The following is a 115,343-nucleotide window of genomic DNA, read 5'->3' on the forward strand; positions in this document are numbered from 1 at the left end:
TGTAGTCCAGCTGCTCCATCAGTTGCCGCTCCGAACGGATCGAGTAGAAGGCCTGCAGCAGCAGCGCCCGCAGCAGCTTCTCCGGCGCGATCGACGGCCGGCCGATCCGCGAATAGAGCTCATCGAAGCGCGGCGAAAGCACCTCCAGCGCCTCGTCGACGATCGCCCGGATCGCCCGCAGCGGATGATCCGCCGGCACCCGAGCCTCGCAGCTCACATAACTGAACAGCCCGCCCGAGCTCGCATCACCGCCGCGCATGCCAAGCCTCCCTCGGCAAGACAACGGCGGAATCGAATCACCTCCCGGGCCGAGCCGGAAGACCCATTTTCAGCAACCTGCTAGCGCTGGCGTACGAGACAGACGCCGCAACGCCAGGAACCGCAAGTGTTCTGGATTCATCGCGTCTTCAAATCCAGCGGCCACGCGGCTAGGAAAATCATAAAATAAAGCAGTTAACAGGTAACGGCCGATAATATTATGAACTAACGCCCAATACCTGTCACCCTCTCGAGAAATCCGAACGAGACAAAGTCCGGGGACGTCCTTTCGCTTGTCCTCAATTTTTTGGGACATAGGCCAATCTGCCGTCGCAGGAAGCATAGCATCGGGCAACGGATACCTTTCGGTGCTCAAAGCGGCAATACTCAACATCGCACTCTTAATGTCGTCTTCATGAACGTTCTCCTTAAATTGTCTATATATCCAGGACTGAACGGTTTCTTGCATGTCAAACTGTCTCTGCAACCAAAATGATAACGAAATCCAAAAAGCAGCAATCCCTTGTCCGGACTGCACCGATGTCGCTTCATAGAAATTGCGCCACTCGTACTCTGAGCGAACAGGGCCGTGAGGTGCCAAATAGCGATTCAGATGATTCCCCAGAGCAATAGTTTCACCCAGAGTCAATTCATGTGACAGCATCCCCAGGGCAAGAAAATGCCGATCATCATAATATTCAACACCCAGATATGGGCCAGTTACGATAATAATGCATGCAGGTCTGCCACTTTTCTCCAATTCTCTCAAGAATTGTCTAAGATCAGCTTCTCTTCCCTGCCAGTGCATTCTATCGAAGGCCACGAGCCAAGGTGCTTCATAGAGACGCTCCCCTCCCGTTTCTACTACTGAAAGCCGCTGGATCTCCATGACGCGAGTCATGAAGTTTGCCATTTCTAAAGCTTTTGGCGCAAATGGCGCAGATTTGGCTACCAGCGTCGGATAGCCTTCTTCCGCAGCAATCCACGCAAGATTTCGCAAGAGCGTGGTGCCTCCAGCGCCAGATTCAGCTGCTATAAATGCTACTCTGTTCGCTTCGGAACCGTCCCTGTCGAGTCTCCGAAGCCGCGAGCGGAGACGTTGCCAATGCTGATCGTCTCGAGGCCAAGGCATTCCAGCTGCGTACGGCCGCCATGCCGAGGCGGCATCTTGGAAGAAGTCCTGGATCTGCTCCAGCGTTAGATCTTCCGGCTGTAGTCGGCGCAGGTCCCTTTCGTGAAGTATGTCATAGTTGGCAAGCAATGGCCGCTCTGGGTCATCAAGCGCAGTTACATCGTAAGTCCGTGCAACTCCGTGACTATCCCTAATCCGAACATTTATACGCTGACTCTCTCTCCCGGCAAAATGTGCGTCGACCAACTCTTTACAAAATTTGCCCGCAGCGAGTGGGTGATATGCCACCGCGGCCGCGATCTCATTTGCATCGACCCATTCTTCCAATTCAGCTGCGATCGTGGGCGAGTCGCTGACGACCGTTACAACTGTGCGGAGGCCATCGTGCCACAGCTCAGCAAGCTCTTTGGGAAGGGTAGAATCTCGTCCCAGGAGTAGAATAAGTTCTCTTGGCTCCATCCTGCGGAGTGTGTCGAGCATCGTGAAACGCCGCGTCAGCGCAGCTAGCCCCGTCAGAGATGCGGCTTCACCACGGCCATTGAGCAGGTAGACTGGCAGACAACGGGGCGGTAAGAGGAGCTCGGCGGGATTACTGTCAACCACATGCACAAAGCCTCGTTGCCGGACGAGTGGATCTTCCGGATCGTCAGTCCGCTCCAACTCTGAAATGAGGCGCGGTTCAGAGCTTTCGCTTAGAGCTAACCGCCAGGGGAGGCGGAGTACACTAGCGACTTGTTCAGCGCCAGCTTCTGCCGCGAACGAGTCAAGAACCCACACTACTGCGTCCCGAGACTCAAGATGGCTCAGAAGAGGGGCCGGAATGCTGCTCAGTTGAATTGTTCTGGCGCTAGCCATGGCGTGTGGCACTCACCTGTTCTTAGTGGTCTGAGTTTCGAGAAATTTTAGTCTGTATTCTGCTTGTGAGCTGGTTCTATTGCCAGCGTCCGTTGGCGCTCTTTATAGCGAAGGGCCGAACGATGCGGGCACGTCAACTATTGTCTTTTCTCTAACCTGCCTGGAATTGGAGATCAGTTTGCCAGTCTTCGTTGCGGACCAATACCTCCTTACTTAATCCGATAGAACGGGTTCGGCAGCTTGAACACGGCCTCGGCGTGGCCGCCGGTCAGGTCGCTGACCTGGTCGCCGATGTTGGCGACGATGCTGTAGCCCTGGGCCTCGATCCGGGCGCGGACCGGGGCCTTGAAATCGGCGGCGGAGGCGAGGTGCGGGCCCTTGTCGGGCTGCAGGTAGAGCTGCTGCCAGGCCGGGTAGCCGACGCCGCGCAGGTTCTTCTCGGTGGCGGCGCGCTCGTGCTCGTGGCGGCCGGTGATGAAGAAGATCGCGACGCCGAGCTCGGCCGCACGCTTCGCCAGGGCCAGCGTCGGCTCGATCGCCGGGGCGGCGGCCAGGCCGTTCCAGGCGTTGTTGCCGCAGGGGCTGGAGGGCCGGCCGGTGCCGTCGAGGCGGCAGGGCGCGTTCGGCAGGAAGGCGAAGCCGTTGGCGACGATGTCCGGCCAGTTCGAGACGCTGGTCTCGTCGATGTCGAGGACCAGGGCGAGCTTCGCCCCCGGCGCCGCCGTCGCGGCGCGATGCTCGATCCGCTGCAGCGCCTGCTGGTCGACCTCGGCCAGCTCGACCGCGTAGGCGCCGCTGTCGTGGTAGGCCGTCAGCTCCTGGGTGACGAGGTCGAGGTTCCGCGGCTCGGCGCGGAGCGCCGCCGGCTGCAGCAGCAGGGCGAGGGCGACGACGGCGGGCGCCAGGAGCGCCAGGGGCCGAAGGGCCAGCGGCCGAAAGGTCAGGGGCCGAAGGGCCAGGGGCCGACGGGTCAGCGGCCGACGGGTCAGGCGACGGCGCCTCGTCTGCCGGGTCGCGGTCATGGCGGTTCCCCCCGTGGTGTCGTTCCGGTCGTGACAGCTTAGCGCTCTTTCGCGGGGAACGGGAAAGGGGAAAGGGCGGACGCGTCGCCCGGTCCCAGGAAATCCCCTCTCCGCCCCCGGGGGGCGGAGAGGGTCAGGGAGAGGTGGGGGATGCGGACTCTCCGGCTGCGCCGATGCCCGGCGTCGAGGTCGGCCCCCTCACCTCTCCCCGGCCCTCTCCCCTCCCGAGGGGAGCGGAGAGGGAGAAATGTCGGTGTCGGCGAAAACGGAGGAGCGGCGCTGCCAGAAGGGCCGCTCGGCGAAGCGGGGCTCGGCGGCGTAGAGGCGGCTGCGGGCGGCGAGGAAGTCCTGGACGCCGGCGGCGACGGCGGCGGCGTAGCGGGCCAGCGGCGCCGGGTCGCCAGCCAGGGCCGCGGCGGCGGCCTCGGCGGCCGTGATCGCGGTCCAGAGCGCGGTCGTCATGCCGTGGGAGGACAGCGGGTCGAAGGCCGCGGCGGCGTCGCCGACCGCGGCCCAACCCTCGCCGGCGGCCGGCGCCAGCCAGGTCGTGCCGGCCGAGGCGAGGCGCGGCGCCGCCAGGCGGAAGCCGGCCTCGGCGATCCAGCGGCCGACCTGGCGGCTCCCGGCCAGCAGGGCTTCGAGGGCCGCCGTGCCGCGCGTCGCGTCGGGCGGCAGCAGGTCGGGGTCGCTGAACCAGTCGAGCGCCAGGCGGCCGTCGGCCAGCAGGGCGGCGTACCACCAGCCGTCGGGCGCCGCCTCGATCAGGGTCGCCGGGGTCGGCTCGACGTCGCTGGCCGGGTCCTGCTCCAGGAAGGCCCAGAGCGCGGCCAGGCGGTCGGCGCGGAAGCGCTGCGTGCGGCTCCGCGCGACGACCGCCGCGCGGCCGCTGGCGTCGAGCAGGAAGCGCGCCCTGGCCTCGCTGCCGCCAGCGCGCAGGCGCCAGACGCCCTCGGCGCAATCGGCCGCCTCCAGCGCCGCCTCGACCCGTTGGGCGCGGGACGCCAGGGCCAGGGCGGCGAGGTCGCGCTCGAAGGCCGGGCGGTCGAGCACCCTGCCGGGTCCCTCCAGGTGCAGGATGGCGTTGCGCTCGGCGAGGCGCGGCCCGCCCCAGGCCGAGAGCAGCGCGTTGGCCGGCCGGTGCCCGGGCCGCTCCAGCAGCGCGAGGGCGCCGAGGGTCGCGAGCAGCGGCCGCGCCGCCGGCGCCAGGTGCTCGCCGGGCCGGTCGCCGGCCTCGGCCGCCGGCCCGATCCAGAGCGGCCGCAGGCCGAGCTGCGCCAGGCGCAGACAGGCCGCGGCGCCGGCGAGGCCGCCGCCGACGACGGCGACCGGGACGACGGCGACCGGGGCGGTCACGGCGCCCGCCCTGCCGGCCGGTGCGGTCGAGAGACATCGCCATGCCTCCGGCAGCACCTCAAAACGGCTTCATCCTGAGCTTGTCGAAGGGTGAAGCCGTCCTGCTCCGTCCGTGCCGGTTTCGCTTCGCCCTTCGACAGGCTCAGGATGAAGCGAATTGAAGAAGCGAGCCTCGTCCTCCGCCCCGACCGTCGCTTCGTCCCGGGCCTGTCGAGGGCCGTGGGGGCGAGGGCCGTGAGGGCGAGGGCCGTGAGGGCGAGGGCCGTGAGGGCGAGGGGCGTGGCCGCGCGCGGCCGCCTCACTTCGGCAGCATGCCGTCGCGCTTCTTCCAGTCGAAGCGGAACTCCATGGTGTCGTCGCGGCCGACCTCGACGTAGAGCACCTCGGGGATCGCCTTCGGGCGCTCCGGGTCGCTCGGGCCCGGGCGCTTCACCACGAAGCCCATGCGCTCCCAGAGGGTGATCATGTTGGTGATGCCGTCCCAGTAGCTGCCGTTGGCGTGGTAGCCGATGCCGGCGACGCCGCGCGACCAGGCGACCCGGTTCTCGAAGAACTTGAGCCGCTCGTCGGGCGAGAGGTCGGTGCGCAGGAGCTGGCGGTAGTAGACCTCGGGCAGCACGTCGATCGGCAGCAGCGCCGGCCACCAGACCGCGGTCGGGAAGTTCTCCTGCAGCAGCACCTGCTGGCAGGAGAAGGCGTCGCACTGCCAGGGCAGGCCCATCCAGCGGGTCAGGTCGCCGGCCATCTGCGGGCCGATCGGCGGCGGCACCTCCCCGTTCTTCGACTTGCTGCCCTCGAAGGCCTTCTCGGCGGTCAGCAGGCGCCCGACGGTCTGGACCAGCCGGGCGCGGTCGCCGTGGGCGATGCGGAAGGGCTCGGCCTTGGGGTCCTTGGCGCGCGCGTACATCGGCGCCAGGCGCAGGTAGTAGGTCAGCTCGACGCCGGGGTGGAAGGCGCCGCCCGAGCAGGGCTCCAGCGCCGCCTCGGTCAGCGCCCGGGGCTGCAGCTCGACCGGCAGGTCCTCCAGCGCCTCGACCGCGTCGGCCGCCGCGTCGTGCAGGTCGTCGACGAAGTCGCCGGCGGCCCAGGCCTGCAGGTGCTGGTACTGCAGCTTGGGGAACTGGAACCACTGCAGCGGGCTGCCGTCGTAGTTGACGCCGTCGCCCAGCATGTAGGGGATCTTCAGGCGCTCGCGCTTGAAGGCCTCGGGGCCGGTGTCGTAGGGGTCGCGGAACTGGGCGAGGACCTGCTCGCGGAACGGCTTGTTGGCCGGGCTCGGGTCGGCGAGCCTGTCGATGAAGGCCGGGTCGGCGAAGTCGCCGACGTCGAGCCAGCCCTGGCGCAGGTTGGCGGCATCGGTCAGCCAGTCCATCAGCGCGACCCGGCGGAAGGTCGGGTAGACGTGCTTGCGGAACGACAGCGGCAGCGCCGGCGCCTGGCTCCAGCCCTGCTCGACGTTGAGGTTCTCGACGACGTCGAAGAGCGTCGAGATCGGTGGGATCTCCGGCGCGAAGTTCGGCCCGACGCAGGCGACCCAGGAGGGCTCGGCGGCCAGGCGCCGGCCGCCGGCCAGGGTCACCTCGGCGGTCACCGGCCCGTCGCACCAGTCGTCGTGCCAGCCGTCGTTGTCGGCGAAGGAGGTGATCGCGGCGTTGGTCGGCGAGTTCGAGACGCCGTCCGGCGGCACGACCAGCAGGCGCCCCTGCGGATCGGTGCGCAGCTCGCCCAGGCCGACCGCCTGCTCGTCCCAGAAGCGCCCGACGAAACGGTAGGCCGGGTCGTCGCCGCCCTCGTTGACCGAGGCGCCGGCGATGGTCCTGGTGCCGCCGTCGATGATCAGCATGCGCTCGCGCTGCTCGTCGTCGACGAAGTACTGGTTGCGCATCTGCCCGGGCAGGCCGGGCGCCAGCTCGCCGTTGTCGAGCGGGTTGTTGAAGCCGTACCAGGCGGCCTTGGCGTTGGCGAGGCGCACGCTCCAGGCCAGCGTCTCGACCCCGGCCGTGCCGGCGGTCAGCTCGCCGATCACCCGGTCCTGGTCGTCGAAGGCGTAGAGCCGGAAGCGCTGGACCTGCTTCTTGACGAGGCTGCCGCCGTCCTTGAAGCCGCCGTTCGGCTCGGGCGCCAGGCCCGGCACCTCGGGCGCCAGGAACCACTGCGGGCTGCCGCCGACCCGGCAGATGCCGATCGCCGGATAGACCCGGACCCTGGCGATCTCGGCGCCCTCCGGCGCCTTCTCGCGGCCGCCGGCCGGGCTGACCGCCGCCTTGGCCAGCCAGGGACAGCCGGCCAGCAGCGCCCCGGCCGCCGCCGCCGCCAGGAAGTCGCGCCGCGTCGCGCCGTTCTTGCGGTCGGTCATCTCTCGGATCCCCCTGTTGTCTTTGATTGTTGTCATATCACAAAAATCACCCGCATTCCGAGCGTCCGTCGATCCCTGCCCCTCACCTCTCCCCGCCCCTCTCCCCTCCCGAGGGGAGCGGAGAGGGAGTCGAACGGCGTGGCCTCGACCCTCGCGTCCCCTCTCCGCCCCTTTGGGGGGGAGAGGGTCAGGGAGAGGTGGGGAAGCCGACGCTCCGCCCGATCTCTGCGACGATCACCGTCAGAACGCCTTCCAGATTGCCGAGCACCTCGTTGTTCCAGAAACGGATGACCCGGTAGCCGCGCGCATTCAAGGCGGCGGTCCGCTCCGCATCCGCCTCGACCGCGCTCGCATGCTGCCCGCCGTCGAGCTCGATCACCAGCCGGCAGGCGGGAACCGCGAAGTCCGCGACGTAAGGCCCGATCGGATGCTGGCGCCGGACGTTGACCGGCAGGCGGAGCTCCCTGAGGGCCCGCCAGAGCAGGCGTTCGGCGTCGGTCGAGTCGCGGCGCAGGCGCCTGGCACGGCACGTCTTCGGACGAACGGCCATCCCGCTCCCCTTCCTGCCCATTCTCCGCCTCTTCTTTCTCCCTCTCCGCCCCCCTCGGGGGCGCGTAGCGCGGCGCTGCGCGCGGAGAGGGTCGGGGAGAGGTGAGGGGGAGATCCGAAGCGCCCGCGCAGCCGGAAAGGTCGACTCCCCCACCTCTCCCTGCCCTCTCCGCCCCCCGGGGCGGAGAGGGAAATCTTGAATGGGCTTCCTCGTCCCCTACCCCCGCCAGTGGCCCTCGCGGACCAGGTCGTCCTGGACCGCCAGGATCGAGTCCCTGAGGGTCTCGACCATGCGGTCGATCTGGGCCTCGGTCAGGATCAGCGGCGGCGAGAGCACGTTGAGGTGGGCGATCGGGCGGACCAGCACGCCGCGCGCCTGGGCGGCGGCGGCGATGCGCTTGCCGATCTGGACCTCGCCCGGCAGCAGGGCCTTGGTCTCCTTGTCCGCGACGTTCTCGACGCAGAGCATGAAGTGGCTGCCGCGCACGTCGCCGACCAGCGGCAGGTCGGAGAGGCTCTTCAGGCGCCGCTCGAAGTAGGGCCCGACCCGCCGGACGTGGCCGCAGATGTCCTCGCGCTCCATGATCTCGATGGTCTTGAGGCCGGCGGCGCAGCAGACCGGATGGCCCGAGTAGGTGAAGCCGTGGGTGAAGAGCGCGCCCGGCGCCTGCGGCACCGAGATGACCTCGTGGAAGGCGTCGGAGATCAGGGTGCCCGAGAGCGGCGCGTAGGCCGAGCTGAAGCCCTTGGCGCAGGTCAGGATGTCCGGCTGCATGCCGAACACCGCCTCGGAGGCGAAGAAGTGGCCGAGCCGGCCGAAGGCGGTCACCACCTCGTCGGCGATGTAGAGGATCTCGTACTTGCGGCAGAGCTCCCAGATCCGCCTGTGGTAGCCCGCCGGCGCCACGACCACGCCGCCGGCGCCCATGATCGGCTCGGCGATGAAGGCGGCGACGGTCTCCGGCCCCAGCTCGAGGACCTTGGCCTCGAACTCCCCGGCCAGCAGGTCGAGGAACTCGGCCTCCGTGGTGCCGGCCGGCCGGCGGTAGCAGTTCGGCGCCGAGATCCGCGCGATCAGCTCCTCGCCGACGAGGTCGAAGCCCTGGTGGTCGAAGGCGACGCCGGTCAGCGACATCGCCAGGTAGGTCGAGCCGTGGTAGCCGTCGTGGCGGGTGATGATCTTCTTCTTCCGCGGCTTGCCCAGGCGGTTGAAGTAGAAGTGGACGATGCGGATCGCCGTGTCGTTGGCCATCGAGCCGCCGGTGCCGAACAGCACGTGGTTGAGGCCGGCCGGCGCCAGGCCGGTCACCTTGGCCGCCAGCTCGGCGGCCGGCACCGAGGTGTGGTGGCCGAAGGAGGAGTAGTAGACCATGCGCCGCGCCTGGTCGGCCATCGCCTGGGCGATCTCGTCGCGGCCGTAGCCCAGGTTGACGCACCAGAGCCCGCCGATGCCGTCGAGGTAGCCCTGGCCCTCGGAGTCGTAGATCGTCGCGCCCTCGGCCTCGGCCACGACCATCGAGCCGGTCTTCTCGAAGTCCGCGAAGTCGGTCCAGGGATGGACGTGGTGGGCGACGTCCTTCGCCCGGATCGCCTCGGTGTCGTAGGCGAAGTTGCGTCGCGCGGTATCGTCCATGGTCGCCCCCCTCGTTGTGCGGCGGCGATGATAGCGGAGAATCGGCGGGTTGGGAGAGGTGCGGCTCATCCCCTCACCTCACCCTCCCACGGCCTGCCGGCCGCGGGCCCCTCCCTCTCCCCTCCCCAGGGAGCGGAGAGGGATCTGCAGACGACGGCCGCGACAAGGCTCCCTCTCCGCTCCCTGGGGAGGGGAGAGGGTCGGGGTGAGGTGAGGGGGCGTTCCCTCGCCGCACCCCTGCCCCGCCGCTCCGCCCGCTTGCGCCCGGCGGCGGCGCGGCTACGTTAGGGGCCATGTCCCAGGTCGACCCCTTCGCCGACGCCCAGCGCCGCCTGCGCCAGGAGAGCCAGATCGCCGAGCTGGCCGAGCGGCCCGAGGACGGGCGGCTGGCCGAGAACATCCTCTATTTCGTGCGCACCCTGCGCGCCGCCGGCCTGCCGCTCGGACCGGGCAAGCTGCTGGCCGCGCTCGACGCGGTGCGCGCCGTCGGCCTGGACCGGCGCGACGACTTCTACTGGGCGCTGCACGCCGCCCTGGTCGAGCGCCGCGACCAGCGTGAGGTCTTCGACCAGGCCTTCCAGATCTTCTGGCGCAACCCGAAGTTCCTCGACCGGCTGCGCGGCCTGCTGCTGCCCGACATCACGCCGCCCGAGCAGCGCGCCGAGCGCGGCAAGGAGCTCAACCGCCGGCTCGCCGACGCCCTGGCCGGCAAGCGGCCGGGCGGCACCGAGGCGCAGCAGCAGGAGGAGATCGAGCTCGACGCGGTGATGACCTGGTCGGACCGCGAGATGTTCCGCCAGCAGGACTTCGAGCAGATGTCGGCCGAGGAGCTGGAGCGCGCCCGCAAGGCGGTGCAGCGCCTGGCCCTGCCGCTGCGCCACGTCCCGACCCGCCGCTTCGAGGCCTCGCACCGCCCGCCGCGCGCCGACCTGCGCGCGACCCTGCGCGCCGGCCTGCGCGAGGGCGGCGACCTGCTGGAGCTGCGCTGGAAGAAGCGCCGGCACCGGCCGCCGCCGCTGGTCATCCTCTGCGACATCTCCGGCTCGATGAGCCGCTACTCGCGGATCTTCCTGCACTTCATGCACGCGGTGACCAACGACCGCGACCGGGTCCACTCCTTCGTCTTCGGCACGCGCCTGTCCAACCTGACCCGGCAGCTGCGCCAGCGCGACGTCGACCTGGCGCTGGAGCGCTGCGCCGAGGCGGTCACCGACTGGTCGGGCGGCACGCGCATCGGCGCCTGCCTGGCCGAGTTCAACCGGGTCTGGGCGCGCCGCGTGCTCGGCCAGGGCGCCATCGTGCTGCTGATCAGCGACGGCCTGGACCGCGAGGGCGCCGAGGGCGTCGCCCACGAGATGGAGCGGCTGCACAAGTCCTGCCGCCGCCTGATCTGGCTGAACCCGCTCTTGCGCTACGAGGGCTATGCGCCGAAATCCATGGGCGCGAAGGCGATGCTGCCGCACGTCGACGACTTCCGCTCGGTGCACAACCTCGATTCGCTGGAGCAGCTGGCGGCGGCATTGTCGGAGCTGCCGAAGCGCCGGCTCGAGGCGGCCAGCGAGTGGCTCGCCGACGCCGAACCCACGGAGGCCAGAGCATGAGCGAGTCCCGCATGAGCGAGTCCCGCATGACCGGATCCCCCCACTACGCGGACGCCAACGAGGTGCTGGCCGAGGCCCGCCGCTGGCTCGACGAGGGCCGCTCGGTCGCCATGGCGACGGTCGTCGCCACCTGGGGCTCCTCGCCGCGCCCGGTCGGCAGCCAGCTGATCGTCGACGAGCGGCAGAACATGCTGGGCTCGGTCTCCGGCGGCTGCATCGAGGGCGCCGTGGTGCAGGAGGCCGGCTCGGCCATGAAGGACGGCAAGCCGCGCCTGCTGACCTTCGGCGTCTCCGACGAGGACGCCTGGTCGGTCGGCCTGGCCTGCGGCGGCTCGGTCCAGGTCTACGTCGAGAAGCTGGAGGGCTGAGCATGGGCAGCGTCGCGTACACTCCCTCTCCGCCCCGCGTTTCTCCCTCTCCGCCCCTTTGGGGGGGAGAGGGCCGGGGAGAGGTGGGGTCCACCCTCTCGACCGGCGCCCGCGCTTCCCGGAGCGTCCGCCCCCACCTCTCCCTGCCCCTCTCCCCCCCAGAGGGGCGGAGAGGGAATCCGACGGAGACGCCGCGATGAAGCGCGAGATCCTCGACCGCCTGCTCGAGGGCCAGAAGGCCAAGCGGCCGCTGGCCCTGGTCACCGACCTGGAGAGCGGCCGGCAGCTGCTGCTCGACGGCGGCGAGACGCTCGGCGAGCTGGCCGGCGACGCCGCGGCCGAGGCCGCCGCGGCCAGGGCCCTGGACAGCGAGAAGAGCGGCCGCCTGCCCGAGAGCAGCCTCTTCGTCCAGGTCTTCATGCCGCCGCTGCGGCTGGTCGTGGTCGGCGCCGTGCACATCGCCCAGGCGCTGGTGCCGATGGCCAGCCTCGCCGGCTACGACGTCACGGTGATCGACCCGCGCCAGGCCTGGGCCAGCGACGCGCGCTTCCCGGACGTGAAGATCGCGGACGGCTGGCCCGACGAGGCCCTGGAAGCCCTGGCCCCGGACCGCCGCACCGCCGTCGTCACCCTGACCCACGACCCCAAGCTCGACGACCCGGCGCTGATCACCGCGCTGAACGGCCCGGCCTTCTACATCGCCGCGCTGGGCTCGACGCGGACCCACGCCAAGCGCCGCGAGCGGCTGCTGGCCGCCGGCCTGGGCGAGGCCCAGATCGCCCGCATCGCGGCGCCGGCGGGCCTGGCGATCGGCGCCAGGAGCCCGGCCGAGATCGCCGTCTCGATCCTGGCCCAGATGACCGCGGCGCTGCGCGGCGCGCCGCCGCTGGTCAAGGCCGCGCCGCCGCAGCCGGCCCGCGAGGGGGCGCCCGCGTGAACTTCGGCGCCCTGCCCGTCGCCGAGGCCGAGGGCGCCCTGCTCGCCCATTCGGTCCGCCAGGGCGGGCTCTCCTTCAAGAAGGGCCGGCGCCTCAGCGCCGAGGACGTGGCGGTGCTGCGGGCCGCCGGCATCGGCAGCGTGATCGCCGCGACCCTGGAGCCCGGCGACCTGCACGAGGACGAGGCCGCCGCGCGCATCGCCCGGGCCCTCGCCGGCCCCGCCGACGGCCGTTCGGGTGCCAAGGTCACCGCCGCCTTCACCGGCCGCTGCAACCTGGTGGCCGAGGACCGCGGGCTGTTCCTGGTCGAGCCCGCGCGCATCGACGCGGTCAACGCGCTCCACGAGGCGATCACCGTCGCCACCCTGCCGGCCTTCGAGCCGGTCGAGCCGCGGCAGATGCTGGCGACGGTCAAGATCATCCCCTTCTCGGCGCCGGCCGCCGCCGTCGAGCAGGCCGTGGCGCTGCTCGAAGACCCCTCCGGCCGCGAGCCGGCGGCGCGGGTCGCCGCCTTCCGGCCGCGCCAGGTCGGGCTGGTCCAGACCGCCCTGCCCGGCACCAAGCCGGCGCTGCTCGAGAAGGGCCGCAGCGCGCTCGACGCCCGGCTGTCGGCGCTCGGCTGCCCGCCGGCCGAGGAGCGGCGCTGCGGCCACGACGCCGCGGCGATCGCCGCCGCCCTGCACGAGCTGCAGGACGCGGGCTGCGGGCTGCTGCTGGTCTCCGGCGCCTCGGCGATCGTCGACCGGCGCGACGTCGTGCCGGCCGGCATCGTCGCGGCCGGCGGTCGGATCGCGCACTTCGGCATGCCGGTCGATCCCGGCAACCTGCTGCTGCTCGCCGAGCTCGACGGCCGGCCGGTGCTCGGCCTGCCCGGCTGCGCCCGGGCACCCAAGGTCAACGGCTTCGACTGGGTGCTGCAGCGCCTGATCGCCGACCTGCCGGTCGCGCCCGCCGACGTCACCGCCATGGGTGTCGGCGGACTGCTCAAGGAGATCGGCGGCCGGCCGCTGCCGCGCGCCGAGGCCGTCGAGGGCGGCGCCGGCGAGGACGCGGAGGCCGCCGGGCCGAAGCGCCTGCCACGCATCGCCGCCCTGGTGCTGGCCGGCGGCCAGGGTCGGCGCATGGGCGGGCCGAACAAGCTGCTGCTGCCCTACCGCGGCGAGCCGCTGCTGCGCTCGGTGGTGCGTGCCGCGCAGGAGTCCGACGCCGCCGAGGTCCTGGTCGTCACCGGCCACCAGCGCGAGGCGGTCAAGGCGGCGCTCGCCGGCCTCGCCGTGCCGGCGGTGCACAACCCCGACTATGCCGAGGGCCTCAGCACTTCCCTGAAGGCCGGCCTCGCCGCCCTGGCGCCGGAGGTCGACGGCGTCGTCGTGCTGCTCGGCGACATGCCGCGGGTCGAGCCCGCGGTGATCGACAAGCTGATCGCCGCCTTCGATCCCCTGGAGGGCCGGGCGATCTGCCAGCCGAGCTGGCACGGCAAGCGCGGCAACCCGGTGCTCTTCGCCCGCCGCTTCTTCGCCGAGCTGAAGGGCCTCGGCGGCGACGTCGGCGCCAAGCCGCTGCTCGCCGACTATCCGGAGCTGGTCTGCGAGGTGCCGGTCGAGCGGGACTCGGTGCTGGCCGACGTCGATACGCCCGAGGCCTACCGGGCCCTCTCGGAGGAGGCGGCGAAGGGAATTCCGCAGCGCTAGCCGCAGGACTCCCCGGGCCGCTCCGGCGATCCCTTTTCGAACCTTGAGCCGGATGAATGACTTAGGTCATCCGGGCCGAAACGATGAAGGTTCGATGACAGGAAGCTGCGCGGGGAATTCATCCAACTGTCACACAAGCTTCATCGATTCTCGTGAGGATCGCGCCGGTCCCGCCCTCCTGTGCCGGAGCGGGATGGCCGGCACCCGAGCGGGGTGCCGCCGTCAAACTCTCCCAAGCGAAGAGGAGCTGCTCGTGAAACTTCTGAAAGGCGCGGTAACGCAGGCCGCGGCCCTCGCCCTCGGCCTCGTCATTGCCGGCACCACGGCCCACGCCGCCGACATCTCCGGCGCCGGCGCCACCTTCCCCTATCCGATCTATGCCAAGTGGGCCGATGCCTACAAGACCAAGACCGGCAACGGCCTGAACTACCAGTCGATCGGCTCGGGCGGCGGCATCAAGCAGATCAAGGCGAAGACCGTCACCTTCGGCGCTTCCGACAAGCCGCTCACGAAGGAGGAGCTCGACTCCGCCGGCCTGATGCAGTGGCCGATGATCATGGGCGGCATCGTGCCGATCGTGAACGTCGAAGGCATCAAGCCGGGCGAGCTGGTGATCGACGGCAAGACCCTGGCCGAGATCTTCATGGGCAAGATCGCCAAGTGGAACGACAAGGCGATCCAGACCCTCAACCCGAAGGCCAAGCTGCCCAACAAGGCGATCGCCGTCGTGCATCGCTCGGACGGCTCGGGCACGACCTTCAACTTCACCGACTATCTCTCGAAGGTCAGCAGCGACTGGAAGTCCCAGATCGGCTCTGACGCCTCGGTCCAGTGGCCCGTCGGCATCGGCGCCAAGGGCAACGAGGGCGTCTCCAACATGGTCAAGCAGACCGGCAATTCGGTCGGCTATGTCGAGTATGCCTACGCTCTGCAGAACAAGCTGACCTACACCAAGATGAAGAACAAGGACGGCAAGGTGGTCGCGCCGACCAGCGAGGCCTTCCAGGCCGCCGCCGCCAATGCGGACTGGGCCAATGCCCCCGGCTTCTACCTGATCCTGACCGATCAGCCGGGCGCCCAGAGCTGGCCGATCACCGCCTCGAGCTTCATCCTGATGTACAAGCAGCCGCAGGATCCGGCCGCCGCGTCGGAGGCCCTCAAGTTCTTCGACTGGGCCTACAAGAACGGCCAGAAGATGGCCGAGTCGCTCGACTACATCCCGATGCCGGAGAGCGTCGTCGACATGGTCGAGAAGACCTGGACGACGGAGATGAAGGGCGTCGCCTACTGAGCCCTCTGCTCCAGCCGGTCCGTTGAGCGCCGCCCCGAGGATTGTCCTCGGGGCGGCGTCGCGGTAGGAAGTGCCGGTGCCCCCGAGGCACCTGCGCGCCGGCTTCCCTCCTCGGCCCGAAGCCGTCACCTCAGCAGATTGAAGAGCCGGATGAGCCTCGCCCTCGACAAATCCCTGCGGTCCGCGGCCGCCCGGTCGCAGTCGTCGTCCCTGATGGACCGGATCTTCTCGGCCCTGGTCCTGGGCTCGACGGCCATCGTGCTGCTCTCGCTGCTCGGCGTCTTCGTGGCGCTCGCCGTCGGCGCCTGGCCGGCCCTGCAGAAGTTCGGCTTCGGCTTCCTGGTCACCGAGGTCTGGAACCCGGTGACGGCGCAGTTCGGTGCCGTCGCGCCGATCTTTGGCACCCTGGTGACCTCGCTGGTCGCCATGCTGATCGGCGTGCCGATCTCCATCGGCATCGCGATCTTCATGACCGAGCTCTGCCCCGACCGCCTGCGCCGGCCGCTCGGCATCGCGATCGAGCTGCTCGCCGGCATCCCCAGCATCATCTACGGCATCTGGGGCCTCTTCGTGCTGGCCCCCTTCATGCAGCAGCACGTCCAGCCCCTGCTGATCGACACGCTGGGCGAGTTGCCGATCATCGGCAACCTGTTCCAGGGCCCGCCCTACGGCATCGGCATTCTGACCGCGGGCCTGGTGCTCGGCATCATGGTGCTGCCCTTCATCACGGCGGTGGCGCGCGACGTCTTCCTGACCGTCCCCGCCATGGTGCGCGAATCGGCCTACGGCATCGGCGCGACGACCTGGGAGGTCGTCTGGCGCGTCGTCATCCCCTACTGCAAGGTCGGCCTGCTCGGCGGCGTCATGCTCGGCCTCGGCCGCGCCCTCGGCGAGACCATGGCGGTGACCTTCGTGATCGGCAACGCGCACCGGATCTCGAGCTCGATCCTGGCGCCCGGCACGACGATCTCGGCCTCGATCGCCAACGAGTTCACCGAGGCGACGACCGACATCTACACCTCGTCGCTGGTCGCCCTCGGCCTGATCCTCTTCTTCATCACCTTCGTCGTGCTCAGCATCTCCCGGATGATGCTGCGGCGGCTGCGCTGAGCAGGGAGCGAAGTCCATGACGCTGCAGTCCCGTCGCCGCGCCAAGAACCTCGTCGCCCTGGCCTTCGCCACCGCGGCCTCGGCTTTCGGCCTGTTCTGGCTGGCCGTCATCCTCTGGACGCTGCTGTACAACGGCGTGACCGGCCTCAGCCCGGTCCTGGTCACGGAGGCGACGCCGCCGCCCGGCAGCGGCGCCGGCGGCCTCGGCAACGCGATCCTCGGCAGCCTGCTGATGAACGGCCTGGCGATCCTGGTCGCCACCCCGCTCGGCATCCTGGCCGGCACCTGGCTCGCCGAGTACGCGCGCCATTCGAAGTTCGGCGAGGTCGTGCGCTTCCTCAACGACATCCTGCTCAGCGCGCCCTCGATCATCGTCGGCCTGTTCGTCTACGAGCTGATGGTCGTGCCGATGCACCACTTCTCGGGCTGGGCCGGCGCGGTCGCGCTGGCGATCATCGCCATCCCGGTCATCGTGCGCACGACCCAGGACATGCTGATGCTGGTGCCCTCCAGCCTGCGCGAGGCGGCCGCGGCGCTCGGCGCCCCGCGCTGGCGGGTGATCACCAGCGTCGCCTACCGCGCGGCGCTCAGCGGCATCCTGACGGGCGTGCTGCTTGCCCTCGCCCGGGTCAGCGGCGAGACCGCGCCGCTGCTGTTCACCGCGCTGAACAACCAGTTCTGGAGCTCCGACATGAATGCCCCGATGGGCAACCTGCCGGTGGTGATCTTCCAGTTCGCGCTCAGCCCCTACGACGACTGGCAGCAGCTCGCCTGGAACGGCGCCCTGCTGATCACCGTCGCGATCCTGCTGACCAACATCGCGGCGCGCATGCTCGCGGCAGGCAAGAAGTCTTCGAGAGGATGAGCAGCCGATGACCATGACCGCTGGAACGCCGGCCGAAGGAATGTCGATGGAATCGAAGAGCATGCAGCGGCCCGCGGCGGAAGCCGCCGAGGTCGAGAAGATCCAGATCAAGGACCTGCGCTTCTACTACGAGGACTACGAGGCGCTGAAGGGCGTCACCCTGACCCTGCACGACAAGCGCGTCACGGCCTTCATCGGGCCGTCGGGCTGCGGCAAGTCGACGCTGCTGCGCGTGCTCAACCGGATCTACGCGCTCTATCCGCGCCAGCACGCGACCGGCGAGGTCCTGCTCGACGGCCGCAACCTGCTGTCCAAGGACATCCACGTCGACAGCCTGCGTGCCCAGGTCGGCATGGTCTTCCAGAAGCCGACGCCCTTCCCGATGTCGATCTACGACAACATCGCCTTCGGCATCCGGCTGCACGAGCGCGTGCCGGGCTCGGAGATGGACGACCGGGTCGAGAGCGCCCTGCGCCGCGCGGCCCTGTGGGACGAGGTCAAGGACAAGCTGAAGGCGAGCGGCCTCAGCCTCTCGGGCGGCCAGCAGCAGCGCCTCTGCATCGCCCGCGCCATCGCGATCAAGCCCAGCGTGCTGCTGCTCGACGAGCCGGCCTCGGCGCTCGACCCGATCTCGACCGCCAAGATCGAGGAGCTGATCGCCGAGCTGGCCAGCGACTTCTGCATCGCCATCGTCACCCACAACCTGCAGCAGGCGGCGCGCTGCTCGGACTACGTCGCCTTCATGTACCTGGGCGAGCTGATCGAGTTCGGCCCGACCGAACGGATCTTCTCGAACCCGGGGCACCCCAAGACCGTCGAGTACGTCACCGGCCGCTTCGGCTGACGGCGCGCCCGTCCGGTTCCCCGCCCGCGCCGGCCCGCCTCTGCCAGAGGCGGGCCGCTCGCGTTCCGGGTCCGCGCTACATCCGCCGCGGCACGTGGCGGGCGAACCAGGCGCCGGCGAAGTAGCTGGCGGCGCTGGCGACGAACACGAAGGGCAGCGGCAGCATCATCAGGATGAGCGCGAAGACGCCGGGCGGCGCCACCTCCGAGGCGTCGCGATAGGTCACGAAGACCGTGGTCATGCCGGCCCGCTGCGACGGCCGGACCGAGCGCAGGAACGGCAGGTTGCCGCTGACGTCGAGTGCGACCGAGGCGACGGCCGCGGCGACGACGATCGGCGCCGCGACGGCCGGCGCGAAGGTCATGGTCACGGCCGCGACCAGAGTCAGGCAGCCGCCCAGCAGGAAGGCGCGGACGATGGTCCAGCGCACGCCCTTCCGCTCGACGACCCGGCCGATCAGCGGCGCCAGGAACAGCAGGCCGTTGCCGGCCGAGACCAGCAGGCCGCCGACCTCCGCGCCGAGGCCGCCTTCGACGGCGAAGACCGGCACGTAGACGAAGAACATCGCCCACCAGGCGCTGCGCGTGAAGGCGATCAGCCAGCCCAGGCGCAGGCGCGGCTGGGCGAAGAAGCGGCCGACGTTGAGGAAGGGGTTCGGCGCCGGGCTGCGCGCCTTGACGATCGCGCGGTCGTCGCTCGCGCGCAGGAACCAGAAGTAGCTCAGCAGCAGGACCGCGCAGCAGGCGCTGATGGCGAAGGGCACGACGTGGCCGACCCGGGTCCAGAGAAAGACGCCCAGCGCCGGCCCGACGGTCCAGGCCGCCGCGGCGAAGAACAGTCGCAGCGGCTCCAGGCGGTTCAGCTCGCGGCCCTTGATGTAGTCGAGGATGTAGAGGTTGAGGCAGATCGCGAAGCAGGCGGTGCCGAAGGCGCGCAGCAGCATCGCCAGCGCGGTGCCGCCGAGCCCCTCGCCCATGAACAGCAGCGCCGCCGTCAGGCTGGCCAAGGCACCCAGGCTGTAGGTGAAGCGTCGGCTGATCGCGCGGACCAGCAGCGGCACCAGGAAGTTCGCCATCAGGCCGAGGCCGCTGACCACGAAGTAGACCAGCGACACGCCCTTCGGGTTGCCGATCAGCGTCAGCACCTGCAGCGGGATGACACTGGCGATGATCGCGCGGGTCAGGGATTCCAGCGTGAAGAGCAGCGCGAACGAGGTCGCGCCGGGCGCCCCCACGGCCTGAAGCCAGATCGGATGTCGGACGTTCATCGCCGCGGGACCCAGAGCCAGCCTGGATGACCGGCGCACCGGATTTCTCCTATAGGCGGCTTCCCGAATCCCACGTCATGCAAAAGCGGCGGGGCGTGCCCTGCGCGCGACGCTTGGCTGGCCCCGCCGGCCGCGGCTGCGACCGCGGACGCCTTGACCCTCCGGCCGGGCGAAATCCATAGTTGCGGCGGGTGGAGGCGCCGTCGGCGGCTTTCCCGCCGGAAGGGCGCGCTTCCCGGGGATTGGGTGCATGCAGATCAGACCGCGCTTGTGGGCGACGGTGGTCGTCCTCGCCACCTGCGTCTGCAGCAGCGCCGCGCTCGGCCAGGTCAGCGGCTACTACCGCTTTCCCGCGGAACGCGGCGACGTCCTGGTGTTCGCCAGCGAGGGTGATCTCTGGCGTGCCGCCGGCAGCGGCGGCTCGGCTCTGCGCCTGACCAGCCATCCGGAGGAGGAATCCCATCCGGCGATCTCGCCAGACGGCCGCTGGCTCGCCTTCGACGCCGAGTACGACGGCCCGAGCGAGGTCTACGTCATGCCGCTGGCCGGCGGCGCGCCGACCCGCCTGACCTTCGAGGGCGGCGGCACGACCGTGCGCGGCTGGACGCCGGACGGCAAGGTGCTGTTCGAATCCGCCCGGGGCTTCGGGCCGAGGCCGCGCCAGCTCAAGACCGTCGACCCGGCCGGCCGGCGGGTCGAGACGCTGCCGCTGGCCGGCGCCACCGAGGGAACCTTCGGCGACGACGGCCGGACGCTCTACTTCACCCGCTTCGGCCTGGGCCACGACAACGCCCAGCTCTATCGCGGCGGCGCCATGGAGCAGCTGTGGCGCTACCGTCTCGGCGACAAGGGCGAGGCGGAACGGCTGGCGGCCGGCTTCGACGCGCCGATCCGCCACCCGATGTGGTGGCAGGGCCGGGTCTATTTCGTCAGCGACCGCTCCGGCGACGACAATCTCTGGTCTGTCGACGCGGACGGCGGCGACCTGCGTCAGCACACCCACTTCACGGGCTGGCAGCTTCGCAACCCGAGCATGGCCGACGGCCGCGTGCTCTACCAGCGCGGCGCCGACCTGTTCCGCTTCGACCTCCGCCAGGATCGCGAGGAACCCTTGCCGCTGACCCTGGTCAGCGACCGCGACTACGGCCGCCTGCGCTGGCTCGACCGGCCGCTGGACTATCTCGAGGCGAGCGGCATGGGCGCCCGGGGCGAGTCCGTGGCGCTGACCGCACGCGGCCGTGTCGCCGTCGTCTTCCCCGGGCCGCGCCGCCGGGTCGAGCTGGCGATCCCGCCCGAGGCGCGCGCCCGCGCCGCCGTCGTCGGGCCCGAAGGCACCTGGGTCTACCTGGTGCTCGACCAGGACCGGATCGGCGAGATCTGGCGCTATCCGAGCGACGGCCGCGGCCCGCCGCAGCAGCTGACCCATGGCTCCAGCGCGCACATCTGGAGCGTGCAGCCCGCGCCCGACGGCCGGCACCTCGTCTACGACGACCAGCAGGGCCGCCTCTGGTCGCTCGATCTCGAGAAGGGCGAGAGCCGCGTCATCGACCAAAGCTCGAGCGGCGACGACCGGCCCTTCCACGACTTCGCCTGGTCGCCGGACGGCCGCTATCTCGCCTACAGCGCGCTCGACGCCCGCTCGATCGACCGGGTCGTCGTCCAGGACCTCGACAGCGGGCAGCGCGCGACCGCCACCAGCGGCAAGTACCCCTCCTACGCGCCCGCCTTCTCGTCGGACGGCCGCTGGCTCTACTTCATCTCGGAGCGCCACTTCGACCCGGATCCGCCGAGCCCCTGGGGCGACCGCAACATGGGCCCGGCCTTCGACCGGCGCGGCAAGCTCTACGCCCTGCAGCTCGATCCCGGCGCGCCCTTCCCCTTCGCCCAGCCGGACGAGCTTTCCGGATCGGCGGCGGCGGCGGCGCCCGACGACGGGGGCAACGCGCAGCAGGAGCAGGCCGAGCCGGCCGTCGTCTTCGACGGCCTGGCCGGCCGGCTCTGGGAAGTGCCGGTCGGGCCCGGCAACTACGACGCCCTGGCCGCGAACGACAGCTACCTCTACCTGCTCGAGCGCAACGGCAACGCCGAGACGCTGGAAAGCGTCGCCATCGACCCGCGCAATCCCGCCTTCGGCATCTTCGCCGACGACGTCGAGCAGTTCGCGCTGTCGGCGGACGGCAGCACCCTGTTCTACCGGACCGGCGGCTCCGACCCGACCCTGGCCCTGGTCCCGGCCAGGGACCAGGCGCCCCGCGACCTGACCGACGACCTGCTGCGCGTCGGCGACTGGCGGCTCGGCATCGACCAGCGGGCGGAGTGGCGTCAGATCCTGCTCGACGCCTGGCGCCTGCACCGCGACTTCGCCTTCGATCCGAAGCTGCGCGGGCTGGACTGGGACGCCGTGCTGGCGAAGTACCTGCCGCTGGCCGGCCGGGTCGGCTACCGCAGCGAGCTCGACGACCTGCTGGCGCAGATGGTCGCCGAGCTTGGCATCCTGCACAGCGACATCGTGCCCGGCGACCTGCCGTACGACTACGAGGGCGCCGACAACGCCTTCCTCGGCGCCGAGCTGACGCCGGTCGCCTCGGGCCTGCGGATCGATCGGATCGACGACGGCGAGCGCGACCTGCCGAGCCGCCTCGGGCCGCTCCGCCAGCCGGGCGTCGACGTCCGCGAAGGCGACGTGCTGGCCGCCGTCGACGGCCGGCCGGTCCACGACGAGGCCGATCTCTCGCGACTGCTCGACGACAAGGCCGGCCAGCAGGTGCGGCTCGACCTGCTGCGCGACGGGGCGCGGATCGGCGCCGTCGTCGTGCCGGTCGAGGGCTGGACCGCCGCGCGGCTGCGCTACCGGGACTGGGTGCAGAAGAACCGCGAGAAGGTCGCAGCCGCCTCGGGCGGCCGCATCGGCTACCTGCACCTGAGGGCGATGGGCCGCGACGACCTGGCGAGCTTCGTGCGCGACTTCTACGAGCTCTACGACAAGGACGGCCTGATCATCGACGTCCGCGGCAACCGCGGCGGCAGCATCGACAGCTGGATCCTGGCCACCCTGCTGCGCCGCGTCTGGGCCTTCTGGGAGACCCGGCTGGACGGCCCGCCGACCGGCAACATGCCGCAGACCTTCCGCGGCCACCTCGCCGTGCTGATCGACCAGGACACCTATTCGGACGGCGAGACCTTCGCCGCGGGAATCAGGACCCTGGGCCTCGGCACCCTGATCGGCGAACGCACCGCCGGCGCCGGCATCTGGCTCAGCGACCGCAACCGCCTTTCCGACCAGGGCATGGCCCGGGCCGCGGAGTACGCGCAGTACGCCCTGGACGGCAGCTGGCTGATCGAGGGCCATGGCGTCGTGCCGGACGTCGCGGTCGCCAACCCGCCGCACGCCAGCTTCCTCGGAGCGGACGCCCAGCTGGAAGCCGCGATCCGCACCCTCGAGGGCGAGATCCAGAGCGCACCGCTGACCGCGCTGCAGGGCAGGCCGCTGCCGGCGATCGGCGCCCCGAGCGCGGGGCCGGGACGGCGCGCCGGCCGTCAGTCCTCGCCGGCCGGGGCGGCGGCCAGGCTGCCCGCCGCGCCGCCGGACTGCCGGCCGGCCGCGGGCGTCGATGCCGGCCAGCCCGCCTGCCCCGACAGGAACCCGGCGACCGCGGCCGGTACCTCCGGGAAGTCGTAGAGGTCGCTGTGGTGGCCCTGGTCGAGCGTGACCAGCCGCTTCGGCGGGCGGGCCGCGGCCAGCAGGCGCTCGGCCATGGCGTAGGGCACGACCCGGTCGCGCCGGCCGTGCAGGATCAGCAGCGGCGCGCCCTGCCGGCCGATCCGTGACAGGCTGTCGAAGCGGTCGCGCACCAGCCAGAGCGCCGGGACGTACCAGTGGCGGCGCTGCGCGACGGCGGCGATCGAGGTGAAGGGCGCCTCCAGCACGACGCCGGCGACCGCCCGGCCGCCGGCGGCGCGCTCGGCGGCGAGCCGGGTGACGACGCCGCTGCCCAGGGACTCGCCGTAGAGCACGATCCGCCCGGCCTCGATGCCCCGGCCCTCGAGCCAGTCGAGCGCGCTGGCGGCATCGGCCGCCAGCCCCGTCTCGCTGGGGCTGCCGGGGTTGCCGGCGAAGCCGCGGTACTCGACCAGCAGCAGGCCCTGCCCCTTCGGCAGCGCGCCGCACAGCTTCGCCGCCCGCTCGCCGCCGTTGCCGACGTTGCCGTGGCAGGCGACCAGCACCCGGCCGCCCTCGGCCGGCGGCAGCCAGAGATGCGCCAGCCGCAGTCGGTCGGCGGTCGTCGTCTCGATCAGCCGGAAGGCGCCCAGCCCGGCGAGGCGCGCCGGATCGAGCCGCCCGGCAGTCGGCCGGAAGATCAGCCGGCGCTGCAGCAGGAACAGCAGCAGGCACAGGCCGAGATAGCCGCCTGCCGCCGCCGCGAACAGCCAGAACAGCGGCGACATCGCCTAGGCCGCGCTCAGGACGCCGGCTTCAGGCTGGAGAAGAAGCGCTGCATCAGGCTGCCGGAGCTGGTCGGCTGCGGCACCACCTTCTGCTGCTGATCCGCGGGCGTGTCCTGCGCGGCGACCGGCTGCGGCTCGGCGATCTCGGCGGGGCTCGGGGCCGTGATCGCGCTCGGCTGCGGCCCCGGCGCGATCGGCGCGATCGCCTGCGACGGCGCGCTCGGTGGCTGCATCATGGTCGTCGCCTGCCGGGCGCTGCCGGCCGGCGCCAGGCCGAGCTTCGGCATGCTCGGCGCCGCCGGCGTGGCCGGATGGGTGATCTCCGGCTTGTTCAGCGCCGGCTTGGTGACCGACGGCTTGACCAGCGGCTGGGCGGCCGGCGCGGAAGCGGACGTCGTCGAGCTCGACGACGCCGTCCCCTCGCCCGCCTGCCGCGGCAGGTCGGCGGCCGCAGCCTGCACCTCGACGCGCTCGCCCGGACGGCGCGGCATCTCGACGGCCTCGGCGACCGGCACGGGGCCGACCACCGGCTCGGCCGCGGCCTCCGGCATCGCCGCCTGGCCGTCGCCCGCCCCGGGCGGCAGCTCGGCAGCCATCACGAAGTCGCCCTTCTCCCAGCGATGCTCGGTATCGCGGATCGCAGCGGCCAGTGTGTCGAGCGAGCCGTCGGCGATCTGGTCCGGCAGCGGATCGGCGCCGATCGACAACAGGATCTGGCCGGAAGCGCTCTGCAGCCGGGCGTAGGCGAGGTCCCGGCGCAGCTGCGAGAGCAGCAGGTTGAGCTCGCTCTGGATGATCGGCAACTGGCCGAAGCGGTCGGCGCGGCCCCCGGCCTTGAACTGATCGAGAATGCGGCCGTCGATCTTCACCAGATCGGCGGCGTTGGAGAAGTCGTCGCGCGCCTCGTGGAAGGAGATCCAGGAGACGTGGGCCTGGGTCACCACCGCCGCCGCGGTCGCCCGCCGCTTCGCCTTGACCAGGTCCTCCTGGGTCTCGGCGAGCTCGATGCGCGCCGGCCCGTTGATCAGGTTGAGCAGGTTCCAGGAGATCCGCGCGCCGTACTCGTACCAGGACTGGTTCACCAGGAAGGAATTGCTGTCGTAGTTCAGGCTGGTGTTGAACTCGATGCCGGGCAGCAGGCGAAGCATCGCCTTGCGCGTCTCGTCCCGGCTGATCCGGCTCTGGTAGATGTCCTCGTGCAGCTCCGGCCGGTAGGTCAGGGCCAGCATCTCGAGCTGGTCCGGACTCAGCTCGATCTTGGGCACCGGGAAGTCGCTGTCGTCCGGCATCACGACCTGGAAGTCCTGGTCCGGCGGCAGGTTCATCAGGGTCGCGAGCTGGGCCTTGGCGAGCAGCAGCTCGCGGCGCAGGTCGTTGAGCTGGCGCTGGGTGTCGAGCAGGGTGCGCTGGTAGGTCAGGGCCTCGAGCGGCGAGCGCAGGCGCAGCTGCTCGATGCGCCGCGAGTCGGCGCGGGCGGCGGCGACCTTCCTGAGCAGCGGGTCGACCTGATCGAGCAGCCGCTGGCCGGCGACCGCCCGCCAATAGGCCGAACGCACGTCCTGGACGATCTGCTGGATGATTCGACGGCGCTGCTCGTAGGCGACCAGCGCCCGGTCGGCCTGCTGGTTGGCGGCGAAGTAGCCGATGCCGAAGTCGAGCACGTTCCAGACGACGTTGAGGTCGGCCGTGTAGCTGTTCTGGTCCTGGGAGGTCGAGGGCTCCAGGGACTCCTGCCCGGTGATCACCGAGCGGCTGGACGAGGCGTTGACGTTGTTGCGGTGGCTCGCAGCGCCGCCGGCGTTGATCTGCGGCAGCAGGTCGAAGCGCGCGACGTCGAGCTGGCGCTGGGAGAAGGCCTCTTCCATGACCTTGACGCGCTGGTCGAGGTTGTAGCGCACCGCCCGGGCCATGGCCTCGTAGAGCCCGACCGGCCCCTTGATCGGCTCCTGCTTGCTGTAGAGGGTCTTGTACTGCTCGACCGCCTTCTGCTGCAGCTCCTTGGTCGTATAGGGGTCCGGCTGGATGGCACAGGAGGCCAGCACGAGCGGCACCACGGCCGCAGCGGCGAGCCTGCCGCCGACGCGCGACCAAGTGGAAAGACTGGACAACCCGGATCCCCCTCCCTCGGAGCCTCGCCGCCGCTCGGCAGGGACGGCATTAAGCTGTTGATAGATTACGAGATTCCCCTTCGCCGCTCAAGCCGCTGGGCCCGGACGGACAGCAACCGGTGGTTTCTCAACGTTTCCCCTTGATATACTTGGGAATTCCGTCAAGCCGGACCGCCTGGCCCGGACTGTATCCCCTGCGCCGCCAGCGCGGCGGCCAGTCGCGCGACCTCGGCGTCGGCCCGGCCGGCTGCGCGGGCCAGTTCGACGCCCAGTCCCGGTGCGCCGAGACCGACGCCGTGCCGGGCCGCGACGGCTCCGCCGAGCGCCGCGGCGAGCGGATCCCCTGCGAGGTCGCCCAACGGCTCCGCCGGATGCTCCGCGGCGGCCGGCTCCGCCCGGGAGGCCGGCAGCGCGGCGGCCTGCCGCTGCTGCGCCGCGCCGTGGCCGACGTCGGGTGGCGCGGCATGGAGTGCCGCCTGGGCGCCCGGCAGATCGCCGACACCCGGCGGCAGGCCGCCACCTTCCTGGCCGCCCTCGCCGAAGGTCCCGCTCAGGCCGCCGAACAGGGTGCCGAGATCGATCGGGATCCAGCTCCGGCCGGTGAAGACCAGGACCTGCAGGCCCGAGGCCACGAAGTCGCTGAGGATCGGGCTCAGGGTCGACGCCTGCACGATCTGCACGAAGGCCTGGTCGCCCGGCGTCAGGCTGCCGCCCTCCACGGAGCTGTTGAAGGCCCGGGCGATCGGCGTGTTGCCCTGGCCGATCTGGCTGAGCGCCTGATTGACGGTCACTGGCGGCGCCGCCGGCTGGACGAAGGCGAGCTGGACGTTGCCGAATGCGGTGTTGGCGACGAGCACCGTCGCCGGCCCCTGCGTTCCCCTCTCGAAGGTGACCGGCGGCGGGCTCAGCAGCGTGCTATTGCCGCCCTGCTCGGTCTGCTGGCCGGTCGTCTGCTGGCTGGGATGGGTGATCGTGACCGAGAAGGTCACGGTGCCGCTCGCCTTGACGCCATCCGAGCTGTAGACGCTGAAGGGGTCGCCGCTGGCCGTCGAGCCGGCATTGGCCTGGTAGCTGACCCGGCCGGCCAACAGATCGGCCGAGGTGAAGCTGCCGCCCGCGCCGAGCACCCGGCCGCCCAGCACCAGGCTGCCCTGCCCGGGTGCCGAGGCGAGGTAGTAGGTGAAGCTGGTCACGCCCTCGGGGTCGGTCGAGCCGATGTTGCTGAGGCTCAGCACCACGCTGTCGCCGGCCGCGACGCTCGGTCCGCTGTTGGTCGTGATCTCCGGCGGCCGGTTCGCGGCCACGGTGACCGTCACGCTGTCCGTGTCGGTCGCGGTGCCGTCGCTGGTCGACACCTGCAGGGTCAGATTGCCCGTGACGCCGGCGTTCGGCGTGATCGTCAGGTGGTTCAGGTGATCGTTGATCTGGTCCGCGGTGCCGGTCAGCACCAGGCTGCCGGTGCCGTTGCCGCTGACCGATCCGCCGCTGCCGTCGGCCGACAGCTTGGCGCCGCTGATCGTCAGGGTCGTGGTCAGCGTATTGCCGTCGGCGTCCGCGACACTGATCCCGCTGATCGTTCCGGCGATGCCCTCGACCGCCGACTTGCTGCCGCCGACCGTGTTGACCGGCGCCCGGTTCGTGGTCATCGAGAAGTCGGCCGCGGTCGAGGTCGCGCCGTCCGTATCGGTGAGCGTCGCACTGAACTCGTGCGTGCCGGTGTTGCCCGGCGTGTAGGCGAGGTTGCGCAGCAGCGTCTGGACCCGAGCCAGCGTCGCGTCGACGTTGAAAGTGATGACCAGATTGTGCGCGCCCTGGCCGTCCTTCGTCGCATCGACCGTGCCGATCGCCGTGCCGCCGACCGAGATGGTGTCGCCGGCCGAGATCGCCGTGCCGCCGTTCGAGGTGACGTTGGTGCCGTCGACCGAGAAGTCGCCGGTGCGCGCCCCATCGGTCCGGTTGACCGTCAGGTTGCCGAGATTGAAATCGGTGCTGTCGTGGTCGGTGACCGTGGCGTTGCTGCCGAGGTCGACCAGCTTGGTGGTGCCGACGGCGCCGTTGACCGTGTCGCCGTTGAGGCCGCCGATGTCCGGCCGGTCGAAGACCGTAACCGCGACCGTGTCCGTGTCGCTGTTGGTGCCGTCGCTGGTCACAATGGTGATGGTCTGGTCGGTCCCGCTGTCCGTCGGCGCGGTGTAGCTCAAGCCCGCCAGGGCCGTGTTGACCTGGGCGATGGTGCCGTTGACCGTCACCGAGCCGCTGCCGTTGCCGGTGATCGTGGCGCCGCCGCCGGTCGCGACCGAGAGCGTGCCGCCGCCGACCGACAGGGTCGTGGTCACGCTGGCGCTGTCCGTGTCGGCGACGGAGAAGCCGGAGATCGCCTTGGCCGTACCGTCGTACACGTACGGGGTGGAGCCCGGCACCGTGTTGACCGGCGCCGCCTCGACGTTGACCGTGAAGCTCGCCGCCGTCGAGGTCGCGCCCGAGGACGCGTCCTTGATGGTCAGGTCGAAGGTGTTGCTGCCGCCGGTCGTCGACTTGAACTGCAGGGCCCGGATCAGCTGCTGCACGGCCGCCGGCGTCGCGTTGGAGCCGAAGCTGAGGATCAGGTTGTTCGTGCCCTGGCCGTCGCTGCTGGCACTGACCGAGGCGATCGCGGTGCCGTCGACGAAGACGATCTCCGAGGCGGAGATCGTGCCGTTGGCGTCAAGGGTCGAGGTGCCGGCGGCGACGCCCGTCGAGCCGCTGCCGGTCAGCGAGAAGTTGCCGGTCCCGCTGTTGCGGGTGATCGTCATGTTGCCGGTGTTGAAGTTGCTGCTGTCGGCGTCGGTCACCGTGGCGTTGCCGCCCTGGTCGATCGAGACCGCCGTGCCGTTCGGCGTCGAGACGCTGTCGCCGTTCAGGTTGGCGACGACCGGCGGGTTGGGCTGGACGTTGATGGTGAAGCTGGCCGTGCTGGTCGAGGCGCCGCCGTTCGCCGTGCCGTCGCCGTCGTTGAGTGACAGGGTGAAGGTGCGGGCGCCCAGGCTGCTCGGCGCGCTGTAGGTCAGGGCGCGCAGCAGCGTCTGGATGTTCGCCGGCGTCGCGTTGACGGTGTCGAGATCGATCACCAGCGTGTTGCCGCCCTGACCGTCCGAGTTCGCTACCGAACTGACCGTGCCGACCGCGATGCCGCCGACCGAGACCGTCTCGCCGGCGGCGATCGTGCCGTCGCCGCCCGCGGTCGCGTTCGTGCCGTCCAGGCCCCAGCTGCCGTTGGTCGTGCCGCTGCCCTGGGAGATGGTCAGCGAGCCGGCATTGAAGTCCGTCGAATCGACGTCGCTCACCGTCGCGTCGCTGAACAGCGTGACCGCCTGCGCGCCGGCGCCGGCGGTCACGCTGGAGCTGTCGCCGTTGACACCGCCAAGCGAGGGCGCCTCGTTGACGTTGTCGACCGCGACGCTGAGCACCGCGGTCGAGTAGTTGCCGGCGGCGTCGGTCGCGCGGACGGTGATGCTGACCGTCGCCTCGGTCTCGTGGTCGAAGCTGGCGCCCGAGGCGACCGTCACCGCACCGGTCGAGCTGTTGATCGCGAAGCGCCCGCTGCCGTCGCTGTCGAGCGACCAGGTGATGGTGTTGGCGTCCGTCGAGGTCACGGTGCCGGCGCTGGCACCGGTGGTCGCGTTCTCGTAGATCGCCAGCCCGCCGATCGGCGCCGCCGGGGTCGTCGGGTCGGTCGTGTCGATGGTGATCGACAGGCCCGTCGAGGCGGAGGAGGTGTTGCCGGCCGCGTCGGTCGCGGTCGCCGTGATCGTGTGCGCGCCGGCGGCGATCGCCGAGCCTGGCGTGAAGGACCAATTGCCCGAGCCGTCCGCCGTCGTCGTGCCGATCGAGCTGCCGTCCGACAGCACCGTCACCGTCGCATTGGCCTCGGCCGTGCCGGTGAAGGTCGGCGTCGTGACGTTGGTGAGGTTGTCGGTCGAGGAGCTGCCGCTGTCGCTCGCCGCCGCCAGGTCCGGCGTGCTCGGCGCCGAGGGCGCCGTCGTGTCGATGGTGATCGACAGGCCCGAGGAGGCCGCCGAGACGTTGCCAGCGGTGTCCTGGGTCGTCGCGGTGATCGAGTGGGTGCCGGCGGCGATCGCCGAGCCCGGCGTGAAGGACCAGTTGCCCAGGCCGTTGGCGATCGTCGTGCCGATCGAGCTGCCGTCGGAGAGTATCGTCACCGTCTGGTTCGGCTGTGCGCCGCTGCCGATGAAGCTCGGTGTCGTGTCGCTGGTGATGTTGTCCGTCGAGGACGAGCCGGTGTCGCTCGCCGCCGTCATGTCCGGCGTGTTGGGCGCCGAGGGCGCCGTCGTGTCGATGGTGATCGACAGGCCCGAGGAGGCCGTGGAGGTGTTGCCGGCCGCGTCGGTCGCCGTCGCCGTGATCGAGTGGCTGCCCTCGCTGAGCGCCGAGCCCGGCGTGAAGCTCCAGTTGCCCGAGCCATCGGCCGTCGTCGTGCCGATCGAGCTGCCGTCCGAGAGCACCGTCACCGTCGCGTTGGCCTCGGCCGTGCCGGTGAAGGTCGGCGTCGTGTCGTTGGTGATGTCGTCGGTCGAGGACGAGCCGCTGTCGCTGGCCGCCGAGAGGTCCGGCGTGCTCGGCGCCGAGGGCGCCGTCGTGTCGATGGTGATCGACAGCGCCGAGGAGGCCGCCGAGACGTTGCCGGCGGTGTCCTGGGTCGTCGCGGTGATCGAGTGGGTGCCGGCGGCGATCGCCGAGCCCGGCGTGAAGGACCAGTTGCCCAGGCCGTTGGCGATCGTCGTGCCGATCGAGCTGCCGTCGGAGAGGATCGTGACCGTCTGGTTCGGCTGGGCGCCGCTGCCGATGAAGCTCGGCGTGGTGTCGCTGGTGATGTTGTCGGTCGAGGACGAGCCGGTGTCGCTCGCCGCCGTCATGTCCGGCGTGCCCGGCGCCGACGGCGCCGTCGTGTCGATGGTGATCAGCAGGCCCGACGAGGCCGAGGAGGTGTTGCCGGCCGCGTCGGTCGCGGTCGCTGTGATCGTGTGCGTACCGGCAGCGATCGCCGAACTTGGCGTGAACGACCAGTTGCCCGAGCCGTCCGCCGTCGTCGTGCCGATCGAGCTGCCGTCCGACAGCACCGTCACCGTCGCATTGGCCTCGGCCGTGCCGGTGAAGGTCGGCGTCGTGTCGTTGGTGACGTCGTCGGTCGAGGAGCTGCCGCTGTCGCTGGCCGCCGACAGGTCCGGCGTGCTCGGTGCCGAGGGCGCCGTCGTGTCGATGGTGATCGACAGGCCCGAGGAGGCCACCGAGGTGTTGCCGGCGAGGTCGGTCTGCGTCGCGGTGATGCTGTGCGTCCCGGCGGCGATCGCCGAGCCCGCCGTGAAGGACCAGTTGCCCGAGCCGTCGGCTGTCGCCGTCCCGATCGAGCTGCCGTCCGACAGCACCGTCACCGTCGCGCCGGCCTCGGCGCCGCTGCCGCTGATGCTCGGCGTGGTGTCGCTGGTGATGTTGTCGGTCGAGGAGCTGCCGGTGTCGCTCGCTGCGTCCAGGTCCGGCGTGCCCGGCGCAGAGGCAGAGGTGTCGATCGTCACCGACAGCGCCGAGGAGGCCGAGGAGGTGTTGCCGGCGTCGTCCTGGCTCGTCGCGGTGATCGAGTGCGTGCCGGCGCTGAGGGTCGAGCTGGTGATCGTCCAGTTGCCCGAGCCGTCGGCGGTCGTCGTGCCGACCGAGCTGCCGTCCGACAGCAGCGTCACCGTGGTTCCGGCGACGGCGCCGCTGCCGGTGAAGGTCGGCGTCGTGTCGTTGGTGATGTTGTCGGTCGAGGAGCTGCCGCTGTCGCTTCCGGCCGTCATGTCCGGCGTGCCCGGCGCCGAGGGTCCCGTCGTGTCGATGGTGATAGACAGCGCCGCAGAGGCGACCGAGACGTTGCCGAAGGCGTCGGTCGCCGTGACGGTGATCGAGTGCGTGCCTTCGCTGATCGCCGAGCCCGGCGTGAAGGTCCAGTTGCCCGAGCCGTCGGCCGTCGCCGTGCCGATCGAGCTGCCGTCCGACAGCACCGTCACCGTCGAGTCCGCCTCGGCGGTGCCGGTGAAGGTCGGCGTCGTGTCGTTGGTCAGGTTGTCGGTCGAGGACGAGCCCGTGTCGCTGGCCGCGTCCAGGTCTGGCGTGCCCGGCTGGACCGGCGCGGTCGTGTCGACGGTGATCGTGAAGAGGTCGATGCCGATCGAGTCGACGTACTGCCCGTTCGGCGTGTAGGAGACGGTGAAGGACTTGATCGGCTTGTTGTGGAAGGCCGTGGCGCTGAGGTCGAGGGTGTAGCCGCCGACGGTCGACTGGAAATTGGAGGGGAAGCTGGAGGCGGCGACCGAATAGGTCGCGACCTGGTTGGAGCCGGCGTCGTAGCCGGTGATCACGATGTTGCCGCTGTAGTTCTTGACCGAGCCGGCCGGGTACTCCGAGAAGTTGATCGAATCGAGCCCGTAGACCGAGGGCGAGGCCGTGCCGCTGGTCGAGACCGTAAAGGAGTAGGTCGTGCTCGAGCTGGTGGAGTGGTAGTTGATGTAGACCTCGTCCTGGCCCGCGTTGGCGAGGTGGTACATGCCGTGGGAGTCGCTGGTCGAGACCACGAAGTTGCCGTCGGCGGTGGTGACCGTCGTCTGGGCCCCGGCCGTCGCGCCCTCGAAGTTCAGGGTGCCGCTCGCGATCGCGCTCAGCAGGTCCGGATAGTCGGAGCCGGCGAAGGCGTCGGTGACCTTGCTGTGGGCGATGTCGCCGGTCTTGGCCTCCAGAGTCCAGTCGCCGCCCTTGTCGGCGGCGCCGGTCGCGTCGGTCGAGGCGGCGACGTCGGCGCCGGTCGCCTGGGCCAGGGCGTCGATGAAGGCCTGCCCAGAGCCGTCCGCCGCGACCGAGCAGCCGTAGAGCAGGATGTCGCCGGTGTCGCTCAGCGCCGAGCCGATCTTCGCCAGCGCCTGGCTGTAGTCCGCGAGATTGGCGCCCGTCACCGAGCCGCTGGCGAACTCCAGCGCGCCGACCTCGCCATGGCTGACGACGTGGATCGCAGAGACGTCGCTGTGGCCGGCCAGCGCGTCGGCGATCTGGGTCAGCGCCGGCGCCGTGGACTGGAGCGTGACCACCGTGACGCCGCTGCCCAGCCCGTCGACCAGGGTCTGGGCGTCGGCGACGGCGCTGTCGACGAAGACGAACTCGCCGCCCGTCGTCGCGGTGCTCGCGGTCGTCGTCGTGGTGCCGTCGGCGCCCGCTGTCGTGTTCGTGGCCGTCGCTGTCGTCGTGGTGGTGTCGCTCGCCTTGGTGCCGTCGGTCGTCGAGCCAGTCGCAGTCGAATCGGTCGCGGTCGTGTCGGCGGTGGTCGAGTCGGTCGCCGTCGAGCCACTGGTCGAGTCCTGGGCCGGCCCGGCCGTGGCCGCCTTGTCGTTGTCCTGGCCGGCGGCGACCGGCTGGACCTCGGAGAGGGCCTGGGCCAGCTCGTCGGTCGTCGGCCCGCTGCTCTTGGCGTCGCTGCCCGAGGTGTCGTGCCCGTCGGAGGTGGTCGAGGAGGAATCGCTCGGCTTGTCGCTGGTCTTGTCGGCGGCCTGGTCAGCCGACTTGTCGGCGGCGGCCTGGGCCGCCTGGTCGGCCGCGGTGGCGACGGCGGCCGCGTCGAGCAGCAGCCGCGGCTCCAGGGCGAAGGCCAGCCCCTCCCCGGCGTCCAGCGGCATCTCCCGAGCGGTTCGCGCAGCCCTGCCGCCGTAGTCGGCCCGTCCCTCCGCGAGATCGCGAAGCGGTCGCCCTACCTGGCTCATAGTTGGGTACCCCGCCACCACAACCATTTCTTGCAGCGCGGATCATATCCTTTCCGCCGCGCCGACACAAATGCACACAATCGGCGGGTGGCGCGCACGAAACGGGATCGATTCCGCACGCTCCGCCCGTCAGTAGCGTCCCGCCGTCTGCTCTCCGGGCCCCTGGCCGCTGCGCTCCGGCGGCGCCATGACCAGCGGCGGACCGCCGATCTCGCGGATCAGCTTCAGCTTGATGGCGCGCGCGAAATCCCGGTAGTCGGTCGCCGTGATCAGGAAGGCTCCCGAGCCGCCGATCACGTTGTCACGGTAGTAGGTGTCGACGCTGGGGTCCTCGTTGAGGATGGTCAGGCCGTTGACGGTGATGCCGTCGGCGATCGCCGCGTCGCGCAGCACCGGCGTCTGCACGCCCTGGTTGGTGCGGCCGTCGCCGGAGACGTCGATCGCCTTCCGGGCCCCCTGGTAGGCGTTGCTCAGGATCAGCTGGTGCGAGAAGCCGATGGCGTTGCCGATCGCCGTCGAGCCGCCGGTGACGAAGCGCGGCGCGGCGTCGATGTCGGCCGCGAACTCGTCGGCGCTCGCCGCGTCGTAGACCAGGGTCCATTCGACGGCCTTGATCTGGCGGTCGCGGCCCGACCACTGCACCAGGGTGACGGCGATGCCGAGATCGCCGGCGGCGCGGATCGCGCCCTGCACCGCCGGGTCCCGGAAGGCGTCCGAGAGGCCCTGCATCTGCAGGTCGAACTCCCAGGAGGTCACGCTGGACGAGGCGTCGACGGCCAGGACGAGCTCAAGGTCCACGGCCGTGGCGGCACGGGCGCTGCCCGGCAGGCCGAGTGCGATCGCGACGAGGAGGAGCAGCAGCCTGACCTTCGACACCCTTCGAGTATAGGTCGAGGGGGCGCCGGGGTCAGCCTCACGAATCCGGCAGTGCCGGAAGGCCCGCCTTCAGGCCTCGGCCGCGTCCTCGAGAATCAGCTGCACGGCATCGCCGCCGGCCCAGGCGTCGAGCCTCAGCTTACCGGCCAGATGCAGGCCGCGGCCGCGCGTCGTGGTCAGCGCCGGACCGAGCAGCTCGGCCTTCTCGCGGAACGCGATGGCCTTCAGGCGCCGGCCCTCGGCATCGGCCAGGATGCAGCGCAGGTGGCCCTGGCCGACCGGATCGGCCTTGACGACGCGGGCCTCGGTCACCGCGAAGCGCGGCTCGGCGTTGCCGGCGCCGAAGGGCGCCAGGCGATCGAGCGCCCGGACCAGCCCGGCGTTGGCGCCGGAGAGCGGGATCGCGGCATCGAAGCCGAGCGCCGGCTGGAAGCCGATGCGCCTCAGCTCGCGGCCGCAGCGCTCGGTCAGGAAGGCGCGCAGCTCGGGCAGGCGCTCGGCCGCGACGGTCAGGCCGGCCGCCATCGGGTGGCCGCCGCCGTTGATCAGCAGGCCGGCCTGGCGCGCGGCGATCACCGCCGCCCCGAGGTCGAGGCCCGGCACGGAGCGCCCCGAGCCCTTGCCGACGCCCTCGGCGTCGAGCGCGACCACCAGGGCCGGCCGGTCGAAGCGCTCCTTCAGGCGGCTGGCGACGATGCCGATCACGCCCGGGTGCCAGTCCTCCCCGACCGCCAGGGCCAGGCCCTCTTCGGGCGGCTGCGCCTCGAGCTGCGCCAGGGCCTCGGCCAGGACCGCGGCCTCGATGTCGCGGCGCTCGCCGTTCAGCTGGTCGAGCCGCGCCGCCAGGGCACGGGCCCGCTCCGGGTCGTCGCCCGACAGCAGCTCCGCCCCCAGCCCCGCCTCGCCGACGCGGCCGCCGGCATTGACCCGGGGCCCGAGCAGGAAGCCGCAGTGGTAGGCGCCGGGCGTCTCGTCGAGCCGGGCGACGTCGGCGAGCGCCGAGAGGCCGACGTTGCCGCGGGCCGCCAGCACCTTCAGGCCCTGGGCGACGAAGGCGCGGTTGAGGCCGATCAGCGGAACCACGTCGCAGACCGTGCCGAGGGCGACCAGGTCGAGCCACTGCAGCAGCTTCGGCTCGGCGCGCTCGCCCCCCTCGCCGGCCGGGCCGTAGTGGCCGGCGGCCCGCAGCGCCCGGTTGACCGCGACAGCCACCAGGAAGGCGACGCCGACGGCAGCCAGCTGGCCGAGGCCGCTGTCGTCGTCCAGGCGGTTCGGGTTGACCACCGCCAGGGCCGGCGGCAGGCGCGCCTCGGCGGCGTGGTGGTCGACGACGATCACCTCAAGGCCGGCCTCGGCGGCCTCGGCCAGGGGCTCGTGGGCGGTGATGCCGCAGTCGAGGGTCAGCGCCAGGCCGGCGCCCTCGGCCTTGAGCCGGCGCAGGGCCGGGCCGTTCGGGCCGTAGCCCTCCTTCATGCGGTCGGGGATGTAGAGCGCGACGCGGCCGCCGACGGCGCGCAGGAAGCGGCCGAGCAGCGCCGAGGAGGTCGCGCCGTCGACGTCGTAGTCGCCGAACAGGGCGATCGTCTCGCCGGCCGTGACGGCCGCCGCGATGCGTGCGGCGGCGCGGTCCATGTCCTTCAGCCGCGAGGGGTCGGGCAGCCAGTCGCGCAGGGTCGGCGCCAGGAAGCGCTCGGCCTCGTCCAGGCCGACGCCGCGCGCCGCGAGGCAGCGGCCGACCGGCTCGGGCAAGCCGAGCCGCTGGGCCAGCGCCAGGGCCAGGCGCTCGTCGCCGGCCCTCAGCTCCCAGCGCTTGCCGGCGATCGAGCGCTCGACCCCGAGCAGGCAGGGTCGGCGCTCCGGACGCTCGGCTGCGAGGACGGCGCTCATCGGGTCCTCGCCCCTTTCGCCGCCGTTCCTCCCGTCATTCCCGCCGCTCCTTCCGTCATCCCCGCCCCTTTTTCGTCATTCCCGCGAAAGCGGGAATCCAGAGAAAGAAGCCGCCAGCTCGGACGCAGCTCGGCTCGTGCCTGGGTCACCTTCTTCTGGATCCCCGCTTTCGCGGGGATGACGGGAAGAAGGAAGGCAACGGCCGCGCAGACGAGGCCGCCATTGCGGTGCCCCCTCAGCCTCGGCCCATCAGATCGAGTCGTACCAGGGCTTGATCAGGAAGTTGTGGCGGCCCTCGATGATCCGGACCGTGCCGGTCTTCGAGCGCATCACCATGGAATGGGTCTCGGCACCGCCATGGAAGCGGCGCACGCCGCGCAGCATCGAGCCGGAGGTGACGCCGGTCGCGGCGAACATCACGTCGCCGCCGGCCAGGTCCATCAGCTTGTACTTGCGCTCGAGGTCGGCGATGCCCCAGCGCCGCGCGCGGCCCTTCTCGTCGTCGTTGCGGAACAGCAGGCGCCCCTGGATCTGGCCGCCGATGCAGCGCAGCGCAGCCGCCGCCAGCACGCCCTCCGGCGCCCCGCCGGAGCCCATGTAGATGTCGATGCCGCTGTCGCCCTGGCTGGTCGCGATGACCCCGGAGACGTCGCCGTCGCCGATCAGCATGATCCGCGCGCCGGCCTCGCGGACCTTGGCGATCAGATCCTGGTGGCGCGGCCGGTCGAGGATGCAGACGACCAGGTCGGCCACCTCCATGCCCTTGGCCTTGGCCAGCGCCGTCAGGTTCTCGGCCGGCGTCGCGTCGAGGTCGACGATGTCGTCGGGCAGGCCGCCGCCGACCGCGATCTTGTCCATGTAGACGTCGGGCGCATTGAGGAAGCCGCCCTCCTCGGCCATGGCGATCACGGCCAGCGCGTTCGGGCCGCCCTTGGCGGTGATCGTCGTGCCCTCGAGCGGATCGAGCGCGATGTCGATCTTCGGCCCGCCGGCGCCGACCTTCTCGCCGATGTAGAGCATCGGCGCCTCGTCGCGCTCGCCCTCGCCGATCACGACGGTGCCGTCGATCGGCAGGCCGTTGAGCGCCTCGCGCATGGCGTTGACCGCCGCCTGGTCGGCGGCCTTCTCGTCGCCGCGGCCCATCAGGCGCGAGGCCGCCAGCGCCGCCCGCTCGGTGACGCGCACGGCCTCGAGGGCCAGGTTTCGATCCATCGGGTCCGACATGCTCGCCTGCTCTCCTCCCAAGAAATTGTCCGGCCAGGAACCGACCGGCTCGACGCGGCGGCCTTGTCGCCCGCGCGCCACTCTACACTCTTCGACCGGCTATTCGCCTTCGATGCGGATCAATCGTGGCGATTCGAGGCAGGCCTCGAGCGCGTCGATGCGCGCGACGGCGCGGCGCATCCGGCCTTCCGTCGTCTCGTGGGTGGTGATCACCACCGGCACGATCTCGCCCGGCGCCCGGCCGCGCTGCAGCAGCGCCTCGACCGAGATCTCCTCGTCGCGCAGGGCCGCGGCGACCTCGGCGATGACGCCCGGCCGGTCGATGACCATCAGCCTCAGGTAGTAGGCGCCGATCTGGCCCTCGGCCGGGACCGGACGGGCACGCGTCAGCGCCGCCGCGGGCACCCCGAACACGGGCCGGCGGTAGCCGCGCGCGATCGCCGCCAGGTCGGCGACCACCGCCGAGGCGGTCGGCCGCTCGCCGGCGCCGGCGCCCTCGGCCATGATCGTGCCGACGAAGTCGCCCTTGGCGAGCACCGCGTTGAACACGCCCTCGACCGCGGCGAGCGGGTTGCCGAGCGGCACCATGACCGGCTCGACCCGCTGCGCCACCCCCTCCGCCTCGGCCGTGGCGACGCCGAGCAGCTTGATCCGCAGGCCGAGCTCCTCGGCGAAGCCGATGTCGAGCGCGGCGATGTCGCGGATGCCCTCGACGCGCACCGCCTCGAAGTCGACGGCGCAGCCGAAGGCGAGCGCGGTCAGGATCGCCAGCTTGTGCGCCGCGTCGACGCCGTCGATGTCGAAGCTCGGATCGGCCTCGGCATAGCCCAGCGCCTGGGCCTCGGCCAGCACGTCGGCGAACTCGCGGCCGCTCTCGCGCATCGTCGTCAGGATGTAGTTGCAGGTGCCGTTCAGGATGCCGGCGACGCGCTGCACCCGGTTGCCGGCGAGGCCGTCGCGCAGCAGGCCGATCACCGGGATGCCGCCGGCGACCGCCGCCTCGTAGCAGAGCCCGACGCCCTTGGCCTCGGCGAGCTGCGCCAGCGCCGTGCCGTGGTGGGCGAGCAGCGCCTTGTTGGCGGTGACCACCGGCTTGCCGGCCTGGAGCGCCGCCTCGACCAGCGCCTTGGCCGGGCCGTCCGAGCCGCCGATCAGCTCGACCACGACCTCGACCTCGGGGTCGGCGGCGAGCGCCAGAGGGTCGTCGAGCCAGCGACAGCCGGACAGGTCGAGCCCGCGGTCCTTGCCCCGGTCGCGCGCCGAGACCGCGACGACCCGGATCGGCCGCCCGCAGCGCAGCGCCAGGGCCTCGGCGTTGGCGGCCAGCGCGCGCAGCGTGCCGCTGCCGACCGTGCCCAGGCCGGCGATGCCGACCGTGAGCGGCGCCTTGCCGTCGCCGGCGCTCACGATGCCAGGCTCCGGGCCGCCGCCGCCGCGGGATCGACGCTGCGCAGGAAGGTGCGCACGTTGCGCACCGCCTGGCGGATGCGCTGCTCGTTCTCGACCAGGCCGAAGCGCACGAAGCCGTCGCCGTACTCGCCGAAGCCGACACCCGGCGCGACCGCGACCTCGGCCTCGCTGAGCAGCAGCTTGGAGAACTCCAGCGAGCCGAGCGGCGCCAGGTCCGGCGGCAGCGGCGCCCAGGCGAACATGGTCGCCGGCGGGCTCGGCACCTCCCAGCCGGCGGCGGCCAGGCCCTCGATCAGCACGTCGCGGCGCCGCCTGTAGCGCTGGCGCATCTCCTCGACGCAGTCCTGGGGGCCGTTGAGCGCGGCGGTCGCGGCGACCTGGATCGGCGTGAAGGCGCCGTAGTCGACGTAGGACTTGACCCGCGCCAGCGCCTCGATCAGCCGCGGATTGCCGGCGCAGAAGCCGACCCGCCAGCCCGGCATCGAATAGGTCTTGGACAGCGAGGAGAACTCGACGGCGATCTCCTTGGCGCCCTTGACCTGGAGGATCGAGGGCGGCGGCACGCCGTCGAAGTAGACCTCGGCGTAGGCGACGTCGGAGATCACGTAGAGGCCGTGGCGCCGGCAGAAGGCGACGACCTCCTCGTAGAAGTCGAGCCCGACCGTCTCGGCGGTCGGATTGCTCGGGAAGTTGACGATCAGGGCCAGGGGCTTGGGCACCGAATGGCGCACCGCGCGGTCGAGCTGGCGCAGGAACTCCTCGGCGCCCGCCGCCCCGGCCGGCGCCGGCGGCATCGAGCGGATCGCGGCGCCCGCGATGATGAAGCCGAAGGCGTGGATCGGATAGCTCGGGTTCGGCGCCAGCACGATGTCGCCCGGGCTGGTGATCGCCTGGGCGAGGTTGGCCAGCCCCTCCTTGGAGCCGAGCGTGACGATGACCTCGCGCTCGGGGTCGAGCTCGACGGTCCAGCGCCGCGCGTAGTAGGCCGCCAGCGCCTTCCTCAGGCCCGGGATGCCGCGCGAGGTCGAGTAGCGGTGGGCGCGCGGGTTGCGGATCGTCTCGGCCAGCTTGTCGACGACGTGCGCCGGCGGCGGCTGGTCGGGGTTGCCCATGCCGAAGTCGATGATGTCGCGGCCCTCGCCGCGCGCCCGCGCCTTGAGGGCGTTGACCTCGGCGAAGACGTAGGGAGGCAGGCGCTTGATCCGGTGAAACTCGCTGTCCATCGACGGTCTCGGCAGGAAAGGCTCGCGGACTCGCTCCGCGGTCGGGGTTTCGCTCGGCCCGGCCCGGCTTGCTGCCCGGGCCCCCGGCGTCAGTAGTCGAGGAAGATCTCGGCTCGCCGGTTGCCGGCCTCGCCGGTCGGCATGAACTCGTAGTAGACCGGCTGCGCCGCGCCCACCGCCCCGACGACGACGCCCGGCGCGCCCAGCGCCTCGAGCCGCGACGCGACGTGCTGCGCGCGCTTCAGGGAGACGTTGAAGTTGGCCAAGTTGTGCTTCACCGGATCGGTGACGCCGGTCTTCATCGAGGCGTGGCCGACGACCCTGAGGCGGCCGCCGCGCTGCTTCTGCAGCTGGACGATCTGCCGCAGCACCTCGACGTCGTGGCCGTCGAGCCCCGAGGAGCCGTAGCCGAAGAAGATGACGCCGACCAGCTCGCTGTATTTCGGCCGCTGCGGCATGTTGTACTGGGCGATCTGGCCCGGACCGACGGCGCTCGGCGCCGTGCCGGCCGGAACCGCGCTGCCCTGGGGCGGCGTGGCCGCCGGCGTTCCGGGCAGGGTCCGGGGCATCGGCGCCGGGGCCGGCGCCGCCGCGGTCCGGGTCTGGGACTGGATCGAGCTCTGCGCCCGCGACGAGGGCGGCTGCGGCGTCGCTGCCATGCCGGCGCTGCCCGTCGACATCGGCGCGGCGGCCATGGTGCTGCCGGTGGTCGAGCTCGTCGTCTGCGCCGGCTGGTTCGAGTAGACGGCCTGGCTGCGGTCCTCGCGCAGGCTCTGCTGCAGGGCCTGCCGCTGCGTCGCGGTCGAGGTCTCCGGGCGCGACGGCACGCTCGCCAGGTTCGGCACCACGGCATCCTGCTCGGCGCCGGTGCCGGTGGTCACGATGCCGGGCACCGGCTCGTCGCCGAAGACCTCGTTGTAGGCAGTGCAGGCCGACAGGCCGGCGAGCGCCGCCGCCAGCAGCGCACCGGTCATCAGCCGGCGGGGCGCGAGCCGACGCGATGCGACCGACGGGAAACCGGCCGATGGGCGGGCGATGGTCAAGGCGAAAGCACCTCCGATCCGGCCGGGCCCGTCGCGGGGACCCGGAAATTCGAGCGACTCGGCGACGCCGGGCGCGGCGTCGTTAGTTACCTTGCACCGCCGTCAAGGGCAAGGTAACACAAGGCCGCCGCCCGGCTGGCGGTGACGCCGGTCGACTGCCCTGCAGCATAGGAAAGGCACCATGCCCGAGCAACAGGAGCCGGAGATCCGGCTCCCCGACCCGGTCAAGATGTCGAAGTCGATGACCGAGATCGCGGAACGCAGCCAGAAGCTGGTCGCGGAGTTCCTCGAACGTCAGTCGGAAAGCCAGGCCAGCACCGCCCGCCTCGATCCCCTGAACATCGGCGGCGCCTTCCTCGAGATGACCGCCCGCATGATGGCCGATCCGGCCAAGCTGATGCAGGCCCAGCTCAACCTCTGGCAGGACTACCTCAAGCTCTGGCAGAGCACGGCGCGCCGCATGATGGGCGAGGAGGCCGAGCCGCTGGTCACGCCCGAGCGCAGCGACCGGCGCTTCAAGGACCCGGCCTGGGACGAGAACCAGCTCTTCGACTTCATCAAGCAGTCCTACCTGCTGAGCGCGCGCTGGATGCAGAACCAGGTCAAGGACGTCGAGGGCCTGGACGACAAGACCGCCAAGAAGGTCGACTTCTATACCCGCCAGTTCGTCGACGCGATGGCGCCCTCGAACTTCGTGATGACCAACCCCGAGGTCCTGCGCACGACCCTGGAGAGCGGCGGCGAGAACCTGGTCAAGGGCCTGGAGCACCTGCTCGAGGACCTGGAGCGCGGCAAGGGGCGCCTGGCCATCCGCATGGTCGACGACCATGCCTTCAAGGTCGGCGAGAACATCGCGATCACCCCGGGCAAGGTCGTCTACCAGAACGACCTGATGCAGCTGATCCAGTACGCGCCGACCACCGAGACGGTGGCGAAGCGGCCGCTGCTGATCATCCCGCCCTGGATCAACAAGTATTACATCCTCGATCTGCGCGAGAAGAACTCCTTCATCAAGTGGGCGGTCGACCAGGGCCAGACGGTCTTCGTGATCTCCTGGGTCAACCCGGACAGCAAGCTCGCGGCCAAGACCTTCGAGGACTACATGCTCGAAGGGCCGTTCGCCGCGATCGACGCGATCGAGCAGGCGACCGGCGAGCGCGAGCTCAACGTCATCGGCTACTGCCTGGGCGGCACGCTGCTGGCGGCCAGCCTGGCCTACCTCTCGGCCAAGAAGCCCAGGGACCCCGGCCCCGACGTCTCGCGCATCCGCAGCGCGACCTTCTTCACCACCATGACCGACTTCGCCGAGGCCGGCGAGCTGGGGGTGTTCATCGACGAGGAGCAGCTGACCGCCCTCGAGGAGCAGATGAACGAGCGGGGCTATCTGGAGGGCGCGTCGATGGCGACGACCTTCAACATGCTGCGCGCCAACGACCTGATCTGGTCCTTCGTGGTCAACAACTACCTGCTCGGCAAGGACCCCTTCCCCTTCGACCTGCTCTACTGGAACAGCGATTCGACGCGCATGCCGGCGGCGATGCACTCCTTCTACCTGCGCCGCATGTACCAGGAGAACCGGCTGGTCCAGCCGGGCGGCATCACCCTCAAGGGCGTGCCGATCGACCTCGGCAGGATCCGGCTGCCGGTCTTCATGCTTTCGACGCGCGAAGACCACATTGCGCCCTGGAAGTCGACCTACGCTCTGACCCAGCACGTCTCGGGGCCCTGCAAGTTCGTGCTGGCGGCCTCGGGCCACATCGCCGGCGTGGTCAACCCGCCGAGCTCCGGGAAGTATTCGCATTGGACCTCGACGCGAAACCCCAAGGACCCGGACGCCTGGTTCCGCGCCGCCAAGGAGGTGCCCGGCTCCTGGTGGCCAGAGTGGGCCAAATGGCTCGGCAAGCACGCCGGCGCCAAGGTGCCGGCGCGCCGGCCCGGCGACGGCAAGCTGAAGCCGCTCGAGGACGCGCCCGGCCGCTACGTCACGGTCCGGGCCCTGGACGGCGAGGAATAGGAGGGCAGCAGCGATGAGGACGGCGCGTTTCCTGGCCCTGGGGCTCTGCGCCGCGCCCCTGCTGCTCGCCGGCGCGCTGCTCGCGGCCAATCCGGCGCCCTCGCAGGCGGGCAGCCTCGGCGACGCCGAGATGATCGGCGCCAAGCGCTTCGACAGCTTCATGCTGAAGGCCGCCGGCCCCTGCGCCGTCGAGCCGGCCAAGACGTGCATCGACCAGGCCTGGGCCTTCGCCGACCGCGACCGCGACGGCGAGGTGGCGCCCGGCGAGCTGGCCGCGGTGCAGAACGAGATGATGGCCTGGGCCGACTGGAAGAAGCCGACGATGAGCGCGCGCGACCGCGCCTCGCTGGCGATCGCCCAGATGCTGGTGCATTCGATCAAGCCGGCGCTCTTCGTGCGCGGCTTCGACAGCGACGGCGACGGCCGGCTCAGCGAGGCCGAGCTGACCCAGGACCTGACCCTCGACAAGCGGCCGCTGCTCGAGATCCTGCGTGACCGTGCAGCGGTCGACTGGCCGGCCGTGCAGGAGCACCTGGGTTCCGCCGCGCCGCTGATCGCCCTGCTGGCCCAGGCCGCGCAGGCCAGGCGCTAGGCGCCCTCACGCCTCCCGGTGGGTCTCGCCGAGCTGCCGGTAGTGCCCGGCCTGGTAGGGGAAGGAGGCCAGCTCCTCCGCCGTCAGCCGGCGCTTGAAGGCGGCCGGCGCGCCGGCCCAGAGCTCGCCCGAGGGCACGCGCTTGCCCGGCGTCACCAGGGCGCCGGCGGCGACCATGGCGCCGCGCTCGACGACCGCCCCGTCCATCACCGTGGCGCGCATGCCGACGAAGCAGCCGTCCGACAGCGTGCAGGCGTGGAGCAGCGCCAGGTGGCCGATCGTGACGCCGTCGCCGATCAGGGTCGGCAGGCCGCCGCCGGTCTGCCGGTAGTCGCCCTGGCGGTCGTGGTTGCAGTGGATCACCGTGCCGTCCTGGACGTTGGTGTCGCGGCCGATGACGATGCGGTTGACGTCGCCGCGGATCACCGCGCCGTACCAGACCGAGCTGCCGGCGCCGATCTCGACGTCGCCGATGACCACGGCGGTCTCGGCGACGAAGGCGTCGGGATGGATGCGCGGCGCGAGACCGCGGTAGGGCTTGATCACGCCGCCGCTCCCGTCGGTGCTCAGCGCCGGGTCAGCGCCAGCCAGACGCCGCCGCCGATCAGGAAGCAGCCGCTGCAGACCTCCAGCACGCGCACCCGCTGGCGGGTCAGCCAGCCGCCGGCGCGCCCGGACAGCAGGGCGTAGCCGCTGTCCAGGCAGGTCGCGACGGCCATGAAGGTGAGGCCGAGCAGGAGCGTCTGGGCGACGACCGGCCCCTCGGGCCGGACGAACTGCGGGATGAAGGCGCCGAAGAACAGCAGCGCCTTGGGGTTGGCCCAGATCACCAGGACGCCCTGCCAGAAGTAGCGGCGCCAGGAGAAGGGCTCGGTGCGCGCCGCGGTCGCCGCCTCGATCGCCGCGTCGGCGCCCGCGGTCGAGAGGCTCGACCGGCTGAGCAGCAGCTTCAGGCCGAGGTAGACCAGATAGGCGGCGCCGATCAGCTTGACGACCTCGAAGACCGTGCCGAGCGCCTGGACGACGACCTGCAGGCCGGCGGCCAGCACGGCGAGCATGACCGCCAGGCCCGCCTGGGTGCCGGCGACGTTGGCCAGCCCGGCGCGCGCCCCGTAGCGCAGCGAGTTGGCGATGATCACGGTGACCGTCGGGCCGGGCACGATCACCACGGCGACGCAGGCCAGCAGGAAGGTCAGGTAGGCCGACAGCTCGAACACGGGAGGTCCCCTCTTTCGGATCGGAACCGGAGGCCGCTAGCAAGCGTCAAGAGCACCGTGCTCGTCAATCGGCTGCCGGGAAGCGTCGGCGCGACATCTACTTTTCGTCGCATAAACTCCAGCGACCACAAGTCTAGGTGACAGGCCGATCGCATCGGCCGACTATGTCACCGGGACTCATCCCACAATCCAGACGGGGAGAAAGGATATGCGAGCGTTGTTGTTCGCGGCTCTGACGGGCCTCACCTGTCTCGCAGGTGGCTTGTCGGTCGCACCCGCGCTGGCTGCCGACTGCACCTTCGACGATGCTCCCGCAGATCTCAGCCATATCAGCCCGGCGCCGGCCGGCACACCCGCCGACTATGCGCGGTGGGTCGGCGCCTATTCCGGCGACGCCTGGGGCGGCAGCGCCCTCTGCGGCACCTTCGTCGTGAACTCCGTCGACCCCAAGGCGCACACCGCGGAAGTGATCTACGCCCATGGCAAGTTCCTTCCCTGGAACCTTCCGAGCCCCAAGCAATACGACGTGACGGCCAGGTTCATCGGCGACGGAGCGGCGAGGCTTCGCGTCGACCTGCCGTGGCATGCCACGGCGTTCTACACCTACGCCGGCGACGCCGTGGACGGCATCTACGGCTCCAGCAAGATCCACCTGAAGCGCATCAAGTGACTTCTCTCGCCGCCGCCGCTTCGGGACGAGACGATCCCTGCAGCTCCGGCGCGCCGCCCGCCGTGGCCACGTCGTCCGCGTGATGGCAGTACAGGGGCTTTCGGGCCGGCGAACAGCAAAACAGCGGCTTGGATCTCTCCAAGCCGCTGCTTTTCAAATAGAAACCTGAAGAGTCTGGATCAGCGCTTGGAGAACTGGAAGCTGCGGCGGGCCTTGGCCTTGCCGTACTTCTTGCGCTCGACCATGCGCGAGTCCCGGGTCAGGAAGCCGCCCTGCTTGAGCACGGGGCGCAGCCCCGGCTCGTAGAAGGTCAGGGCCCGGCTGATGCCGTGGCGCACCGCGCCGGCCTGGCCCGACAGGCCGCCGCCGGAGACCGTGCAGACCACGTCGAACTGGTCGACGCGGCCGGCGACCTGGAACGGCTGGGCGATCAGCATCTGCAGCACCGGCCGCGCGAAGTAGGTCGGCAGGTCCTTGCCGTTGACCTGGATGCGGCCGCTGCCGGGCTTGACCCAGACGCGGGCGACGGCGTTCTTGCGCCGGCCGGTCGCGTAGGAGCGGCCCTGGGCGTCGCGCTTCGGCTCGGCCTTGGCCGGGGCCTCGACTCCCGCGGCAGCGCCGAGCTGGGAGAGATCGGTGAGGGTCTGTTCGCTCATCGGCTGGACAACCTGGCGTTCTTGGGGTTGGCGGCGGCGAAGTCATAGCTCTCGGGCTGCTGCGCCGCGTGCGGATGCTCGGCGCCGGCGTAGACCTTGAGCTTGGTCAGCTGCTGGCGGCCGAGCGGGCCGCGCGGCACCATGCGCTCGACGGCCTTCAGGATCACCCGCTCGGGGTAGCGGCCGCCGAGGATCTCGGCCATGGTCCGCTCCTTGATGCCGCCGGGATAGCCGGTGTGCCAGTAGAAGCGCTTGTCCTGCAGCTTGCTGCCGCCCTTCAGGCGCACCTTCTCGGCGTTGATCACGATGACATGGTCACCGGTGTCGACGTGCGGGGTGTAGATCGCCTTGTGCTTGCCGCGCAGGATCATGGCGATGCGCGAGGCGAGGCGGCCGAGCACGACGCCCTCGGCGTCGATCACGTACCACTTCCTCTCGACATCCGCCGGTTTCGCGGAATAGGTCTTCATCGGAACCGTCGCTCTTTTCCAGAGGGATCGAAAAGCAGGAGCGCGGCCGAAGCGCCGCGCGAGGGCCGGGATATAGGGGAGCCTTCTTGTCCAGTCAACAGCGAAAAAGTCCCTTTGAAAACGGTGACTTGCGGATGGGGTATCATATTACCCCATCGCGGGGGACGAGGCGCCTGCGATGACGGCGCTGGCCGGCAAGGTCGTCCTGGTCACCGGCGCCGGCGGCGTCATCGGCAAGGCGACCGTGGCGCGCTGCGCGGCTGCCGGCGCCCGGGTCGCGGCCAGCGACCTCGCGCCGCCCGTCCTGCCCGAGGCGGCCCTGCCCGGCGCCGCCCTGTCGCTCGCCCTCGACGTCACCGATCCCGAGGCCTGGCCGGCCGCGGTCGCCGAGGTCGAGGCGCGGCTCGGCCCGCTCGACGTGCTGATCAGCAACGCCGGCCTCGCCGTGCCCGGCGACATCGAGGCGGCGACGCCGGAGCAGCTCAGGCGCGCCCTCGCGGTCAACCTGGAAGGCCCCTTCTACGGCACCCAGGCGGCGATCGCCGCGATGAAGCGGCACGGCCGCGGCGGCAGCATCGTGATCCTGGCCTCGGTCGCCGCCAAGGTCGCCTCGCCGCCGCTCGCCGCCTACGCCGCCGCGAAGGCCGGCCTGCTCGGCCTCAGCCGGACGGCGGCGCTGCACTGCGCCGACCGGGGCTACGGCATCCGGGTCAACGCGCTCTGCCCCGGCTTCGTCGACAGCGCCATGGTCGGCGAGATCGCCGAGGCGGTCGCCGGGCCCTCCGGCGACGCCGCCGCGATCCGCGACAAGCTGACCCGCCGCCAGCCGCTCGGCCGCATGGCCCGTCCCGAAGAGGTCGCCGAGGCCGCGCTGTGGCTGGCCAGCGAGGCCTCCAGCTACATGACCGGCGCCGAGCTGGTCCTCGACGGCGGCTTCAGCGCGGGCTGAGGGCCGCCGCCGGCGCCGCCCTACCCCGCGATCGCCTTCAGGATCGCCTGGCCGCAGGCCTTCGTATCGGCCGTGCCGCCGAGGTCGCGGGTGCGCGCCGCCGGGTCGGTCAGCACCGCCTCCATGGCCTTCTCCAGGGTCTTCGCCGCCTCGGGCTCGCCCAGGAAGTCGAGCATCATGGCGGCGGTCCAGACCGCGGCGATCGGGTTGGCGACGCCCTTGCCGGCGATGTCCGGGGCCGAGCCGTGCACCGGCTCGAACATCGAGGGCAGCGCGCGGCTCGGGTTGAGGTTGGCCGAGGGCGCGATGCCGATCGAGCCGGCGCAGGCCGGCCCCAGGTCCGAAAGGATGTCGCCGAACAGGTTGGAGCCGACGACCACGTCGAACCAGTCCGGATGCAGCACGAAGTTCGCGGTCAGGATGTCGATGTGGAACTGCGCCGTGCCGACCCCGGGGTGGCGCTGCTTCGCGGCCTCGAAGCGCTCGTCCCAGAAGGGCATGGTGTGGACGATGCCGTTCGACTTGGTCGCCGAGGTCACGTGCTTGCGCGGCCGCGTCTTCGCCAGCTCGAAGGCGTAGTCGAGGATGCGGTCGACGCCGCGCCGGGTGAAGACCGTCTCCTGCACCGCCGCCTCGTGCTCGGTGCCGCGGTAGAGCCGGCCGCCGATCTCGGAGTACTCGCCCTCGACGTTCTCGCGCACCACGACGAAGTCGATGTCGGCCTTGCCGCGCCCGGCGAGCGGCGAGGTCACGCCCTCGAGCAGGCGCACTGGCCGGACGTTGGCGTAGAGGTCGAGGTCGCGGCGCAGCGGGATCAAGAGGCCCCAGAGCGAGACGTGGTCCGGCACGCCGGGCCAGCCGACCGCGCCCAGGTAGATCGAGTCGCACTCCTTGACCTGGTCGATGCCGTCCTCCGGCATCATCCGGCCGGTCCGGTCGTAGCGCTCGCAGGACCAGTCGAGCGGCCGCCACTCGATTGAGAAGCCGTGCCGGTCGGCGACCGCGTCGGCGGCCTCCTGGCCGACCGGGATGACCTCCTTGCCGATGCCGTCGCCGGGAATGCTCGCGATCACGTAGCGGCGGTTGCTCATGCAGTCGTCTCCTCGGGATTCTTCTGTCTGTCGGGCGACGCCCTCGGCGACGCGGGAGGCGCATTCTTGAGCAGGCGCACGGCGGGCTCAATGGCGCGCGGGACATGGCACGGTTGGGGCGGGCGCCGGGCGGGTCCCATTTTTCCACCCGGATCAAATTGACTCGGTCGTTTTCGCCCGGGTAGAAAGCACCGCCCACGAACCGAGGATGCCCCGATGACCGACCCGCTCGCCAGGCCCTGCACCGCCTTCGAAGGCCAGCGCCTGCTGCGCGCCGGCTCATTGGTCGAGGTCGCCCTGGCGGTCCGTGACGCGACCGCGCGCGCGCCCGACGCGCCGCTGCTGGTCTTCGACGACGCGACCGGCCGGGTCGTCGACCTGGACCTGCGCGGCAGCGAGGCCGAACTGATCGAGCGGCTGTCGCAGCCCGCGGCCCTCGCCGGTCGCGCGTCGCGCCCACCCGCCCGGCAGGATGCCGCCTCCGCCGAACCGCGCGGCCGCGGCCGCCCGAAGCTGGGCGTCGTCGCCCGCGAGGTGACGCTGCTGCCGCGGCACTGGGAGTGGCTGGCGGCCCAGCCCGGCGGCGCCTCGGCGGCCCTGCGCCGGCTGGTCGAGGAGGCCCGGCGCAGCGACGGCCCGCACCAGCGGCGGCGCGCCGCCCAGGAGGCCGCCTACCGCTTCCTCTCGGCCCTGGCCGGCGACCTGCCCGGCTACGAGGAGGCCTGCCGCGCGCTCTTCGCCGACGACCGGCCGGGCTTCGAGCGGCAGATCGCCGGCTGGCCGGCCGACCTGCGCGCCTACGCCGTCAGGCTCGCCTTCGCCGGCGGTGCGCGGCACGACCCTGCCGGCGCGCCAGTCGAGCAGGCGTGATGCCCGGAGCGGCAGCCGCGCCTTGACGCGCTCCGGCCCGCCTGCGTGAATCGCGGGCCGTCCCGGCAGCTGGAGACCTCATGCCCGACCCGATCTCCTGGGAGTTCGCCTGGCCCTACCTGCTGGCCGCGCTGGCCGCCGGCTACCTGCTCGGATCGATCCCCTTCGGCCTGGTGCTGACCCGCCTCGCCGGCCTCGGCGACATCCGCAAGATCGGCTCGGGCAACATCGGCATGACCAACGTGCTGCGCACCGGGCGCAAGGACCTGGCCGCGGCGACGCTGGTGCTGGACAGCGGCAAGGGCGCGGCGGCGGCGCTGCTCGCCTACTGGTGGGGCGGCCCGGACCCGATGATCGTCGCCGGCTTCGGCGCCGTCGTCGGCCACCTCTTCCCGGTCTGGCTCGGCTTCAGGGGCGGCAAGGGCGTCGCGACGACGCTCGGCACGCTGCTCGCCGTGTCCTGGCCGGTCGGCCTCGCGGCCTGCGCGACCTGGGCCCTGGTCGCGGCGCTGTTCCGCTACTCCTCGCTGGCCGCCCTGGTCTCGCTCGCCGCCTCGCCAATCTTCGCGTGGTTTCTGAGAGGGAATCTGCAACTCGTTCAATTCGCGGCGATCCTTGCGATCCTGGTCTGGTCGCGCCATCTGCAGAACATCGGCCGGCTGCTGCGCGGCCAGGAGAGCAGGCTCGGCCAGAAGGCCGCGCCGAAGGCCGATGCGCCCGACAGGAAGCCCTAGGGAGGAGAGGCCGTGAGCCAGGTCCGCCAGATCGAGGCCAACGGCCTCAGCCAGTGCGTCGAGATCGCCGGGCCGGCCGACGCCCCGGCCGTGGTGCTGTCCCATTCGCTCGCCTGCAGCCGGGCGATGTGGCGCCCGCAGATCGAGGCGCTGGCCAAGGACCATCTGGTCGTCGCCTACGACACCCGCGGCCACGGCGGCACGGCGGCGCCCGACGGCCCCTACGATCTCGAGCTGCTGGCCGCCGACCTGCTCGGCCTCGCCGAGGCGCTGACGCTGCCCCGCTTCCACTTCGTCGGCCTGTCGATGGGCGGCATGATCGGCCAGCAGCTGGCCCTGACCGCCCCCGGGAAGTTGATCTCCCTGACCCTCTGCGCGACGACCAGCCGGATCCCGCCGGAGGGCCGCAAGGCCTTCGACGAGCGCATCGCGGCCGCCGAGAGCCAGGGCATGGCGGCGCTGGCCGAGGCGACCCTGGCGCGCTGGTTCACCGAGCCCTTCCGCGCCGCCGGCCGGCCCGAGGTCGAGGCGATCCGCCAGCTGATCCTGGCGACGCCGGTTGCCGGCTTCGTCGGCTGCTGCCGGGCGATCCAGCCGCTCGACCTGACCGACCGCCTGCCGGCGGTTCGCACGCCGACCCTGGTGCTGGCCGGCCAGGACGATCCCGGCATGCCGCCGGCGGTGATGCAGACGATCAAGGAGCAGATCCCAGGCGCCCAGCTCTGCGTCCTCGCCCACGCCGCCCACCTGCTCAACGTCGAGCAGGCCGAGACGACCAGCGGCCTGCTGCGCAGCTTCATCGGCGCGCACGGACGAGGTTGAACCGCAGACATGCGGTTCGTCAGGCGCCGACCGAGACCGAGGCGCGGCAAGATCGTGTGGTGTCGACTCCGTTCATTCGCCCTGCCGGGATCCGCCGTCGCCTTGGCCTTGACCGCCACCTGGCCCCTCATCCTTTCTCTCCAAGGCTATCCCAGCGAATACGCTTCGATTTCGATCCTGTGGGCAATCTTGGCGGTGATGCTGGCGTGCGGGGCCTACACGACCCTATCGGACGAATTGATGTACCTATGTCATCTCGACGGATCGGTCAGCCTCCATTTGAGATCGGGGCTGATGGGCGCGAAGGCGGGGAAAATCGATGTGCGCGAGAGGCATATGCAGTTGCTTCGCGCAGCCCGTACGATACTCGCGCTGAGGCGCAGCGGCACTGACCCGGACACAGAGCTAATAGTCCGCTCGCAACTGATCGACCGGAATGTGGCGGCGCGCCTCCTGAAGGTCGGTTTCACACCAACTCGAACGCCGAGGTGGAAGAGTGCATTCTATCGGCTCGCCTTTCGCTTCAGTACCTGGACCGTGGCGCTTCGGGGAAGGCAGGTGGTCGTCAGGGATCCCAAGAACTGGGACACGACATGGTACATTCGTGTGAAAGACCTTCCGTAGCGGGATGTCGGACCTAACACTCGCTCGCTCCATCGTCGAGCAATGCGCAACGAGCGGAATCGCTCGCTTGACAGTGGCGCCACTGCAACCGGTAATTGCCCGCACGATGAGCAGGCACTTCTTCTTCTGAGCGGCCCGGCAGGCGGCGTGGCAGGCGTGGTCGCGGCACCGGAACAGGCGTCGAGCCGGCCGCTGAGCGAGGCCGAGCGGCTGGACTGGCTGCGGCTCAGCCGGACCGAGCACGTCGGCCCCGTCACCTTCCGCCAGCTGCTCGCCCGCTTCGGCACGGCGGCGGCGGCGCTGGAGGCGCTGCCCGACCTGGCCCGCCGCGGCGGCCGGCGCGCCGCCCCCCGCATCCCCTCCCCGGCCGAGGCCGAGCGGGAACTCGAGGCGATCGAGCGGATCGGCGCGACGACCCTCGGCCTGACGGAGCCCGGCTATCCGGAGCCCCTGGCCGCCACCGACGACGCGCCGCCGCTGCTGATCCTCAGGGGCCGCAGCGAGCTGCTGGCCCGGCCCGCCGTCGCCCTGGTCGGCGCCCGCAACGCCTCGGCCAACGGCCGGACCCTGGCCCGCACCCTGGCGCGCGACTGTGCCGCCGCCGGCTTCGTGGTCGCCTCGGGCCTGGCGCGCGGCATCGACGCCGCGGCCCACGAGGGCGCGCTGGACGGCGGCACGATCGCCGCCGTCGCCGGCGGGCTCGACGTCTGCTATCCGCCGGAGAACCGGGCGCTGCAGCAGGCGATCGGCGAGCGCGGCCTGCTGGTCGGCGAGCAGCCGCCGGGGCTGGAGCCGCAGGCCCGCCACTTCCCGCGCCGCAACCGGATCATCTCCGGCCTGTCGCTCGGCGTCGTCGTGGTCGAGGCGGCGCTGCGCTCCGGCTCGCTGATCACGGCGCGCCTGGCGCTGGAGCAGGGCCGCGAGGTCGGCGCCGTGCCGGGCTCGCCGCTCGACCCGCGGGCCCGCGGCTGCAACGCCCTGCTGCGCCAGGGCGCGATCCTGGTCGAGGAGGCCGACGACCTGCTGCGCGCCCTGATGGGACAGGGCCTGCCTTCACGCCCGGCGCGGCTCGAAGAGCCCGCGCCGCCGGCCGGAGCGGCGGCGGGCGGAGCCTCCGATGCGGCCCGCGCCGCGGTGGTCGAATGCCTCGGCCCATCCGGTGTCGCGGTTGACGAAGTCCTGCGCCGGTGCCAATTGTCTGCCTCCCTGGTCAGCCTGATCCTGATGGAACTGGAGCTGGCCGGCCGTTTGGAACGCCAGCCGGGCGGGAGGGTCGCACTGATCGGCGCGCCCGACTGACCGCCCGCCAGCAACGAGGCAGCCCGACCTTCCTGTCGCGGGCGCCGCCACTTCCGGAACAGCATGCACGTCGTCGTCGTCGAATCGCCCGCCAAGGCCAAGACCATCAACAAGTATCTGGGCAAGGACTTCCAGGTGCTGGCCAGCTACGGCCATGTCCGCGACCTGCCGTCGAAGGACGGCTCGGTCCTGCCGGACCAGGACTTCGCCATGGCCTGGGAGGTCGAGGGCCGCGGCGAGCGCCAGATCAAGGAGATCGCCCAGGCGGTCCGCAACGCCGACCGGCTCTATCTCGCGACCGACCCGGACCGCGAGGGCGAGGCGATCTCCTGGCACATCGTCGAGGAGCTGAAGCGCCGGCGCATCCTCAAGGACATCCCGGTGCAGCGCGTGGTCTTCAACGAGATCACCCGCAACGCCGTGATCGAGGCCTTCAAGCAGCCGCGCGACATCGACGTGAACCTGGTCGACGCCTACCTGGCGCGCCGCGCGCTCGACTACCTGGTCGGCTTCACCCTCTCGCCGGTGCTCTGGCGCAAGCTGCCGGGCAGCCGCTCGGCGGGCCGCGTGCAGTCGGTCGCGCTGCGGCTGATCTGCGAGCGCGAGGCCGAGATCGAGGTCTTCCGGGCGCAGGAGTACTGGTCGGTCGAGGCGCTGCTCGACAGCGTCGCGACGGCGCCCTTCAAGGCGCGCCTGACCCACCTCGAGGGGCGCAAGCTGGAGCGCCTGGAGATCGGCGACAAGGGGGCTGCCGACCGGGCCGTCGCGGCGATCCGCGGCGCCGGGCGCTACACCGTCGCCTCGGTCGAGAAGAAGCAGGTCCGGCGCAACCCGCAGCCGCCCTTCACGACCTCGACCCTGCAGCAGGAGGCCAGCCGCAAGCTCGGCTTCGGCGCCTCGCGCACCATGCGCATCGCCCAGAAGCTCTACGAGGGCGTCGAGGTCGACGGCGAGACGGTCGGCCTGATCACCTACATGCGGACCGACGGCGTCGCCATGTCGAACGAGGCGATCGGGGCGGCCCGCCAGACCATCGCCGCGCGCTACGGCGACAACTACCTGCCGAACGCGCCGCGCCAGTACAAGACCAAGGCGAAGAACGCCCAGGAGGCCCACGAGGCGATCCGCCCGACCGACTTCGGCCGCCATCCCGACCAGGTCCGCCGGCGCCTCTCGGAGGAGGAGGCCAGGCTCTACGACCTGGTCTACGTCCGCGCCCTGGCCAGCCAGATGGAGGCCGCGCAGCTGGAGCAGGTCGCCGTCGACATCCGCTGCGGCGGGGCTAGTGAGGCTTCGGCGAACGCCGCCGGGGCCGGCGTCGCGACCCTGCGGGCGACCGGCCAGGTCGTGCTGTTCGACGGCTTCCTCAGGCTCTACCAGGAGGGCCGCGACGACGACGAGGAGGAGTCCTCGCAGCGCCTGCCCAAGCTCGCCGAGGGCCAGGACCTGACCCTGCGCGACGTGCTGGCCGAGCAGCACTTCACCCAGCCGCCGCCGCGCTATTCCGAGGCCAGCCTGGTCAAGAAGCTGGAGGAGCTCGGCATCGGCCGGCCCTCGACCTACGCCTCGATCCTGCAGGTCCTGCAGGACCGCGAGTACGTCCGGCTCGACAAGCGGCGCTTCCTGCCCGAGGACCGCGGCCGCCTGGTCACCGCCTTCCTGAGCGCCTTCTTCCAGCGCTACGTCGAGTATTCCTTCACCGCCTCGATGGAGGAGGAGCTCGACGAGGTCTCCGACGGCAAGGTCGACTACAAGACCGTGCTGCGCCGCTTCTGGGAGGCCTTCGCCGCGGCGGTCGAGGAGACCAAGGGCCTGCGCATCGCCGACGTCATCGACGCGCTCGACCGCGACCTCGGCCCGCACTTCTTCCCGATCGATCCCGACAAGCCGGGCGTCGACCCCCGGGCCTGCCCGGTCTGCGGCAACGGCCGGCTCGGCATCCGGCTCGGCAAGACCGGCGGCTTCGTCGGCTGCTCGAACTATCCCGAGTGCCGCTACACCCGCCCGCTGATCGCGCCGGGCAGCGAGGAGGCCGAGCAGGCGGCCGCCCTGGGCGGCGACACGCTGGAGCTCGGCACGGACCCCGGCAGCGGCCAGTCGGTCACCCTGCGCAAGGGCCCCTACGGCTTCTACATCCAGCTCGGCGAGGCCAAGGAGAAGGGCGACAAGCCGAAGCGCTCCTCGCTGCCGCCCAACACCACGCCCGATTCGCTCGACCTGGACCTCGCGCTCAAGCTGCTCGCCCTGCCGCGCAGCCTCGGCGTCCACGAGGGCGAAGAGGTCACCGCCGGCATCGGCCGCTACGGCCCCTACGTCAAGCGCGCCAGCGTCTACAAGTCGATCCCGAAGGACGAGGACGTGCTGACGATCGGCATGAACCGCGCGATCGACCTGCTGAGCCAGAAGCCCGGCGGCGAGGCCAAGACGATCGGCAACCATCCCGACGACGGCAAGCCGGTGACCGCTCAGAAGGGCCGCTACGGCCCTTACGTCAAGCACGGCAAGATCAACGCCACGCTGCCCAAGGACCTGACCCTCGAGGAGATCACGCTCGACAAGGCCGTCGAGCTGCTGCGCGCCCAGGCCGAGAAGAAGGGCGCCGGCAAAGGCAAGGCGCCCGCCAAGGCCGCGCCCAAGGCGAAGACGGCGCCCAAGGCGAAGGCGCCCGCGAAGAAGGCCGCCACCAAGAGCGCCGGCAAGACGGGCGCCAGGTCCAAAGCCAAGGCGGGGGCCAAGACCGCGAAAGCCGCCGAGTGAGCGCCGACAAGCCGTTTCCGACCCGGGACGAGGTCCTGACCTATGTGCGCGAGAGCCCGACCCCGGTCGGCAAGCGGGAGATCGCGCGCGCCTTCGGCATCAAGGGCGCCGACCGCCAGCGCCTGAAGGTGCTGCTCAGGGAGCTGAAGCTCGACGGCGAGCTGGAGGCACCGGAGCGCCGCAAGGTCGCCGCGGCCGGCGCCCTGCCCGAGGTCGCGGTGCTGACCGTGGTCGGCCTCGACGAGGACGGCGAGACCCTGGCCCGGCCGGTGCGCTGGGAGGCCGAGACCGAGCCGCCGACCATCTACCTGGAGCCCGGCAGGCAGAGCCGCTCGGCCCTGGCCGAGGGCGACCGCGCGCTGTGCCGCCTGACCCGCGTCGACGCCGGCCACTACGAGGCGCGGGTGATCCGCCGGCTCGGCGCCGCCCCTCGGCGGGTGCTCGGCATGATCGAGCTGGCCAAGGACGGCCTGCGGGTCAAGCCGACCGACAAGCGCGCCAAGAAGGACTACCTGCTGCGCAAGGCCGACGCCAAGGGCGCCGAGGTCGGCGAGCTGGTGCTCTGCGAGCCGAAGCCGCACCATCGCCGCGTCGGCCCGCCCGAGGTCGTGGTGCTGGAGCGCCTCGGCGGCCTCGACAACCAGCACGCCCTCAGCCTGATCGCGATCCACGAGCACGGCCTGCCGACCGAGTTCTCCGACGCCGCGGTCGAGGAGGCGGAGGTCGCCGGGCCGGTCACGCTCGGCCGCCGCGAGGACCTGCGCGCACTGCCCCTGGTGACGATCGACGGCGCCGACGCCCGCGACTTCGACGATGCGGTCTTCGCCGAGCCCGACGACGACCCCGGGAACCCCGGCGGCTGGCACATCCTGGTCGCGATCGCCGACGTCGCCCACTACGTGCGCCCCGAGGGCCCGCTCGACCGCGAGGCGCGCGAGCGCGGCAACTCGGCCTACTTCCCCGATCGCGTCGTGCCGATGCTGCCGGAGGCGCTGTCGAACGGCTGGTGCTCGCTGAAGCCTAAGGAGGAGCGCGGCTGCCTCGCCTGCCACCTCTGGATCGACGCCGAGGGCCGGCCGAAGCGGCACCGCTTCCTGCGCGGCCTGATGCGCTCGGCGGCGCGCCTGACCTACGAGCAGGTCCAGGCCGCGGTCGACGGGCGGCCCGACGACCTGACCGGCCCCCTGCTGGCGCCGGTGCTGGCGCCGCTCTACGGCGCCTTCCGGGCCCTGCTGGCCGCCCGCCAGGCGCGCGGCACGCTCGACCTCGACGTGCCCGAGCGGCGCATCGTCATGGACGAGCGCGGCAACGTCGCGCGCATCGAGCCGCGCCGGCGCCTCGACAGCCACCGGCTGATCGAGGAGTTCATGATCGCCGCCAACGTCGCGGCGGCGGCCGAGCTGGAGAGCCGCCAGCGGCCCTGCATGTACCGGGTCCACGACGTGCCCGACGAGGCCAAGGTCGCGGCGCTGCGCGACGTCCTGGCGACGCTCGACCTGAAGCTCGCCAAGGGCCAGGTGATCCGCGCCGCCTCCTTCGGCCGGATCCTGGAGATGGCCGAGGGCAAGCCCTATGCCCAGATGGTCTCGGAGCTGATCCTCCGGAGCCAGGCCCAGGCGATCTACAGCCCCGCCAACATCGGCCACTTCGGCCTGGCGCTGGTGCGCTATGCCCACTTCACCTCGCCGATCCGGCGCTATGCCGACCTGCTGGTGCACCGCAGCCTGATCGCCGCGCTCGGCCTCGGCGACGACGGCCTGACGGCTCGCGAGGTCTCGCGCTTCGAGGAGATCGGCCAGCACATCTCGACGACCGAGCGGCGCGCCGCGGCCGCCGAGCGCGACGCCGTCGACCGCCTGACCGCCGCCTTCCTCAAGGAGCGGGTCGGCGAGGTCTTCGCCGGCCGCGTCAACGGCGTCACCCGCTTCGGCCTGTTCGTGACCCTGAACGAGAGCGGCGGCGACGGCCTGGTGCCGGTCTCCAGCCTGCCCGGCGACTTCTACCAGCACGACGAGCGGATCCACGCCCTGGTCGGCCGGCGCTGGGGCCGCACCTACCGCCTGGGCGAGAAGGTCCGCGCGCGCCTGATCGAGGCCGATCCGCTGACCGGCGGCCTGATCCTCAACCTGGTCGAGGCCGACGAGGCCGAGGCGGAGGCCGGGAGCGCCGACGGCTGGGAGCCGCTCGACGGCGGTCCGCCACCCGCCGCGCGGCCGGTGCGTAGGAGCGGCGGCCGCGGCAGCCCGAAGCACCGGCCCGCGAAGGCCAAGGCGAAAGCGGCGAAGGCCGGCAAGGCGCCGCGCGCCGCCGGGAAGAAGGGCAAGTCCGGCGCACGGGACAAGACGCGAACGCCCAAGGGCCGCCGTTAACCAGCGTCGACCGCGCGCAGGCTAACGATTGATTCAAGGATTCTGCCGTCCAATCGGGACCGGGTGCGGCATAGCGGCGCGAGTCCGGACCGTGGGGCCGTCTCGACATTTACCATGGCTCCGCCCTAGTGTGGGGCGGTGATGGGCCGCGAAGCGCAGGCTTTCGGGGGCGCCACACGTGAAGAGGATCTGCATTCGAATGACGGCGTCCGGCCGCTCCCGTTTCCCCCGCCCCGCCCTGTCGCGGCTCGGCGCCCTGACCCTGACCCTGCTGATCCTCGGCTCCTGCGCGGCGGCGCCGCAGCAGCAGGCCGCGGGCGAGAGCCAGTTCGACGAAGGCCAGGTCCGCCGGATGTTCTCGGCCGGCTACCAGGACATCTCCTCGGTCTACATCCGCGAGATCCCGGTCGAGGACCTGGCGATGCACGCGCTGCGCGGTCTCTCCGACATCGACCCGAGCATCGCGGTGACCCAGGACGGCAAGACCTTCGTCATGACGGTCGGCGGCCTGCGCGCCGGCCAGTACGACATGCCCGAGGGCGACTCCAGCGGCCCCTGGGCGCGCGCCACGGCCGAGGCCGTCGCCGACACGCGCAAGCTGTCGAAGCCCCTGGCCGACACGCCGATCGAGTCGGTCTACGAGACGATGTTCGACGCCATGCTGACGCAGCTCGACACCTACTCGCGCTACGCCGGCCGCGACGAGGCGCGTGAGAACCGCGCCAGCCGCGACGGCTTCGGCGGCATCGGCGTGCGCATCCGCGTCGTCGAGGAAGGCGTGCGCGTGATGGACGTCATGGAAGGCACGCCGGCCGAGGCCGCGGGCCTGAAGAACGACGACCTGATCGTGTCGATCGACGGCGAGAGCGCGGTCGGCCTCGACCAGCGCGACGTCGTCCGGCGCCTGCGCGGGCCCCTCGACAGCAAGGTCGAGATGACCGTGCGGCGCGAGGGCGTCGGCCAGCCGATCAAGCTCGACATCACGCGCGCCCACATCGTGCCGCAGACCGTCAGCTACCATCCCGAAGGCCGCGAGGCCTATTTCAAGGTCACCGGCTTCAACCAGAACACGACCCGCTCGCTGCGCGACAAGATCCTCGAGGCGCAGCACGAGATGGGCGGCAACCTGGCCGGCTACATCCTCGACCTGCGTGGCAATCCGGGCGGCCTGCTCGACCAGTCGGTGACCGTCGCCGACCTGTTCATCGGTCACGGCCGCATCGTCTCGACCCATGGCCGCCATCCCGACAGTCACCAGTACTTCGACGCCCAGGACGACGTGATCACCGGCGGCCGCCCGGTCGTCGCCCTGGTCAACGGCAACTCCGCCTCGGCCTCGGAGATCGTCGCCGCGGCCCTGCAGGACAGCGGCCAGGCGGTGATCGTCGGCTCCAACTCCTTCGGCAAGGGCACGGTGCAGACCGTGCTGCGGATGCCCAACGAGGGCGAGCTGACCCTGACCTGGGCGCGCTTCCATGCGCCCTCCGGCTACGCCCTGCAGCATCGCGGGGTGCTGCCCGACATCTGCACCAGCACCGACGTCGGCGGCGCCGACGAGGTCGTCGACCGCCTGGTCGCCGGCCAGCTGCCGATCGCCCGCGCGGTCCGGCAGGCCGACATCCAGCCCGACGACGAGACCGCGCTGGCCGCGCTCCGGGCCCGCTGCCCGACGCGCGAGACCGAGAGCGAGATCGACGTCAAGGTCGCGCGCCGGCTGATCGAGGATCCGGGCCTCTACGCCCGGGCCCGCGGCGACGCGCCGACCAACACCGCCGATCGCGGCCATGCCGTCGCGGCCGCCGTGGTGAAGTGAGCCGGCCGGCCGACGCTTGGAGCCGGCTGCCGGACAGTCCCCGCCCAGACCGGAGCGCCGCACGGGCGTAAGGCCGCGCGACGCGGCCGGAGTCGTCGTGCTGCGTGACGGCCGGCACGGCGCCGAGGTGCTGCTCGGCCGGCGCAGCCGGCAGGCGCGTTTCATGCCCAGCGTCTACGTCTTTCCCGGCGGCCGCCTCGACCCGCTCGACGCCAGGGCCAGCGGCTTCGCCGAGCCGCTGGCGCGCCCCTCGGGCGCCGTCGACGGCGCGACCCGCCGCCGCTTCGCCGCCCTCGCCCGCTGCGCCCTGCGCGAGGTCTGGGAGGAGACGGGACTGCTGCTCGGCCTGGCCGCCGGGCCGGCCGGCGGGCCGGTCAGCGACCCGGTAGCGGCCTGCTGGCGGCCCTTCGTCGAGGCCGGCCTGACGCCGGCCTTCGGCCGGCTCGGCCTCGCCGCCCGCGCGATCACGCCGGCGGTCTCGCCGATCCGCTTCCACACCCGCTTCTTCCTGCTGGTCGGCCTGGAGCCGACGCCCTCCGGCCGCGGCGACGGCGAGCTCGACGACGTCGGCTTCGTGCCGACCGCCGAGGTCCTGGGCCTGCCGATGTCCAGCGTCACCGCCCTGGTGCTCGCCGAATGCATGGCCCGGCGCCGCGATCCGGAGCGCCCGAGCCGGCTCTTCGCCTGGCGCGACGGCGAGATCCCGATCTACCGCTGACGGCCGGCGGCAGGGCCGTGGCGCACGGCCGATCCGGCGAGCCCCCCTCTTCTCGCCCCTTGCCGTTCCTCAACCCGACTCCCACCTGTGCGACGCGCAACGGCTGACCAGGACGAAGGGCGGGCGAACGGGATGCTGCGAACCGTACTGGGAGTCGCCTGGCTGCTTCTGCTGGCCGCCGTCGCCCTGCCGGACGCCCGCGCCGCGGACGCGTCGGGCGTCGGCTTCAGGCGCCTCGAGGTCGTCGATCCGGTGAGCGGCCGGCCGATGGACGCCGCCCTGTTCTATCCGGGCACCGGCGGCGATGGCACGACGGAGATCGGCCCCTACGACATCGACGGCCTGCGCGGGGCTGAGATCGCGCCGGGCCGCCATCCTCTCGTGCTCGTCTCGCACGGCGATCTGGGCAGCCTCTGGGGACACCACGACCTGGCGAGCTTCCTGGCCCGCAAGGGCTTCCTCGTCGTCTCGGTGCTGCATCCCGGCGACAACTACCGCGACCCGAGCGGGCTCGGCGCCGTCAGCACGATCTACGGCCGTCCCCTGCAGATCTCGGCCGCTCTGACCGCCGCGCTCCAGGCTCCCTTCCTGGCCGGCCGCATCGACAGCGACCGGATCGGCTTCGCCGGCTTCTCGGCCGGCGGCACGACCGGCCTGATCCTGGCCGGGGCGCAGCCCGACCTGTCGCGTCTCGAGACCTATTGCGCGGCCCGGCCCGCGGACCACGCGGTCTGCGAGGCGGGAGGCAGGATCCGGAACGACCGGCCCGATCTCCTGCCCACCGCCGACCCGCGGATCGGGGCATTCGTGCTGCTGGCGCCGCTCAGCGTCGTCTTTCCGCGCGACGGCCTGAAGCGGGTCGAGGCGCCGCTGCGGCTCTACGTCGGCGACGCGGACCAGCAGCTCTCGCCCGAGCGCAACGCCCTTGCGCTCGCCCGCGACCTGCCGGTGCCGCCGGCGCTCGAGGTCCTTCCCGGCGCCGGTCATTTCGTCTTCCTCGCGCCCTGCTCGGCCCGCCTGGCCGCCAGCCTGCCGGCGCTCTGCCGGGATGCTCCCGGCGTCGATCGCGCGGCCCTGCACCGGCAGATGAACGCCGAGATCGCCCGTTTCCTCGACGCACGGTCCGACGGGGCCCCGCGCCGGTGAATCGGCGCTTCCGCGCTTGACACGGCGGCCTGGAACGCTAATCTCCGCGCCTCTTCGAAGAACCCGTACAGAGAGTCCGCCCATCGAACAGTCCGAGGGCGGCGGCGAGGAACAGAGCCATGGCCAAGTCCGTGACGCAGTGGATCAAGCTGGTGAGCACCGCCGACACCGGCTACTTCTACGTCATCAAGAAGAACCCGCGGAACCAGACCGAGAAGATGGCTTTCCGCAAGTACGATCCGCGCGCGCGCAAGCACGTCGAGTTCAAGGAAGCCAAGATGAAGTAGCGTCGCCGCGGAGCCCAGGCTCCGCCGGCAGACCTGCTGACGCCGAAACGGCCGCCTCCGGGCGGCCGTTTCGCGTTCTCGCCGCCGCACGGCGTCCCGACGCCGGCGGCCCCGCCTCAGGGGCGGCCGTAGGCGTACTGCGGGTCGGACTCGGAGAGGTCGGCCGGCCGGGCGGCGACGACGCGGTCGCGGCCGCCGCCCTTGGCCTCGTAGAGCGCCGCGTCGGCGCGCTTCAGCAGCTGGTCGCCGGTCTCCATCGGGTCGGTCGCGGTGGCGACGCCGGCCGAGAAGGTGACCGTCAGTCCCTCGTCGCGCCCGGGCACCCCGAAGCGCTTCTCGCCGATCAGCCGGCGCAGGCGGTCGGCCACCGCCAGGGCGTGCTCGGCGTCGGTGTCGGGCATGATCACCACGAACTCCTCGCCGCCGTAGCGGGCCAGCATGTCGAAGCTGCGCACGTTGTTGCCGACGCGCTGGGAGACCTCCTTCAGCACGGCGTCGCCGGCGTCGTGGCCGAGCTCGTCGTTGACCAGCTTGAAGCGGTCCAGGTCGAACAGCATGATCGAGACCGGCTTGCTGCTGTCGGCCATCTCCATCAGCTTGCGCTCGAGATGGGCCTTCAGATAGCGCCGGTTGTAGGCGCCGGTCAGCGGGTCGGTGTAGGCCATCGAGACGGTGCGGTCGAGCAGGCTGCGCAGGCGATGGTAGTAGCGGCGCCGGCGCAGCTGGGTGCGCACCCGGGCGCGCAGCTCGTTGCGGTCGACCGGCTCGATCAGGTAGTCGGAGACGCCGAGCTCGAGGCCCTTGGCGAGACGCGGCAGGTCGGATTCGTCGAGCACCAGCAGCAGCGGCAGCTGGCGCGTCGTCTCCTGGCTGCGCAGCTGGCCGCAGAGCCGCATGCCGTCCTGGCCGCTGAGGTCGATGTGCACGATCGCGAGGTCGAGGGCCGGCTCGGCCTGGCTGCGCTGCATGGCCTCGGCGGCGTCGCCGACGATCTCGACCTCGTGGCCGGCCTGGCGCAGCTGGTCGGCGATGCGCTGGGAGCGATGCTGCTGGGCGTCGACGATCAGGACGTGCGCGCCGGCCAGCGCCTCCTCGGCGCCGAGATCCTCGAGCTCGCTCGAGCCGGCCGTCGCCTGGCGCGCCCGCAGCTCGTCGGTCAGGGTCTTCAAGCGGACCAGCGAGCGCACCCGCGCGAAGAGCGCATGGTCGTTGATCGGCTTCGAGAGGAAGTCGTCGGCGCCGGCCTCCAGGCCGCGCACGCGGTCGCTGACGTCGGTCAGCGCGGTCACCATGACGACGGGGATGTGGCGGGTCTGGGGGTCCTGGCGCAGCCGGCGGCAGACCTCGAAGCCGTCCATGCCGGGCATCATGACGTCGAGCAGGATGACGTCCGGCGAATCGGCGACCGCGCGCTCCAGGGCACCGGCGCCGTCGAACGCGGTGATGACGTCGAAGTACTCAGCGGTGAGCTTGGCCTCGAGGACCTTGACGTTGGGGAGGATGTCGTCGACGACGAGGATGCGCGCGGACAAGGCTCTGGTTCCGACCCCTGCCGACTAGCTGAGGAAGCGTTCGACGGTTTCCAGGAACTTGGTGACCGAGATCGGCTTGGCGATGTAGGCCTCGCAGCCGCCCTCGCGGATCTTCTCTTCGTCGCCCTTCATGGCGAAGGCGGTCACGGCGATCACGGGAATCTGCTTGAGGTTGTCGTCCTCCTTGATCCACTTGGTGACCTCCAGGCCCGAGACCTCGGGCAGCTGGATGTCCATCAGGATCAGGTCCGGACGGTGCTGGCGCGCGATCTTCAGGGCTTCCATGCCGTCCTTGGTCTGCAGGATATTGTAGCCATGGGCTTCCAGCAGATCGTGGAAGAGCTTCATGTTGAGGTCGTTGTCCTCGACGACCAGCACGGTCTTCGGTTCGCCCCCGACTTCCGCGCCGTTCTTCCCGTCCGTCATTTCGCGCAAGCTCCCCTGAAGCACCGTGTCCCCTCCCCGTACACTAGCAGACACTCATACGCCTTCCGGCACTGCATTTCTAATCGTCCGAGGGTTAACGTTTCGTTAGGCACATGATCGTCGCAACGCCGGCCGAAGGAGCCGTTGAATGAGACTCGGAATCGACCTCGGCGGCACGAAGATCTCGGGCCTGGCGCTCGATCAGCAGGGCCGGACCCTGGCGCGCTGCCGCAGCGCGACGCCGCGCGGCGACTACGCGGCGACGCTGGAGGCGATCGCCGCCATCGTCGCGCGCCTGGAGGCCGAGACCGGCCGCCGCGGCTCCGTCGGAGTCGCGATCCCCGGCACGGTCTCCAGCCTGACCGGCCTGGTCAAGAACGCCAACTCGACCTGGCTGATCGGCGAGCCCCTCGACCGCGACCTGGCGGAGCGGCTGGACCGGCCCGTGCGGGTCGAGAATGACGCCAACTGCTTCGCCCTGTCCGAGGCGACCGACGGCGCCGGCGCCGGCGCGCCGACCGTGTTCGGCGTGATCCTCGGCACCGGGGTCGGCGGCGGCCTGGTCGTCGAGGGCCGGCCGCTGCCCGGCCGCGACGGCATCGCCGGCGAGTGGGGCCACAATCCCCTGCCCTGGCCGCAGGACGACGAACGGCCCGGCCCGCCCTGCTATTGCGGCCGCCGGGGCTGCGTCGAGACCTTCCTGTCCGGCCCGGCCCTGGCGCGCGAGGCCGGCGCCGGCAGCGGCGAGGCCGCGGTCCTGGCCGCCGAGGCCGGCGAGCCGCGCGCCCAGGCCGCGCTGGCGCGCTACGTCGAGCGCCTCGGGCGCGGCCTGGCCCACGTCATCAACATCTTCGACCCGCACGTCGTCGTGCTCGGCGGCGGCCTCTCGGAGCTGCCGCTGCTCTATCGCGAGGTGCCGCCGCGGCTCGCCGGCTGGGTCTTCTCGGACCGGCCGGACACGCCGATCCGGGCACCGCGCTTCGGCGCCGACTCGGGCGTCCGAGGCGCCGCCTGGCTGTGGCGCGAGGAGGAGCTGGCGGAGGCCGTCGGCGCGTGACCACGCTCTGCCGCGACTGCTTCTCGCTGCTCGACGAGCCGCCGGCGGACGGCCGCTGCCCGCGCTGCCGGCACCGGCGCCTGGTCGCGCATCCGGAGCTGACGGCCCTGTCGATCGCGCACCTCGACTGCGACGCCTTCTACGCCTCGGTCGAGAAGCGCGACGACCCCAGCCTGCGCGACAAGCCGGTGATCGTCGGCGGCGGCCATCGCGGTGTCGTCTCGGCGGCCTGCTACGTCGCCCGGCTCTACGGCGTCCGCTCGGCCATGCCGATGTTCAAGGCGCTGGCGGCCTGCCCTGATGCCGTCGTCATCAAGCCGAACATGGCCAAGTACCGCGAGGCCGGCGAGGAGATCCGCCGGCGCATGCGCGCGCTGACGCCGCTGGTCGAGCCGCTGTCGATCGACGAGGCCTTCCTGGACCTGACCGGCACCGAGAAGCTGCACCACGGGGCGCCGGCGGTCACGCTGGCGCGGCTCGCCGCCGAGATCGAGCGCGAGCTGTCGCTGACCGTCTCGATCGGCCTCAGCTGCAACAAGTTCCTGGCCAAGATCGCCTCCGACCTCGACAAGCCGCGCGGCTTCGCGGTGATCGGCGCGGCCGAGGCAAAGGACTTCCTGGCCGACCGCCCGGTCTCGCTGCTGTGGGGCGTCGGCAAGGCCCTGAACGCCTCGCTGGAGCGCGAGGGCATCCGCCGGATCCGCGACCTCTGGCCCTACGAGGAGGCGGAGCTGATCGCGCGCCACGGCGCCATGGGCCGGCGCCTCTACCGCATGAGCCGCGGCCTCGACGACCGCAGGGTCGATCCCGACGCGCCGACCAAGTCGATTTCCGCGGAGACGACCTTCGACAGCAACCTCAGCGACCCCGAGGCGCTGCTCGCCGAGCTCTGGCCGCTCTGCGAGACCGTGGCCCGGCGGCTGCGCAAGGCCGGGCTCGGCGGCCGCACGGTGACCCTGAAGCTCAAGACCGGCCAGTTCCGCAACATCACCCGCAGCCGCAGCCTGTCGAGCCCGACCCAGCTCGCCGACATCCTCTACCGCGAAGGCAAGGCGCTGCTGCTGGCGGCGGCCGACGGCACCGCCTTCCGGCTGATCGGCATCGGCGCCTCGGAGCTGGGCCCGGCCGCCGAGGCCGACCAGCCCGACCTGCTGGAGCCGGACCGCGCACGCCGTGCCCAGGTCGCCCGCGCCGTCGAGAGCGTGCGCGAGCGCCTGGGCAGCGAGGCGATCACGCGCGGCCGCGGCCTGACGCGCCCGGGACCCGGCAAGGCGCCGCGCTGATCAGACACAGGGGAGCATCGGCAAGATGCTGGTTCACCTCGCACCGGCAGCGTGGCACCGTTGCCTGCACGGCGCTGAACGGAGGACCCGCGATGACGGAAGCCTTGGACGTCCTGGTGGTCGGGGCCGGTCCGGTCGGCATGGCGGCGGCCCTGGAGCTGAACCGGCTGGGCCGGAGCGTGCGCATCATCGACAGCAACGAGGGCCGGACGACGCTCAGCAAGGCGCTGGCGGTCAACGCCAAGACGCTGGAGCTCATGAAGCCGCTCGGCCTCGATGAGCGCATCGTCGCGGACGGCCTGGAGATCCACGGCGCCCAGCTCTTCTTCGACGGCGAGCCGCTGGTCCGCGTGCAGCTCGCCGCACCGCCGGGCCACAGGAACTTCCTCCTCTCCCTGCCGCAGAGCGAAACCGAGCGCATCTTCGAGGAGACGCTGGCCGAGCGCGGCATCACCGTCGACCGGCAGACCGAGCTGGTGAGCCTCGAGGACGACGGCCGGGGCGTCGCCGCAAGGCTGCGCGGCCCGGACGGCGAGAGCGAGCAGCGCGCGCTCTGGCTGCTCGGCGCCGACGGCGCCCGCTCGACCGTGCGCCAGGAGCTCGGCCTGAGCTTCGCCGGCAAGCACTACGACGAGCACTGGAGTCTCGCCGACCTGACCTTCGACTGGCCCGAGGCCCGGGAGAACATCAACCTCTTCCTGAGCCGCGACGGTCACGTCGACTTCCTGGCACGCATCGAGGGCGACCGCTGGCGGCTGGTCTCGACGGCGCCCGGCGTCGCCGAGCGCCTGCCGCGCGGCGCGGTGCTGCGCGAGTCGCACTGGCAGTCGGACTTCCACGTCGCCCTGCGCCAGGTCGAGAGCTACCGCAAGGGACGCTGCTGCCTGGCCGGCGACGCCGCGCACGTCCATTCGCCGGCCGGAGGGCGCGGCATGAACCTCGGCATCTGGGACGCGGTCTCCTTTGCCCGGCGGCTCGACGCCGGCACGCTCGACGGCTACGACGCCGAGCGCCACCCGATCGGGCGCAAGGTGCTGGACTTCACCGACCGGCTGTTCGCCGTCATGAGGCTGAGCAACCCGCTGGCCCAGGGCCTGCGCAACGCCGCGCTCCGCCACATCGCGCCCTTGCCCGTCCCGCGCAGGCGCCTCAGCCGGGCGCTGCTCGGCCTCGATACCGAAGGGATGGCCTGACCGGCCGCCGTCCTACTCCGCGGCCGCGGCCGCCCGGCGATGATGGCCGCGCAGGCGGACCACCGCGGCGAGGACGATCAGCAGCGGCACCACGACGGCCAGGTTGAGAGCCTGCCAGCCCAGCGCCTCGTGGATCGCGCCGCTCGAGAAGGCGGTGATCGCCACCGTCGTGAAGACGCAGAGGTCGTTGGCCGCCTGGACCTTGGCCTTCTCCTCCGGCCGGTAGGTCCGGGTCAGCAGGGTCGAGCCGCCGACGAAGAGGAAGTTCCAGCCGAGGCCGAGCAGGAACAGCGCGCCGCCGAACTGCTCGACCGCCTCGCCGCTCAGGTTGATCGCGACGCAGGCGAGGATCAGCAGGGCGCCAATCGCCAGGATGCGGTGGATGCCGAAGCGCTGGATCAGGCTGCCGGTGAAGAACGACGGCCCGTACATGCCGATCACGTGCAGCTGGATGACGAAGGCCGCGGTCTCGAAGGTGTGGTCGCAGGCCAGCATGGCCGGCGGCGTCGAAACCATGATCAGGTTCATGGCGCCATAGCCGACCATGCCGCAGAGCACGGCGACCAGGAAGGCCGGCTGCGCCGCGATCTGCGTCAGGGGCCGGCCCGAGCCGCCCTCGGCCTCGCGCTTCGGCAGCGGGATCTGGATCAGCTGCAGGATCGCCATCGAGGCCAGCATCAGCACGGCGATCGAGGCGTAGGCGCCGGCGAACATCACCGGCGCGAAGAGCTCGCGGGTGTGCTTGGCGAGCTCCGGCCCCAGGATCCCGGCCACGACCCCGCCGGCCAGGACCAGCGAGATCGCCTTGGCCTTGAAGGCGTCGCTCGCCGTGTCGGCGGCCGCGAAGCGGTAGTACATGGCGCCGGCGGCGAAGACGCCGAAGCAGAAGCCGGCGGCGCAGAGCAGCAGGAAGTCGGCCCGGTAGACCGCCTCGATGCCGAGGCCCGCGCCGAGGATGCCGAACAGGGCACCGAGCGTGAAGCCGAAGCGCCTGCCGCGATGCTTCATGATCAGCGAGGCCGGCACCGTCGACAGCATCATCGCCAGGAACTGGATCGCCAGCGGCAGGGTCGCCAGCTTGGGATCGCCGGCCAGGCTGCCGCCGACGATCGCCGTGATCGTCATGAGCATCGACTGGCTGCTCATCGAGAGCGCCTGGCAGGTCGCGAGCAGCCAGACGTTGCGGACCGTCGGGTCGCGCGGCGCGTGGGTCGGGGCTGGAGCGGTCTGGCGGGGCGTCATGGCCGGCGAGCATAGGCAAAGCATGGGGCCTCAGCTAGACGGGACGTCGCAGGTCTGCCTTGAGGCGGATCAAGCGGCCGCGCCGCCGCGCAGCCACCCGATACTGCGGGTCAGCCGGCCCGCCGGCCGAGTTTCCGGGTCTCGATCCCGGTCACCAGGATCGCCGTCAGGACATTGCCGCCGAGCAGCTTGTTGCCGACCTTGAGCAGGCGCTGCTTGGTGAACTGGATGTCGTCGACGTGCTCCTGGACGTAGCGCAGCGAGTAGAGGCTGTAGAGCTCGGTGATGAAGGCGTCGCGCAGCTGCGGCAGGCGGTTCTGCAGGTCGGTTATGGCGACGTCGCCGCCGACCTCCAGCTTGATCGCCAGGGTGACGTGCTCGGTGACGACGCCTTCGCGAATCATCGGCACGATGAAGGGGGCCATCGTGACGTACTTCGGCGCCGGCGCCGGCCTGGCCGCCGCCTCCTGCTTCTTCTGCTCGGCCAGGTAGGGCAGCCCGACCTTCCACAGCGCGATGCCGCCGCCGCCGAGCAGCAGGATGACGAGAAAGAGGATGATCGCCTTGCGCATCGAGGCGGGCCTGCGGGTCTGGTCCGGGGGGATCGGCGGACCAGCCTAGCAGCCGGCCCGTTAGGGCAGGGTTAACGCCGGCAGCGACGCCGAGGCGGATCGCTTGACAGGCCCGTCGCGACGTCCCCAGACTGGCGGCTCCACCAGGGGAGCCCCGACAAGGGGCTGAGATACCGCTGGGCCCCTCGATCCCGATCCGGGATCGCTCCGGGGCAGCGCGGTGACCCTTCGAACCTGATCCAGTTAATGCTGGCGTAGGGATGGTGCGAGGGCTCCGCGGAAGCGGCCGGACCCGACCCGAGGTCGACCACCGGACAGCAGCGGAGCCTCCTTCTCACCCTTCCGGCAAAAAGCTGGGTCTCCCTTGCGACGACAGCAAAGGAGCCTCGTCATGACCGCCCGGACCCCCACTCCCGTCGCGCCCGAGATCACCGCCGGCGCCCTGCCCGCCTCGCGCAAGGTCTACAGAGCCGGAAAGCGCCATCCCGAGCTCAGGGTGCCGCTGCGCGAGATCGACCTGCATCCGAGCGCCGGGGAGCCGCCGCTCGCGGTCTACGACTCCTCGGGGCCTTACACCGATCCGGCCCACGCCTGCGACATCGCGCGCGGCCTGCCGCGCCTGCGCGAGGCCTGGATCGAGGCGCGCGGCGACGTCGAGCGCCGCGACGGCCGCCCGGCCGGGGCCGGGAACAGCGGCCTCGCCTTCCCGCTCCGCCACCGGCCGCTCAGGGCCAGGGACGGACGCGCCGTGACCCAGCTCGCCTATGCCCGGGCCGGCATCGTCACCCCCGAGATGGAGTTCGTCGCGATTCGCGAGAACCTGGGCCGCGAGAACCTGGGCCGCGAGAACCTGGGCCGCGAGGGACTGCGGGCGGCGGCCGGGCGCGACGGCGAGAGCTTCGGCGCGGCGATTCCCGAGGCCGTGACACCCGAGTTCGTGCGCGACGAGGTGGCCCGCGGCCGCGCCATCATCCCGGCCAACATCAACCACCCCGAGGCCGAGCCGATGATCATCGGCCGCAACTTCCTGGTGAAGGTCAACGCCAACATCGGCAACTCGGCCGTGACCTCCTCGATGGCCGAGGAGGTCGAGAAGATGGTCTGGGCGATCCGCTGGGGCGCCGACACGGTCATGGACCTCTCGACCGGCCGTGACATCCACGACATCCGCGAGTGGATCGTCCGCAACGCGCCGGTGCCGATCGGCACGGTGCCGATCTACCAGGCGCTGGAGAAGGTCGGCGGCGTCGCCGAGGCGCTGACCTGGGAGGTCTATCGCGACACGCTGGTCGAGCAGGCCGAGCAGGGCGTCGACTACTTCACGATCCACGCCGGCCTGCGCCTGCACCACATCCCGCTGACCGTCGACCGGGTCACCGGCATCGTCTCGCGCGGCGGCTCGATCATGGCGAAGTGGTGCCTGCACCATCACCGGGAGAGCTTCCTCTACGAGCGTTTCGAGGAGATCTGCGACATCTGCCGCGCCTACGACGTCGCCTTCTCGCTGGGCGACGGCCTGCGCCCCGGCTCGATCGCCGATGCCAACGATGCCGCGCAGTTCGCCGAGCTGGAGACCCTGGGCGAGCTGACCCGCATCGCCTGGGCCAGGGACTGCCAGGTGATGATCGAGGGCCCCGGCCACGTGCCGCTGCACAAGATCAAGGCGAACGTGGACAAGCAGCTCGCGACCTGCGGCGAGGCGCCCTTCTACACCCTCGGCCCGCTGACCACCGACATCGCACCGGGATACGACCACATCACCTCGGGCATCGGCGCCGCGATGATCGGCTGGTTCGGCACGGCGATGCTCTGCTACGTGACGCCGAAGGAGCATCTCGGCCTGCCCGACCGCGACGACGTCAAGACCGGCGTCGTGACCTACAAGATCGCCGCCCACGCCGCCGATCTCGCCAAGGGCCATCCGGCGGCGCGGGCCCGCGACGACGCGCTGTCCCGCGCCCGCTTCGAGTTCCGCTGGGAGGACCAGTTCAACCTCTCGCTCGACCCCGAGACGGCGCGCGACTTCCACGACCGGACCCTGCCCAAGCAGGCGCACAAGCTCGCGCACTTCTGCTCGATGTGCGGCCCGAAGTTCTGCTCCATGCGGATCTCCCACGAGCTGCGCGCCGATGCGCAGAAGCAGGGCTTGGCGGCGATGGCCGAGCGCTACCGCCAGGGCGGCGACCTCTACCTGCCGGTCGGCGAGACCGGGGAGACGGCACGGGAGCCCTAGCATGCGCGTGCTGGTCAGGGGCGCCGGCGTCGCGGGCCTCGCCGTCGCCCACGAGCTCGCCGTCGGCGGTGCCGAGGTCACGCTGGTCGAGCGGGAGCCGGCGCCGGGCGGCGGCGCCTCCTGGTACGCCGGCGGCATGCTGGCGCCCTTCTGCGAGCGCGAGAGCGCGGAGCCGGCGGTGCTCGTGCTCGGCCGCAACGCCGCCCGCTGGTGGCAGGCGGCCCTGCCGGGCCTCGTGCGCTTCGAGGGCACGCTGGTCGTCGCTCCGCCGAGGGACAGCGGCGAGCTGGCGCGCTTCGCCGCCCGCACGGAAGGTGCCCGCCGGCTCGACGCTGCGGCTGTCGCGGCGCTCGAGCCGGATCTCGCCGGCCGCTTCCGGAGCGGCCTCTTCTTCGGACAGGAAGCGCATCTCGACCCGCGCCGCGCGCTGCTGCGGCTCCACGCCAGGCTGGTCACGCTCGGGGTGCGCTGCCACTTCGGCCGGACCGCGCCGCCGCCCGGCCAGCGCTTCGAGCGGACGGTCGACTGCACCGGCATGGCGGCCGGGCGGCCGGGCCTGCGCGGCGTGCGCGGCGAGATGCTCTACCTGGAGACCGGGGAGATCGCCCTCTCCCGCCCGGTGCGGCTGATCCATCCGCGCTTCCCCGTCTACGTCGTGCCGCGCGGCGCAGGCCGCTTCATGGTCGGCGCGACGATGATCGAGAGCGCGGCCGAGGGCCCCGTTTCCGCACGCTCGATGATGGAGCTGCTGAACGCCGCCTACGCGCTGCACCCGGCCTTCGGCGAGGCGCGCGTCGTCGAGGCCTCCAGCGGCGTCAGGCCCGCCTATGCCGACAACCTGCCGCGGATCGAGGCCGAGGGCGACCGGCTGTTCGTCAACGGCTTCCACCGCCACGGCTTCCTGCTGGCGCCGGCGCTCGCGGCGCGGGCGGCACGCCTTGTCCTTTCCCATGATGCCGAACCGGAGAACAGCGATGAGACTGATCGTCAACGGCAGGGAGCTCGAGTCGGAAGCGACGACGCTCGCAGCGCTGCTGGCCGAGCTGAAGTTCCTCGGCAACTGCTACGCGACAGCGGTCAATAGCGAGGTCGTCCCGCGGGCCCGGCGCCAGGAGGCCGCGCTCGCGGAGGGCGACCGGATCGAGATCCTGTCGCCGATGCAGGGAGGCTGAGATGGCACCGGCGCTCTACGGAACGGCCCTGCGCTCGCGGCTGCTGCTCGGCACCGCGCAGTACCCCTCGCCGGCCGTCCTCGCCGAGGCGGTGCGCGCGTCCGGCGCCGCCGCCGTCACCGTCTCGCTGCGCCGCGAGACGGCGCAGGGCGGCGCCCGCGGGGCGTTCTGGGAGCTGCTCCAGGGCCTCGACGTCGCGCTGCTGCCGAACACCGCCGGCTGCCATACGGTCAAGGAAGCGGTGACCACGGCCCGTCTGGCCCGCGAGCTGTTCGGCACCGACTGGATCAAGCTGGAGGTCATCGGCCACCACGACACGCTGCAGCCGGAGGTCTTCGCCCTGGTCGAGGCGGCGCGCATCCTGTCGGACGAGGGCTTCCGGGTCTTCCCCTACACGACCGACGACCTGGTCGTCGCCGAGCGGCTGCTCGAGGCCGGCTGCAAGGTGCTGATGCCCTGGTGCGCGCCGATCGGCTCGGCCAGGGGACCGATGAATTCCGACGCTCTGCGCGCGCTGCGCGCCCACTTCCCGGAGACGCCGCTGATCGTCGACGCCGGCCTCGGCCGCCCCTCCCACGCGGCCGCCGTGATGGAGCTCGGCTTCGACGCCGTGCTGCTCAACACCGCCGTCGCCAAGGCCGGTGACCCGGTCGCGATGGCCTGCGCCTTCGCCCGGGCGGTCGAGGCCGGCTGCGCAGCCCATGCGGCCGGCCTGCTGGAGCCGCGCGACATGGCGGTGCCCTCAACTCCGACGATCGGACGGGCGGTCTTCTCGTGAGGCTCGATCCCTTCTACCTGATCGTCGACGGCGCCGACTGGATCGAGCGTCTGGTGCCGCTCGGCGTGCGGCTGGTGCAGCTGCGCATCAAGGGGCGGGACGAGGCGTACCTGCGCGCCGAGATCCGCCGCGCCCGGGAGACCTGCGCCCGGCACGGCTGCCGGCTGGTCGTCAACGACCACTGGCGGCTGGCGATCGAGGAGGGCTGCGAGGCGGTCCACCTGGGCCAGGAGGATCTCGCTGCGGCCGACCGGGCGGCGATCCGACGGGCTGGGCTGAGGCTCGGCCTCAGCAGCCACGACCCGAGGGAGCTGGAGGCCGCCCTGGCGGCCGGGCCGGACTACGTCGCCCTCGGCCCGATCTATCCGACGGTGCTGAAGAGGATGACGTGGGCGCCCCAGGGCCTGGACCGCCTCGCCGACTGGAAGCGCCGCGTCGCCCCGCTGCCGCTGGTCGCCATCGGCGGCCTGACTCCGGAGCGGCTGTCGGGCGTCTTCGAGGCCGGCGCCGACTGCGCTGCCGTGGTGACCGACGTGCTGCGCCATCCCGATCCGGAGGCGCGCACGCGCGACTGGCTGGCCGCGACGACGGTCTGGCGCTGACCGGTCAGGCGGCGCGCACCCCGGCCAGGAAGCTGCCGACCTCCCGGCGCAGCGTCTCGGCCTGCTGCGACAGCTGCCCGGAGGCGCCCCGCACCTCCTCCGCTGCCCGGCCGGTCTCGTCCGACGCCTCGCTGACCTCGGCGATGCCGCCCGAGATCTCCCGCGTGCCCTCGGCCAAGCCCTGGATGCTGCGCGACATCTCGTGGGTCGCGGCGGTCTGCTCCTCGACCGCGCCGGCGATCGCGGTCGCCGTCTCGGCGAGCAGCGCGATCACCCGGCGCACGCGCTCCATTGCCGAGACCGTGCCGGCGGTCGACTGCTGCATCGCGGCGATCTGGCTGCCGATCTCCTCGGTCGCCCTGGCCGTCTGCCCGGCCAGGTTCTTGACCTCGGAGGCGACGACCGCGAAGCCCTTGCCGGCGTCACCAGCCCGTGCCGCTTCGATCGTCGCGTTCAAGGCCAGCAGGTTGGTCTGGTCCGCGATGGCGCTGATCAGCTCGACCACCTCGCCGATCCGCTGCCCCGCCTCGGCGAGCTCGCGCACCGTCCCGCCGGCCGCTTCGGCCTCCTCGATCGCGCTGCCGGCGGTCACGCTCGAGCTCGAGACCTGGCGGCCGATCTCGTCGATCGACTTCGAGAGCTCCTCCATCGCCGCGGCGACGCTGGAGACGTGCTGCGAGGCGTCACTGGCCGCGCCGGCAACCCGGCGCGCCTGGCCGTTCGCGCTCTCCGCCGTTTCGCTCATCGAGCCCGCCGTCTGGCGCAGCTGGGTCGAGGCGGCGGAGACCGCCTCCAGGATCTCCGCGGCGCCGCTATCGAAGGCGTGGCACAGCCGCTCGATCTCCGCTGCCCGCGCGGCCTTGGCGGCCTGCTCGCCGGCCTGCTCCGCTGCCAGCCGCTCGGCCTCAATGGCGTTGCGGCGGAACACCTCGACGGCGCGCGCCATCGCACCGATCTCGTCGTGCCGATCGCCGTCGGTCACCGCCAGCTCGTGCCGGCCGGCAGCCAGCTCGGTCATGACGCCGGTCATGCGCCGGCAGGGCCGGGTGATGCTGCGCACCACCGCGAAGACCGCGAGCGACGTCAGGGCGAGCAGCAGCAGGACCAGGCCCGCCGACAGCGCGAGCTCGCGCCGCGCGGCGGCGAGCTTGCCGTCGATCCCGGCCGTGAGATCGGCCGCCAGCAGGTCCTCGAGCTGCTTCAGGCGGTCGATGCGCGCCGTCGCCGCATCGAACCAGGCAGACGCGGTGACACCGTCGAGGGGCCCGCCATAGCCCGCGTCGATCGCGATACGACGGAGCCGGGCGACCTCGGCGAAGGTGGCATCGCCGGCGAGCGCGCGGAAACGCTCCCGCTCGGACGGGCTCGCGGCCTCGCGGAAGCGGTCGAGGAACTGGTCCTGCGCGGTGACGAGCGCGAGCAGCCGCCGGTGCAGGGCCGGCGGGAACGCGCTGGCCGCGAAGCCGTTCGCGCCCATGGCCCGTTCCAGGCCGGCGCGCTCCTTGGCCTGAAGGACCGACACGTAGGCGGTGATCGTCTGCCTGACGTCGGGATCCCGGCTCAGCACCGCCATGCGGGAGACCAGGCCGATCAGCTGGCCGACCGTCTCGCTGTAGGCGGCGACGCTGTCGGCCAGGGAGAGCGTGCCGTCGCCGACGTTCCGGCGCAGGGCCGGCAGCGCGTCGAGACGCTCGACGGCCGCCGTGAGTTGCGCATCGAGCGGCGCCTCCTGCCGGCGGGCCTGCCTGGCGAGCAGGTCGCGGGTCGGGCCGAGCCGGGCGTCGGTGGCGCGGCGCTGCGCGTCGAGGCGGTCGGCGAAGCCGCCCTGCCGGCCGGCGCCGATGAACCCGGCGGAGATCCCGCGCTCCTTCTGGAGCTCGTGGACGAGATCGCCGACCGCCGGCGCCCAGCCGGCCAGCGCCTTCAGCTCTTCGGCCGTGCGCGTGCCTTGCCAGGCGTCGGCGACGAACAGCCCGGCGAAGGCCAGCAAGCCGAGCATCGGCAAGAGGGCGCTGACGGCGACCCGGGTCGCGACGGGGGCATCCTGCAGGAAGCGTTTCATGGCCGGCTCCTTGATCCTACCTGGAGCCCGCTCCCTACGCCGCGGCCGGCACGCCCGATTTGCCCCCGGACAAATCCGCACGGAAAAGTTGCGCCCGCCTGCCTCGGACCAGCGGTCCTGCGACCGGCCGGACTCGGAGACCGACCCGACTCAGAAATGCGTCCAGCCGCCGCGGCCGAGCGTCAGGGGCCGACCCTCGGCGTCGAGGACCCGGACCGTGCCGCGCTCCGCCGCCACGGCCCGGCCGATCCGGGTCAGCGGCAGCCCGAGCCGCGCGGCGAGCGCCGGGACCGCCGCGGCGCGCGCCTCGGCGACACCGAACAGCAGCTCGTAGTCGTCGCCGCCGGTCAGCACCCGGGCGAGTAGCTCGGGACGGGCGTCGAGGGCGGCCCGGGCGGCGGCCGAGAGCGGCACCGCCGCCGTCTCGATCTCGATCCCGACCCGCGATTCCTCGGCGAGGTGCCCGGCGTCGGCGACCAGGCCGTCGGAGACGTCGAGGCCGGCACTGGCGAGGCCGAGCAGCGCCGGGCCGAGCAGCGTGCGGGGCCGCGGCAGGCGGTAGCGCCCGGCAAGGAAGGCCCGGTCGGCCTCGCTTTCGAGCTCGAGCCGGCCCTGCAGCAGGTCGAGGCCGAGCGCGGCGTCGCCGATCGTGCCCGAGACGTAGAGCAGCTCGCCGGGCCGGAGCGTGCTGCGCTCCAGGCAGCGGCCCGTCGGCACCGCGCCGAAGGCGGTCAGGCTGAGGCAGGTCGGCCCCGGCGTGCGGGTCGTGTCGCCGCCCAGCAGCGTCACGCCGTAGCTCTTCTGATCGGCGGCCAAGCCGGCGACGAAGCGCTCCAGCCAGGCATCGTCGATCGTCGGGCCGAGGCAGGTCGCGAGCAGGTAGCCGCGCGGCTCGGCGCCCATCGCCGCGAGGTCCGAGAGGTTGACCCGCAGCAGCTTCTGCGCGACGGCGTCGGCCGGATCGTCGGGCAGGTAGTGCACGCCCTCGACCATGGCGTCGACCGTGACGACGCTCTGCTCGCCCGCGGCCAGCTCGATCAGCGCCCCGTCGTTCCTGAGGCCGAAGGCGCCGGGCGCGCCGGCGCTGAGCGGCGCGTAGAGGCTGGCGATCAGCTCGAATTCGCCCCGCATCGAGACCCCTTCGTCCGGCCGGGCCGGCGATCCCCTACTCCGCGAACTCTTCCTCGCGCAGGGAGCGGGCCAGGCGGTCGAGCATGCCGTTGGCCATGGCCGGCTCCTTGCCGAAGAAGAAGTCGTGGGCGATGCCGACGTACTCGGCGATCGCCGCGCGCGCCGGCACCTCGAACTTGTAGGCCAGCTCGTAGAGCCCGGCGCGCAGCAGCACCCGCAGCAGCGTGTCCAGGCGTTCGACGCTCCACGCCTCGTCGACCACGGCCGAGAGCATGTCGTCGAGCTCGCCGCGCCGGGCATGGACCTCTCGGACCAGCTCGGCGAACAGCGCCTGGTCGAGCTCGCCGAGCGCGTGGCCGTCGATCTCCTCGTTGACCCGGTGCTGCAGGAACTCCAGGACCACGGCGTCGGGATCGATGCCGGCGATCTCGATCTGATAGAGCGCCTGCACGGCGGCGAGGCGCGCCGCCCGGCGCTTGCCGCCGCCGGGCCGCGGCTTCCGGTCCTTGTGTTTCGCGGGCTCGGCCATGGCTCAGCGCGGGAACAGGTGGAAGTGGCGCTTGAGCTCGACCATGGCCAGGCAGGCCTTGGCCGCGTCGCCGCCCTTGTCGCGGCGGTCGACGGCGGCACGCTCCCAGGCCTGGGCGTGGTTCTCGACGGTCAGGATGCCGTAGCCGAGCGCCAGCGAGTACTGGCAGGAGAGGTCGGCCAGCTTGCGCGCGCTCTCGCCGCAGACGTAGTCGTAGTGGGTGGTCTCGCCGCGGATCACGCAGCCCAGGGCGATGTAGCCGTCGAAGCGCCGCCGGCCGGCGTAGAAGTCCATCGAGCGCACGGCATAGCCGATCGCCGCCGGGATCTCGAAGGCGCCGGGCACTGCGAAGCGCTCGAAGGTGGCGCCGGCGGCCTCGAGCGAGGCCATCGCGCCCTTGACCAGCTCGTCGGCGATGTCCTCGTAGAAGCGGGCCTCGACGATCATCAGGTGCGGGGCGTCGGTCATCGGTCGGTCTTCCTCAGGCGTGCAGGGGGCGCTGGCCGACGACCCGGAGGCCGTAGCCGTCGACGCCGACGATCGTGTGGCGGGTGTTGTGCAGCAGGATCATGTCGCGCACGCCGAGGTCGAGCAGGATCTGCGCGCCCTCGCCGTAGTCGCGCAGGGCCGTGCCCGGCTGGCCGCCCTCGCCCCCGCCGTCGAGATGGCGCGCGCGCAGCGCCTCGGCCAGGGACTGCGGGCTGGGATCGCGGATCAGCACGACGACGCCCCGGCCCTCCTCGCCGACCAGGCGCAGGGCCTCCTGCAGCTCGCCGCCGCGGTGCAGGGTGGTGTCGCCGAGCACGTCGTCGAGCACCGAGAGCGCGTGGACGCGCACCGGCACCGGCTGGCCGTCGTCGATCGCCCCCTTCCAGAGCGCGACGTGCTCGGCGCCGGTCACGACGTTGCGGTAGAGGCGCATCCGGAAGCGGCCGCCGTGGCGGCTGTCGAAGCTCGCCTCCTCGGTGCGCTCGACGATCTTGTCGTAGCGCCGGCGGTAGGCGATCAGGTCGGCGATCGTCGCGAGCTTCAGGCCGTGGCGCTGGGCGAAGGCGATCAGGTCGTCGCGCCGGGCCATCGTGCCGTCGTCGTTCATGATCTCGCAGATCACGGCCGAGGGATTGAGGCCGGCGAGCCGCGCCAGGTCGACGCCCGCCTCGGTATGGCCGGTGCGCGCCAGCACGCCGCCGTCGCGCGCCATCAGCGGGAAGACGTGGCCCGGCATGGCGATGTCCTCGGCCCCGCTCTCGGGATCGATCGCCACGGCCACAGTGCGCGCGCGGTCCGGCGCCGAGATGCCGGTGGTCACCCCTTCCTTGGCCTCGATCGAGACGGTGAAGGCGGTGTCGTGGCGGCTCTCGTTCTTGCGCGCCATCATCGGCAGGCCGAGCTGCTCGACGCGGTGGCGGGTCAGCGCCAGGCAGATCAGGCCGCGGCCGTAGGTCGCCATGAAGTTGATCGCGGCCGGCGTGCACATCTGGGCCGGGATCACGAGGTCGCCCTCGTTCTCGCGGTCCTCGTCGTCGACCAGCACGAACATGCGGCCGTTGCGCGCCTCCTCGATGACCTCCTCGATCGGCGAGACAAGCTCGCGGAAGGTCAGGCGCCAGGGCTCGTCGCCCCCCTCGGCGCCCCCCTCAGCGCCCTGCTCGCTGCCCGGGTTCTGAACGGCTTTGGCCAAGGCTCAGGCCTCCTGCTGGGCGGCCGGCACGAGGCGGGCGACGTAGCGGGCGATCAGGTCGATCTCGAGGTTGACCCGCTGGCCCGGCCGGTAGCTGCCGAAGGTCGTGACCGACGCAGTGTGGGGAATGACGTTGCAGCCGAAGACCACGGTCGCGTCGGCCCGCGCCGCCTCACCCCCCGCCGTCACGTCCTGGTCCTCGACCTCGTTGACGGTCAGGGAGACGCCGTCGAGGGCGACCGAGCCCTTGGGCGCCAGGAAGCGCCCGAGCGCGGCCGGAACGGCGAAGCGGTAGCGCTTCGAGTCGCCCTCGGGACGGATCTCCAGCACCTCGGCGAGGCCGTCGACGTGGCCGGAGACGAGATGGCCGCCGAGCTCGTCGCCGAGCCGCAGCGAGCGCTCGAGGTTGACCGGCGTGCCGACCCGCCAGTCGCCGATCGCGGTCTTCGCGCGGGTCTCGGCCGAGGCGTCGACGGCGAACCAGCCCCGGCCGTTCTCCAGGGGGCCCTTCTCGACCACCGTCAGGCAGCAGCCGTTGCAGGCGACCGAGGCGCCGAGCTCCAGCCCCCCCGGCCCGTCGCCCGTGTCGTAGGCGGTTTCGATCTCGATGCGCAGGTCGCCGCGCTGCTCCAGCGCGCGCACCCGGCCGCGGTCTGTGACGATCCCCGTGAACATGCCGGTTAGCTAGGACGTTCGGCCGCCGCTGTCCAGCGAGGTCTGCGCCGACCAGGGTCGCAGGGCCGCCGCGGGCCGGCCGGCCCCGCTCAGAGCGCGACCGCGCGCGTCTCGTAGACCGCCTCGCCGATCAGCAGGTCGATGGTCGCGGTCAGCCAGATCGAGTGGATGGACTCGACGACGTTGTAGGCGTGGGACGGCACCCAGAGCGCGACGTCGGACAGCGTCTTCAGCGGATTGTCCTCGTCGCGGCCGGTGAAGCTGACCACCGGCAGGCCGGCCCCGCGGGCGTAGCGCGCGGCATTGACCACCGAGGGCGAGGTGCCGCTGACGCTGATCAGCACCACCGCGTCGCCCGGCTGGGCATGGTGCTCGACGGCCTTGGCCATCCAGTGGTCGTAGCCGAAGTCGTTGGCGAAGCAGGTGATCAGGTTCGGGTCGTGGAAGGTGACCGAGCGGACCCCGCCCTGCTTGGTGAAGTCGACGGCGCCGTGCTCGGACAGGGAGGCGCTGGCACCGTTGCCGGCGAACATCATCTTGCCGCCGCGGTCCCGGGTCGCGACCGCCAGGTCGCGGAAACGCTCGATCTCCGGATAGATGCTCGGCTCGAAGGCGAGCTTGCGGTACTGATCGAAATAGCCGTCCAGGAAGTGCTTCGACACGGGGGGAGCCTCGCCTTTCGCCGCTGCCCCGGGGCGACGGGGCGGCGCTGTCGTCTGCTGCCGCACCGGCGCGCTGCCGCGCAGGCCCTCGGCACCCGCCGCTCCTATCGCCTCTCGGCCGGCTTGGCAACCGAAACCCGCGACGCCGGGACCCGGAGGGCCTCAGCTCTGCAGGAAGCGCTGCTCGCCGCCCTCGAGCACCAGCGCGGTCAGCCGGCCGCTCATGTAGGCGCCGGTGTCGACCGCGATGCGGGTCGGCGTGACGGTCGGCCGCCTGACCGGCGTATGGCCATGCACGACCAGCTGCTCGCAGCCGACCTCGTCGGTCAGGAAGGGCTCGCGGATGTTCATCAGCTCCTCCGGGTCCTGGCGCGCCAGCGGCACGCCGGGCCTGACGCCCGCGTGGACGAAGAGGTAGTCGCCGGCGCTGTAGTGGAACCGCGTCTCGTCGAGGAAGCGCCGATGCGCGGCCGGCAGGGCCTCGGCCAGGCGTCCGGCGAGCGTGCCCCAGTCGTCGGCCGCCGCGGCCCGGCGGCGCCGGCCGCCCGGCCCGCCCGCCGCCGCGGCCAGATCCTCGCCGCCGCCCTGCTGCCCGCCCGGCTGCCCGAGGCCGATGCCGTAGCTGTAGAGCGTCGCGGCACCGCCCAGGTCGAACCACAGGCGGCCACTGTCCGGCGCCTCCAGGAAGCGGCGCATCATCTCGTCGTGGTTGCCGCGCAGGAAGACCTTGTCGGCCCCGGGCCAGGGGTCGCCGGCGAGCAGCTCGATGACCTCGCGCGACTGCAGGCCGCGGTCGACGTAGTCGCCGAGGAACAGCAGCGTGAAGGCGGTGCCCGGCGGAGCCGAGGCGGCATCGGCGCGGATCTCGGCGAGCAGCCGCTCCAGGAGGTCGAAGCGGCCGTGCACGTCGCCGATCGCGTAGAGCCGCTGGCCCGGCGGCAGGCACGGCTGCTCCGGCCGCGCCGGCTGCGGCGCCCCGCCGAAGATCCTCGAGAAAAGTCCTCTGCCCATGACCCCGACCGCGTGCCGTCCCGGCCGGGAGCTCCCCGGGACCGGGCCGCGCATCTTCGACTCTGCGAGCGCGGATGGCAACGGCAGCGGGTCGGCGGCGGGCCCGTTAACCTTCTCGCAAGATCGCCGAGGCAGACTGGCGTCCGGGGACCTCTCGGGTCCCGCCAGACGGGAGCAGTCTCATGTCGGTCAGCCAGATTCCCCTGCCGGCCCCGGCCCGCGCCCTGCGCAACGAAGCGCCGGCGATCGACCCGATCTCGCTGCGCAATGCCCTGGTCATGAGCGGCCTCGCGCTGGCCAGCTGGGGTGCCGTCTTCGGCCTGATCGGCCTCGCCCGCTCGGGCCTCGCGCTCGTCGCCGGCTGAGGCTGCCGCCCGGGTCCGCTCACCCCCCGGGTCCGCTCCCCCCGATCCCGCTGCGCTCAGTAGGCGTTGGGGTCGCGCAGCGCCCGCAGGGCCGTCAGCGCCAGGACGCGCAGGTCGAACAGCAGCGACCAGTTCTCGATGTAGTGCAGGTCGTGCTCGACGCGACGCCGCGCCTTGTCCAGCGTATCGATCTCGCCACGCAGGCCGTTGACCTGGGCCCAGCCGGTGATGCCGGGCTTGACCCGGTGCCGCGACAGGTAGTCCTGGACCGCCTCGTGATAGAGCCGCCCGGCGGCCTGCATCGAGACGGGATGGGCACGCGGGCCGACCACCGACATCGAGCCCTGCAGGACGTTGATCAGCTGCGGCAGCTCGTCGAGGCTGTACCTGCGCAGGAAGCGCCCGAGCGGGGTGACGCGCGCGTCGCCGCGCACCGTGCGGGCGGCGCCGCTCGGGTCGCCGCGGTCGCTGTACATGGTGCGGAACTTGTAGACGACGATCGGCTCGTTGTTGAAGCCGAAGCGGGCCTGGCGGAACAGGGCCGGCCCCGGGCTCTCGATCCGGATCGCCAGGGCGATCAGCAGCATCAGGGGGCCGAAGAAGATCAGCGACGCCCCGGCGATCGCCTTGTCCTCGGCCCACTTGGCCAGCAGGTGCCAGTCCTTGAGCGGCCGCTCGCTGACCCGCAGCATCGGGATGCCGCTGAGGCTGATGACCTCGTTGCGCGGCCGCGGCAGGGCCGGGGCGGCCAGATGCAGGTCGATGTCGACCGCCAAGCCGTCGAAGCGGCGCAGCAGCTGGCCAATGCGCTCGCCGGCGGTCGGCGGCAGGGCGATCACGATACGGTCGACCAGGCCCGCGCGGACCCGCGCGACCAGATCGTCGACGCGGCCCTCCAGGCGCCAGCCGGAGAAGACGTCGCGCACCCGGGTCTGGCGGTCGTCGAAGAAGCCGACGACCGCGATCTCGTCGTCGGCGCCGCGCCCCTGTATCCGCTCGGCGAAGCCCAGGCCTTCCTCGCCGGCGCCCAGGATGGCGACGCGCTCGCGCAGGTTGCCGCGATCGAGCAAGCCGCGGACGTGCCCGGCGATGGCGACCCGCGCCGCGCCCATCGCGACCAGCCCGCCGCCGTACCAGAGCAGCAGCCAGCCGCGCGAGTAGTCCTGGGAGACCTTGGCCAGGAAGGCGAGCAGGACGAGGACCAGCAGGGAGACGCTCCAGCCGACCAGCACCCGCGGCACCTGGCTCCAGCGCCGGTGCAGGCGGCGGAAGTCGTAGAGGCCGAGCCTTCCGAACACGGCGAGGGTGACGAACAGGCCGACCAGCGTCGCCGCTGCGAAGCGGTCCCACTGGTCGGCGAGGCCGAGGCGCAGGACCGGATAGGCCCAGAAGGCCAGCGCCGCCGTGCCCAGGATCGCCGCGGCGTCGAACAGCCGCACGACATCCGCCAGCACCTTGCGCGACAGCGCAGAGCGCACGACGCGCGGCCGGCGCGACGCGCCGGCCAAATGCTCCAGACTGCTGACTTGGTCACTGGCCACGCGCCGCCCCCAAAGCAGAGCCCCATCGAGCCATTGAAGCGTCCGCCGCGCCTTCTGCCGCCGAACCAACCGGCGGTGCCAGCTTGCCGGCCGCCTTTCCGCGCAGCGGTTGAAAGCAGAGTGTATTGCACTTGCGAAACAGAAGCTAGCCGCGGCAAATGTAAATTTTATGTAAACAAGCAATGATCCGGGCCAACTCCTGTCCCTTGGAAATTACGCTCCACTATTGATCGTCGAAGTCTTTGGCCGCGGCGGCCGATCATGGCCGCCAGCCGGCAGACACGCCCGGTCTTTCACTGGTCGACGGAGGCGAAGCGCGGCGCTCTTCACGCTCTGCGCGGAGAAGCTTGCGGTAGTCGGCTACCGCCCGAGGCCGGATTCCGCCGTGCGGCGACCGGCCGTGCGGCGCGCAGCGACGCCGCCAGGCCGCTGCCCAGGCCGAGCGCCACGTAGAAGGCGTAGGTCATGAAGCCCGTGCTGCTGACATAGCCCGTGGCAACCAGGCCGAAGACCAGGGCGACGAGCCAGCGCGCCCGGCACGACACACGGGGATCGGCGTGGTTCATCGCCGGCGCCAGCTCGAACAGCCAGGCGACGATCGCGCCGAGAAACAGCGCCAGCCCGGGCAGGCCCGTGTAGGTGAGCAGGCTGACCAGGAAGTTGTGCGACCCGAAGATCGCCGCGTTGTCGCCGACGTCCATGAAGTAGGCGGCGAAGGAGTAGCCGCGGCCGAACAGGGCGAAGTCTCCGAGCGCCGAGAAGAAGGTCTCCAGCCCCTCGACCCGGTCGGCGAGCGTGCCGACGGTCAGCAGCCTTTCCTCGACGGCGGAGGTACCGAAAGCGAAGCGGTCGCCGAAGTTCGCCAGCAGGTACTGCGCCAGGACCACGGTCAGGAAGGCGCCGGCGAGCAGCGCGCCGGCCGTCACCCAGGGCCGACGCAAGCCGCGGAAGGACAGCGCGACGTGGGCCAGCATCATGACCAGCAGCCCGCCCATCGGGCTGCGGCTCAGGGTCGAGAGCAGGCCGAGCGCGATCATCGCGTAGAAGCCCAGCCACTGCAGGCCGCTCCAGCGCAGCTCCCGGCCGGCCGACAGCGCGATCCCCAGGCCGCAGACCAGGAACAGGCCGTAGTCGAGCGGGTCGGAGAAGCTGGAATAGGCGCGGAACTCGCTGAAACCGAGCATGGCATCGTAGACCTTGCTCGCCTGAAGAGAACGGGTCGCCAGCGCCCGCGCCCAGGCCTCGTCGAACAGCGTCGGTCCGGCCAGGAACTGCAGCAGCCCGTAGGCGGCACCGAGAACGGCCAGCAGCGCCGCGGCCCGGCCGATCAGGACGGCACGCTGCGGCGGCACCCGGACCGCCAGGAAGTAGGCCAGGACCGGCACGAGATTGAGCTGGATCGCCGACAGCTTGGTGCCGAGCGGCTGGCCGAACGGCAGGACCAGGGTGGTCGCCAGCGCGAGCCCCCAGAAGGCGAGCAGCAGCCTGGAACTGGCGGTCGGCAGCATCGCGCGCGGCCGGCTCAGCCAGAGCAGGAGGCCGAGGCAGAGGATCACGGTCGGCAGGAACTGCAGGCCGTAGTAGATCGCGATCGCCGGCGAGGGCTCGATGACGAAGAGCGCGCGCTTGAGGAACTGACCGAGCAGCACCGCGGCGAGCAGCGCGACGGCCATGCGCGTCCGGTCGGCCCCGGCGTAGGCGAGCAGCGCCAGCAGCGCAAAGCCGAACAGCAGGAGGCCGAGCCCGTAGGTCGGGACCGCCAGCGCCGCGCCGGCCACGGCAGCCAGCGCCAGCAGGGCGATCGGAATGGCGTGGCCCGAGGTCATCCGCCGGATCCTCTGCGGCGGCCGAGACGCCGGACCGCCCAGCAGCTCAATACAACGGCGGGCGCCAGCTGCGCGACCAGGAATCCCGCCGCGGCGCCGGCCAGGCCGTAGAGGCCGAGCAGCGGCAGCGTCACGCAGACGGTAGCCAGTGCGCCGGCCGCCTCGCCCGCCGAGACGATCGAGAAGCGGCGCAGGGCGCGCGCCGTCTGGCCGAGGGCGAAGACGGCGATCAGGCCCAGGGCGCCAACCGAGAGATAGTCGAGCAGCCAGGCGTCGCCGGTGTACTTGCCGGCGCCGTAGAGCAGGTCGAGCAGGCGGTCGCCGACCAGCAGCATGGCCAGGGCGTAGGGCAGCACCAGGCCGGCCGCGACGGGCAGCAGCAGCAGCACGGCGCGGCGCACCTGGGGGCCGTCGCCCCCCTCGCCTTCCGCCCCGAGCTTGCGCGACAGCACCGGCAGCAGCGGCATCGCCAGGGCCGCCAGCATCTGGGTCAACGGCAGGAAGAGGTTCTGCACGGCACGGAAGGCGCCGGCCTGCGCGGTGCCAAGGGCGGCGCCGATCGCCGGCGCGTAGATGGTGCCGGAGACGACGCCGAGCGCGCCGCTGGCCAGCAGCCAGCGGCCGTGGCGCCAGTGCTCGAGGGCGACGGCGCGCAGCCGGCCGCCGTCGAGGCTGAGCAGCCGGCGCAGCGGGATCCCGAGGCCCAGCACCGGCACGGCGAGGCCGGCCGCCCCGGCGAGGCCGAGCAGCGGCGGCACCGCGGTCGCGCCGGCCTCGCCGAAGCGCACCAGCAGCAGCACGCCGGCGCAGGCGACCAGGAAGTAGACCGAGCTGCCGGCCAGGGCGAGGCCGGCGCGGCCCTCGACGTAGCAGGCCCGGCGCAGCAGCATCTGGAGGAACAGGAAGGGCGCCGCGGCGGCGAAGAGCAGCAGCAGCGGCCCGACCGGCGAGCCGAACGCCCCCAGCGCCAGCCCGGCGACGACCAGGACACCGGCCAGGACCAGGGCCAGCAGCAGCTGGCCCTGCAGGACCTGCGACAGGTAGCCGGCGCCGCCGGGTCGGTCAGGGGCGCCGCCCAGGGCATGGAACGGCTCGATGACCAGGGCCTGGTAGGGGCTGAGCGCCAGGAAGAACAGCGAATAGGCGATCGCGAAGGCACCGTAGGCCTCGGCTGTCAGGAAGCGCGCCAGCAGGATATTGAGCAGGAAGTTGACGCTGGAGAAGACGACCTGGTCGGCGAGCGCGCTCAAGCCGGTCACCGACCAGCGCCGCAGCGTCGCCCGCGCGGGCAGCGGGATCATGGCTCACTCATCGAGCGGATAGCGCCTGAGGCCGCTCTTCTGGGCGGCGACCGCGAGCAGGAACAGCGGCACGTTGCGGGCATAGCGCTTCCACAGGCGGCGCGGCTCCATGGCCGTGCGGAACAGCCATTCGAAGCCGCTGCGCTGGACGAAGCGCGGCGCCTGGCGCAGCAGGCCGGCATGGAAGTCGAAGGCGGCGCCGACGCCGATCAGGGCGGCCGGCGCCAGGCGCGCACGATGCTCGGCCATCCAGCGCTCCTGCTTGGGCGTCGAGAGGCCGACCCAGAGGATGTCGGCGCCGCTGGCGTTGATCCGCTCGACGATCGCCGCGCTCTCGGCCTCGGAGAGCGGCCGGAACGGCGGCGAGAAGCTGCCGACGACCTCGGCCGCGGGAAAGCGCTCGGCCAGGCGGGCCTGCAGGCGCGCCAGCACCTCGGGCGTCGAGCCGTAGAGGAAGTGCCGGAAGCCCTTCTGCTCCGAGCGCCGGAACAGCTCCAGCATCAGGTCGGGGCCGTAGACCCGGTCGACGCCGGCATGGCGGCCGAGCTTCAGCATCCAGACCAGCGGCATGCCGTCCGGCGTCACCAGGCCGGCGGCATTGTGGATCCGGCGCAGCGCGGGATCGCGCCGGCTCTCCATGACGCCGTGCACGCCGGTGACGCAGACGTAGTGCCGCTCGCCCTCGGCGATCCAGCGCTCGACGCTGGCGCAGGCGCGATCGAGGTTGAGCGCCGAGACGCCGACGCCCAGCACGTTCTCCCGCGGCCAGGCCGCCGCCCGCCGCTCCCCTGCTCGATCACCACCGGACACCGCCATGGCCTAGTGCGCCCCGCAGCCGACCGTGCAGACGATCCGCCAGAGCGTGTGCGTGTCGCGCCCGTCCGACCAGGTTTCCATCGGCTCCAGATTCAGGCGCAGGGGCGAGCGCTCGTTGCCGTCGATCATCGCGACCAACGAGTCGGCCGGATCGACGTCCAGCAGATAGCGCAGGCCGGCCTCGTCCCAGATGTAGCGTGCCAGCCGGCCGTCACGGATCGCCGCGAAGGCCGCCTCGTTGACCAGACCGTCCAGATTGACGATGCGCTCCGGAGCGGCCCAGCCGTAGATGCCCGCGTTGAAGGCGCCTATCCGGGCGTCGGCGGGCAGGATCGCGACCGCCGCCCTGGCGACCTCGGCCCGCCGCAGCGGAAAGGCCGGAGGACTCTCGGTGAAGGCGGCGACGCCGAAGCCAAGCAGCACCGCGCCATAGGCGGCCGGCAGCAGCCAGGCGTGTCCGAGCGGCCGCAGGTGCCGGGCCACCAGGATCCAGCCGGCGAGCGCCAGGGCAACCGCGTTGAGGCCGTGATACCAAGGCCGCAGGTAGTAGATCCGGACCGTCCCGGCGTAGACCAGCAGCAGGACGAAGAGCACGACGACCGCAGCCAGGGCCGCCCGCGGGTCCCGGCGCAGCTTCGTCCAGCCGACCGGCCGGAGCACCGCCGCGACGGCCACCGCCACGGCCAGCAGCAGCGCGCCGGCGAGCAGGCGTCCGGCCGAGACCTCGCCGACGCCGGACGGCACGCCGACAGCGAAACGCAGGCTGCGCAGCGCGTTCATCACGAAGCGCAGCGGATGCTCCAGGAAATCGATGTAGTAGCCTGTGTGCAGCACCGCGTGGAGATGCCGCTCGACCAGCGGCCGGCTCAGCAGGCGCATGGCGTCGGCGCTGGCCGGCAGGGGACTGCCGAAGACGCTCAGGTGGACCAGCATGTAGGCGCCGAGCACGACCGCCAGGGCACCGCCTCCCAGCACGACCCCCAGGGGCCGCCGCCGAAAGGCGAAGGCGAAGACCGGTGCCGCGACGATCGCCAGGTCGAGCCGGGCGACGATCAGCAGGATCATCAGCGCCGCCGCTGACGGCAACCTGCCCGGCGCCTCCTCCGGCGCGTCGACGGCGCGCAGGCAGACCAGCAGGAAGCCGGCGAGCAGCGGCACCGCCAGCAGGCTCTCCAGGCCGATCATCCAGACGCTCTGCAGCAGCGCCGGGTTGGCGACCAGCATCAGGCCGAACAGCAGGCTCGAGATCGGGCCGAGCGCCAATTGCTCCGCGAGCTTCAGGCAGACCGCGCCGTGGACCGCGAGCGCCAGCGCCGCCAACACGACGACCGCCGCGGGCAGCGCCGCGCCGAGCAGGGCGTAGAGCATCGTGCAGATCGCCAGGAACAGCGGATGGTAGCCGGAGGCCAGGGTCAGGCCATCGAAGGTCGGCCGGCCGTGCTCGACCAGGCCGCGGGCCACGCCGTAGTAGTAGTACGCATCGTCGCCGACCGTCCGCCAGTGCATCGCCGGCTCGAGGCCGCTCAGCACGACCGCCACGGCGATGCCGGTCGTCAGGATCAGCGACCAACGGCGCAGATCGAGCGTCCCGGGCAATCGTACCGCTTCCCCAGCCATGCCGCCTTCCCCCTTCCGGCTTCCGACCCGCTTCACCGGCACGAGCCTGCCGCAGAAAAACACAAGCGCCGGTCGGGCCCAAGGCCCTCGTCGCCGCTCAGCCGGTCCGGGCGTCCCGAGCCGCGACCGCCCGGCGGTAGATCGCCAGCAGCAGTTCCAGGTTGCGCGCGCCGGTGTAGCGTTCCTCGTAGCGCCTTCGGGCGGCCAGGCGCAGCGCGCGCGTCGCCTCGGGGCGGTCGCGGAGCCGCGCCAGCGCGACGGCGAGGTCGGCCGGATCACCGGCGCGGAAGCGGTAGCCGGTGACGCCGTCGTCGACCAGCTCGGCGACGGCCCCCTGGTCCGAGGCGACGACCGGCGTGCCGGCGGCATAGGCCTCGACGACGATCCGCCCGAAGGTCTCGTACCAGACCGAGGGCACGACCACGGCCAGGGCCTCGCCCATGGCGCGGTAGACCTCGTCGAGCGGACGGCGGCCGAGCCACTCGACGCCGGGCACCGCGGCGCCCTCGGGCGGCGCACCCTCGCCGATCACCTTGAGCGGCAGCGGCGGGTCGAGCCGCCCGACGGCCTCCAGCAGCACCCCGAGGCCTTTCTCGGACGACAGCCGGCCGACGAACAGCAGGTAGCCGCCCTCGCCCGTCCCGACCGCCGGCTCGCCGGCGACGAAGTTCGGCTTGACCACGATCCGCGCCGCCTCGAAGCCGGCCTCGACGAAGAGCTGCCGGGTGAAGTCCGAGGGCGCGACGAAGCGGTCGACGCAGCGCCGCCAGGTGCCGAGCGCGCGGTGCAGCGTCACCATGCCGGCGACCGTGGCGCTGCCCGGCAGGCTGCCGCGGTAGCAGCGGTGCCGCACGCCCGGCCAGGGCACGGCCCTGCCCAGGCAGTCGTGGCAGAGCCGGCCGTCGCGGAACAGGTAGCCGTTGAGGCAGAGCAGGCGGTAGTTGCGCAGGCTCTGCACGACGGCCGCCCCGCCGGCCCGGGCGGCATGGAGGATCGAGGGCGAGAGCAGCGGGAAGGAGTTCTGCACGTGGACGACGTCGTAGGCGCCGCCGGCCAGGCGCCGCTCGACCTCCCGGTAGGCCTCGCGCGACCAGAGGGTGCGCGCTGCGGTCGCCAGCCGGCCGAGCTCGGCGACCCGGCGGTTGTCGGCCTCCAGCAGGTCGGCCTGGTGGCCGGCCGCACGCAGCAGGGCCAGCTCGGCGTCGGTCGATTCGTCCTCGCCGCCGCGCACCAGGTAGCGGTTGTGGGCCATCAGGATCCGCATCGCCCCTCCCCTCAGGCGGAGACGCGATGGCGCGCGCACCAGTCGAGCAGGACGTGGAGTGCCCAGATGCGCGACCAGGGCACCCGCCCGGGCTGGCGCTCGAAGCTGTCGAGCAGGCCCTCGACCACCGCCGGCCGCAGGCCGCAGTCGGCGACCAGCCGCCGGTCGCCGAGGCGGTCGCGCAGCGTGGCGCGGTAGCCGGGTGCCCTCAGCCACTGCTCGAAGGGGAAGACGAAGCCCTGCTTGCCGCGCAGCGGAAAGTCGTCGCCGAGCAGCGGTCGCAGCAGGCGCCACTCGTAGGGCTTGTCCGGCGCGCCGGCGCAACGCTCGGCGCCGGGCACCCGGCGCAGCAGGCGCACCAGCTCGCGGTCGGTGAAGGGCGCGCGCAGCTCCAGCGAGACGGCCATCGACATGGTGTCGCTGTCGCGCAGGCAGCGCTCGCCGAGGAACAGGCGGGAGGCGAGCAGCGAGACCGCCGCCGCCGGGTCGCCGGCTCCGGCCAGCTCGCCCGACAGCAGGTCCAGGAACGCCGCCGGCAAGCCCCAGCGGGTCCGTTCCGGCCCGCCGAGCAGCGCCGTCCGGCTCCAGCCGGGGAACAGCATCTGCGCGGTCTGGTAGCAGGCGATCACGGGATCGTCCGGGCGGCCCAGGCGCAGCAGCTCGGCGACCTTCCAGCCGCCGCGCAGGCGGTCGGTCCCGGGCCGGGCCACGCGATCGACTGCCGTCCGAAGAACCGGGCCGAGCGCGTGCAGCAGGCCGGCCATCCGGCGCAGCCGCGGAATCGAGCGGAAGAAGGGATAGCCGCCGAACAGCTCGTCGGCGCCGATCCCGGACAGCGCCACGGTCAGGCCGGCCTCGCGCGCCGCGCGCGACACGCAGTAGGTGTTGAGGCCGTCGAAGCTCGGCAGGTCGAAGGCGGCCAGGCCGTCGTCCAGCCAGGCCATGAAGTCGTCGCGGCTCAGCCGGATGGCGCTGTGCCGGGTCGCGAAGCGCTCGGCGACCCAGCGCGCCGGTCCGGACTCGTCGTAGGCGCTCTCCTCGAAGCCGATCGAGAAGGTCCGGACCGCGCTGGACGCCTCGGCCATCAGCGCGACCACCGCAGCGGAATCCAGGCCGCCCGAGAGGAAGGCGCCGAGCGGCACGTCGGCGACCAGGCGCAGCCGCACGGCCTCGCGCAGGGTATCGAGCACGGCCTCGGCGTCGGCTCGCGGCGCGCCGGCGTCGCGGGCCTCGTCGATCGGGTCGTAGCGCGCCAGCTCCAGCCGCTCGCCGGTCCCCGAGAGACGCAGGAAGTGGCCGGGCAGCAGTGCCGAGACGCCCTCGACCAGGGTCGCCGGCGCGACGCAGAAGCCGTTGAACAGGAAGGTTTCGAGCCCGGCCCGGTCGAGCCGGCGCTCGACCAGCCCGCTGGCCAGGAGCGCGCGCACCTCGGAGGCGAAGGCGACCCGGCCGGGACGCTCGGCGAGATAGAGCGGCTTCTTGCCGGCGGGATCGCGGGCCAGCAGCAGCTCCCGCCGGCCGGCATCCCACAGGGCGAAGGCGAACATGCCGCGCAGGCGCGGCAGGCAGCCGGTGCCCCAGCGGGCGTAGGCCCTGAGCAGCACCTCGGTGTCGGTGCCGGAGCGGAAGCGGTCGCCGGCCGCCTCCAGCTCCCGGCGCAGCTCCGGGAAGTTGTAGATCTCGCCATTGTAGGCGACGAGGTTGCCGGTCTCCGGGTCGCGCATCGGCATGTGGCCGGCCGCCGAGAGATCGACGATGGCGAGCCGCGTGCTGCCCAGCGCGAGCTCGCCCGCGCCGGTCGGCATGGCTTCCTGGCCGCTGTCGTCGGGCCCGCGGTGACGCAGCGCCGCGACCATCGCGGCGACGGCGGGCGAGAGGTCCGCGACGCCAGGGGAAAGCGCTCCGGCTATGCCGCACATCTGTGGATCCGCTGCCCTGGCACCGCCGTCACCCCCCGGATCGCTCGGCCAATGCCGCGCGGTAGGCCGCGATCAGGTCGGCGCCGTGCTGCCGCCAGCTGAACCGCCGACAGTTGGCGAAGCCGTCGCCGCGCATCCGTTCGGCCAGCCCCGCCTCGGTCAGGATGCGCCGCACCTGGGCCGCGAGCGCTGCCACGTCGCCCGGTGGATGGAACAGCGCGGCGCTGCCGCCGACTTCGGGCAGCGAGGAGCTCTGCGCGGCGACGACCGGCAGGCCGCAGGCCATGGCCTCCAGCACCGGCCGCCCGAAGCCCTCGAAGCGTGACGGAAAGCAGAAGACGTCGCAGGCGTTGTAGACGTCGACCAGCGCGTCGTCGTCGAGGCGCCCGAGATAGAGGATCCGGTCCCGAAGGCCGAGCTCTTCGATCAGGCCGCCGTAGCCGTCCTGGCTGGGATCGCGGCCGACCTTCGCCAGCCGCACGTCCAATCCCTCCTGCACCAGCACGGCCAAGGCCGCCAGCAAGGTGTCGATACCCTTGCGTCGCAGGTTGCTGCCGACGTGAAGCAGCAGGCCGTCGCCGCGCCGGCCGGCCAATCGCGCCAGATGGACGCCCTTCCGCCCCTCGATGTTGCGCGGGCGGAACTTCGGGTCGACGCCCTCGTGGCTGACGCTGATCCTGGCCCGCGCCATGCCGAGCTGGCGTTCGACGTCCCGTGCCGTCGCCTCGGACACGGCGACGACGCGGCGCGCGCGGCGCATCCCGCGCACGCGGTACTTCCAGAGCGCCAGCTGCAACGGGTTCAACTCGTGAATCTCGAAGAGCGCGAGGTCGTGGCAGGTCACGACAGTCGGCAGGTCAGAGCGGCAAAGGTGCCCGTAGCTCTGGTCGAGGACGTGCACGACCGCCGGCTTCGTCGCGGCCCGGTAGGCTCGCCGCACCAGGCTCGGATAGTCGAGGTAGCGCTCGATCTGCTTGCCGAGCCGGGACGGCGCCGTCTTCTGGCTCGGCAGCACGGTCTGCACCTCCGCGGACAGCCGGGCCGCCTGCAGGGCGCGCCGCACATCCTCGTAGTAGAGTTCCAGGCTGACCCAGCCGTCCGATGGCAGCACCGGGCAGAGCAGCACCGTCGCAGGCTCGACGCCCACCGAGGGCTCCGCGGCGACGGCCGGACCACCCTGCGGCATCATCGACGGTTGGCGGCACGCGCCAGCAGGTTCTTGGTCGCAATGTGCGGGCGCGAGGAGTCCTCCGCCAGATAGACGAGGCGGTGCAGCAGGCGGAGGTAGAGCTCGCGGCCCCGCCCGAGCGGCGTCGTCGCGTTCCACTCGGCGCGGATCTCGATGCCGTCACGCGCGAAGCCCGCGAGCGCCAGGATGTCCCCGAGGGTGTTCTCGGTGACGCCGAACTCGTGGGTCGGATCGTTGTAGCGGTGGAAGAGGCCGAACAGGCAGGCCATGTTCGGGGTCCTGAGGACCAGGGTGCCGCCCGGCGCCAGGCGTGCGCGCAGCGACTCGACGAACTCGACGACCCTGGCCTTCGGCAGGTGCTCCAGGATGTCGAGCGCGAAGATGCAGTCGAAGTCCCGGCCCGGCTCGAACTCGGCAAGCTTCAGGACGTCCTGCTTGGACACGAAGTCGAGCCCGGCCTGGTGGCAGAGTCCGACGTTCTCGTCGGAGAGGTCGATGCCGCGCAGCTTCGTGTAGCCGGCCTCGCGCAGGAAGCTCAGGAAGTGGCCTTCGCCGCAGGCGACGTCGAGGATCCGGCCGTCCTTGCGGTCCGGCAGCCAGGGCCCCAGCGTCCGCCGCAGGGCCGCGAAGATCGTGCGCCGCAGCGCCGGGTCGTCGAGGCCCGGCCGGCCCAGTGCGCTATGGTACCGCTCGACGAAGCGCTCGGTCGTCGTCATCCCCCACTCCCTCGCTCGCCCGCCATCCGCGCCGCCGCCGGCTCGAGCGCAACCGGCCTTCCCTGGTGCAGGCAGGCCCGCCAGGCCCGAGCCAGCGCCTCCGCGACGCGATCATGTGTATAGAGTTTTTTCACGCGCTCCGCACCGCGGCGCGCGAGCTCCTCGCGCCAGGCCGGCTCGTCCCGCGCCCGCGCCAGCAGCGCAGCCAGGGCCGCATCGTCCTCCTCGGCGAACAGGCAGTCGTCGCGGCCGATCACTTCGGGAATCGCGCCGCTGCGCGCGCCGACGACCGGCACGCCGACCGCCATCGCCTCGATCAGCACGTGGCCGAACTGCTCCTGCCAGGTCGGGCTGGAGCGCGACGGCAGGACCAGCAGGTGCAGGCCGGCCAGCACCTCGGCAACGCCCTCGTGCGGCACCGCCGGCAGCCACTCGACCCGGCCCGCGATGCCCAGCTCGGCGGCCAGCGCCCTGAGCCGCGCCTCGTCACTGCCGCCGCCGCAGATCACCAGCCGGAGCGACCGCGCGGTCGCAGCGTCCCGAGCCAGGCGCGCGGCGGCACGCAGCAGCAGGTCGACGCCCTTCTCGGGGATCAGGCGGCCGACGAAGCCGACACGCAGCGCCTCGCCGTCCGGCTCGGCGGCGCGCGGCGGGAAGTCGGCGGCCTCGATGCCGAGCTGCGGCAGCACGACGCTCGCGCCGCGATAGCCGTAGCCGGCCAGCAGGCCGGCCGCCGCCTCGTTGCCCGCGACGGCCAGCCGGGCGCTGCGCAGCACGAAGCGCCGCGACAGGCGACGCGCCGGAGAGAGCCGCCGGTCGACGTTCTCCCAGGTGAAGAAGCTCAGCGGCAGGCCGCAGAGGCGGGCGGCCAGCGCGCACTGCAGGGCGACCAGGCTGTAGGGCTCGGCCTCGACGTGCAGCAGGTCCGGCCGGACCGCGCGGATCGCCCGGCGCAGCCGGTGCCAGGAATAGAAGTATCCGCCGACCCGCCGCCCGAAGAAGACCGGGGCGGCGAAGGCGGGCATCGGGAAGGCCGGCGGCTCGAACTCGAAGACCCGGCCCCACTCGTTGGGCCCGAAGCGCGCCGGCGCCAGCAGGGCCGGCTCGGCGAGGCCGCCGCGCCAGACCGCCTCCAGCTTCCGCTGGTTCATCCGGACCATGTAGGTGTGGCCGACGACCAGGACCTTCGGCGGCGCGCCGGCCGGCAGCGCCGAAGGTCCGCCGGCGCCCTCCGCAACCGCAGCCATCGCTGCCGCCCCCGCTGCATTGCTCGACGGCGCCAAGGCTAGGCGCTGCGCTCCGCCGTGCCAACGCCCGTCCTGTTAACGAATCGTACGTGCCCGGCTTTCGACCAGCGCGGACAGCCGCGCCAGCACCTCGGCCTCGCCGAACCGTGCCGCCCGGTCGCGCGCGCAGGCGGCCATCCGGCCGCGCAGGGCCGGATCGTCGAGCAGCCGGCGCACCCGCTCGGCCAGGGTCCCGGCGTCCTCCACGAAGCAGCCGTCGACGCCCTCCTCGACCAGTTCCTCGGCGCCGGGATAGCGCGAGACCAGGCAGGGCAGGCCGCTGGCCAGCGCCTCGAGCGTGACGATCCCGAAGGTCTCGAAGGCCGAGGGAAAGACGAAGAGGTCGGCCAGGCGATAGAAGCGCTCGACGTCGCTGCGCGGCCCGGCGAAGTGGAGGCGCCCGCCGACGCCAAGCCCGTCGGCCAGGTCACGCATGGCCGCCGCGTCGCCGGCGCCGACGACGACCAGCCTGACCTGCGGCGGCAGCAGGGCCAGGGCCCGCACCGCGAGCGCCAGGCGCTTGCGGAACCAGCCGCCGCCGACGAACAGCAGCAGGAAGCCCGGCTCGTCCCAGCCGGCCTCGGCGCAGAGCCGGGCGCGCAGTGCCGGCTCCTGGCCTGGGCGGAAGCGGGCCAGGTCGACGCTGTTGGGCAGCACCTCCATGGCCGCCGGCGACAGCGCGAACTCGGCCGCCAGCGTCTCGGCGATGCCGCGGGAGACCGGCAGCAGCAACGGCCGGCCGCGCACGCGCACGCGGCCGAAGGCGGCCCGTTCCAGCACGGCGGCGATGCCGTGGGCCAGGCGGGCGTGCAGGCGCTTCAGGCGCGGCAGCAGCCCCGCGGCCTCGGCCTCCTCGCCGGCCATGCGCCGCAGCCAGGCAGCCGAGCAGAAGTGCACGTCGGCCAGGTCCTCGCCCCCCCACAGCGGCGAGGAGGAGTAGATCAGGTCGTAGCGCCCGGCCAGGCGGCCGAGCCGGCGGCACAGGCTCCACGACAGCCGGGCGCTCAGGAACTGCGCGGCGAGCAACCGCGACGGCAGGCAGGGCAGCCGGCGCACCGAGACTCCGGCCGGCAGGCAGGCGGCGTCGACCCGCGCCGCATAGAGCGTCACCTCGTGCCGGCTGGCCAGGTGGGCGACGCGGGCGTGGCTGCTGACGTCGTGGCCGGAGCCCCAGTCACGGAAGTATTCGCAGACGTAGGCGATCCTCAGCCGCCGCTCGGGCCCCATCGTCGGCACCAGGCCTCCTGTCTTCGCGCCCGCGCTCCTGCCGGCGCCGCCCTATTTAACAGAAGCCGTCGCGTCGGCTATGGTGCGCCGCACCGGGAGATCCGGCGGCAGACGCCGCGGAACGTTCCTCGATCCCGTGCCGACCGCCCGGCGCGGCCCGCTTCGACGCTTCCGGCTGGGAGGCCGGTCCTTGGGGACACTCGCACGCCTGACCAAGGCCGTCTCGGCCAACCTGCTGCCGCCCGAGCTGTTCGACGGCCGGGCCGAGCGGGAGGCCGTGAAGCGCCTGTTCTCGCGCTACGTCGACCTGGTTGAGATCGAGAACCACAGCTACTGCAACCGGACCTGCTGGTTCTGCCCCAACGTCTTTCTGGACCGGCGCAGCGCCAACCACCTGATGTCCGACGCCCTGTTCGAGCGGATCGTCGCCGACCTGGCCAGCATCGACTACCGCCAGGTGCTGATGTGGTCGCGCTACCACGAGCCGCTGGCGCACGACTCGCTCTACCCGCGCCTGGCCAAGGCCCGCGCCGCCCTGCCGAACGCGCAGATCGCCCTGACCAGCAACGGCGACTATCTGAACCCCGAGAGCATCGCCGCGCTCGAGGCCGCCGGGGTCGACCGCCTGTTCCTGGACCTCTACCTGCCGGACGGGCGCGAGGGCGATCCCGAGGCGATGGCCGACGGCCTGCGCCGCTTCGGCAAGCGCACCGGCCTCGGCCTGGAGGAGATCGGCCAGCGCGACTACCGGGTCACCGGCAGCGTCATGAAGATCACCATGGGCGTGCCGAACTTCTCGGTCGAGACGATGTGGACCCGCGGCGGGCTGATGGACATCCCGAAGCGCCGGAGCTACCGCCGGCGCGCCGCCTGCTTCGCGCCGGTGCGCCACGTCGTCGTCGACTGGAACGGCAAGGGCGTGCTGTGCTGCCACGTCCGCTCCGACGCGCCGCAGCAGGCCGAGGCGGTGATCGGTGACCTGTCGCAGCCCGGCTACGGCCTGTTCGACTTCTACCGCGATCTCGCCCCGGCGCGCGCGGGGCTGCTGGCGCCGGGGCCGAAGGGCGGCGTCTGCGAGACCTGCGACGTCGGCGACGACGGGCCGGACCGGCTCGGGCGGGTCCCCTGGCGGTCGCGCGCCCTGCGCGCGCTGCCGGGAGCGGTGCCGCTGTTCGAGCGCCTCGTCGACCGCCGCCGGGCCCGCTACCGCTACGATCCGGAGGGCTGAGGCCTCACCCCTGGCGGCGCTCCAGATAGGGATTGCGCGGCAGCGCGACCACCCGGAACCCGGCGCGGGTCAGCGCCTCGACCTGCCCCGGCTCCAGCGGCTCCTTGAACACCACGGCGTAGACCAGGCCCCAGTTCATCAGGTGAAGAGCCGAGAGCAGGCCCTGGCAGGCGATGCCGAGCCGGGCCAGGCCGAAGGCCAGGCGGTCGGAGCGCGGCCTCGGGTTGAGCGGCGACCAGGAGAAGTCGTTGGTGTGGGCGAAGGCGACGTGGCCGAGCTGCAGCGCCGTCGCCGCCTTGAAGACCTCGCGCTCGGACAGCCGGAAGATGAAGTTGCCGACCGGCTCGAACTCGTTCTCCCAGCCCGCGGTGCCGCGCAGCACCCGCTTGACCAGGGCGCGCAGCTTGTCGAGCGGCCGCCAGCCGCGCGGCTCGGCCGGCTCGATCAGCACCACGGCGCGGCGCGCGACCCTCAGCATCTCGTAGAGGCCGAGCGGCGCGCGCGGCAGGTGGTGATAGGTCTCCTTGCAGAGCACGAGGTCAAGGGAGCCGTCGGGCAGGTCCATGGCTTCGGCGTTGAGCGGGCGGATCGCGACACCCGGCAGGTGGCCGCGCTCCGCCTGGGCGCGCAGCATGTCGTCGGCCAGGCAGGTGGCGGTGACCTCGGCGGCGCCGAGCCGCTTCAGGCAGAAGGCGTCGTTGCCGACGTCGCCGATCGTCAGCCAGTGCGCCTGCGGCCAGAAGGCGAGCAGCGGGCGCAGCGGCTCGTAGAGCCGGAACTGCCGCCAGGCCTCGATGCTGTCGGGCCGCACGATGACCGGATGCACCAGGCCGCTGTCGCGCCGCATCTCCTCGGCGTGGCGCTCGTAGCTGCGGGCGACGAAGTCCATGGCCACTCCTCGCCTGGCGCCGCGCTCAGGCCCGGGCCACGGCGGGCGCGGCGACCGTCGCCCCGCCGGCGGTCTCGGCGCTCGGCAGGAAGACGACGTTCGGGTGACCCGCCGCCAGGCGCGCGCAGGGCTGCAGCCGCCCCGCCTCGTCGAGCAGATGCATCATGTAGCCCTGGCCGGCCAGCAGCGCGGTGGCCGCCGCCCAGTCGTCCGATTCGGGGTCGAGGCTCTCCAGCACCAGGATCGGGCGGCAGGCGGCGATCGTCCGGGCCGCGCCGCGCAGCGCCGGCAACTCCGCGCCCTCGACGTCGAGCTTGATCACGTCGACCCGCGGCAGCGCCAGTTCCTCGACCAGCCGGTCGAGGGTCGTCGTCTCGACGGTCTCGGTCTCGCGCTCGCCGAAGCGGCGCACGATGCTGGCCGAGACCGCGCTGGCGGAGCGGTCGAGCAGCGCCGTGCCCTCGCTGTCGAACAGCGCCTTCGGCACGATCGCGACGCTGCGGAAGCCGTTGAGCCGGATGTTCTGCTCCAGGGCGGCGCGGGCGTAGCTCTGCGGCTCGATCGCGACGACCCGTCCTTCGGGCCCACAGAGCCGCGCCGCGGCGCAGGTGAAGATGCCCTGGTTGGCGCCACCGTCGATGAACACGCCACCGGGGCGGACGAAGGTCCCGAGCCCGAGCAGCAGGGGCTCGTAGTACTCGCGCTGGACGTAGATCCAGGTCGAGCCCTGGTGGCCGAACAGCGGCGGCAGGCGCAGCCGGAAATCGTAGGGCGCGACGCGGATCGTGACCGGACGGCGCAGCAGGAAGCAGACGACCAGCCAGGAGGCCGCGAGGACGAGGGTGCGCAACGGCTTCGCCCGGAATCCCGGAGAACGAACCACGGCCCGGACCTGTCGATACATGGAGCGCTCCCCCTCGCCTGGCTGGCCAGCCAGGCCGCTTCCGGCCCAGGCTAGAACATCGGTCGCCCGAAACAAAGGTGCCAGGGCCGGCCGACTGCAACCGGCCCTGGCCCGCGCCGCCGCGATCGGCAATGATCCGCGGCGCCCAACCATGGCAGGGGAAACCGGGCCGACCATGACTCTGAAGGCGCTGGCCGTCAGGCTGATACCGCCGCGCTTCCACGGCCAGGCGAAGGACCTTTCCGGTCGCGTCCATGCCGTCCTGCGCCGGGCCTGGGCGCGGGTGCCCGGCGATTCGCGGACCTTCGGCCCGCCCAGGCGGCTGCATCCCTCCTGGCGCGAGCCGGCGGCCGGCGCAGAGGTGCTCTGCACCCTGCCCGGCGGCGAGCGGCCTTGCGCGGAGCCCCGGGACCTGGCCGGCGGCCGGCCGCACTGGAAGTTCGAGCGGCAGCCGGCGGCGCGCTTCGAGGCGACCTCGCTGCTGTCGCTCCGGAACTGCCGGCTGGTCGGCGCCGAGGGCGCGGTGATCGCCGGCGACGACGGCCTGATCGGCGACCTGTCGCAGGAGATCGGCCGCCGCGCCGGCGAGCACAGCCTGTTCGCCAGCCTGCGCCTGCCGCCGCCGCGCCGGGTCGAGGGCACGCTGTTCTCGCTCGCGACGCCGAGCGCCGACAACTACTACCATTGGCTGTTCGAGGCCCTGCCCCGCCTGCGCCTGCTCGAGGAGGCCGGGCTGCCCGCGGACCGGATCTACGCGCGGTGGGCCCAGCCGTTCCAGCGCGAGACCCTCGCCCTGCTCGGAGTCGGCGAGGAGCGCATCCTGGCCGCCGGACCCGACCGCCACCTGGCGCCGGACCGCCTGCTGCAGCCGACGCGGATCCAGGCGCCGACGCCCTGGGCCGTCGAGCTGCTGCGCCGCGCGATCCTGCCCACCGACACCGGCGCGCCGGCCCCCGGCGCTCCCCGGCGCCTGTTCATCACACGCAACCGCGGGCGCTACCGCCGCCTGCTGAACGAGGCCGAGGTGCTGGCGCGCCTGGCGCCGCTCGGCTTCACGGCGCTGCCGCTCGAAGGCCGCAGCGTCGTCGAGCAGGCCAGGCTCTTCGCCGGCGCCGAACTGATCGTCGCGCCCCATGGCGCCGCCCTGGCCAACCTCGCCTTCTGCGCGCCCGGCGCCCGGGTCGTCGAGCTGTTCGCGCCCGGCTACGTCTCCGCGCTCTACTGGCACCTGGCCTGCCTCTGCGGCCTGGACTACGCCTACCTGGTCGGCGAAGGCCCCCTGGTCCAGCCCGGCCAGCCCGACGCCTGGCGCGCCGATTTCCTGCTCGATGCCGCTCGCCTCGCCGGCGCGCTCGAACGCCGCCTGGGATGAGCGGGCGGGCCTGCCCTTGCCGCCCCGGCCCGCCTGTGGAACAAGGGACGGGGCTGCAGCGCGGGGTGGCAGGACGCCGATGACCGAACGGATTCTCTTCTGGGCCCTGCTCGCCCTGGTCGCCTACGCGCCCCTGCCCTTCGCCAGCAACCGGCCCTGGTCGTGGAGCCTGCTGGCCCTCTTGTCCGGGGTCCTGCTGGCCGCCTGGGCGGTCGCGGCCGCCTTTCGCCGGGCGCCGGCACCGGTCGCCCTGCGGCGCTGCTGGCCGGTCGTGCTGCCCTTCGTCCTGGCGACCGGCTGGGCCGCCGTCCAGGCCTCGGGCTGGACGCCAGCGAACCTCGACCATCCGGCCTGGGCGATCGCCGGCGCCGCGCTCGACCGCCCGCTCGACGGCGCGCTCAGCGTCGAGCCGCTGGCCGCCTGGGACGGCCTGATGCGCCTGTTCGGCTACGCCGCCGTCTTCTGGCTGGCGCTGCAGCTCTGCCGCGGTCGCGAGCGGGCCAGGACGGCGCTGCTGGTCCTGGTCGCCAGCGTCGGGATCTACGCGCTCTACGGCCTGATCGCCCAGCTCAGCGGCAGCCAGTCGATCCTCTGGTTCCGCAAGTGGGCCTACCTCGACTCGGTGACCGGTCCCTTCGTCAACCGCAACTCCTTCGCGACCTACCTCGGCCTGGGCCTGCTCTGCGCGACGGCCCTGCTGCTCGAGGCCTGGCAGCGCGCCCTGGAGTTCGCGCCCGGCCTCAGGCTGCGCGTCAAGCGATCGATCGAAATGCTGAGCGGCCACGGCATCCTGCTGCTGCTGCTCGCCGTGGTCGCGACGGCGCTGCTGCTGACCGGCTCGCGCGGCGGACTCGCGGCAACGGTCGCCGGGATGGCGGGCCTGCTGCTGCTGTCCGGCGGGCAGCGGCGCGGCACAATCGGCCTGCGCTCCATCGCCCTGCTGATCGGCGCCGGCGCCATCGCGCTTTTCCTGGTCAGCGGCGAGAAGACCGGCGCCCGCCTCGGCGACGCCGGCGGCTCCCTGGTCGCACGCGGCGACGCCTACGCCGTAACCGCACGGGCGATCGAGACGGCACCGCTGCTCGGCGCCGGCCTCGGCTCGTTCGACCTGGTGTTCAAGCTGTTCCAGCCGATCGAGCTGACCGGGAACTGGGGCAAGGCGCACGAAAGCTATCTCGAGAACGCCCTGGAACTCGGCATACCGGGCGCCGCGCTGCTCACGCTGCCGATCCTGCTGGCGGCGCTGCACTGCCTGCGCGGCGTGTTCCGCCGCCGCCGCGACGGGCTCTATCCGGCGATCGCGGTGGCCGCGACCCTGCTGGTCGGCAGCCACGCCCTGATCGACTTCAGCCTGCAGATCCCGGCAGTCTCGGTGGCCTACGCCTTCCTGCTCGGCCTCGGCAGCACCCAGGCCTGGCGCCGGGGCGATCTCGCCGAGCCGGAGCGCGACGGCGGCGACCTGCCGGGCTGACCAGCCGACTCAGGGCTGCCGGAAGGCCGGCGAGGCGACCAGCGCGTCCATCCAGGCATCGCCGCCGGGCTCGCTCGCCAGGGCCGCTCGGAATCGCGGAACGTTGCGCAGCCGCTTGATCAGCTGGCCCGTGGCCGCACCGTCGCTGCGCCAGCGCAGCCTGACCTGCTGCTGCCAAAGGTCGTGGCCCGCGTCCGACAGGCGGTCCCAGAGCAGCAGGCCCAGGCGGATGCGGCCATCGAGCTGGTCGCGTTGCGCGGGTGCCGACTCGATCGAGGTCTCCAGGGCCCGCGCCGCCGCATCGCGATGGAGCAGCAGCAGCTCGACCAGGGCCAGGCGCATCCAGCCATGGCTGTCGAGCGGCCGCGCCTCGAGGGCGCGCGTCAGGGCGTCGCGGGCAGCCGCCAGCTCACCGAGCCGGGCCTGGGCCTCATCCAGCGGCAGGGCCTGGGCGCGCAGGTAGTGGGCGGAGCCCAGCTCCTGCCAGAGGGCCGCCTCGCCGATCCAGGCCAGCGCGGCCCGCCGGCTCTCGACCAGGCGGTCGAGCTCGACGGCGTCGACCGGCCCGTCGATCCGGATGGCATCGGCGATCGGATCGCCCGGCAGCGCCAGCAGGTGGCCGACCGTCCTCGGCACGGCCAGGCCGACGATCAAGAGACCGAGGCCGGCGGCGAAGAGGATCCCGGCGGCATCCGGCCGCCGTTGTCGCCTTGCCTCCCGGCTACTCCTGATAGTATTCGCGATAGCGGCCATAGTAGTAGCCGTAGTCTCCGAAGCCGTACTTGGAATGGCGGCGCACATTGACCTGGCTGAGCACCACGCCGGCCAGATGCGCCTTCGCCTGGACCAGCTGGCGCAAGGCCGCCAGGGCGACCTGGCGGGGCGTCTTCTCCCACTGGGTGACAAAGACCGTGCGATCGGCCAGAGCGCCGAGGATCAGCGGATCGGCGACCGCCAGCACCGGCGCCGAGTCCAGCACGACCAGCTCATAGGCCTCGACCAGCTGCTCGAGGATGCGCCCGAAGGTCTTCGACTGCAGCAGGTCCTGGGGGTTCGGCACCCGGCTGCCCGAGAGCAGGACATGGAGGCCGGTCGCCGGGTCGACGAAGACCGCCTCGTGCAGCTTCGCCCGATCGGTCAGCACGTCGGTCAGCCCGGGCAGGCTCTGCCTGGGATCGGCGTCGACGGGATGCACCAGCTTGCTCATGGTCGGCCGCCGCACGTCGCAATCGACCAGCAGGGTCCGCTTGCCGCCGAGCGCCGCGACCCGTGCCAGCGACAGCGACGTCACCGTCTTGCCCTCGCCGGGCACGGATGAGGTCACGAGCACCGAACGTGGCGGTTCGTCGATATCCGAGAGCAGCACGCCGGCCAGCAGGGTGCGCATCGATTCCGCGAACTGCGAGGCCGGCTTGTCGATCAGCACCCGGTCCGGCCGCGCGCGGCGCCGCCCCCCGCCCTGAGTGGGCACCAGGGCCAAGGTCGCGAGCCCGGCGGCCAAACGGATCTGCTCGCCGGTGCGGAAGCCGTTGTCGAGCCTCTCGACCAGGACGACCAAGGCAATGCCGAGCAACAGGGAGGCTCCGAAGGCGAGGCCGACGATCAGCGTCTTGCGCGGATAGGACGGGGCGAGCGGCACGTCGGCCCGGGAGATCACGCGGGCATCGGGCTGCTGGATGTCCTGCTGCTCGCTGGTCTCCTTGAAGCGGTTCAGGAAGGTCTCGTAGAGCGTGCGGTTCGCCTCGGCCTCGCGCTGCAGCTGGGAGAGGCCGATCTCCGCCGAGCGGCTGTCGTTGGATTCGGCCTTGAGGCCCTGGAGGTCCTTCTGCAGCGCGTTCTCCCGCGCCTTGGCGACCTCGACCTCGTTCTCGAGGTTCTGGACGATCTTCCTGACCTCGCGGGCGATCGAGTTGCGCAGATCGGCGATCTCGGCACGCGCGTTGACGATGCGCGGATGGCGCTCGCCATAGCGCGTGAGCAGCTCCGACAGCTTGCGCTGCAGCTCGGCCTCCTGGCCGCGCAGGTTCTGGATGAGCGCGGATTGCAGCACCTGCGCCGCCGAGTCGGCACCGCCGCGGTTGACCAGGTCGCGGACCTGCGACAGCCGCGCCTCGGCCGCCGCCCGATCGGCCCGGGCCATGGTCAGCTGCGTGTTGAGCTCCGAGACCTGCTGGCTCGAGACGTCGTTCTTCTCGGTGTCGGCGATGTTGTACTTCTTGCGATAGGCGACGACGGCCCGCTCCGAGGCCTCGACCTGCTCGCGCAGCGTCTTCAGGCGGTCGCTCAGCCAGGCGTTGGCCCGCGCCGTCGCCTCGAACTTCGCCTCCAGCTGACTGACCAGGTAGAGATCGGCCACCTTGTTGGCGATGCGGGCCGCCTTGAAGGGATCCTGGGAGACGAAGGAGATGTCCATGACGAAGGATCGGCCGACCGGCTTGACGGTCAGGCGGGACAGGAAGGCGTCGATGACCGCCGCCCGGTCGAGGTCCTTCTGGTCCACGGCGCCGAGCGGCTGCTTCTGCCTGTCCGCGGGCGAAAGCAGCGCGAGCCAGGACTGGGGCAGCCAAGCCGACGGCCGCAGCGAGGACCAGACGGAGTCAGCCGGCTTCAGCTTCGGGTTGAACTCCGGGTCCTCGTCGAGCTTGAGCTCATCGACGACCCGCGAAGCCAGGGTCCGCGAGGTCAGCACTTCGACCTCGCTCTCGACCATCGCGGCATCGGGATTGACGCCCGAAACGACGTTCTCGATGTTCACGACACGCTGCTGGCGCGCATCGATCATCACCCGCGTCGTCGCGACGTAGCGCGGCGTCAACTGTACGACGACGAGGACCGTCAGCCCGGTCAGCAGCAGCATCGTGCCGACGACGATCCACCGGCGCCGCCAGAGCGTGCGGAGCAGCTCGCCGAGATTGAGCTCGTTCTCGCCCATCGGCACGCCGTAGCCGTGCGACTCGTCCGGCTCGTGCCGCCGCGTCAGGGGGGTCGCCGCATCCATCGCCGCTCTCATCCTCGCCCGCCGCCGCCCGCGGTCTCCCGCAACGGCAACTGTCACGTTGTTCCGCACCGCCCCCAGGGCGGCGGACCGACATACCTCTGCTAGAAGAAGCGCTCGTCGACCGTGATGATGTCGCCCGGCAGCACGGCCGCGCGTTCACCGACCACGGTCGCACTGTCCTTGTCGGCACCGTTGCGCTGAATCAGGATCCGATCCTTGCGCGCCCGATAGGTGTAGCCGCCGGCCAGCGCCACCGCGTTCAGCACGGTCATGCCGGACACGTAGGGATAGCTGCCGGGGTTGTTCACTTCGCCGAGTATGTAGAACGGCCGGTAGTTGAGCACCTCGATACTGACCCGAGGGTTCTTCAGGTAGCCGTTGAGGAGCTTGGCGACGATCGCCTGCTCGAGCTCCGAGAGGGTCCGCCCCTCCGCCTTCACCTCGCCGATCAGCGGCAGCGAGATCACACCGGTCGAATTGACCTCGAACTCGCCGGAGAGATCCTCTTCGTCGAACACCGTGACGCGCAGCTTGTCGCCGGTATCGAGGCGGTAGACCGCCTGCGGTGCGCCTGCCGGGCCACTCGACTGAGCCGAGCCCCGACCGGGCAGTAGCGCCAGAGCCAACAACACCGCACAAAGAACCAGCCGCAGCCGCACCATCACCCTCGCCCTATCGACCCGGCTTGGCCCCCCAGCACTCAGAACTGCACCCCGCCCCGCAACATGACGACGCTCCGCTTGTAGTCGGATCCGTCGACATTGGTGTTGCGCATCGTGAACTCGTAGTTGGCGCCGACGTAGAAGTTCCGATTGATCAGGTACTTGGCGCCGATCGAGCCGTCGAACAGGTAATCGGTCCGGTCGATGCCCTGGTAGTCATTGTCGGCGAAGCCGGCACCGCCCGTCAGGATGATATTGCGCCGCAGCTCGTGCGCGACGTCGACCCGGATGCTCGAGTTGAGATAGCCCGAGGCTCCGACGATCGTCGTCTCCTCGATCGTCCGCGCACCGGAGAAGTCTACGGTCGTCAGCTCGGAAGCGAACCAGGTCACGCCGAGCTTGAAGGAGAAGCCGCTGATGTCGTTCAGCTGCGAGTCCTTGTAGAACTGCTGCTGCCAGCCGGCCGAGACCTCGCCGCGGGTGATGCCGCTCAGCCGGAACTGGGTGCCGACCGAGATGTCGTAGCCCTGCGAATCGCGGTTGAGTCCGCTGTCGTCGACGCTGGTGACGTAGTCCCGGTTGTTGTACTCGCCGCTGACGAAGGCGAGATAGTTCGGGATGATCTCGTAGCCCACCCGCGCGCCGGTGGTCGCGACGCCGCGGTCGCGATCGTCGTTGTTGATCGTCGTGCCGGCCGAGGTCTGGACGTCGTTGTAGTCCAGGTACTGGTAGCGGGCGTTGCCGAACAGCGCGATGCGCGAGACCTGATAGGCGCCGCTGACGCCGCCGTTCAGGTCGTAGTACTCGGTCGGCGTCTTGCCGTTGACGTCGTCCGGCGAGCCGCGCTCCTCGTGGAGCTTCGACAGGTTCACGTCGCCGAACATCGTGGTCGAGCGCAGCACGTCGAGCCGGCCGTTGGTCTTCAGGAAGAAGTCTTCGTAGTCCTCGCCGGAAAAGTCCGCATAGCGACCGATCTCGGCCCCGGCGCTGGCGTTCAGTGCATGGCGAGTCCAGTCGGACTGGATCGAGATCTGGGGACTGAAGACGCCGATGAAGTCGTCCTTCGCGTTGTTCTGGGTCGCGAAGATGTTGGTGTCGTAGCGGGTCTCGACCTCGGCCTTCGGATAGATGAAGAAGCTGCCCACACGTCCGCCGACCGGGTCGTACTCGGGCCGGGGCCGATCGAGCACGGACACCGCGTCCTGCGCCGCGGCGGCAGAGGCCACCGCGGCCAGAGCGAAGCAGGCCGCAGCCGTGCCGACCAGTAACCTTCCCTTGCCCATCTCGCCTCCCCGAAACCTCGAACTCACCCTGTCACCGAAACCTGCGCCCGCTCCGCCGCCCCCCCTTTGGGACGCAGCGACGTCAGCTGGGGCTGACCTGGTTCGGATTCTCCTGGAACACGCTCTGCCCGAGGCTCTGCTGCCCGGGCTGAATGATCGGCAGGTTGACCTGCTGCTGCTGTTGCTGCTGGCCCGCCGCCGGCTGGATGGTTCCGGAGATGAACCCGCCGACCGCCGCGATCTGGCTCGGCGTCGGGTTGCCGCGCGAGCTGGCGACCTGCTGCTGGACCTGGGCTCGGACCTGCGGCGGCAGGGTATTGACCACCTGCGTGCTCACGTTGTTCGCCGAGGTCGAGCGGCCGATCGAGTCGAGCGTCACCGAGACGACCGAAAGCACCTGGGACGTGATGGTCCCAATGTCGATTGCCGGCGCGCCCGGGGTCGTCCCGGTGCCCGGCGTGCTCAGCGTCGCCGTCACGTTCTGCACCGCAGCCGCGATCTGGTCGTCGGTCGCGGTCTCCAGGGTCACCCCCGCCGGCAGCGCCGCCAGCACGTCGGCCAGCAACGTCGCATCGTCGGGCAGTTCCTGTCCCGCGGTGTCGGTCGCCTGGCCGAGTTGCACCGCCCCCGGAGCGACCTGGCCGGATTCCTGCGCCCAGCCCGGGGTCGTCGCCAAGGCCGCGATCGCCCCAAACGCGAATGCCACCGCATAACGCTTTGCCATCGTAAGATCCCCGCAAGGCACGGCAGCCCGGGCAAAGGGCCGCAACTATCTGGATTTCTATATAGCAGAGCACACCCTAAAGGAACAAGCGAACGGGGAAAATTCGGCTGTCGGGCGACGAAAGCAGAAGCCTGCCGTCCGCGGCGAAGGAATCTCAAGAATTCGCTCGCGCACGAACCGATCAATCCTACGATATTCGGGTCGCGCCTACGGATACCCGCGATGCGCGCATCGCCTCCTTCGGCGCTCACTGCGGGCTGACCTGATTCGGATTCTCCCGGAACACGCTCTGCCCGAGGCTCTGCTGGCCGACCTGCACGAGCGGCGGGTCCCGCGCCGCCGTTGCTGTCGGAACTGCGGTTTTCCCGACCGAAAGCCGAGGTCGCAAGGGCGACCGGTGGCAGCGCCGGAGAGACCTTCCCGCGGGCCGCCATGAGTGCCCCCGGGCAACCGCTCGACTTGCCGTCTCAGTTGGATCGACAGGGGCGACCCGGCCGCCCGCGATGCGCGCAGTGCAAGATTCAAGTGGCCGATCTCTTGTGCACCGAACCGGCACGGCAAGAATTCGCCGCCCAATTTCTTTGGAATGCGACATGATTTCTTGCCGCCCGGGAACCGCAGGGCGCAGAGGGAGGTGCCCCCGGGTCAGTCGCGGCCGCTGCCGAGGCCCTCGTCGAGCTCGCCGCCGAGGTCCCCGATGATCTTCTCGAAGTCCTCGACCTCGTGGAAGTCCCTGTAGACCGAGGCGAAGCGCACGAAGGCGACCTTGTCGATGTCGCGCAGCGTGTCCATGACCATCTCGCCGATCACCTTGCTGCGGATCTCGCTCTCGCCCGAGCTCTCCAGCCGCCGGGTGATCTGGTTGACGATCTGCTCCAGCCGGTCGCGCTCGACCGGCCGCTTGCGCAGCGCGATCGACATCGAGCGGAACAGCTTCTCGCGGTCGAAGGGCTCGCGGCTGCCGTCGGACTTGACGATGGTCAGCTCGCGCAGCTGCACTCTCTCGAAGGTGGTGAAGCGCGCGGCACAGCGCGGGCACTGCCGGCGCCGGCGGATCGCCGAGTTGTCCTCCGTCGGCCGCGAATCCTTCACCTGTGTGTCGGCGAAGCCACAGAATGGGCAGCGCATCTCTCGGTATTCCCCCTGACCGTCGCCTGCTGTTCCCCTCCGGCGGCCCTAGGCGACCGGATCCGGATAGATCGGGAAGCGCCGGCACAGTCCCTGCACCCGCTCCCGCACCCGCCGCTCGACCGCGCCGTTGTCCTCCGGGTTGGCCGCCAGGCCGTCGAGCACCTCGATGATCATCTTCGCGATCTCCCGGAACTCCTCGACGCCGAAGCCGCGGGTCGTCCCGGCCGGCGTGCCGAGCCGCACGCCCGAGGTCACGGTCGGCTTCTCGGGGTCGAAGGGCACGCCATTCTTGTTGCAGGTGATGCCGGCGCGATCGAGGCTCTTCTCGGTGACGTTGCCGGTCAGGCCCTTGGGGCGCAGATCGACCAGCACGACGTGGGTGTCGGTGCCGTCCGAGACGATGTCGACGCCGCCGAGCTTGAGCGTCTCGGCCAGCACCTTGGCGTTCTCGACGATGCGCCGCGCATAGTCCTTGAACTCCGGCTTCAGCGCCTCGCCGAAGGCGGCCGCCTTGCCGGCGATGGCGTGCATCAGCGGCCCGCCCTGCAGGCCCGGGAAGGCGGCCGAGTTGATCTTCTTGGCGATCGCCTCGTCGTTGGTCAGCACCATGCCGCCGCGCGCGCCGCGCAGGGTCTTGTGGGTCGTCGTCGTGACCACGTGGGCGTGGGGCAGCGGGCTCGGATGCACGCCGCCGGCGACCAGGCCGGCGAAGTGCGCCATGTCGACCATGAAGATCGCGCCGACCGAATCGGCGATCTGACGGAAGCGGGCGAAATCGATCTGGCGCGGATAGGCCGAGCCGCCGGTGATGATCAGCTTCGGCTTGTGCTCCCTGGCCATCGCCTCGATCTCGTCCAGGTCCATGCGGCCGTCCTGGCGGCGCACGCCGTACTGCACCGCCTTGAACCACTTGCCCGAGAGGTTCGGCGCGGCGCCGTGGGTCAGGTGGCCGCCGGCCGAGAGCGACAGGCCCATGATGGTGTCGCCGGGCTCCAGCAGCGCCAGCATCACGGTCTGGTTGGCCTGCGCGCCCGAGTGCGGCTGGACGTTGGCGAAGCCGCAGCCGAACAGCTGCTTGGCGCGGTCGATGGCGAGCTGCTCGACGACGTCGACGTGCTCGCAACCGCCGTAGTAGCGCCGGCCCGGATAGCCCTCGGCGTACTTGTTGGTCAGCACCGAGCCCTGCGCCTCGAGCACGGCGCGCGAGACGATGTTCTCGGAGGCGATCAGCTCGATCTGGTCCTGCTGCCGGTGCAGCTCGCCGAGGACCGCCTCGGCCAGGGCGGGGTCGGTCTCGGCGAGCGGCGCGGTGAAGAACCCGGTCGCGGGCGTCGGGGCGGCGGCATCTGCGGTCATGGTGACGGCTTTCCTCTTGCTGCTGCGTCGCAGGCGGACGGCTGGCCGCGACGCGGTGCGGAATGCGGACGGCGGAGGACCTAAACGGCTGCGCCGAGCTTGTCGACCCGGCGCTGGTGCCGGCCCCCGGCGAAGGCCGTGCCCAGGAACACGCGCAGGCAGTCCTTCGCGACCTCGTCGCCGATCAGCCGGGCGCCGAGGGCCAGGACGTTGGCGTCGTTGTGCTCCCGGCACAGCCTGGCCGAGGTCGTGTCGTGACAGAGCGCGGCACGCACCGCGGGATTGCGATTCGCCGCGATCGAGATGCCGATGCCGGTGCCGCAGACGACCAGGCCGCGCTCGGCCCGCCCCGCGGCGATGGTCTCGGCCAGGGCCCGGCCGAAGTCGGGATAGTCCACCGACTCGCCCGAGTCGGTGCCCAGATCCAGCACCTGATAGCCCAGTGCCCTCAACTCGTCCGCCAGCAGCGTCTTCAGGGCGAAGCCGGCATGGTCGGAAGCCACGGCCACGACATTCGGGTTCATGGAGGCGATCAAGACCAGTCACGTTGCAAGGGTTGAGGACGCTACCATATGTCGCCGTCGCGCAAAAGCTGAACACCAGGGTTCGCGGCGGCGACTGTCGGCACAACCTTTCCTTGCCGTTTCCCGCGAGCTAGGTCAAGGAACACGATCCTGCAAGTTTTGCCGACGTTCCGGGCCGAGCGTTCAAATCTCTGGCAAGTCAAAGAGCCTGTTTTTTTGTTTCATTTCGACGATGCTTCGATTATCGTTCTCTCTGCTTCTCACAATATTAACACACTGGGCAGGGGATTTATGGACGACAGGCCAGACGAAGCGAAGAACGACGATGGTCTCCTGGCACTGACCGCCGATGTCGTGGTCGCCTACCTGAAGAACAACCCGGTGCCGAGCGCGGACGTTCCTTCGATCATCGCATCTGTTCATGCGGCGCTGAAGAGTCTGGACGGCTCTACAGCGGAAACGCCGGAGGAAAAGCCGACACCGGCGGTTCCCGTACGCCGCTCGATCACCCCCGAGTACCTGATCTGCCTGGAAGACGGGCGCAAGCTGAAGACCCTGAAGCGTCATCTGCGAGCCGCCTACAACATGACGCCCGAAGAATACCGGGCGAAATGGGGACTTCCGGCAGACTATCCGATGGTCGCGCCGAACTACGCCAAGCAACGCTCGGAGTTCGCGCGCAAGATCGGCCTCGGCACGGCCAATGCCGGAGCGATCAAGAAGGGCGGCCGCCGCAAGAAGAGCGGCTGACCGGCCGGACCACAGGAGCGAGAGCCTGCGACGAAACGGCCCGGCACGGCGACGTGCCGGGCCGTTCTGCTTTGCCAGGGGCGCCGCCGGGCCGTCGGGCTCCGCCGCCCCCGAGACCGGTCCCTAAGCGGAACGGCCCGGCGAGAGCCAGCTCGCCGGGCCGCTTGCCGAAAGCTGCGGGGCGGACGGCAGCGCCGTCCGCCCGGGCCACCTACATCTCGCCGTAGGTGCCGTTCTTCCAGATGTACCAGACGTACTTCGGATCCTTGATGTCGCCCTTGTCGTCCAGGGTGATCGTGCCGATCACCGTGTCGAAGGTGCCGCCATGGATCTGCTTGGCCAGCTTCTCGGTGTCGAAGGACTTGGCGCGCTTGGCCGCCTCCGCCCAGACCTGAGCGGCGGCGTAGGTGTAGAGCGTGTAGCCTTCCGGCTCGTAGCCCTCGGCGCGGAACTTCTCGACGATCTTCTTGGCCGAGGCGAACTTACGCGGGTCGGGCGCGAAGGTCATGATCGTGCCCTGGCCGGCGTCGCCGGTGATCTTCCAGAACTCGTCGGTGACCAGGGCGTCGCCGGAGACCAGCTGCGGGTCGTAGCCCTGCTCCTTGGCCTGGCGGATGATCAGGCCGGCTTCGGTGTGGTAGCCGCCGACGTAGATCGCCTTGATGCCCGCGGACTTCATCTTCGAGACCAGCGCCGAGTAGTCCTTCTCGCCGGCGGTGTAGGCCTCGTACATGCCTTCCTTCACGCCGCGCTTGTTGAGCTGCTTCTTGGTCTCGTCGGCCAGGCCCTTACCATAGGCGGTCTTGTCCTGGAGGATCGCGATCTCGCCGTCCTTGTAGTGGTCGGCCAGGTAGTTGCCGGCGACGACGCCCTGGGCATCGTCACGGCCGCAGACGCGGGCGACGTTGGTCCAGCCCTTCTTCGCCGCCTCTTCGGTGAAGGCCGGGTTGGTCGAGGCCGGCGAGATCATCAGGATGTCCTCTTCGGCATAGACCGCCGAAGCCGGGATCGACGAGCCCGAGCAGAAGTGCCCGTCGACGAACTTCACGCCCTCGCCGACCAGCTTGTTTGCCGCCGCGACGGCCTGCTTCGGATCGCAGGCGTCGTCCTCGGCGATGCCGACGACCTTCTCGCCGTTGACGCCGCCGGCGGCGTTCAGGTCCTTCACGGCCATTTCCAGGCCACGCTTCATCTGCTCGCCGAAGGCGGCGTACTGACCGGTGATCGGGCCGACCGTCGCGATCTTCACCTCCGCCTTCGCCGCGCCGTAGCTGCCGGCGGTGAGCGCCGCCGCGGCGGCCAGGGCCAACGCGAGTTTCTTCATGATCCTGTCTACTCCCTGCTTGGGCCCTCTAGGTACTGCCGCGACGGCCGGGCCCTTGGTCGTCACGGGACCGATGCGATGGCCGACAATCTACCATCGCGTGGATCGCAGGGCCAAGCGCAGCCACCGACGCGCTGCGGCCCGATTGGCTAGCCTTCCCGCTTCTCGCGCCAGCCGAACAGCCCGGCCGGCTCGTAGAGCCAGGGGTACTGCACGACCATCTTGCGTGCCTGCGTCACGCGGTAGACGACCAGGATGACCGCCACGATGTAGAGGTACTGGATCAGCCAGCCGGTGAAGTGCAGCAGCGGCTCGTCGAACAGCGCGTAGGTCAGGAAGCGGTCGGCAATCGACAGCAGCAGGCCGTAGGGCAGCGCCTGCCACCAGCGGCGCCAGGTCCGGGCGATCGCCTGGCCGGTCATGAAGGCGGTGAATCCGAACAGCACCAGGGTCAGCCCGATGAACACCCCGATGCCGCTTCCCAGAACCGAGTGCATGGCCTGCTCCTAGAACCGGCGCGCGGAGGCCGATGGCCCGGCAGCGATTGGACGGGGGCTCGCGGCGGGGGCGCGCATCCTAGTGCCCCCCCTCGAGATAGGCCGTGCGGACCTCCTCGTCGGCCAGCAGCTCCCGCCCCGTCCCCTGCATCGCGATCCGGCCGTTGACCATGACGTAGCCGCGGTCGGCCAGACGCAGCGCATGGAAGGCGTTCTGCTCGACCAGGAACACCGTCACCTTCTCCTCCCTGTTGATCTGCTCGATCACCTGGAAGATCTGCTTGACCACCATCGGGGCGAGGCCGAGCGACGGCTCGTCGAGCAGCAGCAGGCGCGGCTCGCTCATCAGCGCGCGCGCGATCGCCAGCATCTGCTGCTCGCCGCCCGACAGGGTGCCGCCGCGCTGGTGCTGGCGCTCCTTGAGCCGCGGGAACAGCTCGAAGGCGCGGCCGAGGTTGCGCTCGAAGTTGTCCGGATGCGCGGTCATCGCGCCCATCTGCAGGTTCTCGAGCACGGTCATGCGCGGGAAGATGCGCCGGCCCTCGGGCGACTGCGCCACGCCCTGGCGCACGATCTCGTGCATCGGCGCCTGGGTGATGTCCTTGCCGCGCAGGCGGATCTGGCCGCGCCGGGCGCGCGGGCTGCCGCAGATCGTCATCAGCAGCGTCGACTTGCCGGCGCCGTTGGCGCCGATCAGCGTGACGATCTCGCCTTCCCTGACCTCGATGTCGACGCCCTTCAGGGCCTCGATCGCGCCGTAGTAGGTGTGGACGCCCTCGACCTCGAGCATCAGCCCTGCCCCTCCGGCCGCGCCGTCCCGGCCTCCTGTTTGCCGGCCAGGTCGGCGGCGATCTCGTCGGGCAGATCCTCGTCCTCCTCCTCGCCGAGGTAGGCGCGGATCACCGCGGGATCCGCACGCACCTCTGCGGGCGAGCCGTCGGAGATCTTGCGGCCGTAGTCGAGCACGACGACGTGGTCGGAGATCTTCATGACCACGCTCATGTCGTGCTCGATCAGCAGCACCCCGGTCTTGTGCTCGTCGCGGATGAAGGTCAGCAGCTCGTTGAGGTCGCCCGATTCACGCGGGTTCAGGCCGG

At 71.5% G+C, this 115,343-nt stretch carries 95 protein-coding genes, 1 pseudogene and 1 riboswitch (1 of these 97 running past the window's edge); of the genes and pseudogenes, 37 read left to right on the forward strand and 59 right to left on the reverse strand.

Features of this window, described 5'->3' with window-relative positions; translation table 11 throughout:
* From B9O00_RS10950 to B9O00_RS10975, 7 genes are all read right to left on the reverse strand, one after another.
* On the reverse strand, window positions 1-259 hold a 259-nt coding region (locus B9O00_RS10950), incomplete at its 3' end, for a transposase (protein WP_143596201.1).
* A 69-nt stretch (window positions 260-328) separates the two neighbouring features.
* Entirely contained in the window at window positions 329-2,245 is a 1,917-nt protein-coding gene (locus B9O00_RS32455; protein ID WP_143596202.1) for a P-loop NTPase family protein, read from the reverse strand.
* A 209-nt stretch (window positions 2,246-2,454) separates the two neighbouring features.
* Complete coding sequence (locus B9O00_RS10955; RefSeq protein ID WP_089229622.1) at window positions 2,455-3,267, reverse strand: HAD family acid phosphatase; 813 nt, start codon at window positions 3,265-3,267, stop codon at window positions 2,455-2,457.
* 198 nt (window positions 3,268-3,465) lie between these two features.
* Entirely contained in the window at window positions 3,466-4,620 is a 1,155-nt protein-coding gene (gene goxB, locus B9O00_RS10960) for a glycine oxidase maturase GoxB (protein ID WP_143596203.1), read from the reverse strand.
* A gap of 298 nt (window positions 4,621-4,918) precedes the next feature.
* Entirely contained in the window at window positions 4,919-6,976 is a 2,058-nt protein-coding gene (goxA, locus tag B9O00_RS10965) for a CTQ-dependent glycine oxidase GoxA (protein WP_085122715.1), read from the reverse strand.
* 187 nt (window positions 6,977-7,163) lie between these two features.
* On the reverse strand, window positions 7,164-7,526 hold the full coding sequence (locus B9O00_RS10970; protein ID WP_200808474.1) for an endonuclease domain-containing protein: 363 nt from the start codon (window positions 7,524-7,526) through the stop codon (window positions 7,164-7,166).
* Between the two features lie 216 nt (window positions 7,527-7,742).
* Window positions 7,743-9,158: an aminotransferase gene (locus B9O00_RS10975; RefSeq protein ID WP_085122717.1), complete on the reverse strand. Its 1,416-nt coding sequence runs from the start codon at window positions 9,156-9,158 to the stop codon at window positions 7,743-7,745.
* A gap of 293 nt (window positions 9,159-9,451) precedes the next feature.
* On the opposite strand from B9O00_RS10975, the gene B9O00_RS10980 reads away from it, so the two are divergent.
* From B9O00_RS10980 to pstB, 8 genes are all read left to right on the forward strand, one after another.
* Window positions 9,452-10,759, forward strand: a complete 1,308-nt coding sequence (locus B9O00_RS10980; RefSeq protein WP_085122718.1) for a vWA domain-containing protein — start codon at window positions 9,452-9,454, stop codon at window positions 10,757-10,759.
* Window positions 10,760-10,785: 26 nt separating this feature from the next.
* On the forward strand, window positions 10,786-11,127 hold the full coding sequence (locus B9O00_RS10985) for an XdhC family protein (protein WP_085122881.1): 342 nt from the start codon (window positions 10,786-10,788) through the stop codon (window positions 11,125-11,127).
* Window positions 11,128-11,323: 196 nt separating this feature from the next.
* Entirely contained in the window at window positions 11,324-12,064 is a 741-nt protein-coding gene (locus B9O00_RS10990; RefSeq protein WP_085122719.1) for an XdhC family protein, read from the forward strand.
* On the forward strand, window positions 12,061-13,755 hold the full coding sequence (locus B9O00_RS10995) for an NTP transferase domain-containing protein (protein ID WP_085122720.1): 1,695 nt from the start codon (window positions 12,061-12,063) through the stop codon (window positions 13,753-13,755). The genes B9O00_RS10990 and B9O00_RS10995 overlap by 4 nt, the downstream gene beginning before the upstream one ends.
* A gap of 253 nt (window positions 13,756-14,008) precedes the next feature.
* Window positions 14,009-15,046 (forward strand): phosphate ABC transporter substrate-binding protein PstS, encoded by a 1,038-nt coding sequence (gene pstS, locus B9O00_RS11000; protein WP_322111178.1) that lies wholly within the window; start codon window positions 14,009-14,011, stop codon window positions 15,044-15,046.
* A gap of 150 nt (window positions 15,047-15,196) precedes the next feature.
* Entirely contained in the window at window positions 15,197-16,156 is a 960-nt protein-coding gene (gene pstC, locus B9O00_RS11005) for a phosphate ABC transporter permease subunit PstC (protein WP_085122722.1), read from the forward strand.
* A 16-nt stretch (window positions 16,157-16,172) separates the two neighbouring features.
* Window positions 16,173-17,021 carry a phosphate ABC transporter permease PstA gene (gene pstA, locus B9O00_RS11010; protein ID WP_085122723.1) on the forward strand — a complete coding sequence of 283 codons (849 nt, stop codon included), beginning with the start codon at window positions 16,173-16,175 and terminating at the stop codon, window positions 17,019-17,021.
* A 46-nt stretch (window positions 17,022-17,067) separates the two neighbouring features.
* On the forward strand, window positions 17,068-17,865 hold the full coding sequence (pstB, locus tag B9O00_RS11015; RefSeq protein WP_235017097.1) for a phosphate ABC transporter ATP-binding protein PstB: 798 nt from the start codon (window positions 17,068-17,070) through the stop codon (window positions 17,863-17,865).
* Between the two features lie 76 nt (window positions 17,866-17,941).
* Here pstB and B9O00_RS11020 read toward each other — a convergent pair whose 3' ends face one another.
* Window positions 17,942-19,132: an MFS transporter gene (locus B9O00_RS11020; protein WP_085122725.1), complete on the reverse strand. Its 1,191-nt coding sequence runs from the start codon at window positions 19,130-19,132 to the stop codon at window positions 17,942-17,944.
* A gap of 250 nt (window positions 19,133-19,382) precedes the next feature.
* On the opposite strand from B9O00_RS11020, the gene B9O00_RS11025 reads away from it, so the two are divergent.
* Window positions 19,383-22,811 (forward strand): S41 family peptidase, encoded by a 3,429-nt coding sequence (locus B9O00_RS11025; protein WP_085122726.1) that lies wholly within the window; start codon window positions 19,383-19,385, stop codon window positions 22,809-22,811.
* A 203-nt stretch (window positions 22,812-23,014) separates the two neighbouring features.
* Here the strand turns inward: B9O00_RS11025 and B9O00_RS34250 are convergent.
* From B9O00_RS34250 to B9O00_RS11065, 9 genes and pseudogenes are all read right to left on the reverse strand, one after another.
* Window positions 23,015-23,578 (reverse strand): annotated as a pseudogene (locus tag B9O00_RS34250) (alpha/beta fold hydrolase); the annotation flags it as partial.
* Between the two features lie 14 nt (window positions 23,579-23,592).
* A complete protein-coding gene (locus B9O00_RS11030) occupies window positions 23,593-25,686 on the reverse strand; it encodes a TolC family protein (RefSeq protein ID WP_143596204.1) in 2,094 nt (697 codons plus the stop codon).
* A gap of 161 nt (window positions 25,687-25,847) precedes the next feature.
* A complete protein-coding gene (locus B9O00_RS11035) occupies window positions 25,848-33,380 on the reverse strand; it encodes an Ig-like domain-containing protein (protein WP_159460183.1) in 7,533 nt (2,510 codons plus the stop codon).
* 213 nt (window positions 33,381-33,593) lie between these two features.
* Entirely contained in the window at window positions 33,594-34,340 is a 747-nt protein-coding gene (locus B9O00_RS11040) for a DUF1194 domain-containing protein (RefSeq protein WP_159460184.1), read from the reverse strand.
* A gap of 69 nt (window positions 34,341-34,409) precedes the next feature.
* Window positions 34,410-36,227: a single-stranded-DNA-specific exonuclease RecJ gene (gene recJ, locus B9O00_RS11045; protein ID WP_085122730.1), complete on the reverse strand. Its 1,818-nt coding sequence runs from the start codon at window positions 36,225-36,227 to the stop codon at window positions 34,410-34,412.
* Between the two features lie 249 nt (window positions 36,228-36,476).
* On the reverse strand, window positions 36,477-37,439 hold the full coding sequence (gene glpX / locus B9O00_RS11050; RefSeq protein WP_085122882.1) for a class II fructose-bisphosphatase: 963 nt from the start codon (window positions 37,437-37,439) through the stop codon (window positions 36,477-36,479).
* A gap of 111 nt (window positions 37,440-37,550) precedes the next feature.
* Entirely contained in the window at window positions 37,551-38,858 is a 1,308-nt protein-coding gene (locus B9O00_RS11055) for a homoserine dehydrogenase (protein ID WP_085122731.1), read from the reverse strand.
* Entirely contained in the window at window positions 38,855-40,084 is a 1,230-nt protein-coding gene (locus B9O00_RS11060; RefSeq protein WP_085122732.1) for an LL-diaminopimelate aminotransferase, read from the reverse strand. Before B9O00_RS11060 ends, B9O00_RS11055 begins: the two co-directional genes overlap by 4 nt.
* An 89-nt stretch (window positions 40,085-40,173) precedes the next feature.
* Window positions 40,174-41,058, reverse strand: a complete 885-nt coding sequence (locus B9O00_RS11065; protein ID WP_085122733.1) for an OmpA family protein — start codon at window positions 41,056-41,058, stop codon at window positions 40,174-40,176.
* 250 nt (window positions 41,059-41,308) lie between these two features.
* Here B9O00_RS11065 and B9O00_RS11070 point away from each other — a divergent pair, with 250 nt between their 5' ends.
* Complete coding sequence (locus tag B9O00_RS11070; protein WP_085122734.1) at window positions 41,309-43,141, forward strand: PHA/PHB synthase family protein; 1,833 nt, start codon at window positions 41,309-41,311, stop codon at window positions 43,139-43,141.
* Between the two features lie 13 nt (window positions 43,142-43,154).
* On the forward strand, window positions 43,155-43,733 hold the full coding sequence (locus B9O00_RS11075; protein WP_085122735.1) for a hypothetical protein: 579 nt from the start codon (window positions 43,155-43,157) through the stop codon (window positions 43,731-43,733).
* Between the two features lie 6 nt (window positions 43,734-43,739).
* On the opposite strand, the gene B9O00_RS11080 is transcribed toward B9O00_RS11075, so the two are convergent.
* Together B9O00_RS11080 and B9O00_RS11085 are read right to left on the reverse strand one after the other, a co-directional pair.
* Entirely contained in the window at window positions 43,740-44,279 is a 540-nt protein-coding gene (locus B9O00_RS11080; RefSeq protein ID WP_218822820.1) for a gamma carbonic anhydrase family protein, read from the reverse strand.
* Window positions 44,280-44,299: 20 nt separating this feature from the next.
* Window positions 44,300-44,950, reverse strand: a complete 651-nt coding sequence (locus tag B9O00_RS11085; RefSeq protein WP_085122736.1) for a LysE family translocator — start codon at window positions 44,948-44,950, stop codon at window positions 44,300-44,302.
* Window positions 44,951-45,170: 220 nt separating this feature from the next.
* Here B9O00_RS11085 and B9O00_RS11090 point away from each other — a divergent pair, with 220 nt between their 5' ends.
* Entirely contained in the window at window positions 45,171-45,620 is a 450-nt protein-coding gene (locus tag B9O00_RS11090; protein ID WP_143596205.1) for a hypothetical protein, read from the forward strand.
* A 179-nt stretch (window positions 45,621-45,799) separates the two neighbouring features.
* Here the strand turns inward: B9O00_RS11090 and rpsI are convergent, their stop codons facing one another.
* The gene (gene rpsI, locus B9O00_RS11095; protein ID WP_085122738.1) at window positions 45,800-46,276 is read right to left on the reverse strand and encodes a 30S ribosomal protein S9; all 477 of its coding nucleotides are present in this window, start codon (window positions 46,274-46,276) and stop codon (window positions 45,800-45,802) included.
* Window positions 46,273-46,746, reverse strand: a complete 474-nt coding sequence (rplM, locus tag B9O00_RS11100; protein ID WP_085122739.1) for a 50S ribosomal protein L13 — start codon at window positions 46,744-46,746, stop codon at window positions 46,273-46,275. Before rplM ends, rpsI begins: the two co-directional genes overlap by 4 nt.
* A 178-nt stretch (window positions 46,747-46,924) precedes the next feature.
* Here rplM and B9O00_RS11105 point away from each other — a divergent pair, with 178 nt between their 5' ends.
* Complete coding sequence (locus B9O00_RS11105; RefSeq protein ID WP_085122740.1) at window positions 46,925-47,695, forward strand: SDR family NAD(P)-dependent oxidoreductase; 771 nt, start codon at window positions 46,925-46,927, stop codon at window positions 47,693-47,695.
* 20 nt (window positions 47,696-47,715) lie between these two features.
* Here the strand turns inward: B9O00_RS11105 and B9O00_RS11110 are convergent, their stop codons facing one another.
* Window positions 47,716-48,786 carry a tartrate dehydrogenase gene (locus tag B9O00_RS11110; protein WP_085122741.1) on the reverse strand — a complete coding sequence of 357 codons (1,071 nt, stop codon included), beginning with the start codon at window positions 48,784-48,786 and terminating at the stop codon, window positions 47,716-47,718.
* 216 nt (window positions 48,787-49,002) lie between these two features.
* Here B9O00_RS11110 and B9O00_RS11115 point away from each other — a divergent pair, with 216 nt between their 5' ends.
* The 11 genes from B9O00_RS11115 (at window position 49,003) to rpmG (ending at window position 62,225) form a co-directional block, all read left to right on the forward strand.
* On the forward strand, window positions 49,003-49,656 hold the full coding sequence (locus B9O00_RS11115) for a DUF2239 family protein (protein WP_085122742.1): 654 nt from the start codon (window positions 49,003-49,005) through the stop codon (window positions 49,654-49,656).
* 80 nt (window positions 49,657-49,736) lie between these two features.
* Window positions 49,737-50,390 (forward strand): glycerol-3-phosphate 1-O-acyltransferase PlsY, encoded by a 654-nt coding sequence (gene plsY, locus B9O00_RS11120; RefSeq protein WP_085122743.1) that lies wholly within the window; start codon window positions 49,737-49,739, stop codon window positions 50,388-50,390.
* Between the two features lie 12 nt (window positions 50,391-50,402).
* A complete protein-coding gene (locus B9O00_RS11125; protein WP_085122744.1) occupies window positions 50,403-51,212 on the forward strand; it encodes an alpha/beta fold hydrolase in 810 nt (269 codons plus the stop codon).
* Between the two features lie 102 nt (window positions 51,213-51,314).
* On the forward strand, window positions 51,315-51,836 hold the full coding sequence (locus tag B9O00_RS11130) for a hypothetical protein (protein WP_085122745.1): 522 nt from the start codon (window positions 51,315-51,317) through the stop codon (window positions 51,834-51,836).
* A gap of 147 nt (window positions 51,837-51,983) precedes the next feature.
* Window positions 51,984-53,135, forward strand: a complete 1,152-nt coding sequence (dprA, locus tag B9O00_RS11135; protein ID WP_322111177.1) for a DNA-processing protein DprA — start codon at window positions 51,984-51,986, stop codon at window positions 53,133-53,135.
* A gap of 63 nt (window positions 53,136-53,198) precedes the next feature.
* On the forward strand, window positions 53,199-55,892 hold the full coding sequence (gene topA, locus B9O00_RS11140) for a type I DNA topoisomerase (RefSeq protein WP_085122747.1): 2,694 nt from the start codon (window positions 53,199-53,201) through the stop codon (window positions 55,890-55,892).
* Entirely contained in the window at window positions 55,889-58,261 is a 2,373-nt protein-coding gene (gene rnr, locus B9O00_RS11145; RefSeq protein ID WP_085122748.1) for a ribonuclease R, read from the forward strand. The genes topA and rnr overlap by 4 nt, the downstream gene beginning before the upstream one ends.
* Before the next feature lie 199 nt (window positions 58,262-58,460).
* Window positions 58,461-60,074, forward strand: a complete 1,614-nt coding sequence (locus B9O00_RS11150) for a S41 family peptidase (protein WP_085122749.1) — start codon at window positions 58,461-58,463, stop codon at window positions 60,072-60,074.
* A gap of 16 nt (window positions 60,075-60,090) precedes the next feature.
* Window positions 60,091-60,792 (forward strand): NUDIX domain-containing protein, encoded by a 702-nt coding sequence (locus B9O00_RS11155; protein ID WP_085122750.1) that lies wholly within the window; start codon window positions 60,091-60,093, stop codon window positions 60,790-60,792.
* Window positions 60,793-60,924: 132 nt separating this feature from the next.
* Entirely contained in the window at window positions 60,925-61,938 is a 1,014-nt protein-coding gene (locus tag B9O00_RS11160) for an alpha/beta hydrolase family protein (RefSeq protein ID WP_085122751.1), read from the forward strand.
* 119 nt (window positions 61,939-62,057) lie between these two features.
* Window positions 62,058-62,225 carry a 50S ribosomal protein L33 gene (gene rpmG / locus B9O00_RS11165; RefSeq protein WP_085122752.1) on the forward strand — a complete coding sequence of 56 codons (168 nt, stop codon included), beginning with the start codon at window positions 62,058-62,060 and terminating at the stop codon, window positions 62,223-62,225.
* Window positions 62,226-62,341: 116 nt separating this feature from the next.
* Here rpmG and B9O00_RS11170 read toward each other — a convergent pair whose 3' ends face one another.
* Complete coding sequence (locus B9O00_RS11170) at window positions 62,342-63,757, reverse strand: PleD family two-component system response regulator (protein ID WP_085122753.1); 1,416 nt, start codon at window positions 63,755-63,757, stop codon at window positions 62,342-62,344.
* 24 nt (window positions 63,758-63,781) lie between these two features.
* Window positions 63,782-64,183 carry a response regulator gene (locus tag B9O00_RS11175; RefSeq protein ID WP_085122754.1) on the reverse strand — a complete coding sequence of 134 codons (402 nt, stop codon included), beginning with the start codon at window positions 64,181-64,183 and terminating at the stop codon, window positions 63,782-63,784.
* Between the two features lie 148 nt (window positions 64,184-64,331).
* On the opposite strand from B9O00_RS11175, the gene B9O00_RS11180 reads away from it, so the two are divergent.
* The 3 genes from B9O00_RS11180 to B9O00_RS11190 all read left to right on the forward strand — a co-directional run bounded on the left by B9O00_RS11180 (window position 64,332) and on the right by B9O00_RS11190 (window position 67,716).
* On the forward strand, window positions 64,332-65,240 hold the full coding sequence (locus tag B9O00_RS11180; RefSeq protein ID WP_085122755.1) for an ROK family protein: 909 nt from the start codon (window positions 64,332-64,334) through the stop codon (window positions 65,238-65,240).
* Window positions 65,237-66,523: a DNA polymerase IV gene (locus B9O00_RS11185; protein WP_085122756.1), complete on the forward strand. Its 1,287-nt coding sequence runs from the start codon at window positions 65,237-65,239 to the stop codon at window positions 66,521-66,523. Before B9O00_RS11180 ends, B9O00_RS11185 begins: the two co-directional genes overlap by 4 nt.
* Before the next feature lie 92 nt (window positions 66,524-66,615).
* Complete coding sequence (locus tag B9O00_RS11190; protein WP_085122757.1) at window positions 66,616-67,716, forward strand: FAD-dependent oxidoreductase; 1,101 nt, start codon at window positions 66,616-66,618, stop codon at window positions 67,714-67,716.
* A gap of 12 nt (window positions 67,717-67,728) precedes the next feature.
* Here B9O00_RS11190 and B9O00_RS11195 read toward each other — a convergent pair whose 3' ends face one another.
* Together B9O00_RS11195 and B9O00_RS11200 are read right to left on the reverse strand one after the other, a co-directional pair.
* The gene (locus tag B9O00_RS11195) at window positions 67,729-68,958 is read right to left on the reverse strand and encodes an MFS transporter (protein WP_085122758.1); all 1,230 of its coding nucleotides are present in this window, start codon (window positions 68,956-68,958) and stop codon (window positions 67,729-67,731) included.
* 110 nt (window positions 68,959-69,068) lie between these two features.
* Window positions 69,069-69,530 carry a hypothetical protein gene (locus B9O00_RS11200; RefSeq protein ID WP_085122759.1) on the reverse strand — a complete coding sequence of 154 codons (462 nt, stop codon included), beginning with the start codon at window positions 69,528-69,530 and terminating at the stop codon, window positions 69,069-69,071.
* Window positions 69,531-69,665: 135 nt separating this feature from the next.
* Window positions 69,666-69,809: riboswitch (TPP riboswitch) on the forward strand.
* Window positions 69,810-69,921: 112 nt separating this feature from the next.
* Here B9O00_RS11200 and thiC point away from each other — a divergent pair.
* Genes thiC through B9O00_RS11225 form a run of 5 tightly spaced genes read left to right on the forward strand, consistent with a single transcriptional unit; the run spans window position 69,922 to window position 74,315 of the window.
* Complete coding sequence (gene thiC / locus B9O00_RS11205; RefSeq protein ID WP_085122760.1) at window positions 69,922-71,763, forward strand: phosphomethylpyrimidine synthase ThiC; 1,842 nt, start codon at window positions 69,922-69,924, stop codon at window positions 71,761-71,763.
* A 1-nt stretch (window position 71,764) separates the two neighbouring features.
* A complete protein-coding gene (gene thiO / locus B9O00_RS11210) occupies window positions 71,765-72,847 on the forward strand; it encodes a glycine oxidase ThiO (RefSeq protein WP_085122761.1) in 1,083 nt (360 codons plus the stop codon).
* Window positions 72,807-72,935, forward strand: a complete 129-nt coding sequence (thiS, locus tag B9O00_RS33765) for a sulfur carrier protein ThiS (RefSeq protein WP_235017104.1) — start codon at window positions 72,807-72,809, stop codon at window positions 72,933-72,935. The genes thiO and thiS overlap by 41 nt, the downstream gene beginning before the upstream one ends.
* 1 nt (window position 72,936) lies before the next feature.
* Entirely contained in the window at window positions 72,937-73,713 is a 777-nt protein-coding gene (locus B9O00_RS11220; protein WP_085122763.1) for a thiazole synthase, read from the forward strand.
* A complete protein-coding gene (locus B9O00_RS11225; protein ID WP_085122764.1) occupies window positions 73,710-74,315 on the forward strand; it encodes a thiamine phosphate synthase in 606 nt (201 codons plus the stop codon). Before B9O00_RS11220 ends, B9O00_RS11225 begins: the two co-directional genes overlap by 4 nt.
* A 4-nt stretch (window positions 74,316-74,319) precedes the next feature.
* On the opposite strand, the gene B9O00_RS11230 is transcribed toward B9O00_RS11225, so the two are convergent.
* The 8 genes from B9O00_RS11230 to B9O00_RS11265 all read right to left on the reverse strand — a co-directional run bounded on the left by B9O00_RS11230 (window position 74,320) and on the right by B9O00_RS11265 (window position 82,066).
* Complete coding sequence (locus B9O00_RS11230) at window positions 74,320-76,377, reverse strand: methyl-accepting chemotaxis protein (protein WP_085122765.1); 2,058 nt, start codon at window positions 76,375-76,377, stop codon at window positions 74,320-74,322.
* A gap of 150 nt (window positions 76,378-76,527) precedes the next feature.
* Complete coding sequence (gene thiL / locus B9O00_RS11235) at window positions 76,528-77,508, reverse strand: thiamine-phosphate kinase (RefSeq protein ID WP_085122766.1); 981 nt, start codon at window positions 77,506-77,508, stop codon at window positions 76,528-76,530.
* Between the two features lie 34 nt (window positions 77,509-77,542).
* Window positions 77,543-78,037 carry a transcription antitermination factor NusB gene (gene nusB / locus B9O00_RS11240; protein WP_085122767.1) on the reverse strand — a complete coding sequence of 165 codons (495 nt, stop codon included), beginning with the start codon at window positions 78,035-78,037 and terminating at the stop codon, window positions 77,543-77,545.
* A 3-nt stretch (window positions 78,038-78,040) separates the two neighbouring features.
* Window positions 78,041-78,505, reverse strand: coding sequence for a 6,7-dimethyl-8-ribityllumazine synthase (locus B9O00_RS11245; protein WP_085122768.1), 465 nt, complete (start codon window positions 78,503-78,505; stop codon window positions 78,041-78,043).
* Window positions 78,506-78,518: 13 nt separating this feature from the next.
* Window positions 78,519-79,577: a 3,4-dihydroxy-2-butanone-4-phosphate synthase gene (gene ribB, locus B9O00_RS11250; RefSeq protein WP_218822824.1), complete on the reverse strand. Its 1,059-nt coding sequence runs from the start codon at window positions 79,575-79,577 to the stop codon at window positions 78,519-78,521.
* 144 nt (window positions 79,578-79,721) lie between these two features.
* Window positions 79,722-80,393 (reverse strand): riboflavin synthase, encoded by a 672-nt coding sequence (locus tag B9O00_RS11255; RefSeq protein ID WP_085122769.1) that lies wholly within the window; start codon window positions 80,391-80,393, stop codon window positions 79,722-79,724.
* 89 nt (window positions 80,394-80,482) lie between these two features.
* The gene (locus tag B9O00_RS11260) at window positions 80,483-81,055 is read right to left on the reverse strand and encodes a D-sedoheptulose-7-phosphate isomerase (RefSeq protein WP_085122770.1); all 573 of its coding nucleotides are present in this window, start codon (window positions 81,053-81,055) and stop codon (window positions 80,483-80,485) included.
* Window positions 81,056-81,217: 162 nt separating this feature from the next.
* Window positions 81,218-82,066 (reverse strand): metallophosphoesterase family protein, encoded by an 849-nt coding sequence (locus tag B9O00_RS11265; protein ID WP_085122771.1) that lies wholly within the window; start codon window positions 82,064-82,066, stop codon window positions 81,218-81,220.
* 182 nt (window positions 82,067-82,248) lie between these two features.
* On the opposite strand from B9O00_RS11265, the gene B9O00_RS11270 reads away from it, so the two are divergent.
* Entirely contained in the window at window positions 82,249-82,431 is a 183-nt protein-coding gene (locus B9O00_RS11270) for a hypothetical protein (RefSeq protein ID WP_085122772.1), read from the forward strand.
* A 56-nt stretch (window positions 82,432-82,487) separates the two neighbouring features.
* On the opposite strand, the gene B9O00_RS11275 is transcribed toward B9O00_RS11270, so the two are convergent.
* From B9O00_RS11275 to B9O00_RS11325, 11 genes are all read right to left on the reverse strand, one after another.
* Window positions 82,488-83,972: an undecaprenyl-phosphate glucose phosphotransferase gene (locus B9O00_RS11275; RefSeq protein WP_159460186.1), complete on the reverse strand. Its 1,485-nt coding sequence runs from the start codon at window positions 83,970-83,972 to the stop codon at window positions 82,488-82,490.
* 326 nt (window positions 83,973-84,298) lie between these two features.
* Window positions 84,299-85,798: an O-antigen ligase family protein gene (locus tag B9O00_RS11280; RefSeq protein ID WP_085122774.1), complete on the reverse strand. Its 1,500-nt coding sequence runs from the start codon at window positions 85,796-85,798 to the stop codon at window positions 84,299-84,301.
* Window positions 85,795-87,099, reverse strand: a complete 1,305-nt coding sequence (locus B9O00_RS11285) for an MATE family efflux transporter (protein ID WP_085122775.1) — start codon at window positions 87,097-87,099, stop codon at window positions 85,795-85,797. The genes B9O00_RS11280 and B9O00_RS11285 overlap by 4 nt, the downstream gene beginning before the upstream one ends.
* Window positions 87,100-87,102: 3 nt before the next feature.
* Window positions 87,103-87,915 carry a WecB/TagA/CpsF family glycosyltransferase gene (locus B9O00_RS11290; RefSeq protein ID WP_085122776.1) on the reverse strand — a complete coding sequence of 271 codons (813 nt, stop codon included), beginning with the start codon at window positions 87,913-87,915 and terminating at the stop codon, window positions 87,103-87,105.
* 3 nt (window positions 87,916-87,918) lie between these two features.
* Window positions 87,919-89,532: a DUF8728 domain-containing protein gene (locus tag B9O00_RS11295; RefSeq protein WP_143596206.1), complete on the reverse strand. Its 1,614-nt coding sequence runs from the start codon at window positions 89,530-89,532 to the stop codon at window positions 87,919-87,921.
* 97 nt (window positions 89,533-89,629) lie between these two features.
* Window positions 89,630-90,796 (reverse strand): glycosyltransferase, encoded by a 1,167-nt coding sequence (locus B9O00_RS11300; RefSeq protein WP_085122778.1) that lies wholly within the window; start codon window positions 90,794-90,796, stop codon window positions 89,630-89,632.
* A gap of 11 nt (window positions 90,797-90,807) precedes the next feature.
* Entirely contained in the window at window positions 90,808-92,715 is a 1,908-nt protein-coding gene (gene asnB / locus B9O00_RS11305) for an asparagine synthase (glutamine-hydrolyzing) (protein WP_085122779.1), read from the reverse strand.
* A 28-nt stretch (window positions 92,716-92,743) separates the two neighbouring features.
* The gene (locus B9O00_RS11310; RefSeq protein ID WP_159460187.1) at window positions 92,744-93,862 is read right to left on the reverse strand and encodes a glycosyltransferase family 4 protein; all 1,119 of its coding nucleotides are present in this window, start codon (window positions 93,860-93,862) and stop codon (window positions 92,744-92,746) included.
* A gap of 38 nt (window positions 93,863-93,900) precedes the next feature.
* Window positions 93,901-94,620 (reverse strand): class I SAM-dependent methyltransferase, encoded by a 720-nt coding sequence (locus B9O00_RS11315; RefSeq protein WP_085122781.1) that lies wholly within the window; start codon window positions 94,618-94,620, stop codon window positions 93,901-93,903.
* Complete coding sequence (locus tag B9O00_RS11320; RefSeq protein ID WP_085122782.1) at window positions 94,617-95,867, reverse strand: glycosyltransferase; 1,251 nt, start codon at window positions 95,865-95,867, stop codon at window positions 94,617-94,619. Before B9O00_RS11320 ends, B9O00_RS11315 begins: the two co-directional genes overlap by 4 nt.
* A gap of 75 nt (window positions 95,868-95,942) precedes the next feature.
* Window positions 95,943-97,133, reverse strand: a complete 1,191-nt coding sequence (locus B9O00_RS11325) for a glycosyltransferase family 4 protein (RefSeq protein WP_085122783.1) — start codon at window positions 97,131-97,133, stop codon at window positions 95,943-95,945.
* A gap of 190 nt (window positions 97,134-97,323) precedes the next feature.
* On the opposite strand from B9O00_RS11325, the gene B9O00_RS11330 reads away from it, so the two are divergent.
* Window positions 97,324-98,361: a radical SAM protein gene (locus B9O00_RS11330; RefSeq protein ID WP_159460188.1), complete on the forward strand. Its 1,038-nt coding sequence runs from the start codon at window positions 97,324-97,326 to the stop codon at window positions 98,359-98,361.
* Between the two features lie 4 nt (window positions 98,362-98,365).
* Here B9O00_RS11330 and B9O00_RS11335 read toward each other — a convergent pair whose 3' ends face one another.
* Together B9O00_RS11335 and B9O00_RS11340 are read right to left on the reverse strand one after the other, a co-directional pair.
* A complete protein-coding gene (locus tag B9O00_RS11335; protein WP_085122785.1) occupies window positions 98,366-99,250 on the reverse strand; it encodes a class I SAM-dependent methyltransferase in 885 nt (294 codons plus the stop codon).
* A gap of 25 nt (window positions 99,251-99,275) precedes the next feature.
* Window positions 99,276-100,100: an FkbM family methyltransferase gene (locus tag B9O00_RS11340; RefSeq protein ID WP_159460189.1), complete on the reverse strand. Its 825-nt coding sequence runs from the start codon at window positions 100,098-100,100 to the stop codon at window positions 99,276-99,278.
* Window positions 100,101-100,329: 229 nt separating this feature from the next.
* On the opposite strand from B9O00_RS11340, the gene B9O00_RS11345 reads away from it, so the two are divergent.
* Together B9O00_RS11345 and B9O00_RS11350 are read left to right on the forward strand one after the other, a co-directional pair.
* Window positions 100,330-101,526, forward strand: a complete 1,197-nt coding sequence (locus B9O00_RS11345; RefSeq protein ID WP_159460190.1) for a glycosyltransferase family 61 protein — start codon at window positions 100,330-100,332, stop codon at window positions 101,524-101,526.
* Between the two features lie 79 nt (window positions 101,527-101,605).
* A complete protein-coding gene (locus B9O00_RS11350; protein ID WP_085122787.1) occupies window positions 101,606-102,997 on the forward strand; it encodes an O-antigen ligase family protein in 1,392 nt (463 codons plus the stop codon).
* A 9-nt stretch (window positions 102,998-103,006) separates the two neighbouring features.
* Here B9O00_RS11350 and B9O00_RS11355 read toward each other — a convergent pair whose 3' ends face one another.
* The 8 genes from B9O00_RS11355 to rpiB form a co-directional block, all read right to left on the reverse strand.
* Window positions 103,007-103,651: a hypothetical protein gene (locus tag B9O00_RS11355; protein WP_085122788.1), complete on the reverse strand. Its 645-nt coding sequence runs from the start codon at window positions 103,649-103,651 to the stop codon at window positions 103,007-103,009.
* Window positions 103,652-103,718: 67 nt separating this feature from the next.
* Window positions 103,719-105,995, reverse strand: coding sequence for a GumC family protein (locus B9O00_RS11360; RefSeq protein ID WP_159460191.1), 2,277 nt, complete (start codon window positions 105,993-105,995; stop codon window positions 103,719-103,721).
* A gap of 101 nt (window positions 105,996-106,096) precedes the next feature.
* A complete protein-coding gene (locus B9O00_RS11365; protein WP_085122790.1) occupies window positions 106,097-106,657 on the reverse strand; it encodes a polysaccharide biosynthesis/export family protein in 561 nt (186 codons plus the stop codon).
* 38 nt (window positions 106,658-106,695) lie between these two features.
* Window positions 106,696-107,940, reverse strand: coding sequence for an outer membrane beta-barrel protein (locus B9O00_RS11370; protein ID WP_085122791.1), 1,245 nt, complete (start codon window positions 107,938-107,940; stop codon window positions 106,696-106,698).
* Window positions 107,941-108,022: 82 nt separating this feature from the next.
* A complete protein-coding gene (locus tag B9O00_RS11375) occupies window positions 108,023-108,664 on the reverse strand; it encodes a hypothetical protein (RefSeq protein WP_085122792.1) in 642 nt (213 codons plus the stop codon).
* 645 nt (window positions 108,665-109,309) lie between these two features.
* Entirely contained in the window at window positions 109,310-109,792 is a 483-nt protein-coding gene (nrdR, locus tag B9O00_RS11380) for a transcriptional regulator NrdR (RefSeq protein WP_085122793.1), read from the reverse strand.
* A gap of 48 nt (window positions 109,793-109,840) precedes the next feature.
* Window positions 109,841-111,151 (reverse strand): serine hydroxymethyltransferase, encoded by a 1,311-nt coding sequence (gene glyA, locus B9O00_RS11385; RefSeq protein ID WP_085122794.1) that lies wholly within the window; start codon window positions 111,149-111,151, stop codon window positions 109,841-109,843.
* 80 nt (window positions 111,152-111,231) lie between these two features.
* Entirely contained in the window at window positions 111,232-111,675 is a 444-nt protein-coding gene (rpiB, locus tag B9O00_RS11390) for a ribose 5-phosphate isomerase B (RefSeq protein ID WP_085122795.1), read from the reverse strand.
* A 291-nt stretch (window positions 111,676-111,966) separates the two neighbouring features.
* Here rpiB and B9O00_RS11395 point away from each other — a divergent pair, with 291 nt between their 5' ends.
* On the forward strand, window positions 111,967-112,425 hold the full coding sequence (locus B9O00_RS11395) for a Ros/MucR family transcriptional regulator (protein ID WP_085122796.1): 459 nt from the start codon (window positions 111,967-111,969) through the stop codon (window positions 112,423-112,425).
* Window positions 112,426-112,636: 211 nt separating this feature from the next.
* Here B9O00_RS11395 and B9O00_RS11400 read toward each other — a convergent pair whose 3' ends face one another.
* From B9O00_RS11400 to B9O00_RS11415, 4 genes are all read right to left on the reverse strand, one after another.
* Window positions 112,637-113,749: a branched-chain amino acid ABC transporter substrate-binding protein gene (locus B9O00_RS11400; RefSeq protein WP_085122797.1), complete on the reverse strand. Its 1,113-nt coding sequence runs from the start codon at window positions 113,747-113,749 to the stop codon at window positions 112,637-112,639.
* A 149-nt stretch (window positions 113,750-113,898) separates the two neighbouring features.
* On the reverse strand, window positions 113,899-114,246 hold the full coding sequence (locus B9O00_RS11405) for a DUF6867 family protein (RefSeq protein WP_085122798.1): 348 nt from the start codon (window positions 114,244-114,246) through the stop codon (window positions 113,899-113,901).
* 79 nt (window positions 114,247-114,325) lie between these two features.
* Entirely contained in the window at window positions 114,326-115,036 is a 711-nt protein-coding gene (locus B9O00_RS11410; RefSeq protein WP_085122799.1) for an ABC transporter ATP-binding protein, read from the reverse strand.
* On the reverse strand, window positions 115,036-115,343 hold the end of the coding sequence (locus tag B9O00_RS11415; RefSeq protein ID WP_085122800.1) for an ABC transporter ATP-binding protein. It continues 577 nt past the right edge of the window; the window shows 308 of its 885 coding nt (coding positions 578-885); its start codon lies off the right edge, out of view; its stop codon occupies window positions 115,036-115,038. Before B9O00_RS11415 ends, B9O00_RS11410 begins: the two co-directional genes overlap by 1 nt.

Source organism: Tistlia consotensis USBA 355, from assembly GCF_900177295.1.
Lineage (GTDB): Bacteria > Pseudomonadota > Alphaproteobacteria > Kiloniellales > DSM-21159 > Tistlia > Tistlia consotensis.

Bases quoted from the DNA above. Each gene is read 5' to 3' on its own strand.
- B9O00_RS32455 (WP_143596202.1), bottom strand. From the start codon at position 2,245: ATGGCTAGCGCCAGAACAATTCAACTGAGCAGCATTCCGGCCCCTCTT.
- B9O00_RS10955 (WP_089229622.1), bottom strand. From the start codon at position 3,267: ATGACCGCGACCCGGCAGACGAGGCGCCGTCGCCTGACCCGTCGGCCG.
- goxA (WP_085122715.1), bottom strand. From the start codon at position 6,976: ATGACCGACCGCAAGAACGGCGCGACGCGGCGCGACTTCCTGGCGGCG.
- B9O00_RS10970 (WP_200808474.1), bottom strand. From the start codon at position 7,526: ATGGCCGTTCGTCCGAAGACGTGCCGTGCCAGGCGCCTGCGCCGCGAC.
- B9O00_RS10975 (WP_085122717.1), bottom strand. From the start codon at position 9,158: ATGGACGATACCGCGCGACGCAACTTCGCCTACGACACCGAGGCGATC.
- B9O00_RS10980 (WP_085122718.1), top strand. From the start codon at position 9,452: ATGTCCCAGGTCGACCCCTTCGCCGACGCCCAGCGCCGCCTGCGCCAG.
- B9O00_RS10985 (WP_085122881.1), top strand. From the start codon at position 10,786: ATGACCGGATCCCCCCACTACGCGGACGCCAACGAGGTGCTGGCCGAG.
- B9O00_RS10990 (WP_085122719.1), top strand. From the start codon at position 11,324: ATGAAGCGCGAGATCCTCGACCGCCTGCTCGAGGGCCAGAAGGCCAAG.
- pstC (WP_085122722.1), top strand. From the start codon at position 15,197: ATGAGCCTCGCCCTCGACAAATCCCTGCGGTCCGCGGCCGCCCGGTCG.
- pstA (WP_085122723.1), top strand. From the start codon at position 16,173: ATGACGCTGCAGTCCCGTCGCCGCGCCAAGAACCTCGTCGCCCTGGCC.
- pstB (WP_235017097.1), top strand. From the start codon at position 17,068: ATGGAATCGAAGAGCATGCAGCGGCCCGCGGCGGAAGCCGCCGAGGTC.
- B9O00_RS11020 (WP_085122725.1), bottom strand. From the start codon at position 19,132: ATGAACGTCCGACATCCGATCTGGCTTCAGGCCGTGGGGGCGCCCGGC.
- B9O00_RS11025 (WP_085122726.1), top strand. From the start codon at position 19,383: ATGCAGATCAGACCGCGCTTGTGGGCGACGGTGGTCGTCCTCGCCACC.
- B9O00_RS11035 (WP_159460183.1), bottom strand. From the start codon at position 33,380: ATGCCGCTGGACGCCGGGGAGGGGCTGGCCTTCGCCCTGGAGCCGCGG.
- recJ (WP_085122730.1), bottom strand. From the start codon at position 36,227: ATGAGCGCCGTCCTCGCAGCCGAGCGTCCGGAGCGCCGACCCTGCCTG.
- glpX (WP_085122882.1), bottom strand. From the start codon at position 37,439: ATGGATCGAAACCTGGCCCTCGAGGCCGTGCGCGTCACCGAGCGGGCG.
- B9O00_RS11060 (WP_085122732.1), bottom strand. From the start codon at position 40,084: ATGGACAGCGAGTTTCACCGGATCAAGCGCCTGCCTCCCTACGTCTTC.
- B9O00_RS11065 (WP_085122733.1), bottom strand. From the start codon at position 41,058: ATGACCGGTGCGCTGCTGGCGGCGGCGCTCGCCGGCCTGTCGGCCTGC.
- B9O00_RS11070 (WP_085122734.1), top strand. From the start codon at position 41,309: ATGCCCGAGCAACAGGAGCCGGAGATCCGGCTCCCCGACCCGGTCAAG.
- B9O00_RS11075 (WP_085122735.1), top strand. From the start codon at position 43,155: ATGAGGACGGCGCGTTTCCTGGCCCTGGGGCTCTGCGCCGCGCCCCTG.
- rpsI (WP_085122738.1), bottom strand. From the start codon at position 46,276: ATGAGCGAACAGACCCTCACCGATCTCTCCCAGCTCGGCGCTGCCGCG.
- rplM (WP_085122739.1), bottom strand. From the start codon at position 46,746: ATGAAGACCTATTCCGCGAAACCGGCGGATGTCGAGAGGAAGTGGTAC.
- B9O00_RS11105 (WP_085122740.1), top strand. From the start codon at position 46,925: ATGACGGCGCTGGCCGGCAAGGTCGTCCTGGTCACCGGCGCCGGCGGC.
- B9O00_RS11110 (WP_085122741.1), bottom strand. From the start codon at position 48,786: ATGAGCAACCGCCGCTACGTGATCGCGAGCATTCCCGGCGACGGCATC.
- B9O00_RS11115 (WP_085122742.1), top strand. From the start codon at position 49,003: ATGACCGACCCGCTCGCCAGGCCCTGCACCGCCTTCGAAGGCCAGCGC.
- plsY (WP_085122743.1), top strand. From the start codon at position 49,737: ATGCCCGACCCGATCTCCTGGGAGTTCGCCTGGCCCTACCTGCTGGCC.
- topA (WP_085122747.1), top strand. From the start codon at position 53,199: ATGCACGTCGTCGTCGTCGAATCGCCCGCCAAGGCCAAGACCATCAAC.
- B9O00_RS11150 (WP_085122749.1), top strand. From the start codon at position 58,461: ATGACGGCGTCCGGCCGCTCCCGTTTCCCCCGCCCCGCCCTGTCGCGG.
- B9O00_RS11160 (WP_085122751.1), top strand. From the start codon at position 60,925: ATGCTGCGAACCGTACTGGGAGTCGCCTGGCTGCTTCTGCTGGCCGCC.
- rpmG (WP_085122752.1), top strand. From the start codon at position 62,058: ATGGCCAAGTCCGTGACGCAGTGGATCAAGCTGGTGAGCACCGCCGAC.
- B9O00_RS11175 (WP_085122754.1), bottom strand. From the start codon at position 64,183: ATGACGGACGGGAAGAACGGCGCGGAAGTCGGGGGCGAACCGAAGACC.
- B9O00_RS11180 (WP_085122755.1), top strand. From the start codon at position 64,332: ATGAGACTCGGAATCGACCTCGGCGGCACGAAGATCTCGGGCCTGGCG.
- B9O00_RS11190 (WP_085122757.1), top strand. From the start codon at position 66,616: ATGACGGAAGCCTTGGACGTCCTGGTGGTCGGGGCCGGTCCGGTCGGC.
- B9O00_RS11195 (WP_085122758.1), bottom strand. From the start codon at position 68,958: ATGACGCCCCGCCAGACCGCTCCAGCCCCGACCCACGCGCCGCGCGAC.
- B9O00_RS11200 (WP_085122759.1), bottom strand. From the start codon at position 69,530: ATGCGCAAGGCGATCATCCTCTTTCTCGTCATCCTGCTGCTCGGCGGC.
- thiC (WP_085122760.1), top strand. From the start codon at position 69,922: ATGACCGCCCGGACCCCCACTCCCGTCGCGCCCGAGATCACCGCCGGC.
- thiO (WP_085122761.1), top strand. From the start codon at position 71,765: ATGCGCGTGCTGGTCAGGGGCGCCGGCGTCGCGGGCCTCGCCGTCGCC.
- B9O00_RS11220 (WP_085122763.1), top strand. From the start codon at position 72,937: ATGGCACCGGCGCTCTACGGAACGGCCCTGCGCTCGCGGCTGCTGCTC.
- B9O00_RS11230 (WP_085122765.1), bottom strand. From the start codon at position 76,377: ATGAAACGCTTCCTGCAGGATGCCCCCGTCGCGACCCGGGTCGCCGTC.
- thiL (WP_085122766.1), bottom strand. From the start codon at position 77,508: ATGCGGGGCGAATTCGAGCTGATCGCCAGCCTCTACGCGCCGCTCAGC.
- nusB (WP_085122767.1), bottom strand. From the start codon at position 78,037: ATGGCCGAGCCCGCGAAACACAAGGACCGGAAGCCGCGGCCCGGCGGC.
- B9O00_RS11245 (WP_085122768.1), bottom strand. From the start codon at position 78,505: ATGACCGACGCCCCGCACCTGATGATCGTCGAGGCCCGCTTCTACGAG.
- ribB (WP_218822824.1), bottom strand. From the start codon at position 79,577: ATGTTCGTGCTGGTCGACGACGAGGACCGCGAGAACGAGGGCGACCTC.
- B9O00_RS11255 (WP_085122769.1), bottom strand. From the start codon at position 80,393: ATGTTCACGGGGATCGTCACAGACCGCGGCCGGGTGCGCGCGCTGGAG.
- B9O00_RS11265 (WP_085122771.1), bottom strand. From the start codon at position 82,066: ATGGGCAGAGGACTTTTCTCGAGGATCTTCGGCGGGGCGCCGCAGCCG.
- B9O00_RS11270 (WP_085122772.1), top strand. From the start codon at position 82,249: ATGTCGGTCAGCCAGATTCCCCTGCCGGCCCCGGCCCGCGCCCTGCGC.
- B9O00_RS11280 (WP_085122774.1), bottom strand. From the start codon at position 85,798: ATGACCTCGGGCCACGCCATTCCGATCGCCCTGCTGGCGCTGGCTGCC.
- B9O00_RS11285 (WP_085122775.1), bottom strand. From the start codon at position 87,099: ATGATCCCGCTGCCCGCGCGGGCGACGCTGCGGCGCTGGTCGGTGACC.
- B9O00_RS11290 (WP_085122776.1), bottom strand. From the start codon at position 87,915: ATGGCGGTGTCCGGTGGTGATCGAGCAGGGGAGCGGCGGGCGGCGGCC.
- B9O00_RS11295 (WP_143596206.1), bottom strand. From the start codon at position 89,532: ATGGCTGGGGAAGCGGTACGATTGCCCGGGACGCTCGATCTGCGCCGT.
- B9O00_RS11300 (WP_085122778.1), bottom strand. From the start codon at position 90,796: ATGCGGATCCTGATGGCCCACAACCGCTACCTGGTGCGCGGCGGCGAG.
- asnB (WP_085122779.1), bottom strand. From the start codon at position 92,715: ATGTGCGGCATAGCCGGAGCGCTTTCCCCTGGCGTCGCGGACCTCTCG.
- B9O00_RS11315 (WP_085122781.1), bottom strand. From the start codon at position 94,620: ATGACGACGACCGAGCGCTTCGTCGAGCGGTACCATAGCGCACTGGGC.
- B9O00_RS11320 (WP_085122782.1), bottom strand. From the start codon at position 95,867: ATGGCTGCGGTTGCGGAGGGCGCCGGCGGACCTTCGGCGCTGCCGGCC.
- B9O00_RS11325 (WP_085122783.1), bottom strand. From the start codon at position 97,133: ATGGGGCCCGAGCGGCGGCTGAGGATCGCCTACGTCTGCGAATACTTC.
- B9O00_RS11335 (WP_085122785.1), bottom strand. From the start codon at position 99,250: ATGGACTTCGTCGCCCGCAGCTACGAGCGCCACGCCGAGGAGATGCGG.
- B9O00_RS11345 (WP_159460190.1), top strand. From the start codon at position 100,330: ATGACTCTGAAGGCGCTGGCCGTCAGGCTGATACCGCCGCGCTTCCAC.
- B9O00_RS11350 (WP_085122787.1), top strand. From the start codon at position 101,606: ATGACCGAACGGATTCTCTTCTGGGCCCTGCTCGCCCTGGTCGCCTAC.
- B9O00_RS11360 (WP_159460191.1), bottom strand. From the start codon at position 105,995: ATGGATGCGGCGACCCCCCTGACGCGGCGGCACGAGCCGGACGAGTCG.
- B9O00_RS11365 (WP_085122790.1), bottom strand. From the start codon at position 106,657: ATGGTGCGGCTGCGGCTGGTTCTTTGTGCGGTGTTGTTGGCTCTGGCG.
- B9O00_RS11370 (WP_085122791.1), bottom strand. From the start codon at position 107,940: ATGGGCAAGGGAAGGTTACTGGTCGGCACGGCTGCGGCCTGCTTCGCT.
- B9O00_RS11375 (WP_085122792.1), bottom strand. From the start codon at position 108,664: ATGGCAAAGCGTTATGCGGTGGCATTCGCGTTTGGGGCGATCGCGGCC.
- nrdR (WP_085122793.1), bottom strand. From the start codon at position 109,792: ATGCGCTGCCCATTCTGTGGCTTCGCCGACACACAGGTGAAGGATTCG.
- glyA (WP_085122794.1), bottom strand. From the start codon at position 111,151: ATGACCGCAGATGCCGCCGCCCCGACGCCCGCGACCGGGTTCTTCACC.
- rpiB (WP_085122795.1), bottom strand. From the start codon at position 111,675: ATGAACCCGAATGTCGTGGCCGTGGCTTCCGACCATGCCGGCTTCGCC.
- B9O00_RS11395 (WP_085122796.1), top strand. From the start codon at position 111,967: ATGGACGACAGGCCAGACGAAGCGAAGAACGACGATGGTCTCCTGGCA.
- B9O00_RS11400 (WP_085122797.1), bottom strand. From the start codon at position 113,749: ATGAAGAAACTCGCGTTGGCCCTGGCCGCCGCGGCGGCGCTCACCGCC.
- B9O00_RS11405 (WP_085122798.1), bottom strand. From the start codon at position 114,246: ATGCACTCGGTTCTGGGAAGCGGCATCGGGGTGTTCATCGGGCTGACC.
- B9O00_RS11410 (WP_085122799.1), bottom strand. From the start codon at position 115,036: ATGCTCGAGGTCGAGGGCGTCCACACCTACTACGGCGCGATCGAGGCC.